Genomic DNA, 115,343 nt, shown 5'->3' on the forward strand with positions numbered 1-115,343 from the left:
ATCTGGCGCTCATGACGGCGCTGTTAGGGCCAGATGTCACGTTGCTTCAGCAGTCAACCTGCGGTGTCTGGATGGTAATGGTGGTGCTGGTCTGGGATTTAGCGCTAGTGTCGCTGATGGGCTTGCCCGTGGTTCAGCGGACGCTCAGCCGTTCACTCTGGCTGATTGAGCGAACCGCTGGCGTGGTGCTGATGGCGTTTGGTGGGTGGGTCGTGTGGCGTTTTTTGCATTTTCTTCCCGCCTCCCTCTATTCTTAAGCCATGGAAAAAATAGCTGAACTTAAACGCGCCAAGTTGCTGGCGCTGTCGCTGCTGCTGATTGCCGCCGCGGCGTTTATCACCACCCTGTTCCTGCCGCAAACCTTCTGGGTGCGCGGCGTAAAGGCCATTGCCGAGGCGGCGATGGTCGGCGCGCTGGCGGACTGGTTTGCCGTCGTCGCGCTGTTTCGCCGGGTGCCCATTCCGTTTATCTCACGCCATACGGCGATCATTCCGCGCAACAAAGACCGCATTGGCGACAATCTGGGTCAGTTCGTGCAGGAAAAGTTTCTCGATACCCAGTCACTGGTGGCATTGATCCGCCGCTATGAGCCGGCACAGATGATTGGCACCTGGTTCAGCCAGCCCGACAACGCCCGGCGCGTCGGGCTGCATCTGATTCAGGTAATGAGCGGTTTTCTTGAACTGACCGACGACGGACGCATTCAGCGGCTGCTCAAACGGGCGGTGCACAAGGCCATCGACAAGTTCGACTTCACCGAAACCAGCGCGGTGATGCTGGAGAGCATGACCCGGAACAATCGCCATCAGGTGCTGCTGGACGCCATCATCAACCGCCTGATCGCGCTTATCCAGCGTGACAGCACGCGGGACTTTATCGCCGACCAGATTGTGCACTGGCTGAAGACCGAGCATCCGCGCAAGGCCATGGTGCTGCCTACCGAGTGGCTCGGCGATCAGAGTGCGGAGATGGTGTCGAATGCGGTGAATACGCTGCTGGATGATATCAGCCACGACCGCACGCACCAGATCCGTCAGGCGTTTGACCGCGCCACGCTGAAGTTTATCGACAACCTGAAAAACGATCCGGAAATGGCCGCCAAAGCCGATAACATCAAGCACTACCTGAAGAACGACGAGGCGTTTAACCGTTATCTGGGCGAGATGTGGGCCGACCTGCGTCAGTGGCTGAAAGCGGATATGCAAAGCGAGGACTCGCGCGTCAGGCAGCGCATCGCCAACGCCGGTCTGTGGTTTGGTGAAACGCTGTCGAACGATGCCAGCCTGCAGGCATCGCTGAACGAGCATCTGGAGCAGGCGGCGCACCGCGTAGCACCGGATTTTGCCGCGTTCCTCACGCGGCATATCAGCGACACGGTCAAGAGCTGGGATGCCAAAGACATGTCGCGCCAGATTGAGCTTAACATCGGCAAAGACCTGCAGTTCATCCGTGTGAACGGCACGCTGGTGGGCGGGACCATTGGCCTGATCCTGTTTTTACTCTCGCAATTGCCTGCCGTGCTCGCGCATTAATTCGCCTCAGGCGGCGCGATCACATAGCGCGTAGGGGCAAAGCGATTGAGGATCAAATGCACCAGGAAGACCATTGTCAGGGTCGCCACCAGCGCAAAGGTCACCGAGGTAATGCGATAGAGATCGCTGAACACCAGGTCGCTGTCCGGGTGCATGTTCTGCCCGAACATAATGCCGATGGTGGTGATGCTGGAAAACCCGACCCCGGCGCCGACCTTCTCCATCACGTGCAGCCGCGCGCCAAATGCCAGCCCAAGGCCGATAAGCGGCATCATCAGCAGCATATGGCTGCTGTGATCGTAAAGGATAAGCTGGACGACCAGAATGTAGAGGCAGCCCAGCACCACGCCTACCACGCGCCAGAGGGAACTCATCACCGCGCCGCGATAGTGCATGGGAAACAGAATCAACACCCCGGCCATCAGCGCGGACAGTGAGTCGCTCAGGTCGCTTATCTGGAAGATGACGAAAATCAGGGTGGCAACGGTCCCGGAAAGCAGCGACTCGTGGCGCACACGGGCGTCATCTTTTTCAATCAGCGGCGGCGGCTTGCGCGGCTCCACGTCCGGCAGCAGGTAATTCATCAGCGCGCTCAGGCACACCGCCATAACGCTCGCTTCGATATTGGAAAACAGCAACGTATGCCAGTCGGTGGTGGGATAGCTCATAAAGTTGAGCATCACGCTCTGGCAGACCACGCCCATCGAACCAAACAGAAACAGCGGTCCCTTACTCATAAAGCGAAAACGCATGACGTACAGGGCGAACACGACTAACGTCATGATCACCGGCCATTGTGACAGATAGCCGATGATAATGACCATTTCAACGCAGTTAAGCGAGGCGCTAAAGATAAATTGCTTCGCCACGTGGCGGTTAAAGACCGGTACCAGCGACAGCAGCATAATGGGGTAGACCACGAAAAACACGCCGTAGTGAGTGTTGTAAAAACTCGAAATGCTCAGCGCAATCATGCCGGCAAAGACGATGCGCAGGGTCTGGCGAAAATCGTTTGCCGTATAGACGATGTTGCCGTGCGGGGTAAACACCCGCGCCAGAGTGTTAATAGACATAGTGCAGCAGGCTCACCAGGTGGATCTGCATCCCGGAGAAGAAGCGCGCAAACGGCCCTTCGCTGTTATAGAGCTGCACGGTGGCACGCGCACCGGTCGGAAGTTGCTTCGGCAGTGCCTCGTCCAGCGCCACGTGGATTCGCATACGCTGGGCATCACGAACCCACCGGTTGGAGGTTTCTGGCTCGGACAGCTCGCCGTTCACCGCCTCCTGTCCGGCGAGGATCCCCGCATCGCTGCTGGTCACATGCGCACGGAAGACGTGTCCCGGTAAGGCGTCAAACACCACGGCGGCATCGGTTCCCTGATGGGTATGGCGCAGGCTCTTCTCGCGGAAGTCGGCCACGATATCGGCCTGATTATTCACCAGCGCCAGCGCGGCCGAACCGGAGGAGGCGTAATAGCCGGGGCTGAGCTGCAGGTTACTGACCGTGCCGTCCGCCTGGGCGTAAACCTTCGTCCAGCCAAGATTCAGTTCCGCTTCATCCAGCGCGTTGCGGTATTTCTGCAGGGTGACGTTGCGGTGTTCTTCCCGCTCACCGCGCTGAATGCGCAGGTTACGGATGTTCGCCTGCAGCGAACTGACGGACTGCTCGCTGCTCTGCCAGGTGGTCCGGACTTTATCCAGATCCGCCTGCGACACGTTCTGCAGCGTGCTGAGTTTCTGATAACGATCGTAGGTCACCTTGTCGTTACGCGCGGTCAGCACGGCGGTTTTCAGGCTGGCCTGTGCGGCCGCGATCTGCGCATCCAGCTGTTCGTTAGAGAGACGCGCCTGCTCCAGCGCGATTTGCGCTGCTTCCACTTTATTGCGAAACGGCGTGTCATCCAGCTCAAACAGCAGGTCGCCTCGCTTCACCTGGCTGTTGTTGTGTACATGGACAGCCGCCACGTAGCCGGAGACGCGCGGAGAAACCGGTGTCACCACGCGCATGACGGTGGAGTCCGGCGTCAGCGGGATCCAGATGTCCGCGACGACAAAGTAGACAAACATCAGCAGGAAAGAGGCAATACTTACCCTTACCCAGCGGGCAAACTTTTGTTCAGGAGTCATTATTTTTCGGTCTTGTTATCTTCTTCGCGGATTTTCCGCAAATTGCAGGCGATTTGATTCAATGTGGCGCTGAAAATATCGAGATGCTCCGGCGCGATGTTTTGCGATACGCGCGCCTGAAATGTCTCGATCACCCGGGAGAGTGTCCTGAGTACGGCGTTCCCCTCCGGCGTCAGCGTGAGTAGCCGGATACGCTTGTCATAAGGCGATACGGTGCGTAACAGGTAACCCTGTTTTTCCAGCTGTGTCAGCGTGCGCATCAGCGGCGGCAGTTCAATACCCTGTACCTCCGCCAGTTCACTCACCGAGACGTTATCCCCAAGCTGTTGAAGCTGCATCATCACCGTCCAGCTCGACTGGGTTAACCCGGTCTCGAGAATAGAGTCGTCAATCACGGCGCGCCACTGACGCACGATCATGGCCATCCGCATCCCCATCGGTCTGCGGCTAAACAGTTCTTCTTCACGCATGGGACATCCTCTCGTAACACGCGGTCAAGATAATAGTTACCAGGGTAAGTATCAAGAAACGAGAGACAAAAGAGCAGGAATTGCGAAAGACGAATGCCCTCTCCCGGTGGGAAAGGGCATCAAACCGCGGAGAATTTAGCGGCTAAAACGTTTTTTAATGGCAACGTTTCCCGACGCGGTGACCACCACGTCCCGATATCCCGCCACCCGCTGGATCCAGCCGTTGCTGTCCAGGTACGCGAGGAGCGCCGCGCCCGCCTCGCCCCCGAGGTGAAACCGCCGCTCGCTCCAGTCAAGACAGGCACAGCAGGCCTTACGGCGCGGATTGGCGCTTAATGAAATACCGAGCGTCAGGAACTGTTCGCGTCCATACACGGTCAGGGCTGATCCGTCCGTCTCCAGCCAGCCCTGCGCCTGCATAAAATCATAGATTTGAACGGCCACCGTCCCTGCCAGATGGTCGTAACAGGTGCGGGCTTCACGCAGGGCTTTCGGGGCGGTGGTTTCCGGCGGGGTGATGCGGCTCCACGACAGCCCCATCATCTGCTCGACCAGTTCCGCCACGTCGTGTCCTGCCAGGCGGTAATAGCGATGCCGCCCCTGTGACAGGCAGGTAATCAGCTTGCCGTCCAGCAGACGGGTCAGGTGCCCGCTGGCAGTGGAGGGGGCGACATCTGCCGCCGCGCTCAACTCGGTGGCGGTCCATGCCCGGCCATCCATCAGCGCACAGAGCATTTTCACACGCGACGGATCCGCCATGGCGGCGGCCACTGCCGCCATGGCCTGTTCCAGCAGCGCGCTGTTGTCAGGGGGTAAACGGGTCTTAAGCATGGACTGCCCATGGTCTGGTGATCTCTGCCGCCAGCTTATCATTATCCGTCAGCAGAATGAGGTGATTCGCATGGTCGCTGTACTGGGTCAGTACAGACACACCGTGAGCCGCTAACGCCGCGGCAATCTCGCCCAGCTCACCGGGGCGCGCCTGCTGCAGTTTTCTGATCAGCGGTTTACGGACTGATCGGACGTTAAACCCGCCCTCAAGCAGCACGCGATGGGCTTTTTCGCCCTCTTCCACCAGGAAATGGGCTTCGGTACCAAACACGCCGCCGCCCTCCAGCCCCACACCATTACACCCCAGCAGCTGGCCAAATCGCGCCAGTTCCCCTGGCGTAGCGTCGAAAATCACATGAACGTCATACATCCGCATGCCCTCCGGTTTCTGAGGCGTATTCCCGCACCACCTGCGCCACCCGAATGCGGTAGTAGGTAAAGATGGCCTCCCGCCCCTCCCTCTGCGCCGCCTGATGAAAGACGTTCTGCTTCCAGCGGCGGACCGCTTCTTCATCCCGCCACCAGGAGAGGGAGAGAATTTTGCCGTCGGTGGTCAGGCTCTGAAAACGCTCGATATCAATAAACCCGTCGATATCCGCCAGCAGGGGCTTGAGTTCGGCTGCGAGCTGCAGGTAACGCGCCTGGTGGGCAGGCGCGGCCTGGGCTTCGAAAAGGACTGCAATCATGGTTGTCTCTCCGTTGTGAGGGTGCGGAGAGCATGCAGGAAAGAAAATGCGGATGCTTCGGTGAAGGGCGAAGTATTGTCGCCCGCTTCCCGGGAGGGCGACAAACGGTTATCCCAGAATCGACTTCGGCTCCATAAACGCGCGGATCCCCCACTCGCCCATCTCACGCCCCACGCCGGAGTGCCTGAACCCGCCAAACGGCGCTTTAGGCTCATGGGCCAGCGTGTTCACCAGCACGCGGCCCGCGACAATCTGCTGCGCCACGCGACGCGCACGTTCGACATCCCTGCCCAGCACCATCGCACTCAGGCCATACTCGGTGTCGTTGGCAATGGCGACGGCTTCGGCCTCGTCCTGATAAGGGATCACACCCAGTACCGGGCCGAAGATCTCTTCCCGGGCAATCGCCATCTGGTTAGTGACGTCAGCAAACAGCGTCGGGCGCACAAACCAGCCGTCCTGCGTGCCTTCCGGACGCCCTTCGCCCCCCACCAGCAGGTTTGCCCCCTCGTCGAGACCTTTACGGATATAGCCCTGCACCCGCAGCCACTGTTTTTCGCTGACCATCGGGCCAATTTCTGTCGCGTTATCCCGCGGATCGCCGGATTTCACGGCCGCGACGGCCTGCGCCAGCGCAGTTTCGATTTCTGCCTTACGCGACTGCGGTACCAGAATGCGCGTTCCGGCCACGCACGCCTGCCCGCTGTTCATAAACCCGGCCTGCACCACCAGCGGGATAGCCTGCGCCAAATCGACATCATCAAGCAGGATCGTCGGCGATTTACCGCCTAACTCCAGCGTCACTCGCTTAACACTCTCCGCCGCGTTGCGCAGTATCGCTTTGCCGGTAACGGTCGAACCGGTAAACGAAATTTTCGCCACGTCCGGATGGCGGCTGAGGGTCTCACCGACCGTATCGCCCCGTCCGGTGACAATGTTAAACACGCCCGGCGGTAACCCGGCATCGCGCAGCGCCTCGGTGACAATGCGGGTTTGCAATGCGCTCATCTCGCTCGGTTTAATCACCGCCGTGCAGCCCGCCGCGAGCGCAGCCGCCAGTTTGCCGCAGATAAACCCCGCGTCGCTGTTCCACGGGGTAATAAGCCCGGCGACACCAAGCGGCGTCATCTGCACCGTTGCCGCCCCCGCTGTGGTCACAAACTCAAAGGCTTCCAGCGCCTCGATGGCCTGGGCAATGACATCTGCCGGGTAGCGGGCCATCCACGCCGAGCGCGAGGCTGGCGCGCCGTACTCTTCAATCACCGCGTCCAGCAGCGCATCATGACGGGCGGCCACGGCGGCATGCATGCGTTTCAGCGCGGCAATACGTTCCTGTCGGGGGGTTTGCGACCACGCCGGAAATGCCGCTTTCGCGGCCGCGATGGCATGCTCAGCGTCTACCTCATCGGCCAGGCGAACCTGGCCAATCACCCGCGCCGTCGCCGGATTGTATAAATCAAAACGTTCGGTCCCGTGCGGGGTTACAAATTCGCCGTTGATAAAGATCTGTTCGATGTTGTGCATATAAACCTCCTCAGGCTGTATGGACACAGTCTGGCACGGCTTCTCCGTTGCGATAATCCACGCTATGCTGCAAGGGTTGTTTCGATTTTCAGGATAATCTATGCATCGTTCGGGTCTGACAGAGCTGGAAGTGGTCATGGCGGTGGTGCGGCGCGGCAGTTTTCGCGGTGCGGCACAGGAGCTGGGCATGTCCGCCACGGCGGTAAGTAACGCTATCGCCGGGCTGGAGAGCCGCCTGGAGACGCGCCTGTTTAACCGCACGACCCGCAGCGTGGCGCTTACCGATGCCGGGCAGCGCTACGTGGCGCGTATTGGCCCGGCCCTGCAGGCGATACGCCAGGCCAGCGAAGAGATCCACAGTGATACCGGCGAACCTGCCGGCACCCTGCGCTTAAACGTACCGAACCATATCGGTGCGCTCTTTCTGGATCAATTGCTGATCGACTTTATGATCCGCTACCCGAAAATGCGCGTCGAGACGCTAAGCGAAGCACGAATGATTGACATCGTCGCAGAAGGTTACGACGCCGGGATCCGTCTTGAAGAATCCGTGCCGCAGGACATGATCGCCGTGCCACTGACCGGTGAGATCCGCCAGCTTGTCACCGCCACGCCGGATTACTTTGCCCGCCACGGCACGCCGCACTCGCCGGAGGATCTGCTCTTACATCAGGGGATCGGTATGCGCATGGCGCACGGTGGGATCTACCGCTGGGAGCTGGCGCGTCACGGAGAACACTACGCTCTGGCGGTACCGCCGCGCTTTGCCACGTCCGATCTTTTCGCCTCGATCCGGGCCGTGAAGGCGGGATTAGGGATAGGGTTTTTACCGGAACTGTATATCCGGGAAGAGCTTGAAAGCGGGGAACTGGTGAGCGTGTTAAACGACTGGACGCAGCCGTTTGCCGGGCTGCGTTTGTACTATCCGGGGCATCGCCACGTCCCGCCAGGGTTACGGGCGCTGGTGGCGATGATCCGTGAGCGCGGGGTTATTCGAGGTTAGCTTTGTTCAGCCCGTAAGCCGCGTCCAGCGAGCCCGGCGCCATGCGGGACGTGATCCCCAGACGGTTCCAGGCGTTGATCGCCACAATGGCAAAGTTCAGCTCTGAAATCTCCACGTCCGAGAAGTGCTCCGCCACGCTGCGGTAGAGCGCATCGCTCACGCCATGCACGCTAATTTGCGTCAGCGCTTCGGCGAAGGCCAGCGCCGCTTTCTCACGGGCGCTGAACAGCGGGGACTCGCGCCATGCCGCCAGATGGTACAGGCGCAGCTCGCGTTCTCCGGCGATTTTGGCCTCTTTCGAGTGCATATCCAGGCAGAAGGTACAGCCGTTCAGCTGTGAGACACGAATGTCGATCAGGTGCTTCAGCGCCGGGTCGAGAGAGGTTTTCGCCACTTCCATGCTCAGGTTGGACAGCGCGTTGGCGAGGGCAGGTGTGATCTTATGGTGGTTTACGCGAGTGCTCATTGTCTTTCCTCTTTTTTGTGCGGCATATGTCATGCGATGAGGACAATCTACGCGGATAATGACATAGTAAAAAGACACAAAAACCGTCAAACGAGGTAGGACATGAAACCGGGCTATCACGCTATTTATACCCGCTATCGCGACAACATCACGCGTGGCGTGCTAAAGCCTGGCGACAAAGTCCCCGCCATTCGCGTGCTGGCGGAAGAGCTGAAGGTGGCGCGCAAAACCGTTGAAACCGCTTACGCCATCCTGACGGGCGAAGGGTATCTGGTAAGCCAGGGGGCACGCGGCACACGGGTCAATCCGGACCTGTTACTGCCCGCGCAGCACGCCCCTGCGGAGCAGACCACCGGCACGCTTCCGGCCTCGCTGATCGGCCAGCGCGAACGGGCAGGTTTTCTGCGCCCCGGCATTCCCTCCCTCGACAGCTTTCCCTATAAAAAATGGCTGCTGCTTTCAGGCCAGGCGACGCGCGCCATGCGCCAGGAAGAGATGCTGAATCCGCCCGTGCTGGGCTGGTATCCGCTGCGCCAGGCGATTGCCAGCTACCTTAATATTTCACGCGGGCTCGCCTGCACTGCCGAGCAGGTGCTGATCACCAGCGGCTACAGCGGTAGCCTGCGCCTGATCCTCGATACGCTGGCCAGCCGCAGCGACAAGGTGGTGTTTGAAGATCCGGGCTACTTTATGGGCCAGCAGTTGCTCAAGCGGATCGTGCCGCGCCTGCACACCGTGCCGGTCGATCGCGCCGGGATCGATACGGAATACCTGCTGCGCCACCATCGCGATGCCCGCTTCGCCATCGTCACCCCGTCGCACCAGAGCCCGCTGGCGGTCACCCTCTCTCTGCCGCGTAAACAACAGCTTCTCGACTGGGCGAGTCAGAACGAGGCCTGGATTATTGAGGATGACTACGACGGGGAATTTCACTACACCCGCAAGGTGCTGCCGTCGCTAAAAAGCCTCGACCGGCACGACCGGGTCATTTTTATGGGCACCTTCAGCAAAACCATTATGCCGTCGCTGCGCATGGGCTACGTGGTGATGCCCGCCAGCACCCTCGGGGCGTTTACCGACTGCGCGGACATCGTTACCAGCGGCCAGCCGGTGCTGACGCAAAAGATCCTCACCGCCTTTCTCAACGAAGGCCATTTTTTCCGACATCTTAAGAAGATGCGGGCCCTGTATCAGACCCGGCGGGAGTGGATGATTAAGGCTTTACAGGAGGTGTATGGCGACCTGTTTTTCACCGAGCAAAACGACGGTGGGATGCACATCGTGGCATTCCTTTCGAAGGGGAGTTGTGACCGGGAAATCGCGCACTGCTGGCAAGCGCAGCAGCTACAGGTTAACGCGCTCTCGGAGTGGTATCGCGGCTCCGGCAAGCGTTACGGACTGGTGATGGGCTATAACAACGTGCGCACGTATCAGGAGGCGGTGGCACTACTTGAAAGGCCAAAACAAGAAACGCTGGAATTACTACTCTGAAATCAGATAGCTATCCACGCCATAAAAGAACGTGATAAAGATACAATCTTGAGCCTTTTTTATATTTCTAAGGAAAAGAAAATGAAAGCCATTCTGGGATTTGACTACTTATTAACGCCACGCGTGCTGGTCTTCTTCTACTGGATCGTCATGCTGGTGATTTTGATTGCCGGCGTGTATTCCATGTTTACCGATCATCTGATCACCGGATTTATCGGGATGATTTTCAGCCTGATCGGCTGTCGCGTGACGTTCGAACTGATCATGGTTGCGTTTAAGAATAACGAATATCTGCGCCGCATCGCTGAAAACACCGCGGTGAAATCAGTCGAATAATCTCTCCGTTGCGCCGGGTAGGGGTTTCTCCTTACCCGGCCAGCGCCGACCCTGCCCGCTTACACATCATAGCGCGACAACCCGACATCCTTGAGCTGCTCGTCACTCATCTTGCTCAGGATGCGACGGGTGCGGTGAATACGGTACCAGTTGCGTAGCGTTTTGCCGATCCAGACAAAAACAACAAACGGACGTTTTGAACGGTTCTCGTAAAATTCCATGATGCTCTCCTCACTGTGCCAGTAGCGTTATCATCATGGAATTCAGGGCGTACAATACAGATTCAAAAACATCTTTTGTTTAACATACAGATCCGCTAAAAGTATATCTGCATGCCGTTTTTTGCGGCAATCTGTACTGGTTTTACAATCTGTATGGTGAAAACAAAGGATACAGCATGACGCGCTACCAACATCTCGCCAATCTTCTGGCGGAACGCATTCAACAAGGGCTGTATCGCAGCGGTGAACGTCTGCCGTCGGTGCGCGCGCTGAGCCAGGAGCATGGCGTTAGCATCAGCACCATACAGCAGGCCTACCAGATCCTCGAAAATCTGCAGCTGATCACGCCTCAGCCACGCTCCGGCTATTTTGTCTCGCAACGTAAGGCCATGCCGCCCGTACCGGCAATGACGCGTCCGGTGCAGCGTCCGGTAGACGTTACCCAGTGGGATGAAGTGATGATGCTGCTGGATGCCCGTGCCGACAAAGAGATGATCTCCTTTGGCGGCGGCTCGCCGGACGTCAATCAACCGAGCCTGAAACCGCTGTGGCGTGAAATGAGCCGCATCGCGCAGCACAATCCGGCCGAGATGCTGAGCTATGACGTGCTCGACGGTCGGCCCGAGCTGCGCGAGCAGATCGCACGGCTGATGCTGGACGGCGGCTCTACCGTGGCCGCGAATGAGATTGTCATCACCAATGGCTGCCACGGCGCGCTGTCGATTGCCCTGCTCTCGATATGCAAACCGGGCGATATTGTGGCCGTGGAATCCCCGTCGTTTCACGGCACCATGCAGATGCTGCGCGGGTTCAACATCAAAGCCATCGAAATTCCCACCGATCCCGAAACCGGGATCAGCATTGAAGCGTTAGAGCTGGCGCTGGAGCAGTGGCCCATTAAAGCGGTGATCCTGGTGCCCAACTGCAATAACCCGCTGGGTTTTATCATGCCGGAAGCGCGGAAGAAGCAGGTGCTGGCTCTCGCCCAGCGGCACGATATCGTGATCGTGGAGGATGATATTTACGGCGAGCTGGCGGCGGAATACCCGCGCCCGCGCACCATTCACTCCATGGACATTGATGGCCGCGTACTCCTGTGCAGCTCGTTTACCAAGACCGTGGCACCGGGCCTGCGCGTCGGCTGGATTGTGCCGGGGCGCTATTACGACCGGGTGATGCACATGAAATACGCTGCAGGCGGCTTTAACGTGCCGGGAACGCAGATGGCGGTGGCGGCGTTTATTCGCGACGGCCATTATCATCGTCACGTTCGCCGTATGCGCCAGATTTATCAGCAGAATATGGAAACCTATACCTGCTGGGTGCGGCAGTATTTCCCGGCGGAGATCTGCGTGACGCGCCCGCAGGGCAGTTTTTTACTGTGGGTGGAGTTACCGGAAAACGTCGACATGGTGTGCGTCAGCAAGCAGCTGTGCCGGCTGAAGATCCAGGCGGCAGCCGGGTCGCTGTTCTCTGCGTCCGGCAAGTACCGCAACTGCCTGCGGATCAACGTTGCGTTACCGCCAACGGAGAAGCATCGCGAGGCGCTGAAGAAGATGGGTGAGGCAATTGTGATTGCGATGGAGGAGTAGTGCGGCCTGATGCCCTCCTCCACCAGGCCGGGCAAGGCGTCACCGCCGCCCGGCACTGTCACCGACTCAAAACGTCCATGAAACGCTGCCAACGATACTGCGTTCCGCGCCGAAATAGCAGTAGGAGAGCGAGTTACACGCCGCCACATAGCGTTTATCGGTCAGATTATTGACGTTCAGCTGCGCGCTCATACCCGTGAGCCCCACCTTCGACAGGTCATACCCCACCACCATATCCACCAGCGTATACGACGGCAGCGTATGGGTGTTCTGGCGATCGCTGGTAATGCCGTTGACGTAACGAACGCCGGAGCCGACGGTCAGGCCGTCCAGCGGGCCCGTTTTCACGTCGTAGCTGAGCCAGGCACTGGCCATATTCCGCGGCGCATAGACGGCGCGCTTGCCCTCCTCTTCCGGGGTGCTCTTCTTGTAGCGAATGTCGGTATAGGTGTACGCCGCCTGCATGCGCAGGCTGTCGGTCAGTTGACCCACCGCTTCCAGCTCAACGCCCTCGGACTCGATCTCACCGATGGAACGGTACGGATCGGTCGGCTCCTCTTTGGTGGCGATATTCTTCTGGTTGATGCGGAACACCGAGGCGCTGAACTGGCTGTTCATCCCCTCGGGTTCATACTTCACGCCCGCTTCCCACTGCTTGCCTTTCATCGGGTCCAGAATGTTGCCCTGCTCATCGGCGAAGCTGGTCGGCGTAAAGGCCGTGGAGTAGCTGACGTACGGCGCGACACCGTTATCAAACAGATACAGCAACGCCGCGCGGCTGCTGACGTTGTTCTTATCCAGGTCGCTGCGGGTATGGTTAACGTTATCAACGTTCGACACGCTTACCTGGTCATAACGCCCGCCCAGCGTCAGGCGCCAGCGGTCAATGGACATCTGATCCTGCAGGTAGTACCCGGTCTGGCGCAGCTTATGTTTTTCCTTGCTGTACTGGGTGATGTAATCCGGTTTCGCACCGTAAACCGGGTGGAACGCGTCAATGGGCGGGAAACCGCCGTAGTAGCCGGTCACGTTATTGGTACGGTCCTGATAATCCAGGCCAATCAGCACGCGGTGGTTAACTGCCCCGGTATCGAAACTGCCGTCGACCTGGTTATCCAGCGTGATGGCATTCATCTTCTCGTCAGAACCGGAATAGCCGCGGTTGAGCTCGGTATCGTTCAGCCAGCCCGCGGCATATACCTGATTCAGCTCCACTTTGGTGTGCAGATAGCGCAGCTTCTGGCGCACCGTCCAGCCGCTGTCGAACATGTGCTCAATGTTGTAGCCCACCATGTTTTCCCGACGATCGTACTTGTCGTAATCATCCTCACCTTCAAAGAAGGTGTTGGTGATTTTCTTACCGTTATGCGGCACCACGGTGCCGTCATAAGGCAGGCCGGAGTGGCTCCCTCCTTCCGGATCGCGGTGCAGATAGGCCATCAGATCCAGACGCGTGTTATCAGTGATGCGCCAGGTCAGGCTCGGCATCAGCGCGTAGCGCGCTTCCTTCAGCGGATCAAACTGGGAATCGGCATAGCGGGTCATCCCGCTGAGGCGCACCGCCACGCGGTCGTTATTATCGACCGGACCGGTAACGTCGAACATCGCCCCCCGCTGGTTATTGTTCCCGGCAAATAGCTTAATCTCCCCGCCCGGATCGAACGACGGCTTGCGGGAGGTCAGCGCCACGATACCGCCCGGCGATGAACGGCCGTACAGCACGGAGGCCGGGCCACGCACCACCTCGATATTGTCGAGGAACCAGGGATCCACCACCAGCGAGCTGTGAGAGTTGGTGTCTCCCATCATCTTCAGGCCGTCGAGGTAGACGTTATCCAGACTGCCGTCGGAGAAACCGCGCAGCACCATGTAGTCGAAGCGGTTTGACGCGCCAATCTGGTTGCTGTAAACCCCCGGCGTGTAACTCACCGCCTGGCGCACGCTGGTCGCGCCCTGCTCTTCAAACTGCTCGCGGGTAACGATTGAGACCGACTGCGGAGTCTCTATATCCGGCGTTTCAAGCTTGGTGGCAGCAGATTGCATTTGCGACGTGACCACAACGGTGTCCGTTTTTTGGGCATCCTGCGCCAGCAAAGGAAAAGCGACGCTACCGGTAACCCATCCCACCAGCAGTGCCAGACGTGACTTAGCAAACATAACCCTCTCCAAAGGCATTTCTTATTGTTAATAAGAATTATTACCTTTTTGAGAGAGCAAACAGCTATGCGCGCCGCCAGGATACGTATGCGCGGTGCTAAACCGCACGGGTTGCGTTCGCGCGAAGAGAGAAAGTAGGTTAGCGGCGTTTGCGCACGTCGCCCGGTGCAATACCGTAATGGCGACGAAACGCGGTAGCGAAATTGGTGGCGTGCTGATAGCCACACATCCACGCCGCCTGTTGCACGCTATAGCCTTCAAGCAGATAGCGACGCGCCAGCGCGAGCCGACATTCACGCAGGTAATCGAAAAGGGTGCAGCCGTAGCGTTGACGAAACTTGCTGCGCAGGCTGCTCGGGCTCATGGCGGCGAGGGCGGCCAGCTGCGCAAGAGTATGATCCTGCTCCGGAGACTGTTCCAGCCTGCTGCGCACGCGTTCAAGACGCGCATGCTCAGGCCGGCACGGGAAGGATTGCTGGCGCTGCGCCAAACCCTGGCCCAGAAGCTGATACATCAGCCCTTCCAGCAACAGCTGACGGGATAATGCGCTTAGACCCTGCTGCTGAGCATGCTGGATCCCCGCAAGGACAAACTCAGGAACGTGCCAGACCAGGGTGGGCGCATTCAGGCTTTGCCATTCCTGGAGCAGCGACTCAAGCAGGGCCTCACGCCTGGCATCGTGTGGGAACAGACCAAACGAGAGCGTTTTCAGCGTGCTGTCGGCATCGTGACGCGCGCACATTATCTGCTCTTCACTCAGGCGGGAGCTGAAGGCCATGCCGGATCGTACGACATATTCAACGCCATTGAGCGCGATCGTGACGCCCCCTTCCAGCACCACCAGCATATAGAGTGGGCTGCTATGGCGAGAGGTGGTTTCGTAAGGTTGTAAAACGCGAACGTTGGAGTGGGTCAGTGAAATGCCGGATGAAAGCGTCATCTCTTCCACATTCCCCTGCAGCACGGCGCGGTTGTTGACCTGCGCATCTTTTAACTGCGGGAACCGGTAGTCGATGCCGTAGCGCTCACCGAATATCTGAAAATCCTCAACAAAAAACAGGCGTTTCGCTGATCTATTTTCACGCTGGAGCATATGACGGTGCCTGCATCGGGGAAAGGACAAACGAAACAGTACCATTCATTGGTGGTGGCAGCAATCACTGGGCATAAAACGTATTACGCTCCGGTCTGAGCCGGAGCGAAGAAATATATTTCAGTTAAAGAGATATATTTATGCTTGCTGCCACTCAGCAAAAACCTCTTTATGGTTTTTGGTCAGGACAACTTTATTATCATCCACTTTGTCCACCCAACCGAGCGGTATAAAGTGGTGCTTCCCACCGGATTCCGGATCGTTTTTCGCAAGCTTTATACGCTCGCCATCCAGATGGTCCACAACACCGACGTGCGTTCCGCAGCTGGCGACAACCTGAGCGTGATCCATAATTGCGTTTTTATCTACCATAATAATTCTCCCGTTTTGGTTATTTGGCCGTTGCACGGAATTAACTGTAGCGCATAAATTTGGCTTACGGGCGCTTATTAGCATTTTGAAACATCATTGACACAAAAGGATATTATGGCTACCGCGAGGCATAGTGAAGCATAATGAAAAAATAAGAATAAGATGAATTATTCTCGCAGTTTATTTTTTATTTCATAATTACATTATCGCAACCAACGAGGAGGCATTAATGACGATTCGTAATATTCGTAATATTCGTAATAATCGTACAGAAATTTCACTGGCTCTTGGTGAAGCGGTTTTAGACATTGTGCAAAAAGGCCACGAGCTGTCGCGTGAAAATCTGGCGCAGGCGATGAAAACAAAAGCAGAGAAGGAGCGCGACGATGAGCGGCTCCTGAATTACTGGAAAGCCTGTAATATGCTGGTCTGAACGAGGCGGCGTTTAGCCTGGCTAAACGCCGCCAGCCGTTACTCGTCGAAGAACCAGTAGCCCTGGTTAATCAGTCCGGTCAGTTCGTCAATAAACGCCGGATTGTTCAGCGCCTCGCCCAGCTCAGCCTGGCCGAGTTCCGTGTAGCGACACAGCACGTCCGCAGCCTTCGCATCTACCGTTTCCAGCAGTTCGCTGTTGATGAAGACGCTGCCGTTGATATTCAACACGCGCAGACCGCTCAGGCGAGACAGCGTTTCGCCACCCTGCAATGCATCAAGCACTTCTTCTGCCGTGTACGGCGGTTCCGCGGTGGCAATATCCAGCTCATGGCGCGGCGTCGAGACAAAGCTACCGAACCATTTCGTGAAATCATCAGGCTTGCTGATCATGTCGATCATCATCTGGCGAATACGATCCAGCTCGTACTGTTCCACGCGTCCAGGGTGTTCGCGGCAGGTCAGATCCGGATCGCTGTAGTGCTCGCCGCCCAGATCGTTTTCCAGCGCGTAATCGGCAAAGCTGCTGATCAGATCGCGGCCGTTCGGCCCGCGGAAACCGACGGAGTAGTTGAGCGCCGTTTCGTGGGTAAAGCCGTCGTGCGGGAAGCCTGGTGGAATGTAGAGGATATCGCCCGGGGCCAGATCTTCGTCGATGATCGGCTCAAACGGATCAACGTGCAGCAGTGCCGGATGCGGGCAGAACTGGCGCATTGGCAGCTTGTCACCCACGCGCCAGCGGCGGCTTCCCATCCCCTGAATGATAAACACATCGTACTGATCGATATGCGGACCCACGCCGCCGCCAGGGACAGAGAAGGAGATCATCAGGTCATCCAGACGCCAGTCTGGCAAGACGCGGAACGGGCGCACCAGCTCCGCGGCAGGCATGTGCCAGTGGTTTACCGCCTGCGCCAGCAGCGACCAGCCGGTTTCGCCCAGGCCATCGAAGTGCTCAAACGGACCATTGCTGGCCTGCCATTTACCGTTTGAATGGCTGACCAGACGGCTATCGACTTCAGGCTCCATCGCCAGCCCTGCCAGTTCGTCCGGGGTAATCGGGTCGACAAAATCAGGGAAGGCATTTTTCAGCACTACGGGTTGTTTCTGCCAGTATTTTTCAAGAAATTCCGGCCAGTTCAGGTTCAGTTGATACGCCATGGGTAGCACCAGTGAGAGGGTAAACAGGCGCGATTATAGGGGAGACGGTCAAGGGGGAACTTGTCATGGGTCAAACGAGAGGAGAAGGCCGGCGCAAACGTCCGGCCCTGAGGGATCAATCCAGCTTCAGATCGTCATAATGCGTAATCAGTTTACCCACAATGCCGTAGTCCAGCGCTTCTGCCGGAGACATCCAGAAGTTGCGGTCGGTGTCTTTTTTCACTTTTTCCAGCGGCTGGCCGGTGGCGTCAGCAATCAGCTTGTTCACGCGATCCAGCATGCGGATGATCTCACGCGCTTCAATCTCAATATCCGTCGCCTGACCACGCACGCCACCCAGCGGCTGGTGGATCATAAAGCGGGTGTTGGGCAGAGAGTAGCGGTGCTCTTTTTTCGCCGCCAGGAAGATGGTGATCCCGGCGCTCGCCACCCAGCCGGTGCCGATGATGTGTACGTCCGGACGGATGAACTTGATGAAGTCATGGATGGTATCACCCGCTTCCACGTGGCCACCCTGGCTGTTGATGTACAGCTTGATCGGATCGTTGCTCACGCTTTGCAGCAGGATCAGTTGGGTAATGACTTTTTGCGCCAGTTCCTGGTTGATCTCACCGGAGATAACAATCGAGCGGGACTCGAGCAGTTTTTGCTGCAGCGCGCCCGCGCCGTTTGACCCTTCCGCTTTATCCTTATCGCCTTCTTTCAGTGTGTAGTGCATTGTTATGTCCTCAGCATTTAGCGCTCAAAACCAGAGTGTAGCCTGTTTTACCGGTCAAAGTCCTCAGGCGCACACAATGCGAACATCCTGCGCCGCAAACGCGTCGATAACGTCCTGTTTAATATTCGCGTCCACCACCAGCACATCAATGTCCCGGCTCTTTGCCACGACAAAGCGCGCCACGCCGGGAAGCTTGTCAGCAGTCAACGCCACGATGGTCTGGTTGCTCTGGGCGATCACCGCTTTTTTGAACGCACAGTCGGCAAAATCAAAACCGGTCAGCCCCATCTCAGGATCCATCGCACAGCCACCGATAAAGGCCTGATCAAAGATAATCCCCTCAAGCTGGCTTGCAGCCGTGGCACCCACCGTCGCGCCAGACGCCCGCTGGATCTGCCCACCAGTGATGATCACCTCACACAGCGGATGTTGCAGCAGCGCGGTCGCGATGGCCGGGGAGTTGGTCACCACCGTCACGCTGAGTTCGGCAGGAAGGGCTTTCGCCAGCGCCAGGTTGGTGGTGCCCGTATCCATAAAGATACAGCCACCTGCTTTGATCAGCGTTGCAGCTTTCTGCGCGATTGTGGCTTTTTGTGCACTGTTTTCCTGCTCGCGGCGGCTAAATGTCCCCGCATCCGGCAGCTGAAGTACCGCGCCACCGTAGACCTTTTTACAGAAGCCCTCTTTGCTAAGCTCATGTAAATCACGGCGAATGGTGTGTTCGGAGACCTTCATTTGTGTCGCCAGTTCGGTGCACACCACCCTTCCGCTTTCCTGAAGGATCTGACGGATCAGCGCTTGTCGTTGCTCCGGAAAAGCAGCATAATCGAGCATTATAAGTCCTTTAAAATAACAAAACCGAGCATCAAAGCGCATAATGTTGCACTGCGCGTGCTCTGTCAATCAGCACTCACCGCGAGGATAACAATGAACATTGCCCATGTTGCACTTTGGACCCGACACCTTGATGCACAGGTACAGTTCTGGGAAACGGTTTTTGGCGGACGCCGTAATGAACGCTACCTCAGCAAAAATCGCCCGGGCTTTGCGTCACATTTTATTACTCTGGATGGCGGGCCAACCCTTGAACTGATGACGGTGCCGGACCTGCCCGACGCCCCGGCTCATCCGGAGTTTATTGGCTGGGCGCATATCGCCATTCACGTCGGCAGCCAGGCTGATGTGGACCGTATGGCGGCGCAAGCGCAGTCAAACGGCACCCTGCTCAGCGCCCCCCGCAAGACCGGGGATGGGTTTTATGAAGCGGTGATTGCGGACCCGGACGGCAACCGGATTGAGCTCACAGGAGAGTAAAAGACATAACGCCTGCCATGCAGGCGTTAATGTTTAATTCACCGTGGCCGGGCGCGCCAGATTTTCCTCGCCCTCACGTTGCTGCGCTTTCTCGTGCTGACGTTCCGCCAGTAACCGACAAATCTCCGCATGCTTCTCCTCGGTAAAGGTAAAGCGCGACATAAACCCAAGCCGGATCAGCGAGCCGATGGCGGGCAGCAGACAGATACCAAAGAACAGCCCCGACAGCACGCCGTCACTCTGGGTTTGCGCCTGCGGGACATAGCCGATCATCGTCAAAAACACGCCGATTAACCCACCGCCGACCGCCACCGACATCTTGCCGGTAAAGGTCTGTCCGGAGAAGGTGATCGCCGCACAGCGCTTGTGGGTGTGGTACTCCGCATACTCGATGGTGTCGGCAATCATCGACGAGGTGAGAATGTTGGACATCATCACAAACAGCGTACTCAGGCCAAGCAGGATAAACAGCATCGCCGTCTGCTGATAACCCACAAACCACATCACCACGCGTACCGCGACATCCAGTCCGCAGAGGATCATAAACAGCTTCCGCTTCTGCATCCTGCGCGTCAGCATCGGGGCGACGAGACACACCACCGCCGCCATAATCCCCATCACGCCGATCGCCATCTGCAGGCTACCGTCACCCATATTGTTGATAAAGAAGTAGATGTAGAGGCCGCCGGCAACGTTATGGAACACGCAGAAGAAGAACGACAGCAGAACGATAAACAGCGGCTTGTTCTGGCGCAGGTTATGGAAGGTGTCACGTATCGTCACCTTTTCCGGACTCGGCGGCACACGCTCCTTAATCTGCATAAAGCCGTTGAGCATCAGCGGCAGGCCGACCAGCATCATCACCAGCGCCGCCATAAAATAGCCTTTGTCGTTGCTGTACTGGGCGAAGAACGCCGCCAGTTTCGGGAAGAAAATGTTGGCGCAGGCGATCCCGGCGTTAACCCCCAGCATGGCCGCCGTCACCGCGCGGGTGCGCTGCCCGGAGTCGTTAGTCATCACCGACGACATCGACCAGAACGGGATATCAGAGATGGCGTACAGCGTTCCCCACAGAATGTACGTCACCCCGGCGTAGAGAATTTTGGTGGTCATGTCCGCTTCGATTTTATAGAACGACAGCAGCGTGACGCCGGTAATGAGTAACGGGGCGATCAGCAAAAAGTGGCGAAACTTGCCGAACCGGGTGTTAATAGTGTCCATTATGCTGGCAAATAGCGGGTCGTGAACCGCATCCCACGCGCGGGCAATCAGGAAGATGGTACTCGCCGCCAGCGCCGAAATCCCCAGCACGTCGGTGTAAAAATAGTTAATAAACGAACCCACTAAACCAAAGCTAAAACACTGACCTAATCCATAACCAAAATAAGACCACAACTCGCGAGACGGTATTTTCATTGTCATTGCCATAGTGCGTACCTGGTTGCCCGGCGGCAGGCCGCCGGGTCGATATTATTAGCCCTGCGCTTTCGGGGCGATCTTACGGAGCTTCTTCATTAAGGCCATTTCACTGCGCGAGAACGGGATACCGTTCTCCTCAAAGACGTCGTGGAACCAGAGGCGGCAGTAGTCCGTAGACTCCTTCATCACCACCGGCCACGGCAGCCACGTCTGGGTTTTACCGCGCACCAGCCCCCACTGATACGGCGCGACCTTCGCCGTGTACATCAGCGGGAGCTGCTCCTCGAGGGTGCTGCCCACGTGGCGGGCCAGCCATTCGGTGCAGAAGATTGGCCGCCCAATTGCCTGCAGCTGCTGGATAATCGCGGTCATGCGTCCGGTGTTGGTGTAAGCGTGGAAGCTCACCACGTCGGATAGCGCCAGCGCGGTTTGATCCAGCGGATGCTGATAAAACGTCTCGCCCTCCTCTTCCGCCGGCAGACGCCACGCGCAGACGGTGAGCGGCTGAGTGGGATCCTCTTCACGCCCCCACCGGAACGCCAGCTTCATCAGCTCATGCGCGCAGGTCTCCAGCTTCGCGTCGTACTGCACCTCCTGCGTACCGGTCGCAAAAATGCCGCGGTTGCCCGGCTCGTTATACAGATCCCACAGCAGTACGCGCTCATCGTCGCGGAACTGGCGGATAACGTCGCGGATATAGCGCTCAATCTGCGGCCAGCAGTCGGGATCGCAGACTTTATCGCGCCCCGGGCTCGCTGCCGCCTGGCTGTTGTGCTTGCCCGGTACCGGCGGCTTTTGCGGCCCCAGATACGGTTCATCGCCGGAGAAACCGCAATCGTCCATCAGGGTCAGCATGGTGCTGAACCCGTGGCTGTCGGCCATCGCCAGAAACGCGTCGATGCGCGCCATCAGGCCGTCGCGGTCGTGTTCCCAGACAATAAACGGCAGGTTGATGCGCAGGGTGTTGTAGCCCGCCTCCGCCGCCCAACCCAGTTCACGATCGATGGTGCTGATATCAAAGGTCTCTTCCTGCCAGATATCGGTCCAGTTCACCGCCGTTGACGGTAAATAGTTAAACCCACACAGCCAGCCTTTTTGTTCATACCACGCCTGTGCCTGCTCCCTGCTCCACTGCTCTTTCATTACGCGTCCTCTTACTGATAATATTTAGCTAATAAATATTAGCTGCGGGATAAATGCGCAATTCATGACGCTCCGAAAAGCGACAGCCTTCACAAAGTTCATGCAGGCGCGAATAAGAAACGTGATCGACGGCGCGTAAGCGAATAGTTAGGGTATGATGCGGTGTCGCGAGAGGGAGAGGACGGATGAAGCGAAAAACAAAAGTCACGATGAACGATATTGCGCGGACGGCGGGGGTGTCGCAGGCGACGGTATCGCTGGTGCTCAACCAGTCCCGTAACATCAAGCTCAGCGACGAGACCCGCCAGCGGGTGATCGGCGTGGCGACCGAGCTCGGTTATGACCGCCTGCCTGCCATTCACGCCCCGCGCAACCAGGAGGAAATCGCCCTGCTGGTCAGTTCCCTGCAAAGCTTTGATCCCTTTATCGATGCCATCAGCCAGGCGCGGGAAGCCGCATGGCGCAACGAAGCGCTGCTGACGGTGTACGACTACGGTGATGACGTAGAGCTGGCGCTGAACATTATCCGCCAGCTGGAGAAGCGCAACTGCGTGGGGATTATCCTCGCCTCCCCCGTTACCACGCTTGTCGACATGACCGCTTTTCAGGACTGCACCCGCATTCCACTGGTGCTGCTCAATCAGCGCGATCCCGGCTCGCCGCTGCTGCCGTCGTTTATTCCGGACGACTACGCCAACGCCTTCCAGGTGACCAAACACCTGATCGCCTGCGGTGCAACGCGTATCGCCCACATCACCGGCGAGAGCTGGATGGAGGCCTCCCGCCAGCGGCTGGCCGGCTATCAGGCCGCCTTACAGCAGGCCGGTTTAGCCTGTGACGAGAGTCTGGTGCGCCAGACCAACTGGCAGTTCAGCGAATCCTTTACCGCCACCACCTCTCTGCTGGCGCTGGACAAACGCCCGGACGCCATCTTCTGCGCCAGCGACTGGCTGGCGATCGGCTGCTATCAGGCGCTGGCGGTAAACGGCGTGCGCATCCCGCAGGATATGCTGCTGGCGGGCTACGACGACCAGAAGATCTCCGAGCAACTCACCCCACCGCTGACCAGTATCCAGCTCCCCTACAGCGAACTGGGACGGCTGGCGGTGGAATACCTGTGCAATCAGGAAGATGCCGCCACCCACGTGACGCTGGCGGGCAGGCTGAAGGTACGGACATCAAGCCTCGTCTGAGGTGAAGACCATTCCGGCATAGGGTTTCTCCCGGCACGCCGCCAGCCGCGCGGCGAGGCTGCCCACGTGCAGCTCCAGCTTGTGCCCGTCCGGGTCGAGAAAATAGAACGATGCCCCCTCGCTTTTGTTCTGCTTCCAGACGGTAACGCCCGCCTGCTCCAGCTTGTGCGAGAACGGCTCAAAATCTTCCGCCGCAACGGTAAACGCGTAGTGGGTATAGTCGCTCTCCTGCGGCGGCACATACTGGCGCGCCTCGTCGTACGACAGGCAGACCCACAGATCGCCGCAGGTAAGATAGGCCCCGGTATTCCAGCGGGCGTGCAGCGTCAGCCCCAGCAGCTCGTGCCAGAAGGTAACGCTTTTTTGCAGGTCGCTGACCGCGAGGGTCAGATGGTTGAGTGATTGCAGCATGACGTGCCCTTTTGTTTTTTGCGCCAGACGTGGTACGGTAACTTCATGAACATAAACCACGCCGTGCTCACCGTAAACCGCTGGTGGCTGCCTTCTTAAAGGCGGCACGGAGTAGTTTTCCCCATTTTCAAATAGCCGCCGAAAGGCGGCTTTTACATTTCTAAGACCCCTTTCGGCACTTGCACATTAAGGAGTCTTTATGAACGTTCAAACCATCCTCACCGGCGACCGCCCAACCGGCCCGCTGCACCTGGGCCATTTCGTCGGTTCGCTGCGCCAGCGCGTGGCGCTACAGCAGACGCATAACCAGTATGTATTGATTGCCGACCTGCAGGGGCTGACCGACAACGGCAGCAACCCGCAAAAAATCCGCGACAACATCCCTGAAGTGCTCGCCGACTACCTCGCCGCCGGCATCGACCCGAACCTGACGACACTCTGCCTGCAGTCCGCCCTGCCCGCTCTCGCCGAGCTGACAATGTTGTATATGAACATCGTCACCGTCGCCCGTGTCGAGCGTAACCCGACGGTGAAAAACGAGATTGCGCAGAAAGGCTTTGCCCGCTCGCTGCCGGTTGGTTTTATGGCCTACCCCATCAGCCAGGCGGCGGACATCACTGCGTTCAAAGCCGAGTGCGTCCCCGTCGGCGACGACCAGCTGCCGATGATTGAGCAGACCAATGAGATTGTGCACAAGATGAATAGCCTGTTGCCTGCCCCGGTGCTGCGCCACTGCAAAGCGATGCTCAGCGACACCGGCCGCCTGCCCGGCATCGACGGCAGCGCCAAGATGTCGAAATCACTGGGCAACACCCTGCACCTTTCCGCCAGTGAAGAGACGATTCACCGTGCGGTCAGTGCCATGTACACCGACCCGAACCACCTGAAGGTGAGCGACCCGGGGCAGATTGAGGGAAACGTGGTGTTTACCTACCTCGACGCGTTTCATCCGGACAAAGCCAAAGTGGCAGCGATGAAGGCGCATTATCAGGCGGGCGGACTGGGTGATCGGGCATGCAAGAACGAGCTTGAGGCGTGCCTGCAGGAGCTGATTGCACCGATGCGAGAACGGAGGGCGATGTACATGCAGGATAAAGGGGAGCTGATGGCGATGCTGAAGCGCGGCACGGAACGGGCGCAGGCGGTGACGCAGGGGACGCTGAGGGAGGTGAAGGTTGGGCTGGGGGTGCCGGTGTTTAGTTAAGTTAGTTTGAGCGGTGGAGTGCGTGGGATTGGCATGAAACCGCTTATTGTCTCATTTAAGATAATATTAATGCCCCTAATAATTCTTAATTTCTTGTGTAGATTATATAAATTGCTTTAATTTCATTAATATCACATTGATATTACTCTTTATAACAGATTTAAAGAGATACTATGGCTGACGTAGAAGATATAGCGAGGAGATTATATAATATAATCTCCTCGTCTGATACCGTGACTGGACTTATAAAGGGAGGGCTATCTGCACCGCAAGATTATGGATATCGGGTTTATGGTATCGTTGACACGGACACAGATATACACGCAAGACTGAGAAAATAACAATAGAAAAACCAAAAAACAAACACTACGGCAGGGTCATATGAGTAAGTTTACCATCCCAATTATAAACCTGCTTCTTTGCTCATATTTAATTTTTGCCTATAGTCTTTGCTGGATTGAATTCGACACATGGCATGATAAAACAATCGCCTTTTCCATCATTACTATGAGTGCTTACATTATTTCATTAGTACTCAATAGATTACTGCCAGGAAAGATACTTACTTTAGGTGGGATCCTGAACGTGTTATCAGGCCCTCTGCTCGTGGTAGGTGCATTTGCTTGCATAGCTATCCTTGAGCCGTGGCCTTTGAAAATTCCTGGCTTATTCATATGGGTCGTGGCGATGTTATATCTACCTTCTTTTATAAACGTTTAATAGAACAGTGTGGTGCCGGGTGCCTCCCGGTGAGCAAAGCCCGCATAATGACGTTAACCTATAAATTATGCCCCACCGCACAGGGGGATTCACCACAACACGAAGTATATGAAAAATGCCGCGATAAAAAAGCTATTCAAACCGACAATAAGACAACAGTCATTTCGCCATTTTGCTTAATCATGCCCTGCCAGACACATTACCGCATCCACCCTTCGGCTTATAAAGCATGCCCAGCGGAATAAATCATTGCTATCTCTTTAATAGCCTCAACTTTCGCCATCTTATTAACCTTTCGATTTATTGATGTATTTCATTTTTGTGCCAGGATTTTTAACGGATAAAAATGAATGCGCGGAAGATACCCTACCTCTCCTCCGGCAAAAATATGGACAAATAAGATGAAACTCAGGATAACATTACTTTCAGTACTGCTGGCGCTTCCGCTATTTGCTCAGGCGACCTGCAACGTACCGGAGACGCTCTCCGGCAAAATCTTTATTAATAAAACTGATCCGCTATGGTCTGTGCAAAACCCCAATGCCGATAGCCTGCTCCGGCTGGAGTTCACTGACGATACGTATACCAGCCATATCTTGCGCACAGGCAATAAGGTGCAAGGGAAATACCGTTATGAAGTTTTTAAAAGCCAAACAGGCCTGGCACACAGTGTAGGCATTCTGGAAGCAGAGGAGGATTTTCAGGGCCAGACGACGCTGTTTACCCTCACGCTCGCCTGCCTTAGCGACAGGACCGGCACCTTTGTCTACAACCAGCGCCAGGGCGCCATTAAACCGGATATCAGGCAGAACACGGGGGTCTGGATAGTTCAGGATCCTGCGACCTGAAAAAACCTACTGCCATCCGGGACATTTTCCCTTAAGCATAATCGTGAAAAAGGACAAACAGATGAACACCTACCACGCATTCCCCTGGCAACGGGTTGTTAGCGCGCAGGGCTATACGGCGGAATCAAAGGAAAATGTGATTCACTTCACCGACACGCTGTTCTGTATCGACGGTAGCGGTACCATTGTGGATATTATTCAACATAACGATGGCGCGTTCCGGCACGTACGTGACGCCGCCCGTAAAGCGGGTAAGCTCACTGAACTCTCTTCTGACCAGTATCTTCTGCCCGGCCTGATCGATTTGCATGTCCACGCCCCGCAGTGGCCTCAGATGGGCAAGGCGCTGGATAAACCGCTTGAGAAGTGGCTGAATGACTACACGTTCCCGCTTGAAGCCAGATACGCCGACGTCGAGTTTGCCCGCCGAAATTATACGGAACTGGTCAGCGCGTTGTTGGCGAACGGCACAACCACCGCCGTCTACTTCGCCACCCTGCACACTGAAAGCAGCGTCGAGTTGGCCCGCATATGCCTGGCCCAGGGGCAGCGCGCCCTGGTGGGCCGCGTCGCGATGGACGATCCCTCCCAGTGCCCTGACTATTATCGGGACGAAACGGCGGCATCGGCCGAGGCGGAAACGCGTGCATTTATTCGCGCTGTCGCAGAGTTACCCGGTAATACGGCAAAACGTGTGCTCCCGGTTATCACCCCGCGGTTTATTCCCTCCTGCACGGACGACCTGCTGAAAAGACTGGGCACAGTGGCGAGAGAAACAGGCTGCCACGTGCAAACCCATTGCTCAGAAAGTGACTGGGAACATGGTTACGTTAAAGAACGCCTGGGGAAAACGGACACCGTGGCGCTGCGTGATTTTGGCCTGTTGACCCAAAAAACCATCCTCGCGCATTCAAACCACATTGAAGATGACGATGCTGACCTGATTAAGAAAACCGGGGCTGGCGTCGCGCACTGCCCCCTTTCAAATTTCTATTTTGCCAATGCAGTATTCCCTCTGCGAGCAATGCTGGACCGTGGACTGAACGTCGGGTTAGGCACCGATATTGCCGGTGGCCATAGCCCCTCGGTATTTGATGCCTGCCGCCATACCATCACCGCCAGTAAAGCCCTGAATGATGGCGTCGATGCCCGTATCAAACCGGAACACCGCGGCAGACCAGGCTCGGCAGTCAGCTTCAAGGAAGCATTCTGGTTGGCGACAGCCGGTGCGGGTGGCGTGCTTGAGCTGCCTGTAGGAAAGCTGGAGGTCGGATACCAGTTCGATGCCATCGTTATCGATACCCGGGCTGCAGGAAGCGATATTTATATTCATCCTGCTGAAGACCAGCCTGAAGATAAACTGCAAAAAATCATCTTTAACGCCAGGCGAAATAACATCAGCCGTGTCTGGGTAGACGGAAAAGCCGTGAAAGTTCAGTAAGATCATACAGCGGCACCGTCTGCGGCATCACCGTGGCTCCCTGTGAAATGCTTTCCTTTTCTCAGGGAGAGGTATGCCAGAAGCGAACCTGGTGTAAACACGAAGCAGGGATTATCCGCATGGCTGAACCAGCAAGCGGGGAGCTGAAGTTTTGCAGCGACCTGTTTGCCCCCCGTATTCGGCCATTGTCATCTTCCCTGCTAAGTTTGAAATGACTTGAGTACACGTCTGCACGAAAATGCGCGCGCCAGCCAAACATGTTCTCACCCTGTTTAGCCCTTTTTCACCTCGTAATCCGGTAGCGAGAATCGAGTGATAAAGGTATTGAGCGCGTTGGTATCAGGTAGCGCGGTCAGCGCCCCTTTGCGCGTTGTCGCGAGGGCACCGCAGGCGCTGGCCTGAGCAATGGACTGGTGGAGTTGTTCAACATTCTGCGGCATCCCGCGATGTGCAATCCGGGCCAGTAACCCTGCGACAAACGCGTCGCCAGCCCCGGTTGTATCAACACTGTTGACGGTATAACCGTCGAAATGAATAACGCTGTCGCGCCACAGCACCATGGCACCTTGCTCACCGTAGGTCACGACTTTGAGTTGCGCGGGCAGAGCGTTGAGGGCGTTAAGCGCATGGGAAAAATCGTGAGAGCCTGTCATCCAGTGCCACTCTTCTTCCGAGAGTTTAAGAATGTCGGCCTGGGCGGCGAAATGACGCACCGTCTCGAGCATTTCATGCTTATCGGGCCACATTTGCTCCCGTAAATTCACGTCGAAACTCAGTAATCCCCCACGCTGTTTTACATGGCTGATGGCGGTGACGAGCGTATGACGACACGTTTCGGCGACCAGGGCCAGAGAGCAGAAGTGCAGAATATCGTCGCTAAAGTCGGGCAGCGCATCGGGTGTTAAAAATTGATCCGCGGAAGGGTTGGTTAAAAAGGTAAATCCACGCTCGCCAGCGCGGCCCAGAGAGACCAATACCGTGCTGGTTCTGTGCTGATTATCCAACTGCAGACTTTCGGTTGAAACGCCTGCGTCAGACAGCGTTTTCTTCAGAAAATAACCAAAGTCATCCTCACCGACCCGGCCAATAAAACCACTCTGGCAGCCCAGACGCGCAGCGCCAATTGCCACATTGAACGGGGCACCTCCTGCGCAGGCCTGATATTGCATGTCTGAAAGCGGTAGAAGATCCACCACTGCATCGCCAAGAGTCCAGATATTCATGACATTTCCTCAATAATAATTAACTTTTTAAATGTGACCTGCGGGAAGGTCACTTTTTTAATAGTGCTTAAGCGTGAACAGGTGCCATGGATTATCCAGGCATACGGTTTAAAAGTTATAATCCAGCATCAGCTTATATTCGGTGGTAACAGCCTCACCGTGGGTCACCCAGCTTCCGTCCTGTTTTATCAACGAGCCAGTAACTTCTCCGGACACGGTAAAACGAGAGGTCAAAGGATAATTCGCCGATACCTTCAGGAAGCGATTGCGGGTATTCTGGAAGACTTCGCCATCTTCAGGCTGCGCATTGTATTTCTTATAATGTCCATACCCGCCGCTGAGCGTTGTGGATAATTTCCCCCAGTTGCGCCAGACGCCGACAGACGTGGTCCAGCTTTTTTCGTCAATATCGCCCCACTGCGCCCTGTCTAAAATGGCAGAGGCAAATTGCTGGCGGAACCAGACGCCGGTGGTGTTATTAATAATATATTGCACGCCAGGCTCAATCTGAAATGAACGCACGTCGCGGTCATTTTGCGATCCACCGCTGCGGCGGTGATCGATCTGCTGATACAAATAGTTAAAGAATGAGAAATTGTCCGTAACCCGAAGATCGGTAAAGAACTTAACGCGGCCTTGCCAGCGGTCCTCGATTGAGGCGCTTCCACCCATGACATCCCAGCCATAGCGCAGACGTTTGTAAAAATATTCATGGCCGATGATCAACTGAGTCCACTGGTTTTGGCTGAGGTAAGACTGATCCTCCCACGTCCCGTTATAGTGGGTGGTTCTGCCCTCAGAGAAAGCCAGATACCAACCGGGTAACGCATCGTGTCGCATCACGCCTTGTACAAACGTCAGTGAATCATTCCCGTTGTGGAAATGGCTGTTACGCCAGTTATTGTCCTCAATGGCATATTTCATCTTCAGTTGGCCATGAACGCGGCCACCGGCAGGATTGGAGGAGCGGGCTGAGGTCCACATAACCTCTTCATCCAGATAGGACCACGGGTCCACGGCAACAACCTTTCCCGGGGGGTCCTTCATGATGCTCATGCTCGCATTCGCCAGCGCGGGAAACAGAAGAGCAAAAATAACAGACAGGGCATGATAGTTTTTCATAATAATATCCCGTTAAATCATTTCTTTTATTTTCAACGTCGCGTGAAAATGGTCGTTTTGAGGCAGGCTAATACTCCACGGCTTCTCCTGCATGGAATACATCCGGGTACTGAATGCCGCTTTATTGTTTATATAAAAGACAGCAATTGAGTTTTGAATGAGAACGCGTAACTCAATTTTTTCCCCGATCGGAACATCTACCCAGGATTCCGCGTTAGCCTGATGAATCGACGCGAGCGGCGCGTTGAAAAAATAGACTTTTCCTTTGCTCTTATTGAACACAACGTTCAGCATCGCATCACTGACTCTGTCGTCGGTCAGACTAAAGCTCATCACCATTCCGGCAGAAGGAACATCGATGGTTGCGCTCAACTCACCGCGTTCAGGCAAGGCCGGGTACAGCGCCGACTGTAAGGGGCCGAACGACGTGGCCGTTTTAAGCGTTTTGGTGCTCGTTAAGGTGGTTACCGGACCAGGATTCTCACTGATGACCTTCTGAAGCTCCTGGGGCAGGATGCTGTTGAGCTGGCCCTGATCATCTGCGGTGAGCTCATGTGCAACCAGATTCCCTGCCCAGTCAATGTTGCCGCTGTCACGGTTACCGGCTTTCGTCGGGATCCAGCCGAAAACAAACAGCCGATCGTTTTTGAGAACCAGTTTCCCCGCGTAAAAACCTGAGCCGTCGACCACATAATTGCCCAGTTTCCGCCACGGCCCCTCCGGATTATCCGCAACCCGGTATTGTGTCAGGCGTAACGGCCATTGGTCGCTAAAGCTGAGATACCAGCGTCCGTTGAAGTAAACCAGTGTCGGGCATTCGAGGTTGGCATTGCTGGTGATGGTGTCGTTATCAAAAAATACGCCGCGATCTTCCCAGTGCGTTAAATCCGTTGAACTATACCGGGCAATAACCCCACGACCGTTACTGCGGGTAGTAATTAACATCCAGTATTCTTTCTTTTCCTCAACCCAAACGACGTGAGGGTCCCGGAAATCATTACCCCGATAGTTACCGCCGGGCAAAATGGTGTCCTGCGGGTGTTTCACCCAGTGAAGGCGGTCCTTACTGGTCGCGTGCATAATAGACTCAACCGGGAACACATTTTCATTGTGTGCGGTGTACCAGGCATGCCAGGTATCGCCGACTTTAATAATCGAACCGGTTCCCAATAACAGTTCAGGATCGTCAACGTCGTTAACGTAGGGGATCACTTCGGAATGGTTCTGATAATCATACAAGTTGGCACTCGACAAGAGATGAAAAGCATGTACCCCCAGATCGCTGCCGCCGCGGACATCATTAAGATAATAAATATCAAATTTGCCATCGTTAAACACGGGCATAGGGTCGCCCACAAATGAACCGTCAACCCGCGGGAAAAAGCCATTAATATGGGTGATACTTTTATTCTGTAATGTTTCTTTCGAAGGCTGCGCCCAGGCAGGATTATTGCCGAGTGAAAGCGCAAGCAGCGCGACAGATGCCGCAACTATTAATTTTTTCATGCTACACCTGAATGTCAGAAGTTATAATTCACGCCAACCACGGTAAACGGGTTCCATGAGTGACCGGTCGATGTCCAAAGCCCGGTTTCTTTCGTAAATTGTGCTTTGAATTCACCGTATAATCGCACTTCACCAAATACCGGATAACTTAGCGTGCCACCGATAAACTTATACCGACCGTCATAGAAAACTTCGCTGGCATTGCTGGCGTTATCTATTTTGTCCTGGCCAAATCCAACATACAGGGAGGTTAATAATGGATACCAGTTTCGCCAGAGTCCGGCCGTGACTTTCCATTCTTCTTCGACAATATCGCCCCAGCTCTGACGCTCCTGGCGGTTATGATAATAATAGGGTCGCAAATAGAGTCCGAGATCCGGATTCACGCGGTATTGAATGGCTGGCTCAATTTCGAAAATGTACTGTTCCAGATCGCCATTCCCCGGTTCGTTCCCCTGAGGCTGGTATTCGCCATACGCGTATCCGGCCAGGCTCCATTTGCTGGACAGTCGCAGGTCCTGCCAGATCTTAAACCGGTTTTTCCAGCGTTTCGTTGCCGTTTCGGAGCCGACCATAACTTCCGTACCGATATTACCTCGCCAGGTTTCGAAAATATGGCCCACAAAAAATTCATTGATGGTATTGGTGCCTTGATAGTCCTGATTACTGAACTGTCCTTTATAACTGTCTTCTCTGGCATTCCAGAAACCGAAATACCAGTTAGGCAATTCATCGTGCCTTAAAAAAGCCTGAATGGTGGCGAGTTTAAACTTGCCGCTGTTTTTCTTATTATTGCTCCAGCGAACATCGTCAATTTCTATCTGAGACCCGATGTTTCCGTGCAGGCCACCCACTTCCATGTTACGACCGATACTGTTCCAGTGAACCGGCGGATCTTCCTGCCTTAAACGCAACAGACTGACGTCTTCGGGGTTATCCCCTTTAGGACGCTTTTTCACTTCAGCTTTTTTATTCTCCGTTTGCGCCGATAACGTCACGGGCTTTGACGAGGTCGTGAGTTCAGGTTTTTGACCTGCAGCAACCGGAGAAGACGAAGCACGAAGGGACGATTGTTCATTACCGTTATTGGCTGATGATACACTCGTACCGTTGGTGTCTGATTCATCCTGAAAATAGCTTTGATAGTTTCCTGTAACGTCTTCAGCAATGGCAGGAAATGCCGCTAATGTCACCATTAATGCCAGCGTCTGTTTTCCTGGAACAAATATGTTTTTATCTTTCGAGGTAATGCAATTTTGAGGTATTACGCTTTCATCCATTTTGCTCTCTCATTATTCCAGACAATAACATGCCAGCCAGAGACTGGCAGAAATAAAAACTCACCCTGCAAGAAACAGGTCGGAACGGAGAATTATTTATCTAAAGACCAGTATCCCGCATCGTATAATGAGGCCACACCCTGATGTGCAAACAATGAAATATCGCGCTCGCCCGGCTGCGGATAAATACGACTGCTTAAGCAAGCGTCACCATCGTTAACAAAAACTTCCACCGATGAGCGGTCAATAAAAATTCGCAGTGACAGAACGCTGTCTGCTGGTAGCGGAATACTGCGCGTGCCTTCCAGCGAATATTGCGGATAGCGACGCTCCACCACCAGACGCCCGGCCTGATCGTCGACGTAAATTCTCAGCCCGTCGCCCAACGCGACACCAAACTGTTCAGCCGTCGATGCGCTCAAATCCCATGCCAGCTGTACTTCGACCGCGTCGGCATCTGCCGCGACAAGGACGTTCTGATTGTTCAGGCAGCGGACGGGCGTGGGATAATAGCTGCCACGCAGCGCGGTCACTTCGGCAGCCGGTTTCATTCTCACCCGGCCATCGACAAGGCTTAATTCGCGTGGAAGCGAGAGCATTCCGGCCCAGCCATCCTGCTGTTCGGGCATCGGTGATTCCCACATATCCAGCCACCCGATGACAATGCGTCGGCCATCCGGGGTCACGAAACTCTGCGGGGCATAAAAGTCGTGACCGTGGTCCAGCTCAGTAAATTGTCCGCTGTGGGTGAACGGTTGACCTGGCTGCCAGTCACCAAGTAAATAGCCACTCTGGAACAGGTTGCGATAGTGATACCCTTCCGCCGCTATGCCCTGCGGCGAGAACATCAGGACACGCTTCTCTCCCAGGGTGAAGAAATCCGGGCATTCCCACATAAAGCCCTTGCCTTCATCAGCCTCGGCGAAAATACCGTCGTCATGCCATTCGCGGAGATCGGTGGAACGGTACAGGCGCACCTGGCCGGTATTCTCTACGCGGGAGCCGACAACCATGTACCAGAACTCACCTTCACGCCACACCTTCGGATCGCGAAAGTGATGCAGTCCGGGCGGTGTATCAATCACCCTGCCGTGCCGTTCAAAATGGATGCCGTCACGACTGGTCGCCAGACACTGCACCTGGTAGAGGTTGTCGTCTGTGTCCGACGGGCCGTGAAATTTATGTCCGGTGTAGATGAGCGCCAGCGTATCACCGTCCACCACGGCGGAGCCGGAGAAACAGCCGTCTTTGTCCGCCGGACCTTCCGGCGCTAGCGCGACGGGCAGATGTTCCCAATGCACCAGATCTTTGCTTCGGGCGTGCCCCCAGTGCATCGGCCCCCATTTCGGAGAATAGGGATGATGTTGATAAAAGGCGTGATACCAGCCGTCAAACCATACCAGGCCATTAGGATCATTCATCCAGCCTGCGCGAGGGGCGAGGTGATAGCGCGGATACCAGCGCGGATTAATCCCCGATTGTGCTTTTTCAAGCACCTGTTCAGCCTGTTCTAATAAGGATGTCATCGTCTTTACTCTCAGTACATTACACAGCGTTTTGCTGCAGAAAAGATGGCTCAGATGAGGATTTTGTTGAGCGCAAAAGGAAAATGGAAATAAACGTGGTGCTGAACACCATGATGCCCATGATCAGATAGGATTGGGCGAAGCCAAATCTCTCATAGCTAAAGCCTGCCAGCGGGGACAAGACGGTGCCAATGACGGAGCTGGTGCAGGCAAATCCCACCAGATAAATGGTGGAGGAGAGACGTTTGTCGAAATTCAGGCTGTTGTATTTAAATATGGCGACTAACAATATTGGCAGTTCGACCGCGTGAAGCAGTTTGGTAATGGAGATAAGCAAGGGGCCTTCCACCAGCCCGGAAGCAATCATGCGCAGCGCCATCACCATACCAGCGAATATCAGGCCATTTTTAGCGCCAATGCGATTAACCAGCCACGGCGCACAAAACATACCCGCGGCCTCGAGAAAGACCTGGAAAGAGTTTAAATAGCCAAACATCTCGTTCCCTTCTCGTAATGTCGGGAACTGTGACGAGAAATAGACCGGGAATTGCTGATCGTATACGCCGTAAATGCAGGTTCCGACCACGAAGAATATCAGTGCCCAGAAGCGCGGCAGAGTCAGCAGACGCAGGGCGTCTTCCAGAGATACTTTTTTAGCGCCAATTTCGAGTTTCTCCATGCTTGCCGGCGCGGCCACCTTTAAGCGGGCCAGCAGACAGAAGAAGATTAACCCTGAGCAAGAGGCCACCAGGAAGTTAAGGTCAGGGTTGATATTAAACAGTAACCCGGCAAAAAACGTGGCGACCGCCCAGCCCAGAGACCCCCACATGCGTGCCCGCCCAAACTCAAAGGTACTCTGACGCGCAACGCGCTCGGTATAGGACTCCAGAACGCCGATACCACCATTAAACGTCAGGCCGATAAACAAGCCCCCGAATACGCTGCCCAGCAGAATATTAACGCTCAGCAGGTAGCTAAAAAGCAGATAAGCCGGGCCGGAGAGGATCAACAACGCCGTGATAAACCATAACAAATGTTTGCGCAGACCGAGTCGGTCCTGGATAAAGCCATAACAGACCTGCGCGAAGAGCGCGGAGACGGATAACACGGAAAAAATAATGCCGGTTTCCGATGCCTTTAGCCCCACTTCCTGGTGAAGCCAGATTGAGAGAAGTGAACTTGATGAGGACCAGGTCACAAAGAAAAAGAACAGCAGAGCGCTGAGCAGCATGTAACTTCGAGTAGGCCGTTTTTTCATCTACGTAATCTCGCAAGAAGGATATGCTAAGATGGTAACGTTAACATTTCAGGCGTACACTCGGTTTTGATGTGATACTCGATGTTAATCACAAAAGTTAACGTTAACATTAATGTGTTGAGATCGCGCTCAAACTTTTGAGTGTGACTTGCGTAACCCTGGGTGTCGGTGCCTAGAATAGGACATTCGCATTGGCTCACAACACCTTACCGGGTCGAATGCATTCAGATAATGGAAAGCTATGGCGTCTTTAAAAGATGTGGCCAAACTGGCCAATGTATCGCTCATGACGGTTTCCCGGGTGCTCAATGACCCGAAACGCGTAAAGCCTGAAACCCTGTCCCGGGTGCAGGAGGCGATCCTGCAGTTAAATTACGTGCCTGACCTCTCAGCCCGGCAGGTTCGTCGTGTCGGCTCCCGGAACAAAACCATCGGCGTACTGGCGCTGGATACCGTCACCACCCCTTTTTCGGTAGAAATCACGCTGTCTATCGAAGAAACCGCACGCGCGTACGGCTGGAACAGCTTCGTGGTGAATATGTTTACCGATGATAATCCTGACGATATTGTCGACCTGCTGCTCGCCCACCGGCCCGGGGGGATCATTTTCACCACCATGGGGCTGCGTGAAGTGAGCATCCCTCCCCGGCTACTGGAGCACCCTTGCGTTCTGGCCAACTGCGAGAACACGGGAGAACCGGTTGCCAGCTATATACCTGACGATGAGCAAGGCCAGTATACGGCCGTACAGGCCTTGCTGGCGGCGGGATACAGCCGCCCTCTCTGCCTGCATTTACCTGTCAACCATCTGGCGACGCGTCGCCGCCGTCAGGGACTTGATCGCGCCTGCCGTGAAGCCGGTATCGATCCTGATACGCTTGAGCACTGCTATATGCAATTTGGCGATGAGCACTACCGGGATATTCCGGAGATGCTGCTGGCGCATATCGTTCAGGGGAAACCGCAATTTGATTCGGTCATCTGTGGTAACGACCGTATTGCCTTCATGGTGTATCAGACGCTGTTAACGCAGGGTATCCGAATCCCACAGGATATTGCCGTTCTTGGCTACGATAATCTTGTCGGCATCGGAAATTTGTTTTTACCCCCGCTATCCACGGTCCAGCTGCCGCATTATGAGATTGGGCGCTTAAGTACCCTGCACATTATCAATGGCGACACCCATCGGGATAAGGTGCTGGTCGAGAGCCCCTGGCTCAGGCGCGAATCCTGTTGAGCAAGAGAGGCCGCATACCGACGACCTTTTGACAGTCAACTGGGGACATTATGCAAAACGAATTTTACTGGATAAACGAACCCGCCAAATGGCATAGCGAGAACAACACGTTATCGGTCGTGACAGACGACCACACCGATTTCTGGCGCCATACGTGGTACGGATTCGAGCGTTTCTCGGGCCACATCTACGCGACTGACGCGGCAGGTGATTTCACGTTTCAGACTAACATACGTGCTGATTTCAGCACGCTCTATGACCAGGCGGGAATCATGCTGATGTCGGACGAGCAACACTGGCTCAAGGCCGGGATTGAATACAATGATGGCGCGCCGGCCATTGGCAGCGTACTGACGTTACAGGCCTCCGACTGGGCAACCGGTATCTTCCCGGGTAACCCCCGGGAGTTCTGGCTTCGCCTGACCCGCAAGGGAGACGCGTTGCGGTTACAGTACTCAGCAGACGGGCTGTCGTGGCCTTTGCTGCGTTTATGCCATTTCCCGTCGGGGCCAGTGAAAGTCGGTGTCATGTGCTGCACGCCCGAACGCAGCGGCTTAGCCGTCGAGTTTAGTGATTTCAGTCTCGCTCCGGCCATGGATAAAGCGCTACACGATCTCAGCTGATTTACATCGCGCCATTCGGTTCTACGATCCGTTGATGGCGCTGCCTGAGCTTCCACCTGGATCACACTTTTCCCACCCGACCATTCCCTTAAAATAAACAGGTGATATTATTCACCCCGTAAATACCTCTCAACTCAACCCGAGGCTTTGATGCTGGAGAATGTCATCATCCGATAATCAGCTCCCCGACCTTTCAGGCCGGACTGATTATCAATGCGCCGAAATCGAATGCGGACACCGCGGTGTGTTTGCACGTTTTGCACATGATGATTAAACAGGTTTTCCAGTATGAATTTATCCCGTCAGGAACAACGTACCTTACACGTTCTCGCCAAAGGTGGACGTATTGCGCACGTCCGCGATAGCTCAGGCCGCGTCACCGCCGTTGAATGCTACACCCGCGAAGGGCTGTTGCTCGCCGACTGCACGCTCGCCGTCTTCAAAAAACTCAAAACCAAAAAGCTGATCAAATCCGTCAACGGTCAGCCCTACCGCATTAACACGACCGGGCTGAACAGCGTTCGTGCCCAGCCAGATAATCGTTAAGGAGAGGATGATGGATATCCCACGTATTTTTACCGTCAGCGAAAGCGAACACCGCATTCATAACCCGTTCACCCCGGAAAAGTACGCCACGCTGGGCCGCGTGTTACGCATGAAGCCAGGCACGCGCATTCTCGATCTCGGCAGCGGCTCGGGGGAGATGCTCTGCACCTGGGCGCGCGATCATGGCATTACCGGCACCGGCATCGACATGAGCCGACTTTTCACCGAACAGGCAACGCGCCGTGCTGACGAACTCGGCGTCAGCGATCACGTGCGTTTTATTCATGACGACGCGGCCGGATACGTCGCAGATGAAAAATGTGATGTGGCGGCCTGCGTAGGCGCCACCTGGATTGCCGGCGGCGTCGCCGGAACAATGGCGCTGCTGGCAAAAAGCCTCCGGCCTGGCGGGATGATACTCATCGGTGAACCCTACTGGCGTCAGGTTCCTGCGAGCGATGAGATAGCCCAGGCCTGCGGCGTCTCGTCCATCGCAGACTTTCTCACCCTGCCCGACCTGGTCGCCTCGTTCGACGCCCAGGGCTATGACCTGGTGGAAATGGTCCTGGCAGACCAGGAAGGCTGGGACAGATACGAAGCGGCGAAATGGATGACCCTGCGTCGCTGGCTGGCGGAAAACCCTGACGATGACTTTGCACAAGAAGTTCGCGCGGAGCTGACAATTGCGCCCAAACGCCACGTCACCTACACACGAGAGTACTTTGGCTGGGGGGTGTTTGCGTTGATTGCCCGATAGCCTGAAACAGGCGGTATAGCCTTAACGACTATACCGCCTTCACGCATCAGGTATTAAGGCGGCTCAGGATAATATGAACGCGGATTCCGTCACGTTCACCCGCGTTTAATCACCGGGATATCGCCCGTATCATTTAACGCCCCCGGAAATGTTTTTAACCACTGAGAGACTTTTTGTTTATTGATATTCACCACACTCATCCCTTCCAGGCATCCCCATAATTCTCTTGTATGCTGCGGCGTGATCACAATACAGTCTTTCATCACCCGGATTTTAACCGGCATACCGCTGATAAACCCTGCCCGGGTTAGCCAGTCTCCCCCCAGCGGAAGATATTTATTATCTATCCGGGCATAGAGTTCACAGCAGGCGGAACTTGCTTCCGGCGTTTCTGCGCGGGGGTGAACAGGCGCGACACTGGTCTGGTTGCCGTGAAGACGGCGGGTGCTGTTTTTGCGTACCAGCTCGCGGTTTTCAATCATGCCGGTGAAAGCATCTGATTCTGTTTTGCAAACCGTAAACTCTGGCTTAAAATTCGGCGCAGCCATTTTCAACTCCTCAGTAGTTGTTGTGGTTAGCGGTATGGGGGTGTTGCAGCACCTTCATATCGCGTCTCTTCGTAAATAATTCCTGTGAAACTTACTCTGCCGTTCGGCGTTATTTCTGATGCGTATTATACCAGGCTGAATATAAATACAGCGGTTTGGCGTGGGGTAAATTTGGAATTTGCGAGGGGGATTCAGGAAATAGTGTTGTGTGCGCTAAGGCCATGTTTTTGTTCGTTGTGGGTTGATTGGTCTGGGTTTTGCGAGCATCATCGCAATTATTTACCTTCTTCCGTAACGCGATGGCTTCCAGCAAAACACTCGAACAGGCAATTGCCAACATCACCATCTGGCGCAAGGGCGAACAACGTGCGCCGCATAAACCCTTATTGCTTCTGTACGTGCTGGCAAACTATCAGCAGGGGCATGCACGTCTGTTTGACTACGGTACCGAGGTACATGCTCAACTGCTAAGCCTGTTAGAACGCTTTGGTCCAGACAGGAAAGAACATTACCCAAACATGCCCTTCTGGCGGCTCAAAGGGGATGGATTCTGGGATCTTGAGAACAGTGAACTCTGTTCCACCACTGGCAGCAAACAGCCACCGGTAAAAGAGCTTGTTGAACATAAGGTCGCTGGCGGTTTTGATGAAGAACACTATGCGCTACTGAGAAAGAACAAGAAGCTGATCGGCTCGCTGGCACAGAAGATCCTTGAGGCGCATTTCCCGGAAAGCATCCAGGAAGAGATCGCAGATGAGATGGGTTTTGATATTCAACAGATCCGTAAGGTTCGCGATCCGTTGTTTCGTCAGCAGGTGCTTCGCGCCTATAACTATGAATGTGCAATCTGCGGATTCAACATGCGACATGATAACACCTCCGTTGCGCTTGAAGCCGCGCATATCAAATGGAAACAGTTTGGCGGGCCGTGTGAAATCCCGAACGGGCTGGCACTGTGTGCAATTCATCATAAAGCGTTTGATAAGGGATCGATTGGGCTGGATGACAGTTTGCGGGTTCTGGTGTCTGAGGCGGTAAATGGCAACGGGAATGGGATTGTGGGAAGACTGTTCTGGGATTTCGCCGGGAAGCAGATAGCACTGCCGATGGTGAAAGGGAATTATCCAGGGGAAGGGTTTGTGGAATGGCATCGGAGGGAGGTGTATAGGGGGTGAGTGCGAAGGCCGGACTCGCACATTAAAATTAACTCCTTGAATTAAAACCAATAAAAACAAACTAATTTTATGTGTACCAACGCAGATACCAACACATTAATTCATTGGATTCGGGACTCGAATCAGGGCAAAGCCAACTGAACAAAATCCCCCTATGAGTAGATGATACAGATAAAGATGAGAAGCTGGCTTTAGCCTTCGCGAACTCCTCATCATCTGGTTACTGTTAGCTTTCCCTACATTGGACAGCATTGTATCAATGTTGTCGATATCAACATTAATTGACTGCCCATAGCTTATAGCTCCTGATGTTGACCTGCCGTTACCCTGGTAACAGTTTTGTGACTGTTGCGTTTCATCAGACCGGAGGCTTTCCGGGCACGTAGAATATCGATACTGGTGATAAACGGTGACTTCTCCATGACAGAGCAACCATCGCAGTCAATTCTTACCAGTTCATATTTTTCGACAAGAAAGTTTACCGCATCGCTAAGCGATATTCCTGCATCAATATGTTCCTGGATGATGGCTTCATCACTGAACGGTGTGTCATTCAGCGTCAGGCCATAGTGCTGCGATAACAGATGAGTCAGCAGCAACTGCCAGATTTCAACGGGTGACAGGCAGGGCTGAGCCGCCCGTGTCGGGTGTGATGATATGGTTTGCATGAGGTTTACTCTATGAAGTTAAGGGGATAAGCGGTGAGTTACTGCGGCTCAGTATGCTCAGGATAGATAGCAATGAAGACATAGCCACAGGAGCCGAGTGTGTCGGCTTCGCAGGTGAGTCCGTTGTGGTAAAGCGTGACGCTGTGCGGGTGCCTAGGGTTGAGCTCTCCGCTGGTGAGCATCAGCTCCAGCTGCTTGAGTATTAACGGAAAGGCCTGGTCGAGGCGCAACGCATGCTCGTCACTGAAAGCACCGTTAAACCCGGCGCGGTCAGCGAGAAAATGCAGGCGGTCGCCTTCTTGCACCAGCCGAGCTCCAAAACAGGGTGTGATCGTACTCTTTAGCCCCCACTGCTGGCAGGGGGAATTCTCAAGTATGGCACCGGATTCTGAGTGATTGTTCATTATTATTCCTGATTAAAGTGAAGGATTAATTGAGAGTAACGCTTCGAAGAATGACATAGGGGCCATTGCGGTCCTGACAACGTTCAGCAAACACGGCCAGAACGCCGCGTATGTCCTCCACCTCGCGGCCAGCATAATGGCAGATACTACCTGACCATTTATATTTGCCCGTACTGAAGCGAAACAGTCGGGATCCAGGATGTTGCCGGTACAGGGTCATTGCCTGGCGTTTGCTGATGATTTTCATATCCAGCCTCGCTCTGCGAACGACACAATGCCCTCTGAACCGATGACCAGATGATCGAGCGTGTTCACATCAACCAGTGCCAGCACTTCTTTAAGCCTGCCCGTAATGTTGCGGTCGCATTGGCTGGGCTCCGGGTCACCGGATGGATGGTTATGCGCCAGTACGACAGCTGCAGCATTGAAGCGAAGCGCTGATTTCACTACCTCACGGGGATGGACTTGCACATGGTTAATCGAACCGGCAAATAGCGTTTCACTCTCCAGTAAACGATGCTGGTTATCGAGATAGAGCACCATAAACACTTCCCGTTCTTGTCCTGCCAGATGTAACCGAAGCCAGTCACGGGCAGCAGTACTGGAGGTAAAGGATATACCGGGGTGGCGCAGATATTTATCCAGCAGATTGATAGCCCGGCGAATGGTGCGTTGGGCATAGGGGGTTAATCCGGAGGTCGCGGGGAGCAAACAACCATGCTGGGTCATAATCGCCAGTGGAAAGAGTTCAGGCTGAGATGACAGCGGGGATAATGCGGTATTCATGTTCGGTATCCCTCAGTCGATGAGATGCATAATGGCGCTGCACTCTGGATGGTTCAGCACGTAGTCGCGTAAGCGATAATAGTGCTCAGTCATCGCGTCACACTCGGTGCGACAGGCGTGGTGATTGTAAGTCATCAGACAGGCGACCATCCCTGCAGCTTCACTGGTAAGCTCTGCGCCATTGCCGTTCATGCTGTTGAACAATGTCCACTTCTCATCGTGATCTGACTCGGGAGCCATAAAAGCGCCGCGGTTGCTGAGTGTCGAAAAGCGCCAGATACCACCTTGGTAATCGGAACACAGCCGATCCATCCAGGCAAAGATTTGGGGCTCAAGCGTTATCCATTGCGGGATGGTGCCAAAGTGCTGTGGCCAGAAGCCAATGCGTAACTCGTCAGGGACCGCTGAGGCAGTAATTACGGTATGCTCCTCGAACTGATGATTTTTTGTATTCATTAAACTATCTCCTTATACCGGAACTGTTGTTTAACGCCCGAAAAATTCGAGCATGTTTTCTGCCATAACCCACAGGGCGCGATTGAGCTTCACATCGCCGTCAATGCCGGTAACGGCACGGGTGCGGCTGCTTTTCCCCTGTGCGGTTCGCCCTGACAGACCTCCTTTCATCAGGTTCTCCTGCACGCGCTGGTAGACAGTCCACAGGTCATCGCCGTAGTCCTCCCGACGACGCGGAGTCAGCAGCTACGATACCGTGACCGGCTGGTGGTCTTCGCCAAAGCGATATTTCAGCGCGGCATTCGCCAGCGCGTGACGGGCCGGGGCTGGCAGCGCCAGTGACTGCATCGCATCGCGCTTCACCTCCACCCGGTCAAAGACCCCGAGCACTTCGTAAGCCCCTTCAATCACCTTCTCGACGACATTGCCTTTATGCGGTACCCGCACTTCTCCGAATGACTGGCCGCAGACCAGACCATTGGTACAGACGCCTCGAAATAGCCCCGGCAACATCTGGTAGCTTGATGAGCCGTCATGGCTGTTAAGTAGAATGATTTCCGGCACCTGATGTCCTGACAGTTGACCGGCACGACGCAGGCGAAGCATGTGTTTGGTGTACTCCCGCTTGCTCTGGTCCCGAACCTTCGTCTGGCAGGCAAAGAACGGCTCAAAGCCTTCACGCTGCAGGCTTTCAAGGATGGTGATGGTCGGGATGTAGGTGTACATGTCTGAACGAGATTCATGTTTGTCACTCCCGAACACGCTGGGGACATGACTCATCAGCTCTTCGTAGGTTAGAGGCCGGTCACGTCGTATCTGGTTTATACGGCCAAAGCGGCTGGCTAATCGCATGGGTAACTCCTTATGCAGTGGGTAAAAAGATAAAAGGCCACACTTCCCGAAAGAGGTGTGCCCTGACTTTGTTTGTATCGGTGATGTGCTGGTGGTGGTTATGCAGGAAATTTGCGGATGCCATAACGAGTGATATACCGGTTCAGCCAGTAACCGGCATCCGGCTCAAAGTTCCAGGCTCGCCAAACCATGCAACGCTCATGACGGATAACCAGACGGAAATGCGTACCCTGGTCGTCCTCTATAGCAATGTTGGAATATTGAGCCGCAACCGCCTCTGCCTGCTGGCGCGAAAACGGTCCCTCTGGTAGTTCAGTGAGTTCAGGCATACAGGCTCCTTAAAACAAAAAGCCCCTGTGGCATAAGCGACAGGGGCTGAATCAAACGGGTAAAGAATTGGCTAAGACGCCTTACCTCCGACAACCGTGACTTGCAGCGGTTGGTAATACTGCGGGTCGAAAACAGACAGTGGCAGGTCAATCTGGTAACCATTACGCTCTTCCGTTGCCTTCATGATTTCGACAGAGCTGACGTTTTCCACGCATTCGTTCTCCAGCGAGGCTTCCTGAGAGCGAGTCGCATCGCTCTCACCAAATGCAGCCACCGCCATATTCCCCTTAACCAGCGTGTTTCCCCCTTTGTCTTTCAGACGTAGGGAGAGCGTCAGAGGCCCAAACCCCTCACCACTGCCGCCGTTGTCCAGGCGAAACTGCCACACGCAGACATTGCCCGGCACCCAGACCATGTCTGTGTTGCGGATGCTGATGTAACGCTGTTCTTCGGCCTGAGCCGGTGAAAGCAAACAAAGGCTCAGAGCGAAAACTGAGATAACGCCTTTCAGCTTCTTCATGGATTTTTCTCCTGATTCTCCGGCAGATAGAGTTTCCCCATTTCCTTGCCATCGTGCGAATACACCACCGATTTTTCACCCGTGTAGCTGTCGGTTTCAATCCGGAAGCTCAGGGTGATATTGTCCGCAAGACACAGGGCAGCAATCAGAGGCTGCACCGTTTTCTGCTGCATATCCGCAATGTAGTAATAATTGCCTGACTCACAGCCTTCCGGCGACTGGTTGGTTTTCATCACCGTATATTGCGGTGTGCCGAAAGCATCCTTCTTTACCCATTCCTGGGCAATATCGGATTTATGCGAGACAACCTTGCTGAACGGTGGCGGAGTCAGGTCCTTAAAACTTGCTATCGTTTTCACACCCGCATCTTCCTTGCGGTCGCAGCCAGAAACCCCCATGGCACCGATAACCATCAAAACAGTGAGAACAGGTCGATACAATTTCTTCATGGTGCAGATTCCTTATTAATCGTCCGTTCCTTGGCTTCAGCAATTGCCGGTGCTCCGGCACAACTCTGCCAGACTCTGTTGAGCTACCCACTGCTGCAGTTTCTGCTCTGAGGCAGAACGCTTCGCCGCCAGGGCAGCTTGCTGCTGTTTGTTGACACAGTTTTCCGGGAATGCGGCAAGCACCTGGTTGCTGTGAGGTACATCAGCCAGCCCCAGCTGATACTGGGTGTCGATGATAGTGAAGTAACACCCTTTCCCCTGGTCTTCACTCTGATAGACCGAGGTCAGATCGGAGTAATAACCGCTGGCAGGTTTCAGATTCAGCTTGCGCACGGTATGCGTTTTCTTATCGGCGAGAAAATATACACCGCCACCACGCTGACGCAGCAGGAATTGCCTGGTCCAGGGATAATTGCCAATCACACTGGCCTGATAGAGCGTATTGTTCAGCGCGTCGTTGTCCATGCCATCTGCTGATTTCCAGCCATCCGCCTGCATGTACTGCCAGAATTTGACGGTACCCACGACAGTTTCAGCAGACGCCGGAAAGGTAGCGCCTGCGCAGAGACTGACGGCCAGCACCGTTGTAGTCAGTATTTTCTTCATCATGATTCCTTATGAGGTAAAAGACCGTCGCCGGTTCTGGCGAGCAGTGAGTGAAAAACGTGAAAATGGGGAAGAGCTCTGAGGAATTCCGGTTCGGTGAGAACGTTGCGAATCTGAAGGTTGGGCACGAACAGTTCCGGGTGCAAGGTAACTGCATGGATATCATTCAGCGGAAACACCGCCACTCGATGATGGTGCTCTCCAGTCAGATACCAGTGCCCGCCGCAGAGTACGAGGCGGTATGGTGCAAGCCCTGAGCAACGACAACCTTCAGCCAGCAGCGTCACGCGACGACGCTCTGATATGGCCCTTACAAGGCGTGTAAATATGCCTGGCCTGGGTGGCGACAATGACTCTGACTCTGCCCATATGAGACAAGGAGACTCACCGGGTCCACTTAACAGGGAACTGACCATGTGGTTATCCATGTCAGGAAACAGGGCCTCCACGCCTGACTGACGAGCAAAAGTCAGTACAGCCAGTTCGCGTTGATGACTACCAGAGAGCAGACGACAGGTGCCGTCGCGATATTCCAGATCCAGGTACATCAGTCGCTCACGAAAATCCCGGCGGAGGGTGCGGATCGATACACCAAACTCTGCTGCAAGAAGGCCCATATCCAGTGTTTCGCCAGCAACAAGGCGACTGATAATGAGGGACAGCCGAACCGCCAGCCGCTCATGGCGACGCTCAGTCTGGGACATTAGATTTTCTCCATCCTGTTAACAGGCTGAAAATTAAGTGATTAGTGTAACGAAGGGGCCGGACAGGGTATGGACATGGGAAGGCGTATTTTTTCAGTATGTGGATTTCAGCCATGATGCGGCTTTGCGCCTAATCGATGGGTTAGTTGCTCATTAATTGAGCGCAGCAAGGACAGGGAGTGTCCGCCATAAGCGGTTTGTCATAAGAAAATCCAGTCCCAGACGGCACGGGCAACGGTTACCACGGCTTCCCGCACGGTTCGAATCACCGTTTTCAGTGGCGCAGGCAGGAATGACGATGACTCAGCCGTATCGAAAACACAACCCACAGCGTCACCGAAACTGTCACGGGCCTGCGACTTTACCGGCTCTGTGCAGAGTCTCCCGTGCAGTTGTGTCACCACCGGACTGGTGGCGCGGTCAGGCAGACAGCGCATCATGGTTGCCACCATATCCTCAATGCCCCATCCAGTGCTGGCGGACACCGCACAGACCGGATGATGCGGTTTAAACATCGCCATAATCGCAGCCTGCTTCGCTTTAAGATTTCCCTGTTGGTGTGTTGAAGGTTTGCTGGTGAGGGTATCCCATTCATGACAGGGTTCGATTTTGTCGGCCTGGTTAATCACAAACAGTACCTTTTGCCTGTAAGGTTGCATCACACCGTGCCAGGACTGCTCGTCCACGGTTAGTGCCCGATCATCGGCCTTAATGACCCACAACACCAGATCCAGTTCCGGCAGGATTCGACGGTACAGGGCACGGTATTCTTGATCCCGCCGCCCGTTTTCACCAACCCCCGGTAAATCGACAATCACCAGACTGTGACGACCGCTGCGCAACCGGAAGCGCAGTACGTCGCGAGTACAGGCGTTCACATCACTCACCGGGGACACCTCACCCCGGAAAAGTTCGTTGCAAAGAGAGGATTTACCTGTACCACTTTTGCCCATGATGCCAATTACCGGCTCGTAATGGGTCAGGTTCTGGATACGTTCAAGAATAAGCTGGCGAAGCGTGTGCGGAAGCGACGCGAGCGGTTGTTCAAGGGCCTGAAGGCCGTCAGGTTTATTCATACAGTAGTCTCAGCGTGAAAAATAAAAAACCCCGAGTTCCAGTCAGGAAAGCGGGGATTCACAGAGATAATATCTATCTGAAATTATTTTGAATTTTAGATTAATACACAAAGGACCTTGTGTAGCCCAGGACTAAACGAGATCCGCTTCGTGCCAGGAGCAGACATTGCCAACGTTATGACCCTCGATTACATCAAAGAGCCCTATAGCCGAAACCTGCACCATAGCCATCTCTGTAGAATTCGTCCTAGGGGCTTTTAACAGACCTAGTTGTATGGATCGGAAGGAAATATTAAAGCTCAAGGCGTCAGTCCAGTGCTGTCCTGTTTGCTTACCACACAAAAGAGTACTGCTTGTACCTGCTAACTAATGGTATGCGGAGTGAGGGGGACGGGTAGAACCAAAAGCACTTACTACGTGTGGCGCTCTCCTGGAAGAGGAGACGTCGAAGTGATAACGCTAACAACAGTCTTACTGGTGATGCAGATAATGCTAGCTGGTCTGGTTGCCATAAAGCAACTGACCGGACGCCCGTAAGGGATGGAGGAACTTGATTAAAGGCAGGGGGGTTACCTCCCCTGCCTTTTTTCGTTTCTGCACAAGTTAGCTCTGTTATTATAATCCTTACTCACACTGTAAGGACATAGTTCAAATGACTGAATGGCTTAATGCACATTTTGGTGCAGACGCAGCTACTTATCTTAGCTTATTAGTCGGCGTACTGGCACTGTTTGGTATTGGGGGCGGTGTTACATATAGAATCAGACAGCAAAACAACATTAAACAGAAGGCAAAGAAAACCGAGGGTGATGTGAACCAGGCCGGGCGGGATATTAATCAGACCACCAACGTTTACCACACATCCAATGAATCTGCTGAGGACCCTGTAAAAAAAAAGCAAGATGAACATGATCTGAAGATCATCGACCAGATCCTTGAATTGCTGCCTTATGAGGATACTACTCAATGGGTTGAGCAGAGCTACCTGAGCGGTATACGGCAAGATGTTTGCTTAAACATTGAAAAAGCTGAAAAATTTAGCGGTGAAAAGTATCGGTTATTCAATACTGAAGTGAATGGTGCGAAAGACGCTTTTTTGGACGCTATGACCGCATATGTAGATAGTACGCTACCGTTTATGAGTGTTGATTACCCGAACAGAAAGCCATTGATGCTAAGCCTTCCCCATGACTGGAAGAGTAATAGTGTTGAATCGGAGGCTAACTTCCGCTTTCATCAGCAAAATGTGCGTGAAACATCGGGGGTGATGATTGCGCGCTATGAGGATTTTGTCAGGACATTTAAGGCTCATGGATTCATAAGCGATAAACTGTAAAGGCGCAGTGGGTCAGCGAACACCGCAACGACAGAAACGCGTAAGCGGTAAAATCAGCTTGTTTACTGGCGAGTTTATAGCCGTCCCTCCGGGGCGGCTTTTTTATGACTATAATCGACAGAATCACCTGAACGTCCAGGTGGGTTTCCCTGACAGGACGTCAAGGAATGTTCGCTTTGTGCCAGAAGCGGAAGTTGCTACAGTGACTTATCTTAGCCAAAGGAGTCATGGTCAACAACAAAGATATTGCTAACTGAGGTATGTATCTAATACTGGGGGGTAGGTCACATTTACCTATAATTCAGAACATTATTATGGCTATAAAAATGTGTACCATACAAAAGATTAATGCATTGTACAGCCGGATTCCTACACAAAGGAGAGTTTATGATTAACGAATCCATTCCCAGAAAACGAAATTATATCTTTCTATTATAGGCCTCACTCTATTTGCAAAGAACAATCTCTGGCCGCTTTAGAATGCGCCGGTCAAAAATTAGCCAAATAATCGCAGGGAAATAGCACACTTTTTGTGTTTAACTTTCAACAAGTTTTTGGCCTGTGCTGCGAACATTATGCCCCAAAAGGAGAATCCAGATGGTTCCAATCCAAGAAGTTGATTTTCACACGGATAAAAAAGTCTTCTACAAGCTGCATATTATTTCTCCAACAGGAACTGCACCATTTTTTACAGAGGTGTTTGTTTACGACTCTGAATTTAATCCACCCTTTGCATCAACGGTTACTTTTCATCAGCAGTTTCAGGATTCCAAAGCCGCGTTTGCTTATGCGCTTAGTTGGGTGGATGGCTACAGTAAAAAGCATGGTTACACGGTCAACCAAATCAACAATCCATGTAACTGTGAATTTCTATCACAAGCTGATCAACAACAATCACTCCAAAGTGCCAGGCTCAAAATCCAAGTTAAAGTAAATGGGGCATAACAATGCCAATCACGGCGACAGTTTCTTCGTTGCGGCGTCGCCTCCACTACAAACCTGCACGTCTTAGCGACGTTAGGCGAATCAGAGTAAATATCTATGTTCAGTGAATTAGAAAAGGAATTTCATAAAAAAGGGGTCCCTACGGATAAACCAGATTTTTATGATCATCCAAACTTTATTAAGGAAGAGCAACGAGATCCAAGCTACTTGATTAAGTTTGCAAAATTTGTAGCAGAAAAGCCATACACTAATGAATATCTAGAAAAGGCAGAGCTTATAATTTCTGATGTAGCAAAAATTTTAAGCAAACAGCTATTAGATAATGGCCGTCAAGGTGCTTGTGTGGATATATCAGGAATTCTTGCTCGTATACTGGAACGTAAAGGTATATGGTGTGCTTGCATTAAAGGCTCTTGCACAATTGATTTTCCAAAAAAGTCTAACGAGGAAACAACATACTACTGGTCATCAGACCATGGTGAATTTACCGCAGGACATGCTTGGGTATTTGCTCCACCATTCTCTATAGTGGATATCAGCTTGAAGCAGCAACCATACACAGGTACTAAAAAAAACTATATCCCTGACATTATCATGGTGAAAAATGCTGTCAAAACAACATCAACTATAGAAGACATTATCAGTCCTGAAATCAGGATGCTAATGAAAGCTCAAGGAATTCCAAAGCATCTTATGCTTAAGTATGGCGCATCCGAGATGAATCTCATCCAAGAAACATTTCCTGCCCAACTGATAGAACTTAATGAAACAAAATTCAAGTTTTCACCTGTTGCGGTTCATGCGTCTACAGAGTCATTGCCGGGTATGAAAAACATGAAGTTTAATGGAATGTATCCTTACGATATGTACAAAAAAACTATAAAAGATAAAGTGCCAAATATTGTCTAACTAGTAAATCCAGGTGACGCCTACGGTGAAACCTGATTCAGGCATTAACGTACGTTCCTCGCTCATAAGGGACAACCATACTCAAATCTCCACATTGCAGGAGATTTGAGTATGAACACGTCACCGTGGAACAAAGACCGTATCATCGGCCAAAAAAGATCACTTCAGATATCTCATATCTGGGGGATCCGAATCCGGCTTGAACTGGAAGGTAAAACGCTTGATTTAGCTCTGTTCAATATGGCCCGGGACATAAGCTACGAGGCTGTGAACTGGTCAAACTCAAAGTATCTGATGTTGCATATGGTAGTTCTGTTTCAAGCAGAGCAACGGTATCGCAACAGAAAACCGGTAGCCCTGTGCAATTTGAGATAACCAAAGGGACAAGAGAGGCTGTTGCTGCATTGATAAAGCATGGCAATTTGCATAGTAAAGACTTATTGTTTCGGTCTCGGGTCGGAACTAACCGGCACATATCAACCCGGCAATACAACCGAATTTTTCATGGGTGGGTAGAAAAGCCTGGTCTCGAAGATTCGCTTTACAGCACACATTCCATGAGAAGAACAAAACCTTACCTGATATACAAGAAAACCAAGAATCTCCGGGTGATCCAACTTCTGTTGGGCCATAAGAAACTGGAAAGCACAGTCCGTTATTGGGCATTGAAGTAGATGATGCGTTAGAGATCTCTGAATCGATAGAAGTCTAATGTTATCAGGGCTGCAACAGCAGCCCTGTGCCAGAAACGAAAGCATGAGATTTTAACTTAGCTACATACAGATTGTTAATCTTTGAGACTTATTGTGATTGCATCTGGAAAACCAATTTGACTATAGCACATGGTCTCCGTTATGAATAATTTCCTGTCGATAAAACTAATTACATCTTTGAGTGTGAGCCCCGTTAACTTCACTAATTTATTAATTACATAATCGTACCAATCGTGGTGAAGCATATTTATATATATATTAATATTAATGGCGTCTTCTTCCCATGAATTTTTCGGTATCAATCCTTCACGCTCAAACCCTCTTATTAAATCGCTCGCGTAGGACATTCTAAGAAAAACAGAAAGGAAAAGTCTTACATTAACATGAGTGAAATTCTTGGATAACGTGGAAGGAAATTCGTAAAACCGATAGATCAGTCGACTAACAAAAACAGCGGAGTCTACCGCATTTACTGGCAGCAATGTTCCGATGACACTTAATGCACCACTTATAACGAAGCCATTAGCTACAGAGGCATGAGAGCCACTTAGAGCTGATGTTAAACATGCACTAAGAATTACGATAGGAGGAATTCTTGCAATTTTCCTCAAACTCCAAGTGTCTACTTTATCCTCACCTATTATTAACCATCCATTACCTTCATTGCCATCATGATTTCCATGGCAGTCCATGACAAGAATGTAACCTTGATATTGATTTAGAGCATCTATAAGTTCAATTTTCGTTCTAACATCAATAATCTCACAGTCAAGATTTGGCATCTGTTTTTTAAATATTTCAATAGCGTTCTCTAATATAAACTTTAAGTGATCATCAGGTTCAAAAGAACGTATAATTAAAACCTTCTTCAGTTCAGATGCTTTAACTAAAGCACGAGGGAAATCTGAGGTGTTCTGTAGAAGAATGTTACCAGGTGTAGCATTTATTCTTGATATTTCATGACTGAACATAATAGGTATATTGTTAAATCTTACCCAGTCCAATGGTACATCACAAACGAAAGATAAATTGTTAAAATTTTGAGTTATATATGTCCTCAACTTGAAACCAAGGGCTCTTTTAATAACAGTATTGAATGCTTTAGATTTAGTAATGAATGGCTCACTATTTATTCCAGAAGAAACTGCAAGATCTTCAAGTTTTTCCAAATAATTGGAGTAATGATTTATAGCGTTTGGCATTCTTATCGCTGGGATTTCTTTATTCATACTAAGTAAAGCAATTGCAGCCGTTGTTAACCGCATTTCAGAACGTCTCAGCGAAGTGAAGTAACGGAAAGCAGGGCTTTTAAATAGTTCTTTTCTATCAAAGTTTACATTAAGTCTAATTCCAGAATACCCAGGGTTTCGTAAGACACCATCGATAAGAAATTTTTTCTCAACCAAAGATAAATCTTCCGTTATTAACTCATAAAATTGATTTTTTTTGTCATATAAAAAAGAGTGCATGCCAGGAGCAAAAAGTAAAACCTCCGTTGGAAGTGGTTTGTCTAATTGCTTTAAGCATTCGATGTATGCATCAACACTATGAAGTATTGTCCTTATAAATTCTCTTTTGCTGCTACCATCTTTAATTCTTTTAGGTGGAGATAACATATAGCCAAGTGATTCAATTAATAGTTCATTGGGAAGCGTTGAGTTGTTAAGTGTCGATCTCCAGGTTGATTTATAAAATAGAGCCCCTCTTCGCTTTAACTTTGTTGATATTTTTCTTTCCCCACTGTTTTTTCTTATTTTGTTTTCAATGAATTTAAAGCGAGAAAATAGGGCTCTATCAAAAGAGTATATGCTATTAATTTCTTTAAGCTGTAAGTCGGCGCGTTTAGAATCGCAACATATTATCGGAGGGATGTCAAAAAGCTTTTTTAGAGTACAGGCATATGAAAAATCTTCTTGAACACAAAAAATTATACAAAATGGCGCTTGATAAATATTTGGTATATTGTCAATGTTTTCTTTGGAGATGAGAATAATAGGGTTTTGCCCGTTTAGCTCGAGCTGGGAATTATCATTTTGTTTGATGAAAATATCACTAATTTCTTTTGGTGCTTTGGTTAATAAAAAAAGAATGTTGGATAACTCCGAATTGAGAATACCAGTATCGAAACCCTGAATTATAGTTTGTTCTCCAGTGGTAGGCATTATTACAACTTTAAGTATAGCCCCTTGTTCCTGTAGCAGTTCCATCAGATATCCAAATTAGTGAACTAAATTAATAATTTATACTTCATAACAGCAAGGATTAGCAACCAATTATTTTGATTTTAAGATGGTAAAGAGTTTTTGTACCGCAGTATGCATTTGAGGTAATAAAATCAGACAGAAGTTATGTTAACAATTGGAAATAAAAATGTTTCAAACTAACTTGGCCTAGACTATGATATAACTGATTGAAATGCTGAGTAAATTATCTAGAGTTTTGGTAATCAAAGTAGAAAAGTAAGTTAGTTATACTCTTGCCAGACAGGATGCTGGATGTATGAACCAATCATTTCCTTAATTATCAATTAATACAGTTCAGTTCAAATAACTTCGACTACGACATATGGGCTGATTCGAAGTTACGAAATTGATTGACTGCTAGTTTCGAAAGCCATCCAACCACTGTCCGCTCCTCGCTCATAGCGGACCTTCAGCTCAATCAGTTTGTCCGCTTAGTGTCAGAAGTAAACGTTCTAATTTTCATACCTCGACTATGTGCTCTGTACGTAACGGGACAAGGAGGAGATAGTGAGAGGACCCTAGATCGACTCAAAGGGTCGACTCAGATTCATCACTACAATGAGAAATCAGACGAAGAAACCACTGAGATCACAACGCTATTTAGCAGATCGCCGATAAGATTTTGATGCTTGCCAGGCATGTTTCATCTTCTCAATAAACTCCAGCTTCTCTTCAGGCTGGACGTTCCACACATCCATAGCCGCAATAATCATGTCATAACGCATGGACGTATTATAAGGGCGAAGATAGCCCGCTATTCGTTCTTTTCCTTTGAGATAGTCCCAGAGATAGACTAACTGAATTTCATCATCACGTGACATCCAGTCAAAATCTGTCAGAAAAAAATCATATTGCTCAAGCCAGCCCTCATGCAGTTTTTTGAAATAAGAGATCTTATCTCCAAGTGAGCATGGAGCTTCATCAATATATCTCATCACACCATTGATGAGTTCACGCTCAGTTACCGGGGTGGGGTTGTACAGATCGGTACTTGCTCCCGCGTTCAGATAAAATCGGGAGAAAACACGTTTCGGTTTTTTCGAGGCTGTGGCCTTTGGATTGGTTATCAGGTCCCAATCGATATCGTCCAGGTCGATATTCAAATTAGGGAAATCAAGATTTGTGAAGATATTATTATCCATTAAAAGAGAATTAAATCTTCCTGAACAACCGAGGTCATTCCCCAACCCACCAAGCGTCAGCCCTGCAGATAATACTGGGTATTCAAAAATATAATGGTGAGCAAACCACAATGCTCTTGGTGTACCTTTGAAACAATCAAAATAATCTTTATCAATCAGTAGCAGTTCAGCCCATTCTTTAAGAGTTTTCCGGCCAACTTTGATCCTGTCCTGATCGCCCAGGAAATGCCGTTCAAGGATCTCAGAGATTAAACGTCGAAACTGATCCGGCGAATCATAAGTACTCCACTGTAAGGAGTAATCAGTGTTGGAAAGCGCACCAAGCATTTTTAGATACATTATCTCGTAGCGGATCATATCGTAATGCAACATCGTCTCTTCCCTCTAATTCTGGCTCCTGAACACAGATTAGCATGAGCATCTTTTAGGTAGAGGGACTCGGGTCACAGGCTGAGGGATGACTGATTTTTTACTGATATCCTACTGATTTTATTGTGATAATACTCTGACATTTTACTGCATTATTCCTATGGTTTTTTCTCTACGAATCTCCTCTGTTCACCTCATTAAAATCGTTCAACAGCAGATATGAACATTTGGGTTTTTAGTATAATTAAAGGGGACTCCCTGTTTCTATACCACTCTGTTTACTGTTCCTTCCCCCAACAAGCAACCCTGCCTGTATTCCCCTGGATACACAGTTCCCTGTAACTGCCATATCTCCGCTTCTCTTAAAAATTACATCTCATCCCAATCCTTTGAACACTACCTGACAAAGGATAAATCAATGCACACACCTTACCCCTTTAATCCCAGATACACGATGAACTGGTTTCTACTGTCTCTAATCAACGACCACCTGAATCAACTACTGAACCGATACTCCCGAATACAGGCACTCAGACTCGACCTGTTCTATCAGAAAGGTACAGAGCGCTATAAACGCCATTCATGGAACGAAACCGAACGAGAGGTACGTGTACTGATTGAACGCACCCTGCAGCACACAAATCTGGCTGGGTATTTCTGGGTACTCGAGAACTCTGTAGACCACGGGTGCCATGCCCATATCGTGTTCTATCTCGACAGGCACCTTAACCAAGCTACCTACCCAATAGCTGAGAGAGTCGGAACAATATGGCGGGAAATAACGCAACGAGAAGGCTATTACAACCGCTGCGAATACAAGTCCACTTATGACGTCAGTATTGATAAGCCAGTGAACTACGATGATACCGAAGCCATCGATAACCTGCGCTACATCATCAGCTATCTCACCAAAGAAGAGCAAAAGCACGGCCATTATCATTACGGAGCCAGTGAGGTACCGCCGCCCAGCGGACTGGGGCGTCCTCGCACGGTGTAACTCACGTTCTGCACTTTTTTACGTATCAATCCATTGATGTGGAAGGGCTGGTAGTAACGAGCAATCAACCACCAGCTCAGGATAATCCCACAATGGAAGATAGCATTATGACAGAACAAATTTCTTTGCTTGATGATCAACTGGTGGATATGCGCTTCATCACGAAGCTTACAGGACTGACGGACAAGTGGTTTTACAAGCTAATTAAAGATGGTCTATTCCCGAAGCCAATCAAACTGGGCCGCAGTTCCCGCTGGAAGCAAAGCGAAGTCGAATTATGGTTACAGCAGCGCATTACGGATTCGCGCGGCCAATGATACAACCCATTCAATTAAGCTACGCCTTTGCCGATACCCCAATCCTTAAAGCACCATTCAGACTCGGCTCAATTCAAGCGATATCGTTTATCACCCCATTCACTAAAGTTCTCCATTCTGAAGCTGAAAAACTGAAGCTCCCCTATCCCCGGCCTATTTGGCATTATGTTGAACCGCTACCACACGGGCGTTTATTACCTCAGGGGAGCTTCATGTTTTTAACGATGCGTCAGAACAATCCTGCGCCTGGCATATAACGTTTCCGCAGACAGCTGGAATTCATATTCCGCTGCCTTCAGCTTTCTCGATTTAAGCATCTTCATCGTAACGCCGCTGATCTGCCCTGCCTCAACCCCTTTCAGAATTTCCCCGGCACTCAGCATGAGCTGTTGCTTCAAAATCGACAGCAGACTTACCTGAAATGAACGGGAAATCCTAACACTAACGCGGACCCGCTGGTGGGCAGTGATGCTTACCGGCCAGCGTTCCTGAACGGTAAAATCAGGCCGACCCGATAGCTCGGCATTATTTCGCTTCAGCGTAGCTGTGTCATAGGCAAAATGTAGAACCGTGGCTGCATCGTTCATCATCAATCGGTGATGAAGTTCGCGGTCAATTTTGTTGACGTGCAGGCGCGTAAACAGGGAGATATTCCAGGTGTAATCGCAGTGTGTGCATTTGTAGATACTCCACACGTCCAGCACCTTCTTTTGCGAATTAACCCGAAATGCCCCCGAAGGCAAAAAGTCCCGTTTAATGCTGCATGAAGGGCAGCGTTTCGCGATGCGCTGACACCCCACAGGCGTGACGGTCCATGTAACTTTCATAACGTACCTTTTTTAACCCATACAAAATCGGATCCGTACTGAACGGACCATGAATGTTTATGTACGAAAAATATTTAAGAGATATTTTTCAGCGGGTTAAAAAAAGATTTCCAACGTTACATTCCTGTAGATGTTCAACGAGATAAGTCGAGATTATCAAAATGGCGCTTTTTAGGTAAATGAGTTCAATCAATATTTATGGTGGTTAATCACGCTACTTAACCCCCCGGGAATCCCCCGCCTAGGATGTAATTGCATTGATGGCTAATCAGAAGCAATTATCTCTCCAGTTCTCATGAGCGCCTATCAATTAGCAGTACTGGATAGTCCCACCTTGTTTATTATTTGAGTGCGTATTATTCGGAAGGCATTATTTAAATAAACGCTAAACAACCATTTATTTATTATGGATATACTGATTTTATCCGTTAACCTGTTCTGGCTAACAAACGAACAGTTATACAGGAGGAAACTGTCAACCCGGAAGGAAAACGGTTAGCCACTTGTGGCTTGTTTTTACCGTTACGTTAGCACCAGGGCAACTAACCTTGCTCACAAGTGCCTTGTTTGTGGAATGATTCTTTTTCATTGTTTAGCAGCCTGTGCAGGCGGCTCTTTTTAAGGAGGCAGCATGCCACTCAATAAAATGAAGCGTCATGCCATACTCCACACGCTCTCTATACCTGAACGTAAACTACGCCCCGTAAAATGGCTTGCTCTTATCTCATCCCTGCTCGTTATATTACAACTGGCAATTGAGAGCCTGGTCATAAGCGAATAACGGAATAGCAATTCCTGTACAAAGACCAATTCTGGAATGATTTTCTGATATCTGTCGGGTTCAGAGCACAAAACTTAATGTATTTTTTTTCCAACAACACAATCATTACGTAGAGTTGTGCCTCTGTTGAGTTTCACAGGTAAAGACCTGACTGACAGAATCTGAATAAGGAAATGAACCATGGATAACTATACGCTGCATCGTGGCAGACTTATCGACCATATCCAGCTCGTGGTAAACAACTTTGCCGCAAGCAAAGCGTTTTACACTGCTGTTCTGGCGGTACTTACGATCCCCATGGTTATTACCGATGACGATTATATCTGGGCTGACGAACTGGTCATTTCGTCGGTTAAAAGTTCGGAGTCTGGCGGAGTGCCTACAGGACGGCACCATCTGGCCTTTCAGGCCGCAGACCGTGAATCGGTGAACGCGTTTTACCACGCAGCACTAAATCATGGCGGACGTGATAACGGCGCACCTGCCGAACGAACCTATCATCCCGGATACTATGCCGCTTTTGTTCTGGATCCGGACGGTAACAACATCGAAGCTGTTTACCATGGTGAGGGCGATCGCAGTGCCCGCTCTGTAGAAATCAGCTTCACTGTCTGAGAAAACAGGGAGCATATTTTCCCCTGTAGCTCCCGGTAACCGCAATGGAGAGCTTTATCTATGACCGTTATTCCGGTATCAGCCCTTGAATGCAGCATTACTGAGCTGTGCCGTATTCTTGCAGACAGCTTTAATGAATCATTGACACCGTTTGCGTTGCCACCGGAAATGTTTGCCTCACGTTTCATTTCAGAAGGACTCAGCCTTGAAGACTCGTTTGTCTGGCTGGTCAATGATAACCCGGCGGCAATAGCCATCGTAACCCGCAGAATGGACAAAGCGCGTCTGGCAGCATTTGGTGTGTTGCCTGAGTACCGGAGCCAGGGACTGGCAAAACAGATGCTTACTCCTCTGTTTACCTCCTTAAAAGAGAAAAAGTTATCCAGCGTGAGGCTGGAAGTGATGCGCGAAAATACCGGGGCAATCGCTCTCTATCACGCGCTCGGTTTTCAGGTTCGCCGACATCTGTGCAAATACCGGGGAGATCCACAGTCTCGTCCGGAAATACCTTCAGGGGATATGGAATCCAAGACTGCTGATGACTTCCTGCGTACCGTCTGGTCTGCACCAGATGATGATCTTCCCTGGCTGGCCAGCCCCCTGCAGCTCTTGTCTATTCCCTGCGACATCCTCAGGGATAACGAACATGCATGGTGTGCTGTCGCGGAGTTCATGGGACAACCTCAGCTCCGCTGTTTGTTTGTGGAACCGGTGTATCGTTACCAGGGACGGGCTAAAAGAATGCTTCAGAAAATCAATGCCAGATGGCCTGGCATAGGTACATCAGCCGCGATCCCAGAAACGCTGGCACCATTATTTACTGCGGCGGGTTATCAGGCTGAACCGTTATGCCAGTTTGAAATGGAACTGACATTTTAAACTATCGTTATGCTGCATTCCGCATGACAGGAGAACAATGATGAGTTGCAAGTTTGAATGGATCAATGAGCCCGCCGTATGGTGCTACGAAAATAACGCCCTGTCGGTAATCACAGATGAGCATACTGATTTCTGGTGCCGTACCTGGTACGGGTTTGAGCGTTTTACCGGCCACATCTACGCTACTGATGTAACAGGTGATTTTACTTTTCAGGTCAGGATCCGCGCAAACTTCACCACACTCTATGACCAGGCCGGAATTATGATTCTCTCTGACGAACAGCACTGGCTCAAAGCTGGCATCGAATTCAACGATGGCACACCTGCAATCGGGAGTGTACTCACGCAGGGATATTCCGACTGGGCTACAGGACTCTTTCCTGGGGATCCGAAGGAATTCTGGCTGCGTCTGACCCGTAAAAAAGATGCGTTACGACTGCAGTACTCCTCAGATGGACAGCACTGGCCATTACTTCGCTTATGCCATTTCCCTACGGGCCCTGTAAAAACGGGCATCATGTGTTGTACACCTCAGCGCAAGGGGTTGGAGGTAGCATTTCTTGATCTCAGACTGACTCCTGCGATGGATAAGGAACTGCACGATCTAAGTTGATAAATAACCATTCAATAATAAAAAACGGAGAACCCGTTTATGACGCCATTTTCGGGACGCCTTAGCAGGTATGGCAGCGTACTATTATTTCCACTGGCGATGATCATCTACGATTTTTCAGCTTACCTGACAACGGACCTTATTCAGCCGGGCGTCATTAACATTATAAATGAGTTACAGGCGGATGTTACGCTGGCTCCAGTATCAGTCAGTTTGTATATGGCAGGCGGACTGGCGCTCCAGTGGCTCCTGGGTCCTCTCTCCGACCGGGTTGGCCGCCGCCACGTCCTGCTCACGGGTGCAATGATCTTTGCCCTGGCATGCCTGAGCATGCTGTTTGTCACCTCGATCGAACAATACTTCGTCGCCCGCTTTATTCAGGGCACCAGCATCTGTTTTATCTCCACCGTTGGTTATGTATCAATACAGGAGGCCTTTGATGAAAAGGATTCCATCAGGATCATGGCTGCGCTGACCTCTATTGTTCTGCTCGCCCCGGTTATCGGGCCGGTGGCCGGCGCTGCGCTGATGGCGTTCATTCACTGGAAACTGCTTTTTGCCATCATCGGTGTGTTTGGTCTGGTAGCATGGTTCTTACTACTGTTCAAAATGCCGGAAACAGTTATATCTCAGGGAAGAGAATTCAAACCGGGTGAAGTGCTGTCAGATTTCATCGCGGCATTTCGCCATCCAGTGGTGCTGACCGGCTCACTGGCAGTCGCTTTTGGTAACCTGCCAATCATCACCTGGGTGGCGCTCTCCCCCGTGATCCTGATTGAGCACGGGGGTATGTCTCCCGGTACCTATGCCTGGACACAGGTGCCCGTGTTTAGTGGGATCATTATCGCCAGTGCGATCGTAGCGAATTTTATCAAAGACCCGACTTCACCGCGTTTTATCTGGGGTACAGTCCCGATACAGCTTGCTGGCTTGCTGACTTTGCTTGTCGGCAACCTGCTATGGTCACACGTCTGGCTATGGTCAGTACTGGGAACGAGCTTTTATGCCCTGGGTATTGGACTACTCTATCCGGTGCTGTTTCGCTTCACGCTCTTTTCTCATAACCTGCCAAAAGGCACCGTTTCTGCCACGCTGAATATTCTGGCGCTCGGCATAATTGCCCTTAGCATTGAAATAACTCGCTGGGTTTACTTCCATGCCGGCGGCAGGATTGCTTTCCACGGCGCGGCGCTGCTGGCCGGTATAGCCGTCATCATATCAGTTGCCCGCCTGCTTAAACTGCGTGGGCAGCATCAAAGCCAGTCAGTATCACCGGCAGGCTGTCTGCAACAAAAATACAAAAGTGAGTAAGGTGGATTTATGTTTTCTTACGTGATGCTGGGTACTAACGATCTACCACGCGCCATCCGATTCTACGATCCGTTGATGGAATTGCTTGGGCATCCTAAGGCAGGCCGGAATGAAGAAGGCGCATCCTGGGGGACGTTCAGCGATAACCATACCATCGGATTGTGCGTCGGCAGGCCTTTTAACCAACAACCAGCGGGCGTTGGTAATGGCACGATGGTGGCGCTGAACGCCCGTTCTATTGAACATATCCAGCAGTTGCATGCGCTTGCCCTTAGTCTGGGGGGCGCGGATGAAGGTGCGCCGGAGCACAGGCCGCAATACGGACAGGGATTCCATAGTGCTTATGTACGCGATCCGGACGGGAATAAACTGGCGTTTGTATTCTACGATTTGGTGGAATAACGAATATGGTATCAAAAGCCTTCCGGGCTAAATAACTCACCCGCCAGAAAATCTTCGACGAGATACTTTAGTTGTTTTATTTCAACTGGTTGCATCAAATTGGAGCACCGTTAATTCTTACAAGAATAAAAAATTGACGTGATCAGTATCTCAGTTTTGGCACTCAAGCTAGACAAGCTAATCCTGAGCATGTTAGTTATTTAAGCACGCAAGAGAACGGATTTAAATATAAAGAAAGTTTAAACCCCTCTCAAATTGCAAAACAATTAACTGATAATGATTTAGATTTCTGAACCATTATCACAAGGGTATGTGAATAGAAAGCCCTCAGAGACGTGAGTCTCTGAGGGCTTTTTTTATTTTTTATCTTGCTAAGGAGTAAATAAATGTCTAAAGAACGCCGTCTCTCAAAGATTTTTGCAAAAGATGGTAAATCAGTGACATTAGCACTGGATGGTTACTATTTTTCCACAAAAACAAATGGTATTGATAATACGATAAACCAACTGCCAGCATTGGTTGAACAAGGGCTGGATTGTGCGTTGGTCACGTACGGCATGCTGAAGAATTTCCGTGAGCCATTAAATTCGGTTCCTGTTGTATTACGCGTCGATAGTACAGTCAGTATTTTTGATAATACCGTTCCCGATACTACCCCGATGTTTACCGTTGAAGATGCGTTGAAAGTCGGCGCTGAAGGTGTCGTCTGCATGACCTTCCCGGGTGCCTTCAACGAAGAAAAAACGCACATCATGGCAATGCAACTGGCACAAGCCGCAGACCGCTGGAACGTGCCGCTCATTGTCGAATCACTCCCATATGGTTACCCCGTTACCAGCGACGACTCGAACAACCCGGCGATTATCGCCGCCTCGGCTCGCGCCGCAGTGGAGCTGGGTGCCGATGTCATCAAAACACGTTTTACAGGCACTGCGGAAGACCGCTTGATCGTCGAAGCGGCAGGCGTTCCCGTCCTTGCACTTGGTGGCCCCAAAACCGGCATTGATGGTTACTTCAAGTTTGTTCAGCACTGTATGCAGGTTGGGGCTAAAGGGGTGGCAGTGGGTCGTAATATCACTCAGGATCCGCGACCAGACAGAGTGGTCGCAGGCCTGAATGCTATCGTCCATGAAAATGCCACAGCGGAAGAAGCATACAGCCTCTATATGGCTAAATAACATCGGATACTAATATGTTTTTAAATAACACCATCATTCCTTCAGTCAGAAAATACAAACACTTTGACAAGGCATTATCCTGTGCGTCGGAATATGTTCTGTTGTCAGAGGCCAATATCGGCAACTTACAATCGCTGATTGGAAAATGCCATCAAAGTGGTAAGAAGGTTTTGGTCCATCTGGAGTTACTCGGCGGGTTTAAACCCGATCAGGCTGGGATCAATCTACTGAAAAGTTATTATAAAGTTGATGGTGTTATTTCTTCCAATCTCTCCGCCCTGCGCTATGCAAAAAAAGAGGGATTATTAACAATTTTTCGGGTGTTACTTATCGATTCTCGATCGCTGGATCAATCTATCGATATCGTTAAACATAACCCGCCGGATGCAATAGAAATCTTACCTGCTGAATATGCCTGCCAGTGTCTGGAATTGATTAGCCGAAACTTGAATGGCTTTGACGTGATATTCATCGCCGGAGGCTTTGTAAAGCGGAAATACCTTGTAGATAAAATATTCCATGCCGGGTTTAAAGGAATAACCACCAGCGAGCCGGGTTTATGGTAACCAATAAGGAGTCCACGGTAATGAAAGATGAATATGTAATGGGTATCGACAATGGCGGGACAGTCACGAAGGCGGCTATCTACGATCGCAACGGCAGCGTGGTTTCTATCGCGTCAAAATCCACCCAGATGCTGACACCCCGGGAATTTCATACCGAACGCGATATTACCGAACTGTGGGCGGCTAACATCGAGGTCATCAAAAAAGCGATCGAGCAATCAGGGATCGACGCCAGTCAAATCAAAGGAATCGCCGTCACCGGGCATGGGAACGGTTTGTATCTGGTAGACGAAGCTGGCAATCCGGTACGCAACGGCATTATCTCTACCGACAGTCGGGCGAAAGAGTATGTGGAAAAATGGCAAAACTCACCCGAGTTTTTGACCGACATCCTGCCTAAAACGATGCAGTCAATCTGGGCCGGACAACCCATTGCTCTGCTCGCATGGCTGAAGGATAACGAGCCAGAAGTGCTGCAGAAAGCACATACCATTTTTATGGTAAAAGACCTGATCCGCTTCTACCTGACCGGAGAGGTTTATCTTGAGCTTACTGACATCTCCGGGACCAACCTGATTAACGTACGTGACCGCAAGTATGACGATGAGCTGCTGGCATGGTGGGGGCTTGCTGACCTGCGCGCGAAGTTGCCACCAGTCAAACTGTCCACGGACTGCTGCGGTCGGATAACCGATGAAGTTGCCCGTCAAACAGGCTTATGCGCAGGCACACCTGTCTCTGGCGGCGTGTTCGATATTTCCGCCTCGTCTGTCGCCTCCGGGATTAATACCCTCAATAAGCTGGCTATCATCACCGGAACCTGGAGCATCAATGAATATGTGACTGACCATCCGGTTATCGACAAAGATCTGTTTATGACCTCGATTTACCCGATTGACGGTAAATGGCTGATAACCGAAGCCAGCCCGACGTCTGCCAGTAATCTTGAATGGTTTATCAATAATTTCATGGAGAACGACCGGGAAACCGCTGCTGCCGAGGGCTCTTCCGTCTATGAGCTATGTAACACCCTGGTCTTATCCACGACGCCAGAAGAGAGTCATCTGCTGTTCTTTCCTTTCGTATTTGGCTCTAACACCATTCCCGATGCCTCAGCGGGCTTTATTGGCGTGAACAGTTTCCATAAAAAAGCGCATTTCCTGCGCGCAATCTACGAGGGTGTGGCGTTCAGCCATCTGTATCACACCGAACGTTTACGGAACATCAATCCGGATTTGAGCCGGACCATCCGAATTGCTGGCGGAGTCACTAACTCGCCGGTCTGGCTACAGGTCTTTGCCGATATCTTCCAGTGCACGCTTGAGATTGTCGATGTTAAAGAACACGGCACACTCGGTACTGCCATGACCGCGGCTGTCATGATTGGCTGGTTTGATGATGTCTTTGCCGCGTCCAATGAAATGGTGCGCGTCGCACGTACCGTGACGCCGAATCCGGCCCGTCAGCAAGTGTACCAGGACAAATATCAGCTCTACAAAAAGCTGTTATCTGAAATGCAGTCCCCATGGAAAAGCTGCAGTAACTACATCACGCATTAAGTGAGGAATGAATGGATCTAAATCTGAAACACCGCACAGCCATCGTCACCGGTGGTGCCACGGGTCTTGGCCGGGAGTTTGTCCTTTCCCTGGCTAAAGAAGGCGTCAATATCTGTTTCACGTACATGCGTGATGAAGAGTGCCCGGAGTTACTGATTGAACAGGTGAAATCGACCTCTGACGTCAAAATTATGGCGGTAAAAACCGATCTTGCCGATGAGAAAAGCCGGGAGCACCTCTTTGCGGCCTGCATTGAGCAGATGGGAAAGGCCGACATTCTGGTCAACAACGCCGGTATCTGGCTCAGTGGTTACGTCACCGAGATAACCCCGCAGGACTGGGATTTGGTGATGAATGTGAACCTGAAAGCGGTATTCCATTTAAGCCAACTATTTGTGAACCACTGTCTGCAACAGGATCAGTCAGGCAGCATTTTGAATATTACCTCACAGGCCGCGTTCCATGGCTCTACGACCGGTCATGCCCATTACGCAGCCAGTAAAGCGGGCCTGGTGGCTTTCTCTATCTCGCTGGCGAGGGAGGTCGCAAAACAGAATATCAACGTGAACAACATCGCCGTCGGAATTATGGACACCGCGATGATCCGTAAAAATATTGAACAGGATCCTGCCTATTACGTCAGCCGTATTCCAGTAGGTCGGGTGGCTCAGCCAAATGAAATTGCCGACATCGGGGTCTTCATGGTTTCTCCTAAAACCAGCTATATGACGGGAGCAACTCTGGATGTCACCGGCGGTATGTTGATGCGTTAATCTATGGAGAATCACTATGAAATGTCTGGCGATAGCCGATCTTTTTATCAATAAAGCGATGATGGATGCAGGTCTTAACGCGCTCAGGGATAAAGGTATCGACGTTGAAGTTCGTGAATGGTCGCATGAATCGATTGAAAAATTGCAGGAGGATAATCTGCGGGTCGAGCAGGAAGGTGCAGAAGCGGTCGCATTACCCGCAGCCTTACTTCAGGATGCTGACGACGTTGAAATCCTGATAACTCAGTTTGCTCCGGTCAACACAGCGGTGCTGGATAAGCTGCCAAAGCTCAAATACATAGGGGTACTGCGAGGAGGCATTGAGAACGTCAACCAGCAGGCAGCCATGGTCCGGGGGATTGAGGTGATGAATACGCCGGGGCGCAATGCCCGCAGTGTGGCGGAGTTTACGGTCGGGATGATGCTGGCTGAAATGCGCAATATTGCCCGTTCTCATGACGCATTACGCGATAAGTTCTGGCGTAAAGACAGCCCTAATCATCAGGCTATTCCAGAGCTTGGCGGTAAGGTTGTCGGCCTGGTTGGCCTGGGTCATATTGCCCAACTGGTCGCGGGTTTTCTTAGCGGCTTTGGCACGGAAATTATCTTTTATGATAAGTACGTTTCCGGCCACGAACGCTATGAGAAAGTCGACACTCTCGACGAACTGGTAACACGGGCTGACGTTGTATCACTTCATGCACGCATGACGCCGGAAACCGAAAACCTGATCAACGCACACCATTTCGGGTTAATGAAAAACAGCGCCATCATTGTTAACACCGCGCGCTCCGGGCTAATCAATGAACACGATCTGATTGACGCTCTCCAGGCCGGAAAAATTATGGGGGCAGCGCTGGATACTTTCGACGATGAGCCATTGCCCGATGACAGCGCGTTTTATTTGCTGAATAACGTAACCATCACTCCGCATATTGCGGGCAGTACTCTCGACGCCTTCAGTAATTCACCCAAACTATTTGCTGAGATCTTGCTGAAGAAACTCAGTTAAATATAAAAAAAGACCTTTAAGGTTTTTATACAGCCCATTGGGCACGGGTTCGCTCGCGCCCAATTCGGCTACCTTGTTAAGGAGTCATTATGGATATTATCAACAGCATTATTAGTCTGGGGGCATCAGTCATGATGCCAGTAATATTCTTTATTATCGCACTTTGCTTTGGGGTAAAAATCGGAACGGCATTTAAAGCCGGGATGCTGGTCGGTATTGGGTTTGAAGGTGTCGGTCTGGTGATTGGCCTGCTGCTGACTAACATTGGCCCTGCATCTCAGGCAATGGTCGAGCGCATCGGCCTGCAGCTGAATGTCGTCGACACCGGGTGGCCGACCGCTTCAACGATTGGCTGGGGCTCTCCGCTGATGCTGCCTGTCGTGGTCGGTTTTATTGTCATCAATCTGGCCATGCTGCTGCTCAAATTAACCAAAACGGTGAATATCGATATCTTTAACTACTGGATATTCCTGATCATGGGCTCGGTCGTGTACGCCGGAACCGGTAACTACTGGCTTTCTGTTGGCATCACATTTGGTATTTTTGTCTTAACGTTACTGGCAGCAGATTTAACCGCCCCGTATTTACAAAAAAATTATAATCTCAAAGGGATTTCCTTCCCTCACCTTACCTGTATAGCCTACGTCCCCTTTGGTATTGCCTGTAATTATATTATTGATAAGATTCCGCTTATCAATAAAATCAATTTTGATCCAGAAAGCATTAATAAGAAGTTCGGGGTATTTGGTGAGCCTTTGACGCTGGGTTTTGTACTGGGATTGCTATTGGCATTCCTTGCCGGGTATGACGTTTCGGCTGCCGTTTCGCTGGCAATCAAGGTCTCCGCTGCGATGCTGCTCTTGCCAAAAATGATTGAAATACTGGTGCAGGGATTACTGATCGTCCGAGATGCCGCAGAAGAAAAATTGAAGGCCAAATTCCCTGATCGTGACTTTTACATCGGCATGGATACCGCGTTATTGATTGGCGAACCTTCAGTGCTGGCAACCGGACTGCTGTTGATCCCGATGGCCGTGGTACTGTCTATCATTCTGCCCGGTAACCGCGTTCTGCCATTTGTCGACCTCGCTTCATTGATGTTCCTGCTGGCAATGGTCACGCCATTCTGTAAACGCAATATGTTCCGCATGTTCATTAGCGGCACGCTGATCGTCAGCTGCATTTTGTACGTCGGAACGGACATTTCGAAGGAATACACTCAGGCGGCGGTTAACTCCAATATTCCGGTGCCGGAGGGAATGTCTGAAATTACCAATATTGTCGGGGGGGCGACCACACCGGTTGGCTGGCTGGCAGTGAAGTTTGGGGAGTTTTTCAGTACTGCGCCTTAATTCAGAGTCACAACACAAACAGAGGGCAATCCCCTGCCCTCTGTTTCTTTTTAAACATTTCAGAAAAATCTTCAACTGAATGACATATCAACCAGAGCATTCCTTAGAAAAAAATGACTTCAAAAGTCAAATCTTGCTATGAAATTTTCTGTATATGACTCATTTAACTTCGTCTCCAAATTGTGTTTTTTTTGAAAATAGAATTAACATCAAGCTCACGCTATTAATATCCCCATCCATTAAACCAGTTAACTACCCTGTTCTTTTCTCTTAGGGACATTAACTTACAAACGCCCACGTATAATCACGCCTCTCCCGAATAACGAGCTGTTCATTGTGATGGTATACATGCGTTCATTTCATGGTATTTCCTCGCATCATGAGAGTCGTTATAACTAACATCATTGAAGCGCCAACATTTCTTCGAAGGAGTGGATAATGAAAGTGCTGAGCAAAAGACAAATATCGCTGGTAAATCAATTAGCTCAGGAAGATGGTTGGCTAAGCACGGCTCAGGCCGCGAAAATCCTTCATATCTCAGTGAGCACGCTCAGAAGAGATGTTGATGCTATCAACGACTTTTTCGCTGATAAAGGCAATCACATACTCTGCAGACCTGGCCTGGGCATGAGGCTGGATGCAAGTGAAATAGTGTCTTTGCCAGTCACATCTCCAGACGAACATGTTGCTAACATATTAAAAAGCAAAAGACTCATTGGCATCATCACTGATATGCTGACGCACTCACCCACGCCATTATCCATTACTTTTTTGTCAGACAAGTATTTCATCAGCCGCTCCTCAATCGTAGAGGATTTAAATAAAATTGATAAATGGCTGGGCAGTTTTTCACTGGTGATGATAAAGAATCATACGGGAACGTATGTTGAAGGGAATGACTATGATATTCGCATGGCTCTCAAGGAGATCATAACACATAGCGTATTATGTAATTATCAGATGACCGATAGTCGAATCGACAGATTTTCTCGTGTACAACTCATAAAAGAGTTTGGTAAAGAAAACGTCGCGAACTGTATCAACCTCATCACCTTCATAGAAGATGAATTAGCATGTGCAATCAGTGAACCCTACTACACCAATCTTTTTTCACATTTACTGGTCACCATCAGACGAATGGAGAAGTGTCATCCTCATACCGATAACAAGACGGTTCCAGTTCATGATAATAAAGAATGGAAAGTTGCAGTTAAAGCAATATCATGGCTAGAGGGAAAGTATACATTTTCCTTTCCAGAGATTGAAATTAACTACATCTATCAGTATCTGATTTCATCTGGAAAAGATACGACCTTAACCAACCTTCCAGATAACGATTTTCAGGATAAAGAGGCGGTAAGTTATGCCATAAATCTGACAAGTGACATCTCTCAGTCGCTTAAATGTGATTTGATATCAGACAAAACACTGTTGAACTCTCTGGTCATGCATATTAAGCCGATGCTAAATCGACTAACTTACCGGATAATTATTCACAACCCTCTTCTTGATGAAATAAAAAAAGAACTCTCAGATGTTTTCGCTGCAGTCAGAAGCGCCACTATAAAAATAAATAACTATGATAAACACGATCCCCCTTCAGAGGATGAAGTTGCTTATTTAAGCGTTTATATTCAGGCAGCAATAGAAAAGGTTAAAGAGAACAAAAAAATTATCCTTGTCTGTTCAAGTGGAGTCGGCACATCGCAGCTTCTGTATAGCCGGATCACCAAAGCATTCCCGGACTGGGAGATTGTCGACATTGTGCCTGGAAGTAGGCTTAAAAAAACATTATCTGAAAAGAAATGTGACTTAATCATTTCAACGGTGAGGATAGAAGAAATGATGATCCCTGTGGCATATGTATCCGCTCTTTTTTCAGCAAAAGATATTATTCGCGTGACGGAAACATTATTCACCGAACGCAACTCTCAGGAGAAATAGCATGTTAGATAAAATTGTTTTAAGTGATCTATTAAGCAAAGCCTGCGTGATAACTGATATGCAGGCGAACAGTAAAATGGATGTCATTGAGCAACTGACGCAGTCGCTATGCGAAGAAGGTGTAATCGATAATAAACAAGGTTTTATCGCTGACGTGCTTGCAAGAGAAGCACTGGGGTCAACGGGTTTCGAAAATCAGATTGCTATTCCACATGGAAAATCTCAGTGGGTTAAAGAAACAAGAATTGCTGTTGCCAAGCTAAAGGAGACTGTTGACTGGGAAACCATGGATAGTTCCGATGTCAAACTGGTGATTCTGTTTGCCGTGAAAGACGTCGACAGCGGAGCGGGACACATAAAAGTGCTGGCCCGTATATCAATTGCATTAGGAGATGATGACGTCGTCGACAAATTACTTAATGCCAGCTCACAAGAGGAACTGTACCGGTTAATTCTCAACAATACCGGGGAGTAGCATCCTTACAAGGAGAATAAAATGAAAATCATTGCAATTACCGCCTGTCCAACTGGCGTTGCACACACATACCTTGCTGAAGCAAACCTCAAAAAGAACGCCTGTAAAAAAAGCATTCCCTTACTTGTTGAAACGCATGGCGCTGTTGAAAGTGAGTATATTTTTACAGATGATGATATCAGGCAGGCGGACGTAGTTTTAATCGCCGCCGATAAGGTTATTGATCTCTCGCGCTTTAATAATAAAAACATTATCCGCGTCTCGGTAACGCGTGCAGCGAAAGATGCATCTGGGTTACTGGATGATATTGTTTCTGGAAAATTACAGCCTGAACGGTATCTTGCGTCAGATATTTCGGAAAAGCAGTCACAAAAAGATACGGATAAATATCTCGTTTCCCAGATTTATATTCATCTTATTACCGGCGTTAACTTGATGATTCCGTTCGTGGTTGCCGGTGGCATTCTGATTGCCCTGAGTTTCTCATTTGGCATTACCGCTGCAACACCTGGTGATCCAAATTTCAGCCCTGTTGCAAAAATGCTTTCTGATATCGGTGGGGGTGCCGCTTTTGCCCTGATGCTGCCCATTCTTTCACTTGGCATCAGTAAATCAATTAGCGGCAATATGGGCATGGTTTCCGGGGCCGTTGGCGGCATGATGGCGATACAAACGGGTTCGGGATTTCTCGGAGCACTACTGGCCGGATTCCTGGCGGGATATATCACGCTGCTGATTGTGAAATATATCAATCTCCCTAAGTCCGTGGCAGGCCTGAAGCCGATACTGATCGTCCCGTTACTGAGCGTTTTTATTACCGGTGCGTTGATGGTGTTAGTCATTGGCGAGCCCATTAAGTTTCTTCTCGACTCGCTAACCTTATTTCTTCAGAACCTCGGGAATACCAACGCAGCCATCATGGGACTTTTGATAGGCATGATGGTGGCCTTCGACATGGGAGGACCGCTGAATAAAACCGTCTGTATGTTTGCTATTGGCCTAATGTCGACAGGTATCTATGAACCGATTGCCGCCTGCATGGCTGCTGGCATGGTACCGCCGTTAGGCATTGCGCTCGCCACCACGCTGTTTGGTCGTAAGTTTACCCGTCAGGAAAGAGACACCGGCAAAGTCACCTATGTTCTTGGCCTATCTTTTATCACGGAAGGTGCAATCCCTTACGCAGTAGCTGATCCGCTACGTGTCATCCCTGCCATTGTTGCAGGATCCGGGCTTGCAGGGGCCCTCTCTATGGCGCTGGGATGTGCATCAAGAGCCCCGCACGGTGGCGTATTTGTCATGTTTATTCCGAATGTGATCACCCATGTTGTCAGCTATATCGCTGCTATTGCTGCAGGCGCATTACTGACGGCCCTTATTCTTCGTTTTATTAAGAAAGACAGCCCTGAAACTGTACAGGAGATGTAACCATGCTTATGAATATGAAAGACGTTTTATCCATAGCTCAGCAAAATAAATTTGGCGTTGGCGCATTCAATATTGCCTCTGCCGAGTTTGCCAGGCTCGTCATTGAGGTTGCAGAAAAACTTCGTTCACCCGTCATTCTTGAAGTGCATCCTGATGAGCATGAATTTACCGGGGATGATTTTATTTACTATCTTCGCGAACTGGCGATTAAGGCAACGGTGCCCGTCGTCATCCATCTGGACCACGGGCAGACACTGGAACAGGTTATGCGGGCCATTCGCACCGGCTATACATCTGTCATGATCGACGCCTCAGCCCTTCCATTTGAGGAAAACATTGCGATCACCCGCCATATTACCGAAGTGGCCCATGCAGCGGGCGTATCTGTTGAAGCGGAACTCGGCACGATAGGTGTGGCTGAGGGCAGCAGCGAAGGCGGACACGCTGAAATCCTTTATACCGATCCACAGCAGGCTGAACAGTTTGTGAGAGAGACAGGAGTCGACACGCTAGCGGTTGCGATTGGAACCTCACACGGATTATACCCGGCAGGAAAACAGCCGAAACTGGATATCGAGAGACTGAAAGCCATTAAGCAGCGACTGAGCATTCCTCTAGTTCTGCACGGTGGTTCAGGTAACAAAGATGCTGAGGTGGCAGAATCTGTCCAGCACGGTGTCAGCAAAATCAACATTTCCAGCGATATGAAAAAAGCATTCTATATTGCACTGGAAGAAGAACTGAAATCAGGAAGTCATGAACCTAACGCTCTATACCTTAAGCCAATGGATGCAGCGAAAGAGATTGTGATCCAGAAGATGGATTTATTCTCCTCCATCGGCAAGGCGGCGCTTTACGGCTAAGAAGGCAAGGCGATTCAATAAGGGAGCCCTGACAGGCTCCCATCGGGATCACACTTTTCATCCTTGGGTATTCACTTACTAAAGTTAGGTGTTATCATTCACCCCGTAAATACCTTTCAACTCAACCCGAGGCTTTGATGCTGGAGAATGTAATCATCCGATAATCAGCTTCCCGACCTTTTCAGGCCGGACTGATTATCAATGCGCCGAAATCGAATGCGGACACCGCGGTGTGTTTGCACGTTTTGCACATGATGATTAAACAGGTTCTTCAGTATGAATTTATCCCGTCAGGAACAACGTACGTTACACGTTCTCGCTAAAGGTGGACGTATTGCGCACGTCCGCGATTCTTCAGGCCGCGTCACTTCCGTTGAATGCTACAGCCGCGAAGGGCTGTTGCTGACCGACTGCACGCTCGCCGTCTTCAAAAAACTCAAAACCAAAAAACTTATCAAGTCCGTCAATGGTCAGCCCTATCGAATCAACACTACCGGGCTGAATAACGTTCGCGCTCAGCTCGATAATCGCTAAGGAGAGTTTCTATGACAGCACACCACTTCACTTTTCAAATCACAGATGAAAGTGATGCCAGTGATATCCGGGAAGTCGAAACCCGCGCATTTGGCTTCAGCAAAGAAGCCGATTTAACGGCCTCTTTACTTGAGGATGAAAGCGCGCGCCCTGCGTTATCGCTGCTGGCCCGACATGAAGGCAAAGCCGTCGGGCATATTTTATTTACCCGGGCAACCTTCAAAGGGGAAATGGATTCACCGCTGATGCATATCCTCGCTCCCCTGGCAGTCATACCGGAATACCAGGGGATGGGCGTGGGAGGACGGTTGATACGCACTGGCATCGAGCACCTGAAATCGATGGGCTGCCAGACAGTATTCGTTCTCGGCCACGCCACCTATTACCCCAGACATGGGTTCGAACCCTGTGCCGGAGACAACGGCTATCCGGCACCTTATCCCATCCCGGAGGAGCACAAAGCCTGCTGGATGATGCAATCACTCACCGCTCAGCCCATGAACGTGACCGGCCACATCCAGTGCGCGCAGGCCCTGATGAAACCGGAGCACTGGCGTGAATAACAATCTTGTTGTGCCCTTGTTGGTGCTTAACCCAATAACAGGAATTAAATAATGGATATCCCACGTATTTTTACCATCAGCGAAAGTGAACACCGCATCCATAACCCGTTCACCGAAGAGAAGTACGCCACGCTGGGTCGCGTGCTGCGTATGAAGCCGGGCACCCGCATTCTTGATCTCGGCAGCGGCTCGGGCGAGATGCTCTGCACTTGGGCCCGGGATCATGGCATTACGGGGACTGGCATCGACATGAGTTCGCTCTTCACCGCGCAGGCCAGACGCCGCGCGGAAGAACTCGGCGTCAGCGAACGCGTACATTTTATTCATAATGATGCGGCGGGTTACGTCGCCAATGAAAAGTGTGACGTGGCAGCCTGCGTCGGCGCGACCTGGATTGCCGGAGGCTTTGCCGGGACAGTCGAACTGCTGGCGCAGAGCCTTAAACCGGGCGGCATCATGCTCATCGGTGAACCTTACTGGCGCCAGCTTCCGGCAACGGACGAGATAGCCCAGGCCTGCGGCGTCAACTCGACAAGCGATTTCCTGACGCTTCCTGGGCTTGTCAGCGCGTTTGACGACCTCGGCTACGACGTGGTGGAAATGGTACTGGCGGACCAGGAAGGCTGGGATCGGTATGAGGCCGCGAAATGGCTGACCATGCGCCGCTGGTTGGAAGCCAATCCTGACGACGATTTCGCCGCCGAAGTCAGGGCCGAGCTAAACATCTCGCCGAAACGCCACGTAACGTACGCGCGGGAATACTTTGGCTGGGGCGTGTTCGCGCTTATTGCCAGGTAACAACAGGTTCCCGGTATTTCTGACCGGAAATACCGGGGCCTTCGTCTTTGCTTTGATCTGAGGCATCACCTGCACAATACATACTCAGTATATTTATTAATCAGGATGTCACCATAAGGAGCATCATATGTCACAACATGAACAGTTCTGTCAGGCTTGCGGAATGCCGATGTCGGCACCCGATGCACACGGTGCCAGCGATCAATATTGTGCATATTGCAGCGACAGTAATGGCAATCTTAAACCCTGGGAAGAGGCGGTATCAGGCTTGGCCAGCTTCCTTGATTCCTGGCAAAAAGTCGGCCCGGAAGAAGCAACAAAACGGGCAAAACGTTATCTGACGGCGATGCCCGCCTGGGCTCATAAAGCAGATGAATGAAAAACAAAGCCTGCGTGATTTAGACAGGCTATCTTCTCTCCCCTGGTTCCATAAAGGAGAGCAGATGTTTTCTTACATTATGCTAGGGACCAATGATCTGTCACGCGCCATTACATTTTACGATCCGCTGATGGATATACTGGCGTATCCTCGCGGCGGCACGGACGAGGGGGCACCAGGCCTACGTCCGCATTTCGGCGAAGGTTTCTACAGCGCTTACGTCAGAGATCCCGATGGCAACAAGCTGGCTTTCGTGTATTACACCGCACAATCCTGAGAACGATAAACCGGGGGCCTCAGTGCCCCCACCTGAAACTAAACCGATCCCGCAAATTTCAGAAGAGCGTTGGACGAGTTGATAAATGCCGAGATGTCTGAATGTTTTTACGCCAGAACTCCATAGTGTGCCAACCAAAGAACAGTAACGACACCCGACACAGGCTTACTTCGCCTCCGCCGATAACACATAGCTAATCCGCCATTCACACCCTGCCCGCGTAGCCCGTACAGGGACTGCTGACGCCTACGAATTGTCTGGCAGGAGCCAATACTATGTACGCCAAATCCTTTATCGCTCTCGACGGTAACGGTCGTCTGACCGGTGCCCGTATTGCGCAGACTGCCCCTTACGACAGGTATACCTGCCACCATTGCGGCAGTGCGCTGCAATACCAACCTGGATACGACACAGAACGCCCGTGGTTTGCACACCAGCACGGCGATCTAACAGAGAACGGGCGACAGCACTGCCCGTATGTAAATCCTGACTCGGGTGAAAGGCAATTAGCCAGACGGCTACAGCACTTCCTCCCCAATGCTATCCTCAGGGTCAGTAAAGCCGACTGGCTCTGCGCACCATGCGAGACCAGTTAGTTATAGCCTGAGTTGTCGTAGTGGAGATTTCAGTTATCCAACTGAAATAGCGTCATGAGAATGCTGAAGCTCTTTTTTGCCGCCAATCTTTAAACTTACGTACGAAGCGGTGATATTAGTCGATGTAGGACTGTGACTAGCGATAACGTCCAATTGAATTGCATGCTCATCCTGCAAAGAGGCTCACAATCGAAAACAATCCGGTTTGGGTCGGAATACGCAAGCGTGCTAATGCTCATTCTTAAATGCTAGGAAATCTTGCTTCTTATTGTTACTGTATAACAAAAAATGAGGTCACCATGAAAACTACGTTATACAAAGATTTCACATTTGAAGCCGCACACCGTCTTCCCAATGTTCCTAAAGGCCATAAATGCGGCCGCTTACACGGACACTCTTTTGTCGTGCGCCTTGAGATAACTGGTGAAGTTGATAAACACACAGGTTGGATTATTGATTTCGCTGAACTCAAGGCCATTTTCAAGCCGACGCTAGATCGCCTGGACCACTACTATCTCAACGACATCCCTGGCTTGGAAAACCCAACCAGCGAAGTACTCGCCAAATGGATATGGAGTCAGGTTAAAACACAGTTGCCAATTCTGAGTGCTGTCATGGTGAAAGAAACCTGTAGTGCGGGTTGCGTGTATCGGGGTGAATAGCCCGAGATTGAACTTAGCTGTGACGTTATAGGTTACAGCTAAGTTTTTCACCTTTAATACAATTTAAGATAACTACGTATGCAGTCCAGCATACTCGTACTGCCTTTTCCGGAAGGTTGCAATAATGGTTTATCCCCTCGCTCTTCCTTTATCGCGTAATAAGCAGAATGTTTAGAACTAAGCCAAGCAAAAATAAATACATCCGCTTCTCTAGCCAATGAACGCAGCATGGTTGAGCCGCCTTTATCGTTGTTGAGGCGAATATCGGCCTGAGGATAATCGGCTAGTAGTTGTTTTTTCACACGCTGTGCTACCGACTCAGTCAATGTATAAATGCCCACTACCTTGTCATTCAATGTTGATCCGACACGAACCTCATCATTTTTCTCCCCACTGTCCTCTAAAATTTGTGGGGGAATTTCACAGACAAGTCCGCACTCACCAGCAAACTGAGCCAATAGGTTCCACTGCAATTTACTATAGCGGGCTGGGTTGCGGTAAAACATGTTGAGTACCAGATTGAATAATTGTTCTCTGGCAAGTTGGTCAGCAGTTGGGTAGACCAAGAACAGTTCCAGCAAATCCAGCCAGGCGCTAGCGCTGGTGGTACCTGAACTCTCGATCATCATCTGCAGGTTTTCTATTAGTTCGCGGTAATCGTGCGCATTACTATCGCCCTCTAAATAACCGCGTGTTAGATCACAGGCAGTAAAGATATCTTCGCGAGAACTATTGTCGTCCAGCGCCAATTGTTGCAGCAATGCTAACCGGACAGACTGCCAGGAAGCACTTGTTTGATGGTTATCCAGCCACTCGAGCAGTACTGGAATGGCATCGCGCAACACCATGCTGGCGCAGTTGTTGGTTTTATCCAGCAACGAAACAAATGCCTCGGGCTGGAAAGCCGCTGCGTTCCATTGGCCGCAGGCCTGTTCTACCGCTTCTATCGCCCCCGACCATCGAGGGTTGTTTAAGACTTCCTTCAACCAGTCCTGCCAGTTATTGATACCTGCAGTATCATGTTCTGTTCGTTTGGATGGCAGCATCAACTGTAAGGCAGTGTAATAACGCTGGAAGGCCGGTTTCGCCAGTAACAAGTCGCGCTCTTGTTGAGCCAGTTGTTGCAGATAGCTTACAGCCTTCACAGCAGCTTCTGCACTGCCTATGACCCAAGCACATTGCAAAGCAATAGCTGCACCGCGAGCACTGACCGGTAGTAACAGTAATTCTTTCAGAACGCTTTCAGGATATTCATCGGCTCTGGCAAGCAATTCATCGGTGCTCGCCACCGGTAGCGAGGCCACAGCAACGGCCGGGAATGCTTCCAGCAACCGGCGGATCCAGTGCCGGTCATCGTCTGTTGCCCCCTTCATACCGGCAACCACTTGTTGTGCCTGTTCCCTCAGTCTTGCAGGATCACTTTGTGTGTCAGAAAGTAACCACAGTAGGATATTTTTGATCGCCGATGGCGTGTTTATACCCTGCGTCACTTGGAACAGGCGCGGTACGTTCTTCACCAGCAAAATATTAAATGCTTGTCGTTGGGCTGCGAGGTCGCTCAACTGCTCATACTTCAGCAGAAACTGCTGATAGAAAACCGTCATCACTTCTTCAGCCAACACCAACGGGTGCGGCATATCCAAGACCTGTCGCAACTGAGTCGAATCTAGCAGGCTTTTGGCATCACCTTCCAGAGCCATGCAGCGCAGTTCGATAAACAGTTCGTTAATATGGCCTATGCCACCAGCTTCACGTAGTTCCTGCAGATAGAGGCGAGTCTGCGGCACATCACGTCGACGCAAGGCGGCACGGACGTCACGCAGAATACGGCCACGCGGGCGTAGAAGTATGAGCTGGTGAATCGGGCGGCTGGCGAGTTGTTGGCGCAAGCGCTCAATGCCATTGAAAATCTCCGGGATCCTCGACTGAGAAAGCGAGCTAAATTTGTATACTCTATCGCTATAGTGGTCTATCAACGCTTTTTCCACCGGGTCGCTCGGATCCAGCATCGTGCGCTGGCGGTTAAAGTCAGACCACGAGGTGCCGACGTGCGCGTCTAATAACTCGCGCAACTCCGCATAGTCTCGTTCCTCATCGGCCATTGCATACCAAGTCACTTTATCGTTACTGCCCTTTACTACACGCGGCAGGATCACCGGGAAGCATCCGTTGCGGACATCGTTAAGCCAGGGGGTCAACCGCTGTTGGGTTGATGCTTCTAGCAGGCCACCCGCGATTTTTTCCCAAGAGATAATATTGTTTTCTCTATGGAAAAAGGCTCGCAGGAACTTTTCGCTATCAGCGCTGTTCATTGCACACCTCCCTGTGCCGGTTGGTAAAAGTCGTTAAATGCTAACAACGCCTGCACGATGGCGGTTTTGTCTGTGGTCAAGTTAATCTGTTCATCATTGATCACGATCCCGCCGATCGTCAGATTCATTGAACCGCTTAGGAAGAAATGATCTCCGAGGAACCCTTTGGTATGCAGTACCTCTTTCTGGCCAATGTACAGGTTATCCAGCATGCCGTAGTTGGCGACGCGTTCGGTTAACTGGCGGATAAAGCGTGCATTATGCTGGGTCTCGTTGGTCATCACTTTAAGCGTACCGCCGTTGGCTACCGCACGCGCCAGCAGTTCTGAGGTCTGCACCTGACGCTGTCCCCAGGCTGGTTCGAGGTAGTCGAAACGGCCGGTGCGATTATCCAGCAGGTCGAGGTCGGTGATCCACGGCGAGACTATCCACAATTCCGCGCTGGGCTGAGCGATCTCCGCTACCAACAAGGAGCTGAGTACATCAAGAACTTCACTCTGGCGTGAGGTTCTGGATTTAAAGATACGACGGGTATTCATTGGATCGCCTCCGGAATTTCAATCATGGCGAAGGTGTCATTGTTGTGGCGGCGCAGGGCACTGACGCGCGGGTAGAAGAACAACCCATACATTTCTACTGGGGTGACTAAAAGAGTAGCGATGGCCTCATTTATTGCATCGCCCGGTTCGGCTAGTAACTCGCATTTACCATTATTTTCCAGATGCTGGTGACACTGCTGCATCCAGTCTGGTTGGCTGAGCGCCACCTGAGCACAACTGTGCTGCACCACATGGGCCAGCAGGAGGCGCTCGGTTGGCCCGGCAAAGCTGTAAGGGTTGTACCAAGTTAGCCAGCTATCACGAATGGTATGGCCACGTGGCCACAGTAGGCCATTACAGGTATTTAAACGCCAACTCTCCAAGTTGTGCTGCCCTTGGCTAGCTTGTTGTAGTTGCTGGTCAAGCGCGCTGGACTGACTACAGGTAAAGGCATAGACACGCTGTGGTAGTTCAATACCCAGTCGCTGCTCCTGCTGTCGCCAATCCTGTTGCAGTTGCAGTAAAAAGACATCGCTGCTGGCATCGGTCCCCGGCCGTAATAGGCGGGTGTTGATCGCCGACAGGAAGCTGTGGCTGGTCATAAAGCCGCTGCGCTGCAATTCTCCCAGCAAGTTGCGCTGCGCCTGAACCTGGCTGGCATGATCGTTGGCAAGGCGCATTTCGTTCATACACGCAGGCAGGGATGATGTCGGGTTTACCATGGTTTGCAGCAGGTGCCAGACATTATTGTCCATTGTTTCGTAGTCGCCTGGACTGAGGTTAAAGTCTAGCAACTCGAAGAAACTGCGCGGATCTTCACGGTAAATCTGTTGGATCTTCTCAATGATACCGCCACCGCCCACGGTGGTTTCCGACAGCCAGATTTCGCGCTGGTCAGGCGCGAGCAGCGCAGTGCGCACCGGCCCACCGTTGAGGTCAAGGATTAGGTCGTTGTCGTCGGCATCTGGGCACAACTGCATAGCGGTTTGCAGCAGCGCCGCACCCAGTGTGTTGGTGAAGTTGAGGGTCAACCACTCCAACCAGGTGTTATCCAGCGGTTGCCACAGCAGTTCCACCCAGTCGGCAATTCTTGCCATCACCGGAGCCTGGGACACCAGTTCACGCAAGCTTTGCTGTAGATCCTGCTCTATCTCTTCACCGGTCTGCGCATCATACAACGTCTGGAAGATTCGAGCAGGAACGTCAATCAAGGCGATCCCTGCGCTGTTGTGTTCCATTGCGCGGAACGCCTGCTCCGGGGTGCAGTTTTTCAATACTGCTTCGCTGCCAATACCTGCCAGGACAGTTTCTGCCAGCCAACCGCCGAGGAAAGTATTAACACTGATTGCCTCGTCGTGGCTGACTTCATACAGGAAGCGCGCTGTGCGCAATCCGGCCACCAGTTCACGGTTGTTGCTGATGCTAGCGAGATCAAAATTAGGTAACCGACACTGGAATTTTATCGCATCTACCCACAGCGAGAAGCCAAACGCAGCGGGTTCGCCTTGGTGTTCAAATTTGAAGTCAATCTGCAGGTCTTCACGCTGGTCGCTGAATTTAATATTGGCACGTGATCCGGTGGCAAAGCGCACGGCTTCGATCGGACAGTGCTGCTGGTGGCTGTAAAACTCCACCTGCTGGAAAATATCCTGCCAGGCATTGTTGGATGGCACTTCCGCAGGGATGCCGTTCTGAGGTGGACGGATCTCGCTGTGCCAGTTAAGAAACGCGTTTGAGGTTTCACTCAGTTTAAGGTCATCTGGTGGCGTGCTGGCAGTCACTTCCCAGGCGCGGAAGCAAGGGATAACCTGCATGCCAGTGCGAGTGGTAATGTGACAATCGGGCATGGACTCCCGTTTGTCTGGCGGGCAGTAATCATCAATCGGGAATGGATGCGAACCATCTTTCAGCTCGAGTTTTTTCGGCACTAGCCAGTGGCATTCGCGAATGTTTTTGATGGCAAAGCGCTTGCTGATACGCCCCGGGGCAAAATCTTTCATCCCCTGCAAAATCGGCATGCTGTGCGCATCGGGTTCCTGACCGACTTCACCTAGCAGGTTAATCTGTAACTCCGGCAGGCAGAGGTCGTTAAACAACGCGGACGGTATAAAATCAGGCATCGGCGTGCTTTTGCGGCAGTTATCGGCCTGCTCAATGCCAAGGCGCGACCAGTTGGAGCGCAGTCTTCTAAGTACCGTAGGAAGAAACGCGGTCATAATCGCGCGTGGGGGTTGCCACAGCAATGACTGCAGCAGTTTTTCGTCCTTAATCCCCAGTGCTTCAGCCAACCATGAGTTAAACTCCTGCTGGGTTTTCTGGCTGTTCAGAAGGTCTTCAATCAGATCGGCCAGCTTTGACTGAGCTTCAGATGGCTTACCTTTGTCCTGCGGGACGGATAGGTCATCCCAGATACCACGATTCCACTGATTAAGATACTCGTTACGGCTGGAGAGCCAGTCCATAGTGGCAAAGGCCGCCTGCATACGCAGTACGTAACTGTTGCCGACCGGCAGTTGGCGCGCCTTTAGTACCGGCTCAAACAGGTTTTCGTAGCACTGAAATGCCATGCGATCACGGCCATAGTCGGACAGCACAACCACGGTCCACGGGCGCATGGTTCGTTGACGTCCAGCACGCCCTTTACGCTGCAGGAATTGGGCATTATCGCGCGGGGCTTTATGCTGGATAACGGCACCGACGTTCGGGTCGTTAAATCCGACCTCAAGTGACGCGGTAGCGACAATCAGATCCGCAGCATGGTCGACGCCAGCATCCTGCGAAGAGGTGCGCTTAACGTTGCTGCGGTCAGCAGAATCGAGTGTATGGCCAATCATTTTAGCCAACGGCCATTGCTGACCAAAGGTAAATTTCTCTTCATTTGGCGCATCGCCGCGCAGCATCGCCAGCGGTTCTTTTTTGGCATTGATATTGCCATTCGAGTAACGACCCTCGGCATCCAGTAGCTGGAAATAGAGGCGGTTAATGACGTCAATATCATCTGTAAATACAAAACTGCGCGTGCCGTACATACCGTTGCTGACCGGCACTGCGGCGTTGTCGAGCATACGCCTGGTTAGCATGGAGGCCTGAATGGTGGTGGACAAAAGGCTAGAGCGGGACGCCGGGTCGCCACGTAGAGCCAGCATATACTCCGCGCCCTCTGTCTCCATATCGTCTTCGATCGGACTAACTTCCGCCACTAGGTACTCTTCCAACCCGGTTAACGAAGCCATAAAGCGCGTCGCCTGCTCCAACGTTGCGGACAGTCCAACAAAGTGCGGTGTAGCACCGGACAGATGCCGCCAGCGGCGGATCAGCATGCCGTTCTGTGCACCGCTGACGCCGGAATAGGTATGCACCTCATCAAGCAGCATCATCGATGGCGGGACGACATTTTTGCCGATGCCAAACAGCGATGCCAGAAACGGGTTGCCCATCTGCTTATTCAGCATTTCGGTGCTGGTAAACAAAATATCTGGCAGTTCGATCTTCATACGCTTACGCGTCAGGATCACTTCATCAGGCTCGATGGTCTGCGTACAGCTATCGCAATGCAGACGTTCAAAGCTGTTTTCAAGATCAGCGGTGCGCCAGACCATTTTGCCACGACAGCTATCCGTCGGGCAGGGAATATACTGGCAGGACATGCCGTCACGATGCCGGCTCCAAGCCGTTTTCATGTAGTCACGATAAATCGCGTCTTTATCTAGCGGCACCATGCCGAAAAGAGCGGCGATACGTACTTTGCGCACGCCTTTTTCTTCCAGCAAACCGTTCAGTTTACGTACCTGACGCAGCGTTTCGATAAACTGATCTTTCAGCAGTTCATTGCGAGGGTAAATTGCTAGCGCCTTTACCGCATCTTTTCTTTTGGCGACCAGTTCACTGCCGATAAAGGTCAGAGCAGGCAGATAGAACGCCAAAGTTTTACCAGTCCCAGTTCCGGCGCAGACAATGGTAGCAGTCGAGCGGTGCTGGCTCTGCTGCAATCCGCGCAGTACGTTTTTGCAGGCTTCTTGTTGAAAGTAGGCGAGGTTGTACATTCCGCTCGAATGGCTGAGCAGGGCCGACAGTAACTGGCGGTGCGTAGAGGTAAAACCAGTTATTTCATCAAGTTGCTGCAAAACTTCAGCAGCCTGTTGGTTACGCTTCGGGTATTTGCGTTGGCGGCGTAAGAAGCGATAGTCGGACACCAACGTCGATGCGGTACGCCAGTTATTGTTAAGGCCGTGCTTAGGAAACATCTGGCGCAACTGGCTGTAAAGGCGCACTGCCTCCGCCATGCGGGTACGAAACACCGAAACACCATTTTGCTGGTGACGCAGTAGCAATCCACGATCGATCATAACTTTCGCTATGCCAAAACTAGTTAGGCCGTTGGCCTCGAGCGGGTGGTTCTGTAAGACCTGAGAAATAGTATTACGGAGCTCGGTCTCAGTGAAAAAACCTTGTGTGTTACCCCAAGTGAGGAGTACCGCCTCCTGCGACTCCAGCCCATCAAGTACTGCGCGAATAATCTGTTCCATTGAAACTACGGCTCCTTACAGGCGTCTTATGCGATAGCGCGTCGGGTCGTCTTCTTCCGTCAGCCAACTGAGTACATTAGGCGTCAACATATCGAGCGTGGCACCTTGCCCGGCTACGGCTTTGAGGAAGAGATTGACCTCTTCTGGCACATCCAGCTTAAGTGCTCCGCGTTGCTGGCAGAGTTTCTCATGCAGGTCTCTCACCGTATCAAATTCTTCAATGGTTTTCGGCAGCCCCCGGCTACTGCTGGTGAACTTTTCCACGAGATCACTGTAGTGCTGTTGTACTTTTCGTTGTCCTTCCTGATGCGCCAAGTTACTGAACAGTCTCTGATCCACTTCCCACTGCGCTTTTAATCCGCGAATATAGTTAACCCACGCCGCGGTGGTGTGCGTGCTGAGTTCGCTGGCTAAGCGCCTAATTTCTTGAGTAAGCAGGGCAAGTTCACCCTCTTGCTCAACATCATGTTTATGCGTCGCGTACTGCTGGCAAAAGGCCGTCAGCAGGATTTGTGGATTGCCGAAAGTCGCACGGTCAAACGGACCAACAATCGGCTTACCCGTTTCATCGTCGTGGACCTGCCTTAACACCCTATAGCTACAGAGGGCCTGTGCTAGTGTTTGAGTCGGAGTATCGATTTTTTTTGCTATCCGCAGCAGGTTATCGCGGATATCCTGAGCTTTCTCCATTTGTTGGTAGCGTTGAAGGCGTGCTTTAAAATCACCGCTGCGCCGTGCAAAAATACCGCGTTCTTCCGGTACGCTGGCTACGGGAGTTACCACGTCATTGATGTTTACTTCACTCATGATAAGTCCGCCTCCAGCAGCGTTAACTGTTCAGCCAGGTTTGCCAGGGTATCTGTAACTTGGTTTTCTGCATCCTCAACTTGGTCTCCGCCCTTATCGCTTATACGCTGTTGCACATACTTGTCGGTGGCGTCTTCGAACTTGCCCCAAGTCTCTAATAACTGTCGAAACGCCTCAAACTGCTCGCCATTGATGGCAAGGATCTCTCTCATCAACATGTGCGAGTTATCGGCTGGCAACGTCAGTTTTTCCAGTTGTCTGATCAGTTTTTTCAGCTCTGGATCTTTCCAGTTCTTCAGCAACTTCAGCAGTACCGGTACAGTTTCACCCATTGGACGGGCGACGTCCGCGCTATTCGCCAGTTCGACTATCTCCTTCATGGTGTCGCAGAGGTTCACCGCTGCCAGGCTGGCGCTGTTGCCGTCGCTCAGGCGTTCAGTGATGCTCTCTTGGGTCTTCAATAGCAGGGTGCGGTAGCCACCGAGCTTACTTTTGACTTCATGGATCTTGCCCGGTTGTTTGCCAGCGTCTGGCAGTTGTTTCTTAGACGCCTCCACCAGCATTAAGCCGTTAATAGCATACGGCTGAGCACCCGGTTTTTTCGCCGCCGTAAGCGCGATTAAACGCTCGCGACGTTTCAGATGCTCATCAATCACGGTGTCGCGCGCTTGGGTTAAGAACTCATCCAGCAGTGGATGGTTGCTGTTTGCGACTTGCGGTTCCGTTAACAGTGCCTGCACCAGCGTGGCCGGATGGGATGCTGATAATCCATCCAACCCAAGGAATGCACCACTTAACTGCAGATCGTTGATGATACTAGAAAGCTCCTCGCGTTCTTCCTGCAACACCTTGAGTTTTACTTCGTGCTCAATGCAATCCATGAAACTATGAAAGGCGGCGTAGTCGATCTCACTGCCGTCATAATCCCAACTCTGATAATGGTTGAAGTGCGCCATCGCCAGACAGGCGCTACGCAACTCAGGAGTATCTTCAAGCTTCACCAGCGGATGTGACTGATTCCCTACAAGCACGCCGGGCAAGTGGATCCTTCCCTGAGTTTTTGCTGAGCTGGCCATGAGAGAGGTCTGGATAAGCTCAGTTGACCAGTCGATACGGGCATTCAGCGCTTCCAGGAGCCACTTACGAATGTCGCGGGCTCTGGTTTGCTCGAGCGTCTTGCTCTGGTGCCATTTATCCAGCACGAGTTTCCATTCATCAAGTGGTGATGGTGGTGCCGGTACTGATTCCGGTACTGGTACAGGTTCCGGTGCTGGTTCCGGTGCTGGTTCCGGTGCTGGTTCCGGTGGCGTTCCACCGCCCCCCAACAGTACTGCCGCATCCGGCAGACCAAACTCTTTACAGATGGCGGGCGTAAGACCTGCCAGGTTTGTACTATTTCCCCCCCAAACAGCCAGCAGTGAATTAATCCGCTCAGGCTGGCTGAGGCCTTCCAGGCGTATCCTCTGCTGTAATGCCGGGTTACATACAATCTCAGCAAATTGTGATGGCGGGAACTGCCCGTCCAGATAATTCTGGCGATACTTTTTCAGTGGCTCGCGCAAAATTTCATGCAAAATATTACGCGGGATAAACACTAGGCCTTGTTCTTTAACTTTGCAGTGTCGTTCTACCAACTGCCCAATGGCTGCTGGGTTGAAGGGAAACAGCGGATGACCAATGCTACTGCTGCCAAAACTGGCCAGCGCTGGCGCAGCAGATTCGTTCTCCAGCACCTCCTGATCCTGCCATACAGGAATCTCCTGATAACACTGCGCGTCCTGCTGGAGGTGATAAGTTTCCAGAGCAGCAGCGCCGTGACGGGCAGCGTTGAGATAGCGGCCGCAAAAGTCAATAACGCGTTTTTTCAGCGCGACATCGTTTTCGCTGGCATGCTGCTGGATCACCCATTCGTAGCGGGCGCGGGTGCCTAGTGTATTACGTAGGCGCTTAAAGCTATCGTGACCCTCAGTAACCGCAATAATCGATCTTAGAGTACATAAAACTTTTTTGCCGTCGTACTCATCTTCCTCTATCAGACAGGCGATCAGGACATCTTCAATCGCCGAGGTGGCGGTAAGATCTTCCACAAGAAGGATCAGGTCGCGACCTTCTGCCAGCAACTGTCGGCGGATCATACGCATCAGATCCTGGAAATTGGCCCGGTTAAAGCTAAATAGTTCGACGAAGGTGTCTTCTAACGCCTGGCTGCGCACCACGTTGACAACGCGAGCCGCTGCTTGCTTTTTTTCATCGCTGGTAAGCAACTGTTGGTTGCGCAGGTAGGGAAGCACTGTTGGTGAAACCTGCCTGAAGTCCAGTCCTTTGAAGGTGAAGTCTTCCGCAGACATTTCATACCGCAAGTTGGCAATACTGTCGTCGTTAGCTCCCTGGCAGAAGCGCTGCGCTATATTGTGAAGACAGGCGCCAGGAGCAGTGAAATACTGCGTCATCACGCTGTCAAAAAACAGCGCGGGCAGTCGAGATGATGCTGCGTGTTGTTGAATTTCTTCCAGCTGCTTTTTTCTGCTTTCTTCCAGCTGAATTTTTCCCATTTTTTCTTGGCGAAGCTCTTCAATGGCATCTGTATATGCTGCGTTTAGCGCTTGACGCAATTTAAGAGCAATATGTTCGGCAACGTTTTCGGGGATTAATTGCTTTCCAACTCCGTTAACCTTTTCACGAATACTCTGATACTCCTCGCCGTCAAGACCTTCCAGAATGGCGGCAAGTACACGTGGCAGAGAAGCATTTTTGGGGATGCGGATAATGTGGTATTTCGCATGATCTTCACGACGTTTGAGCTGAGCATGAACCCAGCGTACCAAGTGGGATTTCCCCACGCCAGAAGCGCCAATTAGCGGCAGCGGGCGGTTATGTTCAAGCAGAAAGTCCAGCAGCGCCCCCTCTCCCACCTGCGTGACCTTACCACTTTGAAACTCAATGCGGTCGAGACGCATCGGTTCATGCACCGCCAGCAACTGGCTGTCAGCCAGTGACTCAGCCTCGGTTAGGATGCAGGCAGTAACGTTCTGCTCGCTGGGCCAGTAGCTCTGTAGTTGTGGCATTAGTGGACTCCCACATCATTTAAGGTCAGATGGGTTACGGTACGCAGCACGCTGCCGTTCCGGCCGGTTAACTGCATTGCGCCGCTGGCGTCAGACTCAGCCTTCATGTTGATTACTCCAGAAAGCTGAAGCCGCAGCAGCGCACGCGACAGCGAGGTGGAAAGGCGGTTAGGGCTAAGAGAGTGCCAGCCATACAGACTGATACGCTCCTCGACCTGCTGGCGATAACTGCCACCATCTAGCACCGGGAGCGCCCGATTAAGACGTTGCAGCACTTCGCCGATGGAAAGTTGTTCGCCAACACGCATAAGGAACGGTAACTCTTCACGAATAGAATCGGTGGGGTCAATGGCGTAACTGTCGCGAGTGAGTTGTTGAGCAAAGCCCAGCCAACTGAGATACCCCGGAACGACAGCAATTTCATTACTGTTGATACGAAAATCAGGTATAAACGTGTTCACCAGCACTTCAAGGTTGCCCGATTTGATTTCTGCGTTCTGATAGACATCCAGCGCCAGCAGCAATGCAGCCAAAAGGGTAAGGTCGACGGCGCGTTCATCGCGTGAGCTCAGGTCACTGTTATTTTCCTGTGCCTGTAAACAGCGGCGCGCAGCCTGGCGCAGCGGCATACTTTTTGTGCTGAAATAGTTCGCGTTGAAACTGATTTGTGTTGTCTCTTCTACTTTTTCTTCCGTCAGTAACCCCAAGTCCAGCCATGCTCTTAATTCCTGAGACGCTTTACCACGTGCATTTTGTGAGTCGCCGGTTTGCAATGTTTCCGGTGCACAGAGCGCCATCAGCTTTTCACGCGGTAGTTGGTTCTTCGGGCTGGCTTTCAGCACCTGATAAAATGCGGCCAGCACGGCATACTGGCTGCCACCATGGGCATTATTGATAATCGACACTGTCTAGTTTCCTTTGAAGTTGTTCGATGGTGATCCAATTGTGATTATCGAGAAGAACGTAATGCGCCCCGCCAGGATGGTGAGGATCGGGCATATCATGCGGGATCAGCGTCAGTTGTAATGGTGCTGGGTTGAAAGGCGGCAGGTAACCATTGGCGCAGGACTCTTGAGTGGGAAGTACCAACTCTGCCAACTCGGCCATTACATCGTTATCCGGCGCTGGCTCATCACGTGCAGGCAATTCGTCACTCAACAAGATCAGGCGCTCACCGCGCGGAATGGCGCTAAATATACTATGCAACAAGGCAGGATCTGCCCAGACGCGCTGGACAATGCCTCTATGATACAGTTGCACCAGTAGCGTCGCGATGCGGTGATACCAGTTCTCACGTTCCCACTCATCGTCGTTAACTGGCGGATAGGTGATAAAGCAACTGGAGTAAGATAGGCCGCTGAGCGCCTGCCAGCGGCTTAACGCCTGCTGTGCCACCGACGCTGGAGGGTTAAGCAACAGCGTCGGTGGGCTCGGATAATTACTAGTAAGCGCCTGCTTATCGCGACAGGCAGGGCAACCACCACAGGCGTGACCCGGAATAAATTCCGCCATGGAGTAGAGATCCACAAGTGCCTCGCACAGCGGTCTGCTCAGTGGCGTATGCAGCCAGTTGATTAATGCATTATGGTTAGCCCTTGCAGCTTGCAGCGTCTCTTCACGGGAAGGGATAATACGTGTTTTCCACAATTCTTCTCCGGTGTGGTGACTACGCAGGATGCGTACTACCAGTGAATTTCCGTTCTGTCGGATGATTTGCTCTTTTGCCGCTTCGTAGCGATTAACATCGGCAAAGTCTTTTTTGTCTGGCGGGTTTTGTAGATCGGCATCCAGTTCCAGCACTCCTGCACGCACCATCATCAGTACGGTACGCAAGTTCCATAATTTATTTTGTTTGCTGCGGAAATTAAGGCCGCTATGGATCCTCTCTATATCAATACGATACAGGTTGTCGCCCACCGATTCGGCACTACCCCATAACTTTTTCCAGCGTTCCAGGCCCAACTCAAGACCAATCAACTTTTGTGAGGACAGATGTTCTGCCTGTTTGACATCCTGATGATTGTAAATTAGCAGTGAGGTACAGGCATAGCCATCGCGTCCACCACGTCCCACTTCCTGGTAGAAGCGGTCCATGTTTTCCGGCACTGTGGCATGGATCACTGTGCGCACGTCGTTTTTATCCATACCTACGCCAAATGCTGAGGTCGCAATCATGATATCCAGTTGGTTTTTATCCCATTTTTCCAGCAGGCTTCGGCGTACTTCACTCGGTGTATCACCGGTAAATGTTGCCAAACGCTGATACCCCTGCAAACGCAACTGTTGCGCCCACTCTTCAGCTTCTTTCGGTCGCGTCACGTAGAGGATCAGCGGGCGTGGCGCATGAGCCAGCGATTGCAGCACCTTATCCCGTTTGTCGCTGTGGTCTTTTGCCCGATAACACCAGTAAGCAGGTTCCGGGCGCAGATGGCAGGCATGGACTTCGCTCATCTCCTGATCGAAGGTATCGCGCAGGATTTTACGGCTGGCTTCGGTGATAGTCGCACTCATCAGCAGTGTTGAGCACGGTGTAAGATTCGCTTCACGGCTGATGCGTTTCAGCCCACGAATTAAGCCACCAAGTTGCTGGAAATGCGGGCGAAAGTCGTTCCCCCAGCTGGCGACAATATGCGCTTCATCAACAATAACATGGCGCAGCCCTCCCTGTTTTGCTGCTTCAAATAAGGCGAACTGCAGGGAACTGCAGGTCGCTTCAGGAGAGGTGACGATCAGCCGCTGCTCACCCACACGGATACGCATGTACGTATCATATTTATCCTGCGCCGGTAAGCCGCTATACCAGCCGGTGACAGATTCTGCTTTGTTCCCTGCTTCAATCAGTAACTTCCGGAAACGGCTAGCCAGCTCCAACACCAGCGCCGTGGTCGGGGCGATCAGTACACAAAGTGCCCCGGGAGCTGAGGCTGTCAGAGCTAATGCTTGCGCTACCAGTGTTTTCCCGGTGCCAGTGGGCAAATTGACCAACAGCGTACTGCCCGGTGGGGCGAACAGAGCCCGGCGTACCGCATCGCGCTGGCCCGGTGCCTGATAGCTGATATAATTGTCCTTCTTGAAGTAACGGCGCAGGACATAGTCCATCGGTACTCGAGTGTCCTGGCGGCAGAATTGGTGCTGATCGCTGGCGAGAAAAGGCATGCCGTTTCCCTGCTCCAGCCACTGCGGACACCAAGCAGGGCCAGCGCTGAGCAGAAAGGTCTGACCTAGTCGTTGACAGTTAATACCGCTGGCTTCCCACTCCTCCTGTCTTGGCCAACCAGGGTGGCTGTCATCAGGGACGGTCAGTTCGTTATTGTTGTGGTGGGCATGTTTTTCCCGGTACAGCCAGTCACGGATCAACGCCCGGCGGTCGAGGTGTCCGGCAGTCGCCTCTGGCAGCAGGCACTCACTCAACCTTGATGAAATAACATCATTATCAATCAGTTGCGCCAGATTCATCCGGTTTATGAGTCCTCATCCAATATAGCTTCTGATGCAATGATTAAGGCACGCGTCGCCAGGCAGGTCATTTTCGGCTGTGCAATACCCTGGCGCAGCATCTGCCCTGTCTCCTGCCGGTTAGCATGATGCAGCGCGGCGCTGCTTAGATAATGTTCCAGTCGGCTCAGGCTGAGAGCCTGTTGTGTGGCGAACTGTTCCACCGCCAGTCGCTGGGCTATGCTATAGCTATCGTTACACCAGGTGCGCCAATCTTTAGCGCTGATGCAATGGGAGATCTGCGCCCAGCGTTCCTCATTGAGATTTAGGTGGCGTCCGCCCTTATCCTTCGGTTTATAGTCTTCATTAAGTATCATCAACACCTCTGCGTTGGTGACCTGCTCGCCGGCCTGGTCCAGCCACAAGGTAATGGTTTCAGGAGGCATCAGATGGTCGGCCAGTCGTTGCAGTGCTGGTGTATTGACATCAGCTTCAATCAGAAAATCGTAGCGGAAAAAAATATTTTCATCGCCCATGCCTGGTGTGATGCGGATAATCGCGCTAGCAACACCGCGTTCTTCAAAATCCAGCATTTGTAGGATGGCATCATGGAAAGGTTCACCCAAGCGAGCCGGGCGGATTTTACCCTGAGAGGTATCAGCCCGGTAGTAGCTAAGTGGCCAAGTCATGGGCGAACTTCCGCTAGATTGGTTGAGATCAAAGCCCAGCAGGCAGTGTTTTTGTAGGCGCTGTGGGCTGACTAAGGTGCCCGTCCCTCTATCACCAGGGTTGAAGCGATAGCGGAATATCGATGGATCTTTCTCATCTGGAATAAAATCGAATTTCAGTACATTACCTATCAGATTACGAGCGCAGCGGCGGAATTCCTCTTCATTCTCATCTATATCCGCCAGTGCATCGGCATACTCTCTGGCTTCGATGATATCGCCATCAATTTGCAGCAGGACTTCCTGCATTTCAATGCGCTGCTTTTCCACCGTAAGGCGGCCATCTTCACCAGCCAGACGCGCACTGAGTTGCATCATGCTCTCTTCACCCAGCGGGTAAAGATTGGAAATAAGCCGCTGTAATTCCTCATCAATCAAGTATTGTAGGCTTGCAATCGACTCTTCGAAGACATTGAACACTTCATTGAGAATAGTCAGCCACTGATTTTGCAGACCCTCTGCTTCACTCACCAGCGCCATGCTGAGGATAGTAGTCGCACTCTCAGTCGCGCAGTAGCGATTCAAGCGGCCAAGACGCTGTTCCATACGGTTAGGCGACAGCAACAAGTCGTAATGCAGCGCAATCTTGCGCCCGCCGTGCAGATTGACACCTTCTTCAGCCCGGCGATCGCACACTAAGATCTGGCATTTGCTTCCCTTGCCAAAGCGCACTTCTTTGTCGGGGTTATGGCGCTGGATTTTGCCAATAAATGGTATCATCAGGTCGGTAAATACCTGGTCGGCTACCCATGGCTGGTCACAGAACACCACAATATAAGGGAGTTCTCTGACGTTACTATCCAGAAGTTTTTCCAATACATCAATTAAGCGCTGGCGCTTGCTGTCACACTCCATTTTGCAGCGGTCTATCAGCTCAAGCAGGATCTCCTTCTCGCCATCAAACAGCGGATGCTGCAACAGCGCGAGCTGTGAATCACTATAGAGAAAGCCCTGCGCGGCACCAAGTGACTCCTGCTGTAAGCGATAGTTTGCAAGCCGGGCCAGTAGTTCCGGCGTAGCGATAGCGGCTTCAAACAGTAACTGATAAATTGCCGCCAACGTGGGGTCTTGTGGGTGCATCATTATTGCCGATTCGCGCCAGGCGATCATCATGTCGTTGCTGGCGTTCGTCGTGGCATATTTTTTTAGTGATAGGCCGGACAAGCCAGGCATCAGGACGCTAATGGCGGGGTTGCTACGGCGGTTGCGTAGCAGGCGGTGGTGCAGACGGTAACGGTTACCAATGTAGTGGCGGATTTTATTGATCAGCAGATCACGCGCCTCACTCCGCAGCGGTTGCATCATATCTAAATGGGGAAGCAACTGTGAAGCCATCCCGTTTAGTACTTCATCCTCAGGAAACATCCTAGTCAACGCTTCCAGGTTCTCTTCCAGCGTCATGTTGTCGTTATCACAGTTAAACGCGTAGAACAGTGAACCTATTTCTTCGCGCTGCTGGATACGCTGCTGAAATTTCTGTAAGCCAGTGTCAGTCAGTGGGTAATTTTTAGCATCCAGCAGATGCAGCATGGCCAGGAAGTTCTTTTCATTGCCAGTTACGGGTGTCGCTGATAGTAATAGCAATTTTTCACTTTGTTGCGCCAAGTAGTTCACACTAGCGTAGCGCTGCTCGTACTCTGCATCCCATGCCCAGGCACCGACCTGATGAGCTTCGTCAATCACCAGCATATCGGGGCGGAACGACAGGGGGTCCGCTGTGCTGAAGGCGGCCATATCAATGATATGGATCGACTTATTAAGCAGTTCCTCCAGGTGAAAACGTGCAGAAAGTTCCTGCTGCCACTGCCGGTGCAGAACTCCAGGCGCCACAATCACCACGCAGTGGGTGAGCGGATTTTCCGTGACGTGTTGACGCACGATCAGCCCAGCTTCGATGGTTTTCCCGAGGCCGACTTCATCAGCCAACAGATAGCGTTGAATAGGGTCAGATAACACCCGACGCGCGACGGCCAACTGGTAAGGTTCGAGTTCAATACTGGACGACAGCGAAGAGGTAATCCCAGCACAAGCGTTGCGTTGTTTCAGCATCTGATGCTGATAAGCTAGACGGGCATCTTGCCAGAAGGGGGTATAGGTAATGCGCTCGGCCAGAAGGGCCGCAGCATCGCTGATAGGGCGATCCCAGCGCACAAAGATATCATTTAAGCTGACGTCTTCCTGCTGCTTGTTAGGAAAATGCAAACGCACCCCTCCAGGCACGGCACCAACAACACGTGCAATCTGCCAGTGTGCAACCTCGTAGTCGTAGCGATAAACCAGACTTTCCGCGTGGAGTTCGGCTTTTTTTAGGTGTTTTACTTCGACAGTTTGCTCTATGCCTTCATAATTTACGGGGGAATCGAAATACTTAATTAGAGCATCATTATTGTTAATGCGAATAAGTTTGCCGATTCCATAAGGCGAGTCAACGAGGTCGCCAACTTCAAGGGGCATATATCCATCCATAAATTTGCTGTGCGTAACAGTGATTTTAAAAGCCTTTGATTAATGGTGATTTTTTTATACGTATAATATCACTGAATACAAGGACAATGTCATACACTGCAACCCGTAAAGATGATTGTCAAGGAGGGGGATCACGGTTACTAGTCTACTATGACTTTTAGGGGGATTGGTGGGTAATCCGGTGCGGCCTATGACTTATTTACCGGCTTTCAAAACTCGTGAAACGACTAAATCTCAACAAAAAAAATCTTGATTTTTCATAAGTTACGAACATATATCGTAACAAGGTCAGCGTTTGATGATAAGAATGAAAGCATGGGGGCTGTCTGGCGCTTGCACAGAATTTGAACTTCTGCACCATATCTGCAGCCCCCACGTCGATAATCAGCACTCGATACTTCTAATGCCAATTGGGTTGTCACCCTTATTTAATATCTGCATTGACAGTTTTCATATAGCTAGTTACCAAATAGTCAGTAACCAAAGATATATCTTTTGAAAGATTTTGCAGTTCGTTCCATTTACGGACGATAGGCTGACCATCAATATCTGTGCCGAAGTTCCACACGCCACTGCTCCATGCACAAAGCGGCTTTATTCGGTTTAGCTCTTCGACAAAACGAGTGTAGGAAGGGATCTCAGTCCAGCCAGGTTCACCTTTATAGTCCTGATGGACCTGATCGATTTCATCCATCAAGCTGCCAAGCGCAAGAATACCAACGCCATGTAACAAGCGGGAATAGCGAGGCTTTTTATCCCAGTCATCAGTAAACACAGTTTCCACAGCCGACCAGAAGTTATTCAGCAGTTTCACCATCTTCCCTTCATCCCCCAACCCTGTCGCCGGGTCACGGAAGCGATACAATGCTCCCTCGCGAAGACTGGCATCGATCATTTTGATCATCGAGTTGTCAGCAATAACCCCATCAGGATTGGTCGCCGTTTTGATACGCCCTGCAAGTGAACCTTCGCCGAAGTTCAGTCGTTGAGTCAGCAGTGAAGGAAACTTACGCATTTGCAGATCGGATGGCAAACGACCGTGGGTATGCGGTGCCAGTTCGTATAACAACGTTTTGGGCAACGGTTTTGTGGAGTTAACCAGCATGAACTGTTCACGCTGTTCTTCCGCGTCATTAGCGATAAAAGCGGAGACCGGCATCATAAACGAATTGATTTCTGCATCCCGCAAAGCAGCAGTACGTTGTTGACCATCCACAATAAAACCTGGCTTCTCAAAATCCTTATCTTCGGAGAAAGGTATTACCAGATGTCCCATGTCGTCATTATCTGTAAGCGGTTCAAAACGCACACGCTTATCAAAAGCGATAATCACCGGGTTTGGTATCATCGGATTTGCGCTCTCAATGTAGCGCTGAATTTCGCGAATATGGTTACGTACTTCTGGACGCTGATAACCAACCAAACTCTCTTCGCCGCGACGAATACGCGAAATCGCTGCAATTTTGCTGATCTGTTTACCTTCTATCGCAAGGCTATAGAGTTGCCTCTCCTCACCCTGTCGGATTCGCAGGGCAGGAACACGATATTCACTCATGACAGTTCCTCTGAGCGTAATGACAATGTGTGCTGTAAACGGTTGTACAACACCTGAATATTATGGAAACCGCGGCGACGGTTACGTTCTGCTCCGCGGAAAATGATGACATTGATACCGATGGCCTGGCAAATATTGCACTGGCATTGTTTCCAGGGTCGTTCTCCTAGCGTACGTTCATAATCCGCACGAATTTTGTCGGCCTCTTTTTCACCCGAATGCAGACGTTCATAAGCCAAGACTGCATCAAGAGCCTTCTCAAGGGACAAAGCCCCTTTATCGTATTCGAACAGGGCATTCATGGCATCCTTTTCCAGATGCCGTGCAATATCCTGATCAATCACGCCAGATTTAATTTTGCGACTCAAACTTGGATTCGCATCAAACTGAGGGACACGCACAGCGGTATAGGCCGGGCCATCAGGCGTATGATAGTTGTTTTTTCGATCTTTGAAGGCCTGCTGAAGCGGTGTAGTCGAGTCAATACTGGTCACACCAAATTTGATAAAGTCGGAGAAACTCTCTGGACGGGCAATACCAAGCAAGTGAACACGCGTATCACTTTTCAGCAACGGCTTAATCTCTTCGAGAGTCTCTAGGATCTGCGCCGTTTTCAACGGCACCATCCCCCCCATAGTGATATTTTTGTATCCCATGGCCAGCAGGGCCTCTACAGACTGACGGTAGGAGGTTTTGCTCCATCCATGTGCAACGCCAAAGGGGGTGAAACAGGACTTTTGAGACTTATTTAAAAACTCTTGAGCCAAGGTCAGCGTGATATCCTGGCGTCGGCGACACTCAGTCAATACTTCGCCACTAAATACCTCACCAGGTTTTTCATAGCCAAAAACGATATGATCGAGCGAAACGCCATGGTTAAAGCGGGAAGTTTCGTAAAACTCAATCACCTCTTCCACACGGTATGGCGGGACGTCCTGATTAACATAGGTGAAGGCTCCGCAATCACCCATAGTTTCCATATTTTCCGGCAGACGGAAAAAGTGCTTCATTCCATTACGGAAGTAACGCAAACGCTGGGCACGAGTATATTTGCTCTCGCCGCCGCCAAGACCATCAACTACAGCTTTAGAAACCAGCATACCATCGTAAGGATGAGGAAAAATCTCATGCGGATACTGATCGTCACGTTGACGCACGCGATGTTCGTTACGCGTTTCGCGGAAGAAGTCGAAACTGGGATCGATAAAATCCTGACTATCAGGGAAAAAATACTTTAGCTTCGACAACTTACTCTCCTGTGACGCCACTGCAAAGCCTCAAAAAACGGGGGATTCTACCATGAAACCCAGGCAAGTAGCATTAAGGTTTAGCCTCTCTCAGGGCCATAAACTCAGCCCGAAAACGTTTTTCCTCAAATGAATTTCCCGAGTCACGAAATTCACGCAACGCGTGTGTTGCACTGATACCAGGATTTTTTTCCATAATCTTTAAAATGAAAGACTTAACTTCCTCCGGACTACGACGAATTCCTTTTTTCACTTCACGCTCAGGTAACTCCTTGAGTTCTTCTTTTAACTTTTGAGATAACTCATTTAAATCATTGAGTTGTTTTGACGTAAATTCCTTCACAATGTATTTTGCCACACTGATATTAAGCATGAGCATATTGCATCTCAGCCACTGAGCCATATCTTGGTTGGTTTTGAAAAGGTATGTAGTTAACCTACCATTGATTTTTTTGGAAGTTATAATAAGCAGTTGTTTTTTTGCATCAACCAGATACTCAAGACCATTAATGATATCTAGTTCAATTGCATTAATATAATCTGGAGAGCCACAGATAATATAATAGTCTCTTTTTCTTTTTTTCATTAATTCTACAATAGATGTAGGATGCTTAGATTTAAAAATAGATCTATTGGTTATTTCTTTCCACCATGTTCTATGAAAATTTTTCCCTACATATTCTTGAGAATACAATGGTATTGATTCGTCATATCCAACAGCAAAGGTCGCTTTATAAGGTACAACATTGTCTTTGTGGTGAAGGAGTCCTAAACCAGCAGAAAGAATCCATAAATCAATAGGATAATCCTCTAAGATGGCTTTAGCCGTCGCCCAGTGCCCACCTTTATAAAGATCCTCTGCACATACAGTTGCAGATGTAGAAATAGCTTCATTCAGAGCATTGCACCAAGAATTCACGAGCACATTTGAAGGGGTTCGGCCTGATGAAAATTGACTCAGACTCAATATATCCCTACTACCGTAGTGTTTGCCGTTTGTACATGTGGTTATTAAGTTGATGTTGCTCACAATCGCCCCCCAGAATCGTGTTACACAAGCTACAGGAGAAAAAAGGGGATGACAAGAACGGAGTAATCAGTCCCTGAAAAAATTTTCAGGGACTGATGTTAGTGAGGAATATACTCAAAATACTCATCTTGAGAATGAGAACATCTTTGGCATCGCCTCAGAATACCTTTTTCCTCAAGAGAGAGACAAAAATTTCGACATGACTCAAGAAGGACGTCAGAATTTTCATTTTTATCTTTAGAAATCAATGCCCTAGCGAGTGTGTCATAACTAAAACCTCCCGTTGAGTGCGATACAATGCTCATCGCAAGTTGAGTATCGAAAGTTTTCATAGTGCACCTCTGAGTCGCCAGAATAATACAGTTATAAAAAAGTATGGGTTATAGTTCAAGCCGGCTTTTCAAATTCGAACATAGCAAGCATCAGGAATTAGACTACTTGCCAAAGTCATAAGGGCTAACTTCGCTTTCCCTATTCGCATCCAAAAAATCAGCCCACCACTGCAGCATCAGTCGCCGTTCATCAAGATGTTCGGCCTTATGAATGTAAGCTGCGCGTACTGAGTTGCGTTCCATATGGCTCATCTGCCTTTCCACTGCATCCCTCGACCACAATCCAGACTCGATCAATGAACTACAGGCCATTGTCCTGAAACCGTGCCCACAAACCTCTACCTTCGTGTCATAACCCATAACGCGCAGCGCCTTGTTCACCGTGTTTTCACTCATCGGTTTGCGATGGTCATGATCGCCGATGAAAACAAAATCGCGATCACCACTAAGTTTGTAAACATCTTTCAGAATTGCTAAAGCTTGATGAGAAAGCGGCACCAGATGAGGTGTACGCATTTTTGAACCACGCTGTGAATGCTTTACTCCTTCAATAGCTTCGCGCTCTGCAGGTATTGCCCACATTGATGTTTCGAAATCGATCTCAGACCAACGAGCAAAGCGTAGTTCACTTGAACGAATGAATACTAGGAGCGTGAGTTCGACGGCAAGTCTAGTAAGAGGTCTACCGGTATAACTATCTATGCGCCGTAATAGTTCTGGGATTCGCTTCAACTGAAGAGCAGGTCGATGCTGCCTGTTACTTGAAGCAACAGCGCCAACCATCTCCTGCGCGGGGTTATAGTCCAGTAAACCACTCTGTACGGCATAGCGCATAATTGCCGTGGTTCGCTGTTGTAATCGTGAAGCAACCTCAAGCCGTCCTGACAGTTCTACCGCTTTGATTGGGGCCAGCAGGTCTCTAGTTTTAAGATCAGCGATATTCCGCTTACCTATGGCAGGGAAGAGATTGTCCTCCAGGCTTTTAAGCACTCGTCGACTATGTTCTTCCGACCACTTTTTATTTGTGGCATGCCACTCAATAGCAAGCTGCTCAAAAGTACGTGCTTCCTCCTGCTCAATCTTATCATTTTTCTTTTTATCTCCCGGATCGATGCCGTTTGCTAAAAGCTTACGAGCGTCATCGCGACGAGCTCTGGCATCTGCAAGAGATACGTCAGGGTAAACACCCAGAGCCAGCATCTTTTGCTTTCCGCCAAATCGATACTGCAGACGCCAGTACTTAGAGCCATTTGGATGAACAAGAAGGTGCATACCGTTGCCATCGGTCAGCTTATATTGCTTATCCGTTGGCTTGGCTGTTCTGACTTTGATATCTGTTAGAGCCATGCTTATCCCCTCCCTGTTGGTACAAGCATTATCGAACCGGAAATACCATCATCTGTACCAACATCTGTTGGTAGATGCACGTTGAAGTCGGTTGACCTTGAGAGAGTTAATATAGCGGGAATGATGGCTAAATACTGGATTTCAGACACAAAAAAAGACGTCCGTTGACGTCTATTGATGTTCCGATGGTGCCGAAGGCCGGACTCGAACCGGCACGTATTTCTACGGTTGATTTTGAATCAACTGCGTCTACCGATTTCGCCACTTCGGCACTGAAGGGGATGCGGAAACGTTGTGGATTATACCTGTCGCGCGCCGCCATGCAAGCGGCGACGCGCTAAACCTACGCTAAGTGCCCAAAAAACCAGCGCCCTGTCATTCTACCTCGGAAACCGCCAGTCGAATCACGCCTGCCGCCTTCTGCTCTGGCAGCGCCAGCACCTTCGCCCACATCTCCTGCACCATGTCGCAGGAGAGCTTCTCTTTGCCCACCGCCTTCTCCGGCATCTGCAGCAGCTGGATGTCCTCGCCGTACTTGTCGGCCAGCGTTTTCATAATCGGGCGGACATCCGTCACCGCGGCTTCGCGTTCTTCCGGGGTTACGGTGTGGCGGTTTTTGCCGTAGGCCGCGCGCATCATATCGGCGTCGGCCTGCATGCGCCGCGTCATCAGGTCTTTATCCAGCATGCGCATCGGGTTGACGCCCCCTTTTACCGCCGGGTAGAGGAAGCGGAAACAGGCGTCGTCGCTCACCTTCTGAATGGCAGCGGTCTGCTCCATGTTGATCGTCATATAGTTCACCACGTTAGCGTCCGGCGCGTTTTGCAGGCGCGACATCTGCAGATGCAGGATCTGCGGCTGGATGGTGTCGATAATCTTCTGTTCCGGCTCGCCGGCTTTTTGCAGGGCCGCCATCTGGTCAAGAATGCGCTGATGAAGCACAGGCTCCTGCTCTTTTATCACCTGCCAGGCGGGCATTGCGTTGAGGGTGGTATCAAGCTGCTGTTCGGGGGTGTGCTGGCGTTGTTTGTCGAAGTAGACCCAGAACGCCACGACGGCGGCCAGGAGAGTCACCACGACTATACGGATCCACGTTTTATTCATCTCGCATCCTTTTCTTTTCGCTATGCCGGTTTACACCGGCACGCCGCTGTGAAAGCGAAACTCATTGTCCGGTGTCGAGATAAGTGTGGCTTCAATTTCGCCAAAAAGCTGTATGCGCGGTGAGATATCGTCGTCGCTCACCTGTTGGGCAAGCGTCAGGTAGTCCTGATAGTGGCGCGCTTCCGAGCGCAGCAGCGAGAGATAAAACTTCTGCAGATCGTCGTCGAGGAACGGGGCCAGCGCGGCGAAACGCTCGCAGGAGCGGGCTTCGATGTAGGCACCGCAGATGAGCTTGTCGATAAGCGTCAGCGGTTCGTGCGTGCGCACCGCTTTCAGCATCCCTTTGGCGTAGCGGCTGGCGGTGATTTTGACGTACGGAATGTCGCGCGCCAGCATCGCCTCGCGCACCTGCCAGAAGTGGTGCAACTCTTCTTTGATCAGCAGCACCATGCTGTCGATAAGCGCCTGGCCCCACGGGTCGTCGGTTTTGGGCATGACGCTTTTGCTAATCTGCTTATGCAGGGCCACAAAATCCGGTTCCGGGCCTTCGCGGAAGGTGAACGCTTCGTAGGGTCTGAGCCAGTCGAGCAGCACGTCGGCACCGCTTTCATCGGCGACGTATTTGCGCACCAGCAGCAGCGCGGTCTGGGCGGCCTTGAGCTCGCACACCATGTGGTCGGTGAGCAGCAGCGGCAGGTTCGCCGGGTCGCGGGCTTTATCAATCCATGCTTGCGGGGTCGGGCACTGGAGGAAGGTAAGAACAGGGGCGAGTATCTGCGGGTAATCCATGGTTCTGCCTTGAAAAAGCGGTGGCGCGCGCCACCGCCTGAAACGCTTAGTGACGCACGCCGTCGTCGTCTTCGTCGATGAAATCTTCGTCGTCGCCTTCTTCGCCGTCTTCACCGTTCGGATCTTCGAAGTAGGTTCCCCAGCCGTCGTATTCCACTTCAAACTTCTCGGCCAGGTTCATCAGCTGTTCGACCTGAGCGTCGATCAGTTCTGCTTTCAGCGCGCCTTCGCTCAGAATATCGCAGCAGATGACGGTGTCGCCCTCTTCCACTTCCAGCTCTTCCGGCTCGGTCACTTCGTAACCCAGTTTGAAAGCTTCTACCGCCAGTTTTTCCAGCGCGTCGAAATCGTCAGCAGAGAAATGGTGCTCGATGGTGTACAGCGCGTCCGGATCGCTACCGTCTTCCAGCAGTTCTTCGATAATCAGGCGCGTCTCTTCGCGTTGCTCTTCCAGGTGTTCCGGGTTTGCCATGGCTCATTCCTCTTTAAAGTGCGGCAGATACTTCTATTTTCACACACGGACGGGTTTGCCTCCACCTTTGTTGGAAAGATTTGTGAAACGGGGTTGCAAATGAATAATTAGACATATAAAGTGAATTTTAATTCAATAAGTGGCGTTTGCCATGTGAGGATAAAATGTCTGATCTGTACAAGAAACACTTTCTGAAATTGCTCGATTTTACCCCTGCACAGCTCAATTCCCTGCTGACCCTTGCCGCTCAGCTTAAAGCCGATAAAAAAAAGGGTAAGGAAGTACAAAAGCTTACTGGCAAAAACATCGCGCTCATCTTCGAAAAAGACTCAACCCGTACACGATGCTCTTTCGAAGTTGCCGCATTTGACCAGGGCGCGCGCGTCACGTATTTAGGGCCGAGCGGCAGCCAGATTGGGCATAAAGAATCAATTAAGGACACCGCACGGGTACTCGGGCGGATGTACGATGGCATTCAGTATCGCGGTCACGGCCAGGACGTGGTCGAAACGCTGGCGCAGTATGCAGGCGTGCCGGTGTGGAACGGGCTGACCAACGAGTTCCACCCAACGCAATTGCTGGCGGACCTGCTGACCATGCAGGAGCACCTGCCGGGCAAAGCGTTTAACGAGATGACGCTGGTTTATGCGGGCGATGCGCGTAACAACATGGGTAACTCGATGCTGGAAGCGGCGGCGTTAACCGGGCTGGATCTGCGTCTCGTGGCACCGAAAGCCTGCTGGCCGGAAGAGAGCCTGGTGGCGGAGTGCAGCGCGCTGGCGGAGAAGAATGGCGGGAAGATCACCCTGACGGAAGAGGTAGCGGCCGGCGTGAAAGGGGCGGATTTCATTTATACCGATGTGTGGGTGTCGATGGGCGAGGCCAAAGAGAAGTGGGCCGAGCGGATTGCCCTGCTGCGCGGGTATCAGGTGAACGCGCAGATGATGGCGCTGACCGGTAACCCGGACGTGAAGTTCCTGCACTGTCTGCCGGCGTTCCATGACGACCAGACCACGCTGGGTAAGCAGATGGCGAAAGAGTTCGATCTGCACGGCGGAATGGAAGTGACGGACGAGGTGTTTGAATCGGCGGCGAGCATTGTGTTTGACCAGGCGGAAAACCGGATGCATACCATTAAGGCGGTGATGGTGGCGACGCTTGGGGAGTGATCCTCTGTAGTCTTGTGCCCTCACCCCGGCCCTCTTCCACAAGGAGAGGGCGTAAACCGGCGCCACTTCATTGATTTTTCCGCCTGAAAAAGGTACGTTTTCGCCTTAATTCCTGCGTGGACATACCAGCATTATGCCGATTATTCAGTCTGTTGAACGTGCGTTGCAGATCCTCGACCTGTTTAACGAGCAGGCCACCGAGCTTAAGATCACCGACATCAGCAAACTGATGGGGCTGAGCAAAAGTACCCTCCACTCGCTGCTGAAAACCCTGCAGCTTCACGGCTATATCGATCAGAACCCGGAAAACGGTAAATATCGCCTCGGCATGAAGCTGGTTGAGCGCGGCCATTTTGTGGTGGGCTCAATCGATATTCGCCAGAAGGCGAAAGGCTGGCTGACGGAGCTGTCGCAGCGTACCGGGCAGACCACCCATCTGGGGATCCTGGACGGTCGTGAAGGCGTTTATATCGAGAAGATCGAAGGCAAGCTGGCGGCTATCGCCTATTCACGCATTGGTCGTCGGCTGCCGGTTCACGCCACCGCCATCGGCAAGGTGTTGATTGCCTGGCTTGGCGAGGCCGAGCTGAACGCCCTGCTTGAGGGCTATCAGTACACCACCTATACCCCTTCCACCCTTGCCTCCCGCGACGCGTTGCTGGAGGCCCTCGCAAAGACCCGCGAGCAGGGTTACGCCTTCGACCGCGAAGAGAACGAGCAGGGCGTGCGCTGCGTGGCGGTACCGGTGTGGAACCATGAATCCCGCGTGATTGCCGCCCTGAGTCTGTCGACGCTGACGTCACGGGTGGATGACGCCGAACTGGCCAGCTTCCGCGAGCAGCTTCAGCAGGCCGGGCTCCAGCTCTCACGCGCGCTGGGTTACCCGGCCTGAGCCGCTATTTCGTGAGCGGTTCGTAGGTGAAGTAATCAAAGTCTGCGTGGCAGCCGTCACCGCTGATGTCTTCGCAGTGCAGGCCGACAAACGCGCCGGTAAAGAAGCCGCGCCCGCCGATGTAGTCATCCGACAGTTTCCACGCTTCATACGTCACCGGCACGGTGTGCCACGTGTCACCGTCAAACGAGTAGCTGTAGCGGTAAACCAGGGTGTCGACGTCAACCCGTAACCAGATGCTCTCTGCGCTGTCCGGTACCGGGATCGGCTGTTCATGCAGAGGCCACGACGGCACGTTGTGGTCAAGCTGGATCACTTTAATCGTCCTGCCCTGCCCCTCCTCGTAGTCCACAAAGCAGTAGCTCCAGTTTTTACTGTTGTAGTAGCAGGTCAGCCCGGCGCTCTGCTGGAAGTGAACCGGCGAGAACTGCATGCGCGTCTCTGCCCGGAAGGCGAAGTGCTGCCAGCGGCGTGCCACGGTCGACTGGGTAAAGGTCGAGTTAAGCGAGTCGTTGCCGTAAAGTCGCAAATACCCCGGGCGCACGCTCAGCGAGCCGAGGGTGTCGTCGAACGGAATGCGCAGGGTCTGCAGCTCCGGGTCAAGCGTGCTGCCGTCGAAATCCTCCCGCCAGCTGTCCCGGGAGGCGGCGGGCTGCTCCGCTATCTGCGGGCCGGGGACGGTCAGCTGCGCGTGTTTGCCGCCGTCAACGTACGGCCAGCCGTCGCGCCATTCGATGCGCGCAATGCCGGTCTCGCGTCCCAGCGGGCAGTAGCCGCGCCCGCCCGAGGCCAGCAGCGGTATACCCGGCAGGCGCAGCGGTCGGCTGGTGAGGTAGGCCATATACCACTCCCCGGTGTGGGTCTGCAGCAGCGAGCCGTGGCCGCTCTTCTGCAGCGGGTTCTCCGGCAGATGCCAGCTGGTCATCATCGTCACGTCCGGATGCAGTTCGTACGGCCCGTCGAGCGTTTTTGAGCGCAGCACCACCACCGCGTGTTCATAGCTGGTGCCGCCTTCGGCGACCATCAGGTAGTACCAGCCCTCTTTACGATAAAGGTGCGCCCCTTCGGTGTAGCAGAGCGGCGTGCCGGTAAACAGGGTTTTGCGCTCGGGCGAAAGGGTGCCGGTCTGCGGGTCAAACTCCTGCATCACGATGGTGTTATGCGGGTTGCTGTGATGGCGCGGCCCCCACGGGCGGTAGAGGTAGTATTTACGGCCATCATCGTCGTGGAACAGCGACGGGTCAAACCCTCCGTTGCCCATCGGGATCGGTTCGCTCCACGGCCCCTCGATGGAGGGCGCAGTGACGAGAAAGTTACGGCCATTTTTCCACGGCGAATCGACAATTTTCACGTCGGTGTACAGCAGCCAGAATTGGCCATCGGCGTAGCTCAGGCACGGCGCCCAGATGCCGCCGGAGTCCGGGTTGCCCTTCATGTCCAGCATCGACACCCTGTCCAGCGGCGTGCTGACCAGCGACCAGTTCTTCATGTCGCGGGAGTGGTAGATGCGCACGCCCGGAAACCATTCAAACGTCGAGGTGGCGATGTAGTAATCCTCCCCCTGACGGCACAGGGACGGGTCAGGGTTGAAGCCGGTGAGGATCGGGTTTGTTATCGTTGTCATGTTGCCTCCTGTTAATGGGATGCGGCTGTCGCAGCGTCGGGCACGGCGTCACCCTGCGTTGCACGGTGCTTAATCAGCTGCTGGCTGATGGCCGCCACGCGGGCGTCGGTGAGTCTGTAGAACGACAGCATGATGAACATGCCCACGTAGAGCACCACCGGCACCACGCAGAACAGAATTTTAATGGTGGTCAGCACTTCGACCGGCTGCACGCTGCTGCTGGCGGAGTAGTTCACATACGCCAGGATCCAGCCCACCACCGCACCGCCAATCGCCAGACCGATCTTCAGGCTGAACAGGTAGGTGGAGAACACCAGCCCGTCGAGACGGCGACCGCTGCGGCTCTCCTCGTAATCCACCACGTCAGAAGCCATCAGCCACTGCAGGGGCGTGGTGGTGTTAAAGACGAACAGGAACAGAATGTTAAGGGCGAAAATCAGGGCGATATGTTCGGCCGGGATGAAGAAAATCAGCAGGCTGATCAGGGAGTAGGCCACGATAATCCACTTGAAGGCGGTCACCCGGTCAAAGCGCCCCAGCAGGCGGGATGAGCAGAGCGAACCAAACATGGTGGCGAGGCTGCCGTAAAGCAGAAACTGCGTCGCCATCTCCGGGTGATCCATGACGTATTTCACGAAGTAGAGCGTCGCCCCGCCGCGGACCACGTTGGAGCAGGTCGCCATCATCTTGAACGCACACATAATGCGCCACTGGGTATTGCCGAACAGAAGCTTGAGGTCTTTCGACACCGACGATCCCGGCTGCACCTCAAAGGTGTAGCGCTCTTTGGTGGTGAAGAAGCAGACGTAGAGCAGCACCACGCCACTCAACCCCAGCACGCACATGGCGCCGAAATAACCAACCTGCTCATCGCCTTTACCAATGATGCTCACCAGCGGCAGGGCAATACCACTGATGGCCAGCGATCCCGCCGCCGCGAGGAAAAAGCGCCAGGACTGCAGCGCGTGGCGCTCTTTCGGGTCAGCGGTGATGACGCCTGGCATGGCGCAGTAAGGGACGTTAACGAAGGTGTAGACCAGGGTCAGCAGAATGTAGGTTATGCAGGCGTAGATGATTTTACCCTGCGCGGAGAAGTCCGGCGTGTAGAAGGTCAGCACGCAGACAATCCCAAACGGGATCGCGCCCCACAGCAGGAACGGGCGGAACTGGCCGTGACGCGTGCGTGTGCGGTCAACCAGCAGCCCCATCAGCGGATCGGTGACGGCATCCAGCACGCGGGAAACTAAAAACAGCGTCCCCATAATGCCCGCCGACAGGCCAAACACGTCGGTATAGAAATAGGCCAGCAGGAACATGGTGGCCTGCCAGACAAAGCCGCAGGCGGTGTCACCCAGCCCGTAGCCAATTTTATCTTTCATGGTTAATTGCATCATTACCCCCAACGGCAGTACGTGGAACAGTGCAAACGCCAGGGTCCTGATTCAGGCAAATAAATGCCCGGTGCATCATCAGGAATACACCCTTATTTCGTGTGCTGAATTCACAACATCGTGTTAATAGAGTGTAATTAAGTGTTCAATTAACCGACAATGGTCAGATCTTATTTCTGAATTATGATATTTTGCTTTTGTGACGCCACTCGACATCCTGATATCATTTAAAGACCTTGCTTTTCATGTAATTACATTATTTTCGAAATAATAAAAAACAGACATGCAAAAGCCGTCCACGGAATATTCCCCGTAGACGACAAGAGCCAGAAATATAATTAAAGACCGAGCGCTTTTTTACCGGCGTTAATTACCTCGATGATTTTATCGGTGTCATAAATACATCCTTTCCAGGTGCCGCCGCTCACCGACTGCAGAGCCGCCCACAGGCGGGTATCGTCCGGTAAAAATGCGTGGGCGTGCAGGTCAGGATGCACCGGACGCGACGCCAGCACGCGCGCCCCCTCTTCCGGCGTCAGCGGCTGTTCCGCCGTGCCGATAAAGTTAACGCTGCCCGTTAAGGACAGGCGGTCGACGCTGATCTCAATGATATCGTTGTCGCGCAGCTTGCCGATGGGGCCACCTGCCAGCGCTTCCGGCGACACATGGCCGAAGCACGCCCCGGTTGATACCCCCGAGAAGCGCGCATCGGTGATCAGCGATACCGTCTTGCCCCACGAGATATGTTTCAGCGCAGAGGTTAGCTGGTAGGTCTCTTCCATGCCGGTGCCGGACGGGCCTCCGCCAATCACCACCATAATATCGCCCTGCTGGATCGCCTCCTGCTTGATGGCCTTGATGGCCTGCGCTTCAGAGACAAACACCCGCACCCGGCCGGTATGGCGGTAAACGCCATCGTCATCCACAACAGACGGGTCGATGGCCGTGGCTTTGATCACCGACCCTTCGGGCGCGATATTGCCGGTCGGGAAGCAGACCGTCGAGGTCAGGCCTTTCGCGTGGGCGCGTTCAGGCGGCAGGATCACGTCATCCGGATCGACGCCGTCCTGCTCGCGCAGGCACTGACGAAAACGCGCCCGACGCGCTGAGTTTTCCCACCAGTCGAGGTTCTCCCCGACCGTCTGGCCGGTAACGGTCATGGCATCTTCATGCAGCAGCCCCAGCTTGCGCAGATGGAGCATAACCTCCGGCACGCCGCCCGCCAGGAAAGCACGCACCGTCGGGTGGTAGTCCGGGCCGTTTGGCAGCACGCTCACCAGACGCGGAACCTTACGGTTGATGCGCGTCCAGTGCGCCACATCCGGAATGGTGCAGCCCGCCGCATGGGCAATCGCCGGGATGTGCAGCAGCAGGTTGGTGGAGCCGCCAAACGCCGCGTGAAGCACCATGGCGTTTTCAATGGCTTTGTCGGTCAGGATATCGCGGGTCGTGATCCCACGGTTATCCAGCTCGCTCACCGCCCGCGCAGACTGACGGGCAATCTCCAGCCATACGGCCTGCCCGGACGGGGCGAGCGCGGAGTGCGGCAGCGCCAGACCCAGCGCTTCGGCCACCACCTGTGACGTTCCCGCGGTGCCGAGAAACTGACAGCCGCCGCCGGGTGATGCGCAGGCGCGGCATCCCAGCTCGGCAGCCTCCTGCAGCGACAGCTCATGGTTAGCGAAACGCGCACCAATGGTCTGCACTTTTCCGGCGTCTTCCCCCACGGTCGGCGGCAGCGTCGCCCCACCCGGCACCAGAATGGTTGGCAGATCATGCATGGAGGCCAGCGCAATCATGGTCGCGGGCAGCCCTTTATCGCAGGTTGCCACGCCGATCACCGCGCGCCGCGTCGGCAGGGAGCGGATCAGACGACGAAACACGATCGCCGCGTCATTACGGTACGGCAAGGAGTCGAACATGCCGTGGGTGCCCTGAGAGCGTCCGTCGCACGGATCGCTGACGAAGGCCGCAAACGGGATCCCACCATTACGGGTGATCTCCTTCGCCGCCGCCTGCATCTGCATGCCAATCTCCCAGTGCCCGGTGTGGTAGCCCAGCGCAACAGGTCGCCCGTCCCCGGCGCGAATGCCGCCCTGCGTACCGATAATCAGCACCTCTTTGCCGGTCAGCTTGTTGGCGTCCCAGCCCATACCGGCGTTTTGCGTCATGCCAAACAGGTTACCGCTGGGGGATTCCATCAGCATTTGCGGGGTCAGCGGCAGTGCCCCCTGCGGCCCGGCCGCATGGGTGATGACGGCATAAAACGCATCGTCCTGTGGGGTGAAAATTTTCTCAATGGTCATCGTCGTCTTCCGGCTCAGCAGAGCTTGAGCTGTTGCAACAGGGTTTTCAGCTGCGCCTTACGCGGTTCATCCAGTGGCGACGCGGGCGGCAGCACGTATGTGGAGATCGGGCGGCCGCACAGCACAATCGCCTCTTTAATGACGTTCACAAACGGCGTATCGAGCTGATACATCTGCGGTATTTGCAGCAGGACCTGGTGGTATTCGGCCGCCTTCGCCACCTCCTGGTCACGCCAGGCCTTCAGCAGATTCACCGACACCTGCGGAGCAAAGTTACCGCTGGCCGAGATCGCGCCATCGCCCCCCAGCAGCAACGTATTAAACAGATGATCGTCATAGCCGCACAGCACCGTGAAGTGCGGATGGGCAGATTTGACGGTGTGGATCATGCTGCGCAGATGGGCGACGGAATCGATCGTGTCTTTGATGCCGACAATATTACTCCGCGAGTCGGCCAGGGTTTTGACCAGCGCCGGAGTCAGATCCTGCCCGGTCAGCGCCGGGAAGTTATACAGCATTACCGGCAGCGTGACGCTGTCTGCCACCTGTTCGAAATAGCGGATCAGATTCGCTTCGGACACTTTCCAGTAGTACGGGTTGATCACCACGATCCCGTCGGCGCCGGCCTGCTGCGCATGCTGGCTCAGTTCAAGGGTTTCCCGGGCGTTGGTGCCACCGGTGCCAATCAGCACCGGCACCCGGCGATCGACATGATCGATAGCAAACCGGGCAATGGTTTTACGCTCTTCGGCGTTTAGCTGGGAGAACTCGCCGCCGCTGCCCAAAAAGAACAGGCCATCGACCCCTGCGGCGATCAGGTCGTCGATCAACGCGGCGGTGCCGTGTTTATCAAGCTGTCCATCGGCGGTAAAGATGGTGGAGACAGGGGGAATGATTCCCGTGAACAACGCGGTCTGCGGCATGAGATCTCCTTGCTGAATTATTTTGTTCTACATTATAGAACAGCGTTCATTAATTTAACGATCATACTATGACGCAGAAAAAGCGCAGGTAAATGGGAGGCGATGAGGGAGTGCGGAAAATATAAGCTGGATCACATAATGACGGGCTGCGGCCTGATGCTTTCACCCTCTCCCACCGGGAGAGGGAACGTTTTACCCTTCTTTAACGCTAACAGGGCTTACCCCACCAGCATTTTCACCACCACTTTACGCACCTTCGCAGGCGCGCCCGCCGCGCACAGCGGCTTGTGCACTTCACCCGGATAGAACACCACAAAATCACCTTCACTTAACACCACCGTTTTCTCCTGCCCGCCCTCGGGCAAAAACGCGATGTCTTTATCCGCCAGCCAGTCGGTGTCCGGCGTACCGTGCGGCAGGGTACTGAAGGTCATCCCCTCCTGGCCTTTCATGATTATCTGAATATCCAGATAGCGGGCGTGATACTCAGCGCGACGCTCGGTAAACGGCTGGGTCATATCTTCAGACACCAGATAAAACAGGTTGTTGCCGTCGATGTCGTGTTTGCCGCAGGGGGTAGCATCGGTAACGTGCGCCTTGACGTACTCGATAGCCTGACGCAGTTCTTCAGGTAGCCAGGACTGCAGATGATGGATGTTGCCAGCGATCATAAATAAACCCTCAATATAAAACAGCGTTTCATTTTAATCTTTTATACGAGAATTCAGACTGTCCTACCACCGCTTTTTCGATGAGTTTTGCGCGAGCGCATGTTTATCGGGAAATGTGTTACTCCACTGTTAATCGCTCACAGGCATTTATGCAGTCTTTATGCATAACCTCAGCCCTCCGCTTTCAGGCCGTGATGCTAACTTACTGATCGTATACGCTTCATAGCAAAACTCTCTGTGACTTCACACTTTATCATTTTGGTAATTTGCTATTAAATCCCATAATTATTTATTGATTTTTCTTAAGTCAAAAATAGTTAATGGGTAATAGTGCATAGTCATTCTGCGCGCCGTTTAATTATCATTAAAATCAATACCATAACTAAATATGTCAAAACATTAAATTCTACAAAATAATAACAACTCCAAATAATGCCAACGGATCCTGCTTAGCTATTCACCCGCAAATATAATCAAATTAATCATTATCTGATACGAATCATGCAAATGAAAACAAACTCCTTAATAGCCATTTTCACGTGAGCGACGTCACAATATTCATTATTTAAGCGCCTACTATAAATCTCGAAATCAATTGAGCTTAGCCGCCATGTAAATAAAGACATCACATGGCGCATGCCCTTTTTATTCTGAAAAACAGTTAAAGGAATAATTATGGAAAAGCATTACGTCGGTTCTGAAATTGGTCAATTGCGTAGCGTTATGCTGCACCGCCCAAATTTAAGTCTGAAACGTTTAACGCCATCGAACTGCCAGGAGCTGCTATTCGATGATGTGCTCTCGGTTGAGCGGGCGGGTGAAGAGCATGACATCTTCGCTAACACCCTGCGCGAACAGGGTGTGGAAGTCCTGCTGTTGACCGACCTTCTCACGCAAACCCTTGATATTGCGGAGGCCAAAACCTGGCTGCTGGAGACGCAAATCTCTGACTATCGCCTCGGGCCAACCTTTGCCGGCGACGTGCGCGGCTGGCTGGCAGATATGCCACACCGCGAACTGGCACGCAGATTAAGCGGCGGATTAACCTACGGTGAAATTCCGGCGGCCTTTAAAAATATGGTGGTGGATACCCACACGGCAAATGATTTTATTATGAAGCCACTGCCTAACCATTTATTTACCCGCGATACCTCGTGCTGGATTTATAACGGCGTGTCAATTAACCCGATGGCCAAAGCGGCCCGCCAGCGTGAAACCAATAATCTCCGGGCCATATATCGCTGGCACCCTGTATTTGCCGATGGCGATTTTATTAAGTATTTCGGCGATGAAAACATTAATTACGACCACGCCACGTTAGAGGGCGGCGACGTATTAGTTATTGGCCGCGGCGCAGTGTTAATCGGCATGTCTGAACGCACCACGCCGCAGGGGGTTGAGTTCCTCGCCAATAGCCTGTTCAAACACCGCCAGGCCGAGCGCGTCATCGCTGTGGAACTGCCAAAACACCGCTCCTGCATGCACCTCGATACCGTCATGACCCACATCGACGTGGACACCTTCTCCGTCTACCCGGAAGTGGTGCGCAAAGACGCTCAGTGCTGGACGCTCACCCCGGACGGCCGCGGTGGCCTGCTGCGCACCCAGGAAACGGATCTGCTGCACGCCATTGAAAAAGCACTCGGCATTAATCAGGTACGCCTGATCACCACCGGCGGCGACGCCTTTGAAGCCGAACGCGAACAGTGGAATGACGCGAATAACGTGCTGACCATCCGCCCGGGCGTGGTGATTGGCTACGAGCGTAACGTCTGGACCAACGAGAAATATGACAAAGCGGGTATCACCGTGCTGCCTATCCCGGGTGACGAACTGGGACGCGGCCGCGGCGGCGCGCGCTGCATGAGCTGCCCACTGGAACGCGACGGAATTTAAAGGAGCCATCATGGAACGAAAACCCACTCTGGTTGTGGCGCTTGGCGGTAACGCATTGCTGAAACGCGGCGAGCCGCTGGAAGCGGAGATCCAGCGCCAGAACATCGAGCTAGCGGCCCGCACCATCGCCGGGCTGACGGAACAGTGGCGCGTGGTACTGGTTCACGGCAACGGGCCGCAGGTTGGGCTGCTGGCGCTGCAAAACAGCGCGTACGACAAAGTCACCCCCTACCCGCTGGACATCCTCGGCGCCGAAAGTCAGGGAATGATCGGCTACATGCTCCAGCAGGCGCTGAAAAACAATCTGCCCCAGCGTGAGGTGAGCGTCCTGCTCACCCAGGTGGAAGTAGACGCCGCCGATCCGGCATTTACTAACCCGACCAAATACATCGGCCCGGTCTACAGCGAAGCCCAGGCAAAAACGCTGCAGGCGGAGAAAGGCTGGGTGTTCAAGGCCGACAGCAGCTATTTCCGCCGGGTGGTTCCCTCTCCACAGCCGAAACGCATCGTTGAGAGCGACGCCATCACGGCACTGATACAGCGCGATCACCTGGTGATCTGCAACGGCGGCGGCGGCGTGCCGGTGGTGGAAAACGCCAATGGGTATCACGGCATTGAAGCGGTGATCGACAAAGACCTCTCTGCCGCCCTGCTGGCGCGCCAGATTGAAGCCGATGCCCTGCTGATCCTGACCGATGCCGACGCGGTGTACCTCGACTGGGGCAAACCAACCCAGCGTCCACTGGCACAGGTCACGCCGGAACTGCTCAGGGGCATGCAGTTTGACGCCGGTTCGATGGGGCCAAAAGTGGCCGCCTGCCGCGAGTTTGTCGAGGCCTGCAACGGCATCGCCGGGATCGGCGCGCTGGCCGACGGGGCAGACATTCTGGCGGGCGAGAAAGGCACGTTGATTCGCCACTGAACCGTATTTTCCCCTCACCTTCCCTCTCTCCCTGTGGGCGAGGGTCGGGGTGAGGGCACCAGACAACACCATTTTAAAAGGGACGACCCAATGACCATCAATCTGAAAAACCGTAACTTCCTCAAACTGCTGGACTACACCCCAGCAGAAATCCAGTACCTGATCGACCTGGCCATCGAACTCAAAGCCGCCAAAAAAGCCGGACGTGAAAAACAAACCCTGGTCGGGAAAAACATCGCCCTGATTTTTGAAAAAACGTCCACGCGCACCCGCTGCGCTTTTGAAGTCGGTGCCTTTGACCAGGGCGCACAGGTGACCTACCTCGGCCCAAGCGGCTCGCAGATTGGCCACAAGGAGTCGATGAAAGACACCGCCCGCGTGCTGGGGCGGATGTACGACGGCATCGAGTATCGCGGCTACGGCCAGGCCATCGTGGAAGAGCTGGGCGAGTATGCGGGCGTGCCGGTGTGGAACGGCCTGACCGACGAGTTTCACCCTACGCAGATCCTCGCCGACCTGATGACCATGCTGGAGCATGCTCCGGGCAAAACCCTGCCGGACCTGAGCTTTGCCTACCTTGGCGACGCGCGGAACAACATGGGCAACTCCCTGATGGTCGGTGCCGCCAAAATGGGGATGGATATCCGCCTCGTCGCACCGAAATCGTTCTGGCCGGAAGCCGGGCTGGTTGAGCAGTGCCGCGCCATCGCCAAAGAGACCGGCGCACGCATCACGCTCACCGACGACGTGGAGGAAGGCGTACACGGTGCCGATTTCCTCTACACCGACGTGTGGGTCTCGATGGGCGAGCCGAAAGAGGCATGGGCCGAGCGCGTCAGCCTGATGAAGCCTTACCAGATTAACGCCCAGGTGATGAAAG

At 52.1% G+C, this 115,343-nt stretch carries 108 protein-coding genes, 1 tRNA gene and 4 pseudogenes (2 of these 113 only partly in view); 52 read left to right on the forward strand and 61 right to left on the reverse strand.

Features of this window, described 5'->3' with window-relative positions; genetic code table 11:
* Both QRN24_RS12965 and QRN24_RS12970 read left to right on the forward strand, forming a co-directional pair.
* Positions 1–257 carry the end of a LysE family translocator gene (locus QRN24_RS12965; protein WP_020885321.1) on the forward strand. It extends 397 nt beyond the left edge of the window, so 257 of the gene's 654 nt are visible here — the last part of the coding sequence; its start codon lies off the left edge, out of view; it ends in the stop codon at positions 255–257.
* Positions 258–260: 3 nt separating this feature from the next.
* Entirely contained in the window at positions 261–1,532 is a 1,272-nt protein-coding gene (locus QRN24_RS12970) for a DUF445 domain-containing protein (RefSeq protein ID WP_284942769.1), read from the forward strand.
* Here the strand turns inward: QRN24_RS12970 and QRN24_RS12975 are convergent.
* The 7 genes from QRN24_RS12975 to QRN24_RS13005 form a co-directional block, all read right to left on the reverse strand.
* A complete protein-coding gene (locus QRN24_RS12975; protein ID WP_014168468.1) occupies positions 1,529–2,605 on the reverse strand; it encodes a DUF2955 domain-containing protein in 1,077 nt (358 codons plus the stop codon). The genes QRN24_RS12970 and QRN24_RS12975 overlap by 4 nt on opposite strands.
* The gene (locus tag QRN24_RS12980) at positions 2,595–3,662 is read right to left on the reverse strand and encodes an HlyD family secretion protein (protein WP_152691356.1); all 1,068 of its coding nucleotides are present in this window, start codon (positions 3,660–3,662) and stop codon (positions 2,595–2,597) included. The genes QRN24_RS12975 and QRN24_RS12980 overlap by 11 nt, the downstream gene beginning before the upstream one ends.
* The gene (locus tag QRN24_RS12985) at positions 3,659–4,129 is read right to left on the reverse strand and encodes a MarR family winged helix-turn-helix transcriptional regulator (RefSeq protein ID WP_044858795.1); all 471 of its coding nucleotides are present in this window, start codon (positions 4,127–4,129) and stop codon (positions 3,659–3,661) included. The genes QRN24_RS12980 and QRN24_RS12985 overlap by 4 nt, the downstream gene beginning before the upstream one ends.
* A 135-nt stretch (positions 4,130–4,264) precedes the next feature.
* The gene (locus QRN24_RS12990; protein WP_040018547.1) at positions 4,265–4,960 is read right to left on the reverse strand and encodes an ArsR/SmtB family transcription factor; all 696 of its coding nucleotides are present in this window, start codon (positions 4,958–4,960) and stop codon (positions 4,265–4,267) included.
* Entirely contained in the window at positions 4,953–5,330 is a 378-nt protein-coding gene (locus tag QRN24_RS12995) for an amino acid-binding protein (protein WP_106503696.1), read from the reverse strand. The genes QRN24_RS12990 and QRN24_RS12995 overlap by 8 nt, the downstream gene beginning before the upstream one ends.
* Positions 5,323–5,646: an antibiotic biosynthesis monooxygenase family protein gene (locus tag QRN24_RS13000; protein WP_014168463.1), complete on the reverse strand. Its 324-nt coding sequence runs from the start codon at positions 5,644–5,646 to the stop codon at positions 5,323–5,325. Before QRN24_RS13000 ends, QRN24_RS12995 begins: the two co-directional genes overlap by 8 nt.
* A gap of 108 nt (positions 5,647–5,754) precedes the next feature.
* Entirely contained in the window at positions 5,755–7,170 is a 1,416-nt protein-coding gene (locus QRN24_RS13005) for an aldehyde dehydrogenase family protein (RefSeq protein WP_284942770.1), read from the reverse strand.
* Positions 7,171–7,270: 100 nt separating this feature from the next.
* On the opposite strand from QRN24_RS13005, the gene QRN24_RS13010 reads away from it, so the two are divergent.
* A complete protein-coding gene (locus tag QRN24_RS13010; RefSeq protein ID WP_032679561.1) occupies positions 7,271–8,173 on the forward strand; it encodes a LysR family transcriptional regulator in 903 nt (300 codons plus the stop codon).
* On the opposite strand, the gene QRN24_RS13015 is transcribed toward QRN24_RS13010, so the two are convergent.
* A complete protein-coding gene (locus QRN24_RS13015) occupies positions 8,160–8,639 on the reverse strand; it encodes a carboxymuconolactone decarboxylase family protein (RefSeq protein ID WP_032679560.1) in 480 nt (159 codons plus the stop codon). The two genes, QRN24_RS13010 and QRN24_RS13015, sit on opposite strands and share 14 nt — an antisense overlap.
* Positions 8,640–8,741: 102 nt before the next feature.
* Here QRN24_RS13015 and pdxR point away from each other — a divergent pair, with 102 nt between their 5' ends.
* Together pdxR and QRN24_RS13025 are read left to right on the forward strand one after the other, a co-directional pair.
* Positions 8,742–10,130, forward strand: a complete 1,389-nt coding sequence (pdxR, locus tag QRN24_RS13020) for a MocR-like pyridoxine biosynthesis transcription factor PdxR (RefSeq protein WP_014168459.1) — start codon at positions 8,742–8,744, stop codon at positions 10,128–10,130.
* An 81-nt stretch (positions 10,131–10,211) separates the two neighbouring features.
* Positions 10,212–10,466 carry a DUF4282 domain-containing protein gene (locus QRN24_RS13025; protein ID WP_020885330.1) on the forward strand — a complete coding sequence of 85 codons (255 nt, stop codon included), beginning with the start codon at positions 10,212–10,214 and terminating at the stop codon, positions 10,464–10,466.
* Positions 10,467–10,525: 59 nt separating this feature from the next.
* On the opposite strand, the gene QRN24_RS13030 is transcribed toward QRN24_RS13025, so the two are convergent.
* Complete coding sequence (locus QRN24_RS13030) at positions 10,526–10,687, reverse strand: DUF1127 domain-containing protein (RefSeq protein ID WP_032681737.1); 162 nt, start codon at positions 10,685–10,687, stop codon at positions 10,526–10,528.
* 176 nt (positions 10,688–10,863) lie between these two features.
* Here QRN24_RS13030 and QRN24_RS13035 point away from each other — a divergent pair, with 176 nt between their 5' ends.
* The gene (locus QRN24_RS13035) at positions 10,864–12,279 is read left to right on the forward strand and encodes an aminotransferase-like domain-containing protein (protein WP_284942771.1); all 1,416 of its coding nucleotides are present in this window, start codon (positions 10,864–10,866) and stop codon (positions 12,277–12,279) included.
* A 66-nt stretch (positions 12,280–12,345) separates the two neighbouring features.
* Here QRN24_RS13035 and foxA read toward each other — a convergent pair whose 3' ends face one another.
* The 3 genes from foxA to QRN24_RS13050 all read right to left on the reverse strand — a co-directional run bounded on the left by foxA (position 12,346) and on the right by QRN24_RS13050 (position 15,901).
* Positions 12,346–14,454: a ferrioxamine B receptor FoxA gene (gene foxA / locus QRN24_RS13040; RefSeq protein WP_284942772.1), complete on the reverse strand. Its 2,109-nt coding sequence runs from the start codon at positions 14,452–14,454 to the stop codon at positions 12,346–12,348.
* Positions 14,455–14,575: 121 nt separating this feature from the next.
* Positions 14,576–15,529: an AraC family transcriptional regulator gene (locus tag QRN24_RS13045; RefSeq protein ID WP_041162409.1), complete on the reverse strand. Its 954-nt coding sequence runs from the start codon at positions 15,527–15,529 to the stop codon at positions 14,576–14,578.
* A gap of 138 nt (positions 15,530–15,667) precedes the next feature.
* Positions 15,668–15,901: a DUF2171 domain-containing protein gene (locus tag QRN24_RS13050; RefSeq protein ID WP_284942773.1), complete on the reverse strand. Its 234-nt coding sequence runs from the start codon at positions 15,899–15,901 to the stop codon at positions 15,668–15,670.
* Between the two features lie 229 nt (positions 15,902–16,130).
* Between QRN24_RS13050 and QRN24_RS13055 the strand changes: the two genes are divergently transcribed.
* Positions 16,131–16,334 (forward strand): DUF2767 family protein, encoded by a 204-nt coding sequence (locus QRN24_RS13055; protein WP_160890578.1) that lies wholly within the window; start codon positions 16,131–16,133, stop codon positions 16,332–16,334.
* Between the two features lie 38 nt (positions 16,335–16,372).
* Here QRN24_RS13055 and QRN24_RS13060 read toward each other — a convergent pair whose 3' ends face one another.
* From QRN24_RS13060 to QRN24_RS13070, 3 genes are all read right to left on the reverse strand, one after another.
* Positions 16,373–17,494: a ribosomal protein uL16 3-hydroxylase gene (locus QRN24_RS13060; RefSeq protein WP_025205676.1), complete on the reverse strand. Its 1,122-nt coding sequence runs from the start codon at positions 17,492–17,494 to the stop codon at positions 16,373–16,375.
* A gap of 115 nt (positions 17,495–17,609) precedes the next feature.
* Positions 17,610–18,212, reverse strand: coding sequence for an ATP-dependent Clp protease proteolytic subunit (locus QRN24_RS13065; RefSeq protein WP_014168451.1), 603 nt, complete (start codon positions 18,210–18,212; stop codon positions 17,610–17,612).
* 63 nt (positions 18,213–18,275) lie between these two features.
* Positions 18,276–19,046 carry a DeoR/GlpR family DNA-binding transcription regulator gene (locus QRN24_RS13070; RefSeq protein WP_020885337.1) on the reverse strand — a complete coding sequence of 257 codons (771 nt, stop codon included), beginning with the start codon at positions 19,044–19,046 and terminating at the stop codon, positions 18,276–18,278.
* A 93-nt stretch (positions 19,047–19,139) separates the two neighbouring features.
* Between QRN24_RS13070 and QRN24_RS13075 the strand changes: the two genes are divergently transcribed.
* Positions 19,140–19,526, forward strand: a complete 387-nt coding sequence (locus tag QRN24_RS13075; protein ID WP_183516792.1) for a VOC family protein — start codon at positions 19,140–19,142, stop codon at positions 19,524–19,526.
* Between the two features lie 33 nt (positions 19,527–19,559).
* Here the strand turns inward: QRN24_RS13075 and QRN24_RS13080 are convergent, their stop codons facing one another.
* Positions 19,560–20,954, reverse strand: coding sequence for an MFS transporter (locus tag QRN24_RS13080; RefSeq protein WP_020885339.1), 1,395 nt, complete (start codon positions 20,952–20,954; stop codon positions 19,560–19,562).
* A gap of 45 nt (positions 20,955–20,999) precedes the next feature.
* Positions 21,000–22,088: a cellulase family glycosylhydrolase gene (locus QRN24_RS13085; RefSeq protein ID WP_284942774.1), complete on the reverse strand. Its 1,089-nt coding sequence runs from the start codon at positions 22,086–22,088 to the stop codon at positions 21,000–21,002.
* 185 nt (positions 22,089–22,273) lie between these two features.
* Here QRN24_RS13085 and QRN24_RS13090 point away from each other — a divergent pair, with 185 nt between their 5' ends.
* Positions 22,274–23,281 carry a LacI family DNA-binding transcriptional regulator gene (locus QRN24_RS13090; protein WP_163327017.1) on the forward strand — a complete coding sequence of 336 codons (1,008 nt, stop codon included), beginning with the start codon at positions 22,274–22,276 and terminating at the stop codon, positions 23,279–23,281.
* Here the strand turns inward: QRN24_RS13090 and fosA are convergent.
* On the reverse strand, positions 23,267–23,692 hold the full coding sequence (fosA, locus tag QRN24_RS13095; protein WP_047743480.1) for a FosA/FosA2 family fosfomycin resistance glutathione transferase: 426 nt from the start codon (positions 23,690–23,692) through the stop codon (positions 23,267–23,269). The two genes, QRN24_RS13090 and fosA, sit on opposite strands and share 15 nt — an antisense overlap.
* A 199-nt stretch (positions 23,693–23,891) precedes the next feature.
* Between fosA and trpS the strand changes: the two genes are divergently transcribed.
* From trpS to guaD, 4 genes and pseudogenes are all read left to right on the forward strand, one after another.
* Positions 23,892–24,896, forward strand: a complete 1,005-nt coding sequence (gene trpS / locus QRN24_RS13100; protein ID WP_014168444.1) for a tryptophan--tRNA ligase — start codon at positions 23,892–23,894, stop codon at positions 24,894–24,896.
* A gap of 173 nt (positions 24,897–25,069) precedes the next feature.
* Positions 25,070–25,236 (forward strand): annotated as a pseudogene (locus QRN24_RS22730) (hypothetical protein); the annotation flags it as partial.
* Between the two features lie 781 nt (positions 25,237–26,017).
* Positions 26,018–26,464: a hypothetical protein gene (locus QRN24_RS13105; protein WP_284942775.1), complete on the forward strand. Its 447-nt coding sequence runs from the start codon at positions 26,018–26,020 to the stop codon at positions 26,462–26,464.
* A 61-nt stretch (positions 26,465–26,525) separates the two neighbouring features.
* Positions 26,526–27,905 carry a guanine deaminase gene (gene guaD, locus QRN24_RS13110; protein ID WP_284942776.1) on the forward strand — a complete coding sequence of 460 codons (1,380 nt, stop codon included), beginning with the start codon at positions 26,526–26,528 and terminating at the stop codon, positions 27,903–27,905.
* 272 nt (positions 27,906–28,177) lie between these two features.
* On the opposite strand, the gene QRN24_RS13115 is transcribed toward guaD, so the two are convergent.
* The 6 genes from QRN24_RS13115 to QRN24_RS13140 form a co-directional block, all read right to left on the reverse strand.
* Positions 28,178–29,128 carry a PfkB family carbohydrate kinase gene (locus QRN24_RS13115; protein WP_284942777.1) on the reverse strand — a complete coding sequence of 317 codons (951 nt, stop codon included), beginning with the start codon at positions 29,126–29,128 and terminating at the stop codon, positions 28,178–28,180.
* 108 nt (positions 29,129–29,236) lie between these two features.
* On the reverse strand, positions 29,237–30,250 hold the full coding sequence (locus tag QRN24_RS13120; RefSeq protein WP_284942778.1) for an OmpG porin family protein: 1,014 nt from the start codon (positions 30,248–30,250) through the stop codon (positions 29,237–29,239).
* Positions 30,251–30,262: 12 nt separating this feature from the next.
* On the reverse strand, positions 30,263–31,756 hold the full coding sequence (locus QRN24_RS13125) for a glycoside hydrolase family 32 protein (protein WP_284942779.1): 1,494 nt from the start codon (positions 31,754–31,756) through the stop codon (positions 30,263–30,265).
* Positions 31,757–31,770: 14 nt separating this feature from the next.
* A complete protein-coding gene (locus QRN24_RS13130) occupies positions 31,771–33,036 on the reverse strand; it encodes an OmpG porin family protein (protein ID WP_284942780.1) in 1,266 nt (421 codons plus the stop codon).
* 92 nt (positions 33,037–33,128) lie between these two features.
* Entirely contained in the window at positions 33,129–34,562 is a 1,434-nt protein-coding gene (locus QRN24_RS13135) for a glycoside hydrolase family 32 protein (protein WP_284942781.1), read from the reverse strand.
* Positions 34,563–34,581: 19 nt separating this feature from the next.
* The gene (locus tag QRN24_RS13140) at positions 34,582–35,820 is read right to left on the reverse strand and encodes an MFS transporter (protein WP_014168436.1); all 1,239 of its coding nucleotides are present in this window, start codon (positions 35,818–35,820) and stop codon (positions 34,582–34,584) included.
* A gap of 241 nt (positions 35,821–36,061) precedes the next feature.
* Here QRN24_RS13140 and QRN24_RS13145 point away from each other — a divergent pair, with 241 nt between their 5' ends.
* From QRN24_RS13145 to QRN24_RS13160, 4 genes are all read left to right on the forward strand, one after another.
* Positions 36,062–37,057 carry a LacI family DNA-binding transcriptional regulator gene (locus QRN24_RS13145; RefSeq protein WP_044859407.1) on the forward strand — a complete coding sequence of 332 codons (996 nt, stop codon included), beginning with the start codon at positions 36,062–36,064 and terminating at the stop codon, positions 37,055–37,057.
* A gap of 50 nt (positions 37,058–37,107) precedes the next feature.
* Positions 37,108–37,680, forward strand: coding sequence for a DUF1349 domain-containing protein (locus tag QRN24_RS13150; protein WP_020885350.1), 573 nt, complete (start codon positions 37,108–37,110; stop codon positions 37,678–37,680).
* Between the two features lie 288 nt (positions 37,681–37,968).
* Entirely contained in the window at positions 37,969–38,226 is a 258-nt protein-coding gene (locus QRN24_RS13155; protein WP_284942782.1) for a YjhX family toxin, read from the forward strand.
* 10 nt (positions 38,227–38,236) lie between these two features.
* Positions 38,237–38,983 (forward strand): SAM-dependent methyltransferase, encoded by a 747-nt coding sequence (locus tag QRN24_RS13160; RefSeq protein WP_284942783.1) that lies wholly within the window; start codon positions 38,237–38,239, stop codon positions 38,981–38,983.
* Between the two features lie 95 nt (positions 38,984–39,078).
* Here QRN24_RS13160 and QRN24_RS13165 read toward each other — a convergent pair whose 3' ends face one another.
* A complete protein-coding gene (locus tag QRN24_RS13165; RefSeq protein ID WP_284942784.1) occupies positions 39,079–39,531 on the reverse strand; it encodes a SymE family type I addiction module toxin in 453 nt (150 codons plus the stop codon).
* Positions 39,532–39,830: 299 nt separating this feature from the next.
* Here QRN24_RS13165 and QRN24_RS13170 point away from each other — a divergent pair, with 299 nt between their 5' ends.
* Positions 39,831–40,706: a phosphorothioated DNA-binding restriction endonuclease gene (locus tag QRN24_RS13170; protein WP_014168429.1), complete on the forward strand. Its 876-nt coding sequence runs from the start codon at positions 39,831–39,833 to the stop codon at positions 40,704–40,706.
* Between the two features lie 296 nt (positions 40,707–41,002).
* On the opposite strand, the gene QRN24_RS13175 is transcribed toward QRN24_RS13170, so the two are convergent.
* The 12 genes and pseudogenes from QRN24_RS13175 to QRN24_RS13230 form a co-directional block, all read right to left on the reverse strand.
* On the reverse strand, positions 41,003–41,374 hold the full coding sequence (locus tag QRN24_RS13175) for a TA system toxin CbtA family protein (RefSeq protein WP_284942785.1): 372 nt from the start codon (positions 41,372–41,374) through the stop codon (positions 41,003–41,005).
* A 38-nt stretch (positions 41,375–41,412) separates the two neighbouring features.
* Positions 41,413–41,778 (reverse strand): type IV toxin-antitoxin system YeeU family antitoxin, encoded by a 366-nt coding sequence (locus tag QRN24_RS13180; protein ID WP_169330389.1) that lies wholly within the window; start codon positions 41,776–41,778, stop codon positions 41,413–41,415.
* Positions 41,779–41,803: 25 nt separating this feature from the next.
* Positions 41,804–42,025 carry a DUF987 family protein gene (locus QRN24_RS13185; RefSeq protein WP_063963757.1) on the reverse strand — a complete coding sequence of 74 codons (222 nt, stop codon included), beginning with the start codon at positions 42,023–42,025 and terminating at the stop codon, positions 41,804–41,806.
* On the reverse strand, positions 42,022–42,564 hold the full coding sequence (gene radC / locus QRN24_RS13190) for a RadC family protein (RefSeq protein WP_284942786.1): 543 nt from the start codon (positions 42,562–42,564) through the stop codon (positions 42,022–42,024). The genes QRN24_RS13185 and radC overlap by 4 nt, the downstream gene beginning before the upstream one ends.
* Before the next feature lie 12 nt (positions 42,565–42,576).
* Positions 42,577–43,020: an antirestriction protein gene (locus QRN24_RS13195; protein ID WP_001093282.1), complete on the reverse strand. Its 444-nt coding sequence runs from the start codon at positions 43,018–43,020 to the stop codon at positions 42,577–42,579.
* A gap of 30 nt (positions 43,021–43,050) precedes the next feature.
* A pseudogene (locus QRN24_RS13200) lies at positions 43,051–43,872 on the reverse strand (DUF932 domain-containing protein).
* Positions 43,873–43,970: 98 nt separating this feature from the next.
* The gene (locus tag QRN24_RS13205) at positions 43,971–44,201 is read right to left on the reverse strand and encodes a DUF905 domain-containing protein (protein ID WP_063925496.1); all 231 of its coding nucleotides are present in this window, start codon (positions 44,199–44,201) and stop codon (positions 43,971–43,973) included.
* Positions 44,202–44,272: 71 nt separating this feature from the next.
* A complete protein-coding gene (locus QRN24_RS13210) occupies positions 44,273–44,722 on the reverse strand; it encodes an IrmA family protein (protein WP_000734140.1) in 450 nt (149 codons plus the stop codon).
* Positions 44,719–45,171 (reverse strand): YfjS/YafY family lipoprotein, encoded by a 453-nt coding sequence (locus QRN24_RS13215; RefSeq protein ID WP_000737933.1) that lies wholly within the window; start codon positions 45,169–45,171, stop codon positions 44,719–44,721. The genes QRN24_RS13210 and QRN24_RS13215 overlap by 4 nt, the downstream gene beginning before the upstream one ends.
* Before the next feature lie 36 nt (positions 45,172–45,207).
* Positions 45,208–45,777, reverse strand: a complete 570-nt coding sequence (locus QRN24_RS13220) for a hypothetical protein (protein WP_169330504.1) — start codon at positions 45,775–45,777, stop codon at positions 45,208–45,210.
* Complete coding sequence (locus QRN24_RS13225) at positions 45,777–46,481, reverse strand: helix-turn-helix transcriptional regulator (RefSeq protein ID WP_169330392.1); 705 nt, start codon at positions 46,479–46,481, stop codon at positions 45,777–45,779. Before QRN24_RS13225 ends, QRN24_RS13220 begins: the two co-directional genes overlap by 1 nt.
* Positions 46,482–46,681: 200 nt before the next feature.
* A complete protein-coding gene (locus QRN24_RS13230) occupies positions 46,682–47,557 on the reverse strand; it encodes a GTPase family protein (protein WP_169330393.1) in 876 nt (291 codons plus the stop codon).
* Positions 47,558–48,209: 652 nt separating this feature from the next.
* On the opposite strand from QRN24_RS13230, the gene QRN24_RS13235 reads away from it, so the two are divergent.
* From QRN24_RS13235 to QRN24_RS13250, 4 genes and pseudogenes are all read left to right on the forward strand, one after another.
* Complete coding sequence (locus tag QRN24_RS13235; RefSeq protein ID WP_169330394.1) at positions 48,210–48,893, forward strand: hypothetical protein; 684 nt, start codon at positions 48,210–48,212, stop codon at positions 48,891–48,893.
* A 597-nt stretch (positions 48,894–49,490) separates the two neighbouring features.
* Entirely contained in the window at positions 49,491–49,838 is a 348-nt protein-coding gene (locus QRN24_RS13240) for a hypothetical protein (protein WP_142418150.1), read from the forward strand.
* A 96-nt stretch (positions 49,839–49,934) separates the two neighbouring features.
* On the forward strand, positions 49,935–50,747 hold the full coding sequence (locus tag QRN24_RS13245; RefSeq protein ID WP_142418149.1) for a hypothetical protein: 813 nt from the start codon (positions 49,935–49,937) through the stop codon (positions 50,745–50,747).
* 111 nt (positions 50,748–50,858) lie between these two features.
* Positions 50,859–51,459 (forward strand): annotated as a pseudogene (locus QRN24_RS13250) (tyrosine-type recombinase/integrase).
* Between the two features lie 75 nt (positions 51,460–51,534).
* On the opposite strand, the gene QRN24_RS13255 reads toward QRN24_RS13250, so the two are convergent.
* The gene (locus tag QRN24_RS13255) at positions 51,535–53,667 is read right to left on the reverse strand and encodes a CHAT domain-containing protein (protein ID WP_275000321.1); all 2,133 of its coding nucleotides are present in this window, start codon (positions 53,665–53,667) and stop codon (positions 51,535–51,537) included.
* 632 nt (positions 53,668–54,299) lie between these two features.
* The gene (locus QRN24_RS13260) at positions 54,300–55,217 is read right to left on the reverse strand and encodes a hypothetical protein (RefSeq protein ID WP_284942787.1); all 918 of its coding nucleotides are present in this window, start codon (positions 55,215–55,217) and stop codon (positions 54,300–54,302) included.
* A gap of 415 nt (positions 55,218–55,632) precedes the next feature.
* Here QRN24_RS13260 and QRN24_RS13265 point away from each other — a divergent pair, with 415 nt between their 5' ends.
* Together QRN24_RS13265 and QRN24_RS13270 are read left to right on the forward strand one after the other, a co-directional pair.
* A complete protein-coding gene (locus tag QRN24_RS13265; RefSeq protein ID WP_284942788.1) occupies positions 55,633–56,211 on the forward strand; it encodes a YagK/YfjJ domain-containing protein in 579 nt (192 codons plus the stop codon).
* A 107-nt stretch (positions 56,212–56,318) separates the two neighbouring features.
* Complete coding sequence (locus QRN24_RS13270) at positions 56,319–56,528, forward strand: helix-turn-helix transcriptional regulator (protein WP_212025787.1); 210 nt, start codon at positions 56,319–56,321, stop codon at positions 56,526–56,528.
* A gap of 218 nt (positions 56,529–56,746) precedes the next feature.
* Here QRN24_RS13270 and QRN24_RS13275 read toward each other — a convergent pair whose 3' ends face one another.
* Entirely contained in the window at positions 56,747–57,355 is a 609-nt protein-coding gene (locus QRN24_RS13275) for a DUF1062 domain-containing protein (RefSeq protein WP_284942789.1), read from the reverse strand.
* Between the two features lie 961 nt (positions 57,356–58,316).
* Here QRN24_RS13275 and QRN24_RS13280 point away from each other — a divergent pair.
* The 22 genes and pseudogenes from QRN24_RS13280 (at position 58,317) to queD (ending at position 76,915) form a co-directional block, all read left to right on the forward strand.
* The gene (locus QRN24_RS13280; RefSeq protein ID WP_284942790.1) at positions 58,317–58,751 is read left to right on the forward strand and encodes a VOC family protein; all 435 of its coding nucleotides are present in this window, start codon (positions 58,317–58,319) and stop codon (positions 58,749–58,751) included.
* A gap of 60 nt (positions 58,752–58,811) precedes the next feature.
* Positions 58,812–59,630, forward strand: a complete 819-nt coding sequence (locus QRN24_RS13285) for a GNAT family N-acetyltransferase (protein ID WP_047365985.1) — start codon at positions 58,812–58,814, stop codon at positions 59,628–59,630.
* A gap of 40 nt (positions 59,631–59,670) precedes the next feature.
* Positions 59,671–60,243, forward strand: coding sequence for a DUF1349 domain-containing protein (locus tag QRN24_RS13290; RefSeq protein ID WP_096924188.1), 573 nt, complete (start codon positions 59,671–59,673; stop codon positions 60,241–60,243).
* Between the two features lie 39 nt (positions 60,244–60,282).
* Complete coding sequence (locus QRN24_RS13295; RefSeq protein WP_047365987.1) at positions 60,283–61,554, forward strand: multidrug efflux MFS transporter MdtM; 1,272 nt, start codon at positions 60,283–60,285, stop codon at positions 61,552–61,554.
* 9 nt (positions 61,555–61,563) lie between these two features.
* On the forward strand, positions 61,564–61,956 hold the full coding sequence (locus QRN24_RS13300; protein WP_047365988.1) for a VOC family protein: 393 nt from the start codon (positions 61,564–61,566) through the stop codon (positions 61,954–61,956).
* A gap of 386 nt (positions 61,957–62,342) precedes the next feature.
* Positions 62,343–63,134: a class I fructose-bisphosphate aldolase gene (locus tag QRN24_RS13305; protein WP_153852682.1), complete on the forward strand. Its 792-nt coding sequence runs from the start codon at positions 62,343–62,345 to the stop codon at positions 63,132–63,134.
* A gap of 14 nt (positions 63,135–63,148) precedes the next feature.
* The gene (locus QRN24_RS13310) at positions 63,149–63,700 is read left to right on the forward strand and encodes a glycerol-3-phosphate responsive antiterminator (RefSeq protein WP_000479583.1); all 552 of its coding nucleotides are present in this window, start codon (positions 63,149–63,151) and stop codon (positions 63,698–63,700) included.
* Between the two features lie 20 nt (positions 63,701–63,720).
* A complete protein-coding gene (locus QRN24_RS13315) occupies positions 63,721–65,259 on the forward strand; it encodes an FGGY-family carbohydrate kinase (protein WP_153852681.1) in 1,539 nt (512 codons plus the stop codon).
* Positions 65,260–65,270: 11 nt separating this feature from the next.
* A complete protein-coding gene (locus tag QRN24_RS13320) occupies positions 65,271–66,032 on the forward strand; it encodes an SDR family NAD(P)-dependent oxidoreductase (protein ID WP_284942791.1) in 762 nt (253 codons plus the stop codon).
* A 16-nt stretch (positions 66,033–66,048) separates the two neighbouring features.
* On the forward strand, positions 66,049–67,044 hold the full coding sequence (locus QRN24_RS13325) for a 2-hydroxyacid dehydrogenase (protein WP_096924185.1): 996 nt from the start codon (positions 66,049–66,051) through the stop codon (positions 67,042–67,044).
* 89 nt (positions 67,045–67,133) lie between these two features.
* Positions 67,134–68,396 carry a PTS galactitol transporter subunit IIC gene (locus tag QRN24_RS13330; protein WP_096924184.1) on the forward strand — a complete coding sequence of 421 codons (1,263 nt, stop codon included), beginning with the start codon at positions 67,134–67,136 and terminating at the stop codon, positions 68,394–68,396.
* 438 nt (positions 68,397–68,834) lie between these two features.
* Positions 68,835–70,340, forward strand: a complete 1,506-nt coding sequence (locus QRN24_RS13335; protein WP_284942792.1) for a BglG family transcription antiterminator — start codon at positions 68,835–68,837, stop codon at positions 70,338–70,340.
* 1 nt (position 70,341) lies between these two features.
* Positions 70,342–70,815 (forward strand): PTS sugar transporter subunit IIA, encoded by a 474-nt coding sequence (locus QRN24_RS13340; protein WP_096924183.1) that lies wholly within the window; start codon positions 70,342–70,344, stop codon positions 70,813–70,815.
* Between the two features lie 21 nt (positions 70,816–70,836).
* On the forward strand, positions 70,837–72,243 hold the full coding sequence (locus QRN24_RS13345) for a PTS fructose transporter subunit IIC (RefSeq protein WP_153852678.1): 1,407 nt from the start codon (positions 70,837–70,839) through the stop codon (positions 72,241–72,243).
* A gap of 2 nt (positions 72,244–72,245) precedes the next feature.
* On the forward strand, positions 72,246–73,106 hold the full coding sequence (locus QRN24_RS13350; protein WP_040018505.1) for a ketose-bisphosphate aldolase: 861 nt from the start codon (positions 72,246–72,248) through the stop codon (positions 73,104–73,106).
* Between the two features lie 276 nt (positions 73,107–73,382).
* Positions 73,383–73,640 (forward strand): YjhX family toxin, encoded by a 258-nt coding sequence (locus tag QRN24_RS13355; RefSeq protein WP_001054379.1) that lies wholly within the window; start codon positions 73,383–73,385, stop codon positions 73,638–73,640.
* A gap of 11 nt (positions 73,641–73,651) precedes the next feature.
* Positions 73,652–74,199: pseudogene (locus tag QRN24_RS13360) on the forward strand (GNAT family N-acetyltransferase).
* A 55-nt stretch (positions 74,200–74,254) separates the two neighbouring features.
* Positions 74,255–75,001, forward strand: coding sequence for an SAM-dependent methyltransferase (locus QRN24_RS13365; protein WP_169330400.1), 747 nt, complete (start codon positions 74,255–74,257; stop codon positions 74,999–75,001).
* Between the two features lie 127 nt (positions 75,002–75,128).
* Entirely contained in the window at positions 75,129–75,380 is a 252-nt protein-coding gene (locus QRN24_RS13370) for a zinc ribbon domain-containing protein (protein WP_172860587.1), read from the forward strand.
* A gap of 64 nt (positions 75,381–75,444) precedes the next feature.
* The gene (locus QRN24_RS13375; RefSeq protein WP_169330402.1) at positions 75,445–75,657 is read left to right on the forward strand and encodes a VOC family protein; all 213 of its coding nucleotides are present in this window, start codon (positions 75,445–75,447) and stop codon (positions 75,655–75,657) included.
* A 275-nt stretch (positions 75,658–75,932) separates the two neighbouring features.
* Complete coding sequence (locus tag QRN24_RS13380) at positions 75,933–76,253, forward strand: DUF7828 domain-containing protein (RefSeq protein ID WP_502875296.1); 321 nt, start codon at positions 75,933–75,935, stop codon at positions 76,251–76,253.
* A gap of 299 nt (positions 76,254–76,552) precedes the next feature.
* Complete coding sequence (queD, locus tag QRN24_RS13385; protein ID WP_169330404.1) at positions 76,553–76,915, forward strand: 6-carboxytetrahydropterin synthase QueD; 363 nt, start codon at positions 76,553–76,555, stop codon at positions 76,913–76,915.
* A gap of 53 nt (positions 76,916–76,968) precedes the next feature.
* Here queD and dpdD read toward each other — a convergent pair whose 3' ends face one another.
* The 16 genes from dpdD to rraB all read right to left on the reverse strand — a co-directional run bounded on the left by dpdD (position 76,969) and on the right by rraB (position 102,669).
* Positions 76,969–79,227, reverse strand: a complete 2,259-nt coding sequence (gene dpdD, locus QRN24_RS13390) for a protein DpdD (RefSeq protein ID WP_284942793.1) — start codon at positions 79,225–79,227, stop codon at positions 76,969–76,971.
* The gene (gene dpdK / locus QRN24_RS13395; protein ID WP_001097549.1) at positions 79,224–79,766 is read right to left on the reverse strand and encodes a phospholipase D-like domain-containing protein DpdK; all 543 of its coding nucleotides are present in this window, start codon (positions 79,764–79,766) and stop codon (positions 79,224–79,226) included. The genes dpdD and dpdK overlap by 4 nt, the downstream gene beginning before the upstream one ends.
* A complete protein-coding gene (dpdJ, locus tag QRN24_RS13400) occupies positions 79,763–84,292 on the reverse strand; it encodes a protein DpdJ (protein WP_284942794.1) in 4,530 nt (1,509 codons plus the stop codon). Before dpdJ ends, dpdK begins: the two co-directional genes overlap by 4 nt.
* A gap of 15 nt (positions 84,293–84,307) precedes the next feature.
* A complete protein-coding gene (locus QRN24_RS13405) occupies positions 84,308–85,099 on the reverse strand; it encodes a hypothetical protein (protein WP_169330407.1) in 792 nt (263 codons plus the stop codon).
* Positions 85,096–88,164: a protein DpdH gene (dpdH, locus tag QRN24_RS13410; RefSeq protein WP_284942795.1), complete on the reverse strand. Its 3,069-nt coding sequence runs from the start codon at positions 88,162–88,164 to the stop codon at positions 85,096–85,098. The genes QRN24_RS13405 and dpdH overlap by 4 nt, the downstream gene beginning before the upstream one ends.
* Complete coding sequence (gene dpdG / locus QRN24_RS13415) at positions 88,164–89,069, reverse strand: protein DpdG (RefSeq protein ID WP_000022531.1); 906 nt, start codon at positions 89,067–89,069, stop codon at positions 88,164–88,166. The genes dpdH and dpdG overlap by 1 nt, the downstream gene beginning before the upstream one ends.
* Entirely contained in the window at positions 89,053–91,620 is a 2,568-nt protein-coding gene (gene dpdF, locus QRN24_RS13420; RefSeq protein ID WP_169330408.1) for a protein DpdF, read from the reverse strand. Before dpdF ends, dpdG begins: the two co-directional genes overlap by 17 nt.
* Before the next feature lie 5 nt (positions 91,621–91,625).
* On the reverse strand, positions 91,626–94,781 hold the full coding sequence (gene dpdE / locus QRN24_RS13425) for a protein DpdE (protein ID WP_172860585.1): 3,156 nt from the start codon (positions 94,779–94,781) through the stop codon (positions 91,626–91,628).
* A 436-nt stretch (positions 94,782–95,217) separates the two neighbouring features.
* Complete coding sequence (dbpB, locus tag QRN24_RS13430; protein ID WP_103774113.1) at positions 95,218–96,348, reverse strand: DGQHR domain-containing protein DpdB; 1,131 nt, start codon at positions 96,346–96,348, stop codon at positions 95,218–95,220.
* Entirely contained in the window at positions 96,345–97,595 is a 1,251-nt protein-coding gene (gene dpdA / locus QRN24_RS13435; protein ID WP_049283008.1) for a tRNA-guanine transglycosylase DpdA, read from the reverse strand. The genes dbpB and dpdA overlap by 4 nt, the downstream gene beginning before the upstream one ends.
* Before the next feature lie 73 nt (positions 97,596–97,668).
* The gene (locus tag QRN24_RS13440) at positions 97,669–98,520 is read right to left on the reverse strand and encodes a hypothetical protein (RefSeq protein ID WP_169330506.1); all 852 of its coding nucleotides are present in this window, start codon (positions 98,518–98,520) and stop codon (positions 97,669–97,671) included.
* Between the two features lie 539 nt (positions 98,521–99,059).
* On the reverse strand, positions 99,060–100,304 hold the full coding sequence (locus QRN24_RS13445) for a tyrosine-type recombinase/integrase (protein ID WP_169330410.1): 1,245 nt from the start codon (positions 100,302–100,304) through the stop codon (positions 99,060–99,062).
* Positions 100,305–100,490: 186 nt separating this feature from the next.
* Positions 100,491–100,575, reverse strand: a tRNA-Leu gene (locus tag QRN24_RS13450).
* A gap of 104 nt (positions 100,576–100,679) precedes the next feature.
* On the reverse strand, positions 100,680–101,408 hold the full coding sequence (locus QRN24_RS13455; RefSeq protein ID WP_020885380.1) for a hypothetical protein: 729 nt from the start codon (positions 101,406–101,408) through the stop codon (positions 100,680–100,682).
* A 30-nt stretch (positions 101,409–101,438) separates the two neighbouring features.
* Positions 101,439–102,197, reverse strand: coding sequence for a tRNA isopentenyl-2-thiomethyl-A-37 hydroxylase MiaE (miaE, locus tag QRN24_RS13460; RefSeq protein ID WP_020885381.1), 759 nt, complete (start codon positions 102,195–102,197; stop codon positions 101,439–101,441).
* A gap of 46 nt (positions 102,198–102,243) precedes the next feature.
* Positions 102,244–102,669, reverse strand: a complete 426-nt coding sequence (rraB, locus tag QRN24_RS13465; protein WP_014168417.1) for a ribonuclease E inhibitor RraB — start codon at positions 102,667–102,669, stop codon at positions 102,244–102,246.
* 120 nt (positions 102,670–102,789) lie between these two features.
* Here rraB and argL point away from each other — a divergent pair, with 120 nt between their 5' ends.
* The 3 genes from argL to xynR all read left to right on the forward strand — a co-directional run bounded on the left by argL (position 102,790) and on the right by xynR (position 104,730).
* Positions 102,790–102,864: a putative translational regulatory protein ArgL gene (gene argL, locus QRN24_RS13470; RefSeq protein WP_223399268.1), complete on the forward strand. Its 75-nt coding sequence runs from the start codon at positions 102,790–102,792 to the stop codon at positions 102,862–102,864.
* Positions 102,834–103,838, forward strand: coding sequence for an ornithine carbamoyltransferase (argF, locus tag QRN24_RS13475; RefSeq protein ID WP_151712069.1), 1,005 nt, complete (start codon positions 102,834–102,836; stop codon positions 103,836–103,838). Before argL ends, argF (QRN24_RS13475) begins: the two co-directional genes overlap by 31 nt.
* Positions 103,839–103,971: 133 nt before the next feature.
* Positions 103,972–104,730: a DNA-binding transcriptional repressor XynR gene (gene xynR / locus QRN24_RS13480; protein WP_025205733.1), complete on the forward strand. Its 759-nt coding sequence runs from the start codon at positions 103,972–103,974 to the stop codon at positions 104,728–104,730.
* 4 nt (positions 104,731–104,734) lie between these two features.
* On the opposite strand, the gene QRN24_RS13485 is transcribed toward xynR, so the two are convergent.
* The 5 genes from QRN24_RS13485 to QRN24_RS13505 all read right to left on the reverse strand — a co-directional run bounded on the left by QRN24_RS13485 (position 104,735) and on the right by QRN24_RS13505 (position 111,645).
* The gene (locus tag QRN24_RS13485; RefSeq protein WP_284942796.1) at positions 104,735–106,354 is read right to left on the reverse strand and encodes a glycoside hydrolase family 43 protein; all 1,620 of its coding nucleotides are present in this window, start codon (positions 106,352–106,354) and stop codon (positions 104,735–104,737) included.
* 11 nt (positions 106,355–106,365) lie between these two features.
* Positions 106,366–107,748, reverse strand: coding sequence for an MFS transporter (locus tag QRN24_RS13490; RefSeq protein ID WP_284942797.1), 1,383 nt, complete (start codon positions 107,746–107,748; stop codon positions 106,366–106,368).
* 335 nt (positions 107,749–108,083) lie between these two features.
* Positions 108,084–110,051: a xylonate dehydratase YagF gene (gene yagF, locus QRN24_RS13495; protein WP_025205737.1), complete on the reverse strand. Its 1,968-nt coding sequence runs from the start codon at positions 110,049–110,051 to the stop codon at positions 108,084–108,086.
* A 14-nt stretch (positions 110,052–110,065) separates the two neighbouring features.
* Positions 110,066–110,974 (reverse strand): 2-keto-3-deoxygluconate aldolase, encoded by a 909-nt coding sequence (gene yagE, locus QRN24_RS13500; protein WP_014168410.1) that lies wholly within the window; start codon positions 110,972–110,974, stop codon positions 110,066–110,068.
* A 218-nt stretch (positions 110,975–111,192) separates the two neighbouring features.
* Positions 111,193–111,645: a YhcH/YjgK/YiaL family protein gene (locus QRN24_RS13505; RefSeq protein WP_284942798.1), complete on the reverse strand. Its 453-nt coding sequence runs from the start codon at positions 111,643–111,645 to the stop codon at positions 111,193–111,195.
* A gap of 675 nt (positions 111,646–112,320) precedes the next feature.
* Between QRN24_RS13505 and arcA the strand changes: the two genes are divergently transcribed.
* The 3 genes from arcA to argF (QRN24_RS13520) all read left to right on the forward strand — a co-directional run.
* Positions 112,321–113,541 (forward strand): arginine deiminase, encoded by a 1,221-nt coding sequence (gene arcA, locus QRN24_RS13510; RefSeq protein ID WP_284942799.1) that lies wholly within the window; start codon positions 112,321–112,323, stop codon positions 113,539–113,541.
* Positions 113,542–113,551: 10 nt separating this feature from the next.
* On the forward strand, positions 113,552–114,463 hold the full coding sequence (arcC, locus tag QRN24_RS13515) for a carbamate kinase (protein WP_284942800.1): 912 nt from the start codon (positions 113,552–113,554) through the stop codon (positions 114,461–114,463).
* A 90-nt stretch (positions 114,464–114,553) separates the two neighbouring features.
* Positions 114,554–115,343: the 5' portion of an ornithine carbamoyltransferase gene (gene argF / locus QRN24_RS13520; protein WP_020885389.1), read on the forward strand. 215 nt of this gene lie beyond the right edge of the window; the window shows 790 of its 1,005 coding nt (coding positions 1–790); the start codon lies at positions 114,554–114,556; its stop codon lies off the right edge, out of view.

It is taken from the genome of Enterobacter sp. MEB024, assembly GCF_030209635.1.
Classification (GTDB): domain Bacteria; phylum Pseudomonadota; class Gammaproteobacteria; order Enterobacterales; family Enterobacteriaceae; genus Enterobacter; species Enterobacter ludwigii.

Coding starts and splice junctions, on each gene's coding strand:
- QRN24_RS12970 (WP_284942769.1), top strand. CDS start 261: ATGGAAAAAATAGCTGAACTTAAACGCGCCAAGTTGCTGGCGCTGTCG.
- QRN24_RS12975 (WP_014168468.1), bottom strand. CDS start 2,605: ATGTCTATTAACACTCTGGCGCGGGTGTTTACCCCGCACGGCAACATC.
- QRN24_RS12985 (WP_044858795.1), bottom strand. CDS start 4,129: ATGCGTGAAGAAGAACTGTTTAGCCGCAGACCGATGGGGATGCGGATG.
- QRN24_RS12990 (WP_040018547.1), bottom strand. CDS start 4,960: ATGCTTAAGACCCGTTTACCCCCTGACAACAGCGCGCTGCTGGAACAG.
- QRN24_RS12995 (WP_106503696.1), bottom strand. CDS start 5,330: ATGTATGACGTTCATGTGATTTTCGACGCTACGCCAGGGGAACTGGCG.
- QRN24_RS13000 (WP_014168463.1), bottom strand. CDS start 5,646: ATGATTGCAGTCCTTTTCGAAGCCCAGGCCGCGCCTGCCCACCAGGCG.
- QRN24_RS13005 (WP_284942770.1), bottom strand. CDS start 7,170: ATGCACAACATCGAACAGATCTTTATCAACGGCGAATTTGTAACCCCG.
- QRN24_RS13010 (WP_032679561.1), top strand. CDS start 7,271: ATGCATCGTTCGGGTCTGACAGAGCTGGAAGTGGTCATGGCGGTGGTG.
- QRN24_RS13015 (WP_032679560.1), bottom strand. CDS start 8,639: ATGAGCACTCGCGTAAACCACCATAAGATCACACCTGCCCTCGCCAAC.
- pdxR (WP_014168459.1), top strand. CDS start 8,742: ATGAAACCGGGCTATCACGCTATTTATACCCGCTATCGCGACAACATC.
- QRN24_RS13025 (WP_020885330.1), top strand. CDS start 10,212: ATGAAAGCCATTCTGGGATTTGACTACTTATTAACGCCACGCGTGCTG.
- QRN24_RS13030 (WP_032681737.1), bottom strand. CDS start 10,687: ATGGAATTTTACGAGAACCGTTCAAAACGTCCGTTTGTTGTTTTTGTC.
- QRN24_RS13035 (WP_284942771.1), top strand. CDS start 10,864: ATGACGCGCTACCAACATCTCGCCAATCTTCTGGCGGAACGCATTCAA.
- foxA (WP_284942772.1), bottom strand. CDS start 14,454: ATGCCTTTGGAGAGGGTTATGTTTGCTAAGTCACGTCTGGCACTGCTG.
- QRN24_RS13045 (WP_041162409.1), bottom strand. CDS start 15,529: ATGCTCCAGCGTGAAAATAGATCAGCGAAACGCCTGTTTTTTGTTGAG.
- QRN24_RS13050 (WP_284942773.1), bottom strand. CDS start 15,901: ATGGTAGATAAAAACGCAATTATGGATCACGCTCAGGTTGTCGCCAGC.
- QRN24_RS13055 (WP_160890578.1), top strand. CDS start 16,131: ATGACGATTCGTAATATTCGTAATATTCGTAATAATCGTACAGAAATT.
- QRN24_RS13060 (WP_025205676.1), bottom strand. CDS start 17,494: ATGGCGTATCAACTGAACCTGAACTGGCCGGAATTTCTTGAAAAATAC.
- QRN24_RS13065 (WP_014168451.1), bottom strand. CDS start 18,212: ATGCACTACACACTGAAAGAAGGCGATAAGGATAAAGCGGAAGGGTCA.
- QRN24_RS13070 (WP_020885337.1), bottom strand. CDS start 19,046: ATGCTCGATTATGCTGCTTTTCCGGAGCAACGACAAGCGCTGATCCGT.
- QRN24_RS13075 (WP_183516792.1), top strand. CDS start 19,140: ATGAACATTGCCCATGTTGCACTTTGGACCCGACACCTTGATGCACAG.
- QRN24_RS13080 (WP_020885339.1), bottom strand. CDS start 20,954: ATGGCAATGACAATGAAAATACCGTCTCGCGAGTTGTGGTCTTATTTT.
- QRN24_RS13085 (WP_284942774.1), bottom strand. CDS start 22,088: ATGAAAGAGCAGTGGAGCAGGGAGCAGGCACAGGCGTGGTATGAACAA.
- QRN24_RS13090 (WP_163327017.1), top strand. CDS start 22,274: ATGAAGCGAAAAACAAAAGTCACGATGAACGATATTGCGCGGACGGCG.
- fosA (WP_047743480.1), bottom strand. CDS start 23,692: ATGCTGCAATCACTCAACCATCTGACCCTCGCGGTCAGCGACCTGCAA.
- trpS (WP_014168444.1), top strand. CDS start 23,892: ATGAACGTTCAAACCATCCTCACCGGCGACCGCCCAACCGGCCCGCTG.
- QRN24_RS13105 (WP_284942775.1), top strand. CDS start 26,018: ATGAAACTCAGGATAACATTACTTTCAGTACTGCTGGCGCTTCCGCTA.
- guaD (WP_284942776.1), top strand. CDS start 26,526: ATGAACACCTACCACGCATTCCCCTGGCAACGGGTTGTTAGCGCGCAG.
- QRN24_RS13115 (WP_284942777.1), bottom strand. CDS start 29,128: ATGAATATCTGGACTCTTGGCGATGCAGTGGTGGATCTTCTACCGCTT.
- QRN24_RS13120 (WP_284942778.1), bottom strand. CDS start 30,250: ATGAAAAACTATCATGCCCTGTCTGTTATTTTTGCTCTTCTGTTTCCC.
- QRN24_RS13125 (WP_284942779.1), bottom strand. CDS start 31,756: ATGAAAAAATTAATAGTTGCGGCATCTGTCGCGCTGCTTGCGCTTTCA.
- QRN24_RS13130 (WP_284942780.1), bottom strand. CDS start 33,036: ATGGATGAAAGCGTAATACCTCAAAATTGCATTACCTCGAAAGATAAA.
- QRN24_RS13135 (WP_284942781.1), bottom strand. CDS start 34,562: ATGACATCCTTATTAGAACAGGCTGAACAGGTGCTTGAAAAAGCACAA.
- QRN24_RS13140 (WP_014168436.1), bottom strand. CDS start 35,820: ATGAAAAAACGGCCTACTCGAAGTTACATGCTGCTCAGCGCTCTGCTG.
- QRN24_RS13145 (WP_044859407.1), top strand. CDS start 36,062: ATGGCGTCTTTAAAAGATGTGGCCAAACTGGCCAATGTATCGCTCATG.
- QRN24_RS13150 (WP_020885350.1), top strand. CDS start 37,108: ATGCAAAACGAATTTTACTGGATAAACGAACCCGCCAAATGGCATAGC.
- QRN24_RS13155 (WP_284942782.1), top strand. CDS start 37,969: ATGAATTTATCCCGTCAGGAACAACGTACCTTACACGTTCTCGCCAAA.
- QRN24_RS13160 (WP_284942783.1), top strand. CDS start 38,237: ATGGATATCCCACGTATTTTTACCGTCAGCGAAAGCGAACACCGCATT.
- QRN24_RS13165 (WP_284942784.1), bottom strand. CDS start 39,531: ATGGCTGCGCCGAATTTTAAGCCAGAGTTTACGGTTTGCAAAACAGAA.
- QRN24_RS13170 (WP_014168429.1), top strand. CDS start 39,831: ATGGCTTCCAGCAAAACACTCGAACAGGCAATTGCCAACATCACCATC.
- QRN24_RS13175 (WP_284942785.1), bottom strand. CDS start 41,374: ATGCAAACCATATCATCACACCCGACACGGGCGGCTCAGCCCTGCCTG.
- QRN24_RS13180 (WP_169330389.1), bottom strand. CDS start 41,778: ATGAACAATCACTCAGAATCCGGTGCCATACTTGAGAATTCCCCCTGC.
- QRN24_RS13185 (WP_063963757.1), bottom strand. CDS start 42,025: ATGAAAATCATCAGCAAACGCCAGGCAATGACCCTGTACCGGCAACAT.
- radC (WP_284942786.1), bottom strand. CDS start 42,564: ATGAATACCGCATTATCCCCGCTGTCATCTCAGCCTGAACTCTTTCCA.
- QRN24_RS13195 (WP_001093282.1), bottom strand. CDS start 43,020: ATGAATACAAAAAATCATCAGTTCGAGGAGCATACCGTAATTACTGCC.
- QRN24_RS13205 (WP_063925496.1), bottom strand. CDS start 44,201: ATGCCTGAACTCACTGAACTACCAGAGGGACCGTTTTCGCGCCAGCAG.
- QRN24_RS13210 (WP_000734140.1), bottom strand. CDS start 44,722: ATGAAGAAGCTGAAAGGCGTTATCTCAGTTTTCGCTCTGAGCCTTTGT.
- QRN24_RS13215 (WP_000737933.1), bottom strand. CDS start 45,171: ATGAAGAAATTGTATCGACCTGTTCTCACTGTTTTGATGGTTATCGGT.
- QRN24_RS13220 (WP_169330504.1), bottom strand. CDS start 45,777: ATGAAGAAAATACTGACTACAACGGTGCTGGCCGTCAGTCTCTGCGCA.
- QRN24_RS13225 (WP_169330392.1), bottom strand. CDS start 46,481: ATGTCCCAGACTGAGCGTCGCCATGAGCGGCTGGCGGTTCGGCTGTCC.
- QRN24_RS13230 (WP_169330393.1), bottom strand. CDS start 47,557: ATGAATAAACCTGACGGCCTTCAGGCCCTTGAACAACCGCTCGCGTCG.
- QRN24_RS13235 (WP_169330394.1), top strand. CDS start 48,210: ATGACTGAATGGCTTAATGCACATTTTGGTGCAGACGCAGCTACTTAT.
- QRN24_RS13240 (WP_142418150.1), top strand. CDS start 49,491: ATGGTTCCAATCCAAGAAGTTGATTTTCACACGGATAAAAAAGTCTTC.
- QRN24_RS13245 (WP_142418149.1), top strand. CDS start 49,935: ATGTTCAGTGAATTAGAAAAGGAATTTCATAAAAAAGGGGTCCCTACG.
- QRN24_RS13255 (WP_275000321.1), bottom strand. CDS start 53,667: ATGGAACTGCTACAGGAACAAGGGGCTATACTTAAAGTTGTAATAATG.
- QRN24_RS13260 (WP_284942787.1), bottom strand. CDS start 55,217: ATGTTGCATTACGATATGATCCGCTACGAGATAATGTATCTAAAAATG.
- QRN24_RS13265 (WP_284942788.1), top strand. CDS start 55,633: ATGCACACACCTTACCCCTTTAATCCCAGATACACGATGAACTGGTTT.
- QRN24_RS13270 (WP_212025787.1), top strand. CDS start 56,319: ATGACAGAACAAATTTCTTTGCTTGATGATCAACTGGTGGATATGCGC.
- QRN24_RS13275 (WP_284942789.1), bottom strand. CDS start 57,355: ATGAAAGTTACATGGACCGTCACGCCTGTGGGGTGTCAGCGCATCGCG.
- QRN24_RS13280 (WP_284942790.1), top strand. CDS start 58,317: ATGGATAACTATACGCTGCATCGTGGCAGACTTATCGACCATATCCAG.
- QRN24_RS13285 (WP_047365985.1), top strand. CDS start 58,812: ATGACCGTTATTCCGGTATCAGCCCTTGAATGCAGCATTACTGAGCTG.
- QRN24_RS13290 (WP_096924188.1), top strand. CDS start 59,671: ATGAGTTGCAAGTTTGAATGGATCAATGAGCCCGCCGTATGGTGCTAC.
- QRN24_RS13295 (WP_047365987.1), top strand. CDS start 60,283: ATGACGCCATTTTCGGGACGCCTTAGCAGGTATGGCAGCGTACTATTA.
- QRN24_RS13300 (WP_047365988.1), top strand. CDS start 61,564: ATGTTTTCTTACGTGATGCTGGGTACTAACGATCTACCACGCGCCATC.
- QRN24_RS13305 (WP_153852682.1), top strand. CDS start 62,343: ATGTCTAAAGAACGCCGTCTCTCAAAGATTTTTGCAAAAGATGGTAAA.
- QRN24_RS13310 (WP_000479583.1), top strand. CDS start 63,149: ATGTTTTTAAATAACACCATCATTCCTTCAGTCAGAAAATACAAACAC.
- QRN24_RS13315 (WP_153852681.1), top strand. CDS start 63,721: ATGAAAGATGAATATGTAATGGGTATCGACAATGGCGGGACAGTCACG.
- QRN24_RS13320 (WP_284942791.1), top strand. CDS start 65,271: ATGGATCTAAATCTGAAACACCGCACAGCCATCGTCACCGGTGGTGCC.
- QRN24_RS13325 (WP_096924185.1), top strand. CDS start 66,049: ATGAAATGTCTGGCGATAGCCGATCTTTTTATCAATAAAGCGATGATG.
- QRN24_RS13330 (WP_096924184.1), top strand. CDS start 67,134: ATGGATATTATCAACAGCATTATTAGTCTGGGGGCATCAGTCATGATG.
- QRN24_RS13335 (WP_284942792.1), top strand. CDS start 68,835: ATGAAAGTGCTGAGCAAAAGACAAATATCGCTGGTAAATCAATTAGCT.
- QRN24_RS13340 (WP_096924183.1), top strand. CDS start 70,342: ATGTTAGATAAAATTGTTTTAAGTGATCTATTAAGCAAAGCCTGCGTG.
- QRN24_RS13345 (WP_153852678.1), top strand. CDS start 70,837: ATGAAAATCATTGCAATTACCGCCTGTCCAACTGGCGTTGCACACACA.
- QRN24_RS13350 (WP_040018505.1), top strand. CDS start 72,246: ATGCTTATGAATATGAAAGACGTTTTATCCATAGCTCAGCAAAATAAA.
- QRN24_RS13355 (WP_001054379.1), top strand. CDS start 73,383: ATGAATTTATCCCGTCAGGAACAACGTACGTTACACGTTCTCGCTAAA.
- QRN24_RS13365 (WP_169330400.1), top strand. CDS start 74,255: ATGGATATCCCACGTATTTTTACCATCAGCGAAAGTGAACACCGCATC.
- QRN24_RS13370 (WP_172860587.1), top strand. CDS start 75,129: ATGTCACAACATGAACAGTTCTGTCAGGCTTGCGGAATGCCGATGTCG.
- QRN24_RS13375 (WP_169330402.1), top strand. CDS start 75,445: ATGTTTTCTTACATTATGCTAGGGACCAATGATCTGTCACGCGCCATT.
- QRN24_RS13380 (WP_502875296.1), top strand. CDS start 75,933: ATGTACGCCAAATCCTTTATCGCTCTCGACGGTAACGGTCGTCTGACC.
- queD (WP_169330404.1), top strand. CDS start 76,553: ATGAAAACTACGTTATACAAAGATTTCACATTTGAAGCCGCACACCGT.
- dpdD (WP_284942793.1), bottom strand. CDS start 79,227: ATGAACAGCGCTGATAGCGAAAAGTTCCTGCGAGCCTTTTTCCATAGA.
- dpdK (WP_001097549.1), bottom strand. CDS start 79,766: ATGAATACCCGTCGTATCTTTAAATCCAGAACCTCACGCCAGAGTGAA.
- dpdJ (WP_284942794.1), bottom strand. CDS start 84,292: ATGGAACAGATTATTCGCGCAGTACTTGATGGGCTGGAGTCGCAGGAG.
- QRN24_RS13405 (WP_169330407.1), bottom strand. CDS start 85,099: ATGAGTGAAGTAAACATCAATGACGTGGTAACTCCCGTAGCCAGCGTA.
- dpdH (WP_284942795.1), bottom strand. CDS start 88,164: ATGCCACAACTACAGAGCTACTGGCCCAGCGAGCAGAACGTTACTGCC.
- dpdF (WP_169330408.1), bottom strand. CDS start 91,620: ATGAATCTGGCGCAACTGATTGATAATGATGTTATTTCATCAAGGTTG.
- dpdE (WP_172860585.1), bottom strand. CDS start 94,781: ATGCCCCTTGAAGTTGGCGACCTCGTTGACTCGCCTTATGGAATCGGC.
- dbpB (WP_103774113.1), bottom strand. CDS start 96,348: ATGAGTGAATATCGTGTTCCTGCCCTGCGAATCCGACAGGGTGAGGAG.
- QRN24_RS13445 (WP_169330410.1), bottom strand. CDS start 100,304: ATGGCTCTAACAGATATCAAAGTCAGAACAGCCAAGCCAACGGATAAG.
- QRN24_RS13455 (WP_020885380.1), bottom strand. CDS start 101,408: ATGAATAAAACGTGGATCCGTATAGTCGTGGTGACTCTCCTGGCCGCC.
- miaE (WP_020885381.1), bottom strand. CDS start 102,197: ATGGATTACCCGCAGATACTCGCCCCTGTTCTTACCTTCCTCCAGTGC.
- rraB (WP_014168417.1), bottom strand. CDS start 102,669: ATGGCAAACCCGGAACACCTGGAAGAGCAACGCGAAGAGACGCGCCTG.
- argF (WP_151712069.1), top strand. CDS start 102,834: ATGTCTGATCTGTACAAGAAACACTTTCTGAAATTGCTCGATTTTACC.
- xynR (WP_025205733.1), top strand. CDS start 103,972: ATGCCGATTATTCAGTCTGTTGAACGTGCGTTGCAGATCCTCGACCTG.
- QRN24_RS13485 (WP_284942796.1), bottom strand. CDS start 106,354: ATGACAACGATAACAAACCCGATCCTCACCGGCTTCAACCCTGACCCG.
- QRN24_RS13490 (WP_284942797.1), bottom strand. CDS start 107,748: ATGATGCAATTAACCATGAAAGATAAAATTGGCTACGGGCTGGGTGAC.
- yagF (WP_025205737.1), bottom strand. CDS start 110,051: ATGACCATTGAGAAAATTTTCACCCCACAGGACGATGCGTTTTATGCC.
- yagE (WP_014168410.1), bottom strand. CDS start 110,974: ATGCCGCAGACCGCGTTGTTCACGGGAATCATTCCCCCTGTCTCCACC.
- QRN24_RS13505 (WP_284942798.1), bottom strand. CDS start 111,645: ATGATCGCTGGCAACATCCATCATCTGCAGTCCTGGCTACCTGAAGAA.
- arcA (WP_284942799.1), top strand. CDS start 112,321: ATGGAAAAGCATTACGTCGGTTCTGAAATTGGTCAATTGCGTAGCGTT.
- arcC (WP_284942800.1), top strand. CDS start 113,552: ATGGAACGAAAACCCACTCTGGTTGTGGCGCTTGGCGGTAACGCATTG.